Raw genomic sequence first — 100,609 nt, forward strand, 5'->3', positions numbered from 1 at the left:
AACCCGGAAGCTAAGCCTCACAGCGCCGATGGTACTGCAGGGGGGACCCTGTGGGAGAGTAGGACGCCGCCGAACAATTCTTCCGAAAAGCCCCTTCCCATCCGGGAAGGGGCTTTTTGCGTTACCCTCTGCCAATGCAGAACCTGACCCTGACCTGGCAGTCCGCCGGGGCCGCCGCCGTCGGTCTCCATGCGGGCGCGTACGCCGCGGCGAAGGGACGGAAGCCGGCGCTGTCCGCGCTGCTGCGGGAGGCCGGCACGCTGTTGGCACTGTTCGCGCTCTGGCAGCTGGTCGGGCACCTGTCGGTGATGAGTACGGACCACGCGCTGGACCGTGCGAGCTGGATCCACCACACCGAGCAGGTGATCGGGCTGCCGGACGAGGCCTCCTGGCAGAAGGCGGTCACGCCCTACCCGGTGCTGGTGAGGCTGGCGAACTACTACTACGCGGTCATGCACTTCGCCGTGATGCTCGTCGTCCTGCTCTGGGTGTTCGTACGGCACCGCGAGCGCTACGCGTGGGTGCGCAACACGGTGGTGATCACGACCGCGGTCTGTCTGCTGGTGCAGTTCATCCCGGTGGCGCCGCCGCGGATGCTGCCGGAGAGCGGCTTCGTCGACGTGGCCGCCCAGTACGGGCAGTCGGTGTACGGCGGCGCGGTCGGCGGTGTGGTGGTGGCCGACCAGCTGTCGGCGATGCCCTCGGTGCACGTCGCCTGGTGCGTGCTGGCGGCGGTCGCGGTGATCCGGGTGTCAGGCAGTTCACTGCGATGGGTGATGGTGCTGCATCCGGTGCTGACGGTGGCGGTGGTCGTGGTGACGGCCAACCACTTCTGGTCGGACGGCATCGTGGCTGTGGCGATCCTGCTCCTCGCCTACTCCGTGCTGGCGTTGGTGGCACGCCGACGGGGCCGGGTCTCCGCCGGGGCGGAGGTCCGGCCCCGCGGCACCGCCGAGGAGCGGCTGGAGCAGGTCACCTGAGCGGCAGGGCGACCTTCCCCCAGGCGCCGTTGCTCAGCAGGGAGGTGGCCCAGTACCAGGCGGCGAGCCCGGAGACGGCCGCGATCCAGCCGGCGGCCTTGCCCAGCCCGCCGTAGCCGCCGAAGGTGGCGATGGCGGAGAGCAGCAGGGAGACCGTCAGCAGGCCGTAGACGACGCGGCTGAGCAGGCCCGCGCCCCAGCTCGCGGCGGTGAGGGTGAGGGCGAGCAGGGCCCAGAGCAGCAGGAAGAGGCCGGCGGCGTTCTTGCCGGCCCCGCCGGCCGCGGACCAGGTCGCCCAGAAGGCGCCGAGGCTGGTGAAGGCGGTTCCGGTGAAGCCCTCGCCGCCGCGGAGCTGCCAGAGGCCCGCGATGAAGAGGGTGACGCCGCCGAGCAGATGGGCGAGGTGGGCCGCGCTCCCGACGCCGGCGCCGTGCAGGACGCCGGTGGAGAGCAGGCCGTAGGCGAGCAGTGTCAGGCCGAGCGCGAGGTAGCCGAGGTTACCCGCGTCGGCGCCGGTGGATCGGGCGTTCGTTGCCCCGGTAGCGTCGTTGCTCACCGGAGGCTCCTTTCACTCTGGGCGCGCGCAGGGCGCGGTGACGCCGTGGTGTCGTCAGGAGGAGTGGAGGCGGGTGGAGATGAGCGGATGCGCGCGACCGCGCCGAGGGCGCACGGCGGTGAGCGTGCGCGGGCCGCGGTCGGAGGTGATGGGCCGTCGGACGTGCCGGGCCTGCGGAGAGCCCGCTGGTCGCGTCCCCGGCCGGGGGAATTCCCGGTGAGATCGGTCTACCCGACCCGGCCCGCTTGTACCATTGTGAATATAACAATTTGTGACTGCGTCAGTACGGCATGAGCCGCGGGGGCCTCACGCCTTGCGCTGGGTGGGCACCCGCAGGGTCAGGATCGCCATGTCGTCCGACGGCGGCTCCGGGGCGAAGCGCTCGACCGCGCGCTGCACCCGTGCCGCGACCGCGCCGGCGGTCAGGCCGGTGCAGCCGGTGAGCACCTCGGCGAGGCCGTCGTCGCCCAGCATCCGGCGGCCCTCGCGGCGTTCGGTGACCCCGTCGGTGACGCAGAGCAGGACCTCGCCGGGGGCGAGCACCAGGTGTTCGGCGGTGAGGTCGAGGTCGTCCATGACGCCGAGCAGCGGCTGCGGGGTGGCGGCGCGGTCGACCTGGCCGTCGGTGCGCAGCCGCAGCGGCAGCGGGTGGCCGGCGCAGACCAGGGAGAGTTCGGTGCTGCCGTCCGGGCGGGGCGTCAGCTCGCCGTAGAGCAGGGTGAGGAAGCGGCTGCGCGCGCCCTCGTCCAGGATGGCCGCGTTGAGGCGGCGCAGCACCTGCGGGGCGTCCAGGCCCTCGCGGGCGAGCAGCCGCAGCGAGTGCCGGGCCAGGCCGGTGACCGAGGCGGCCTCGGGGCCGGTGCCGCAGACGTCGCCGATGGCGAAGCCGTAGGTGCCCTCGCGGATGGTGAACAGGTCGTAGAAGTCGCCGCCGACCTCGTTGCCCTCGCCGGCCGCCTGGTAGTAGACGTCCACCTCGACGCCGGGGATCTCCGGCAGGTCCGGCGGGAGCAGGCTGCGCTGGAGGGCCTGGCTGGTGGCGGTGCGCTCGGAGTAGAGGCGCGAGTTGTCCAGGGCGAGGGCGGCCCGGCGGGAGAGGTCCTCGGCGAGTTCGAGGATCTCCTGGCGGAACCGGACGCCGGCCGGGACGCCGAGCGCCAGCAGGCCGATCACGCGGTTGCGGGCGGTCAGCGCGAGGACGACGGTCTCGCCGAGCAGACCGGCGAGTTCCGGGCCGTCGGTGAGGCCGCCGGCCTCGGCGGTGTCGGCGGGGGCCGTCCAGAACCGGACGCCGTGGGTGGGGCCGGTCTCCGGGACGGGGGTCTTGTCGAGCAGGTCGCGCAGCGGGTCGATGCGGTCCTCGTCCTCGTGCAGGACGAAGGCGAGCCGGGCCGGGGAGGAGTGGTCGGCGGTGGTGTAGACGGCGCACCAGGAGGCGAGGGTGGGGACGGCCATCTGGGCCATCAGGGCGAGGGTCTGCTCGTGTTCGAGGGTGCCGGCCAGCAGGTCGGAGGCCTCGACCAGGAAGGAGAGCGAGCCGCGGCGGAGCCGTTCGAGCTCGGTCAGCCGGGTGCTCTCGACGGCGAGGGCGACCCGGTCGGCGGCGAACTGGAGGCGCAGCGCGTCCTCGTTGTCGTAGCGGCCCGGCAAGGCGGCGGCGATGCCGAGCGAGCCGATCAGCCGGCCCTCGACCTTGAGCGGGACGGTGATCAGGGAGCGCATGCCGCTGTCGGAGAGCAGCGGCAGGCCGGTGGGCCGGGCGGAGAGGTCCTCGTGGACGGAGGGCAGCCGGGCGGAGTCGTAGCGGTTGCCGGTCCCGACCGGGAAGCGGGCGTGCCGGCGGTGTCCGGCGGTGAGGCCGGTGGCGGCGCGGACCTCGAACTCGGCCTCGTCGTCGGTGGTGAGCAGCAGGTACGCGGCGTCGCCGTCGAGCAGGTCGCGGGCGCGTTCGACGGTGCGCTGGAGCAGGGTGTCGAGGTCGTCGGTGGCGACCGGACCGGCCAGCAGGTCGAGCCGGGGGCCGGCCTGCTCGGGGCGCTCGCCGGGCAGGGCGCGGGCGGGGGAGCGCAGCACCGCTCTGTCGGGTTCGAGGACGAGCAGACAGAGCGTGGAGGGGACGCCCTCGGTGTCGCGCAGCCGGACCTGGACGCCGTACACCTCGACCTCGCGGCCGTCCTGGCGGCGGATGCCGTAGCCGCCCTCCCAGCGGGCCATCCGCAGGGTGTCGGTCAGGCCCAGGCCGCGGGCCGCGGGCTGCGGCCAGACCGCGAGGTCGGCCCAGGGGCGGCCGAGGACGGCGGCGGCGGGGTACTGGAAGAGCGCCTCGGCGTCCGGGTTCCAGGCCAGCACCCGGCCGTCGTCGTCGAGTTGGACGACGGCGACGTGCACCGGTCCGGGGCCGCTGGGCAGGTCGCTGCCGGGGGTGGCGGGAACGGCGTAGCGGGTGCCGAGCACGTGTGCGGGCAGGGTGAGGCGGAACCAGACGGTCTTGCGGCCGGCCGCGTACTCGACGCCCCACCGTTCGGCGAGGGCGGAGCACATCAGCAGGCCGCGGCCGCCCTCGCCGTCCGGGTCGGCGTAGCGGTCGGAGTCGGTGACCGGACCGTCGCCGAGCGAGGGCAGGCCGCGCTCGGGGTGGTGGTCGGTGACCTCGATCCGGACGCTCTCCTCCTCGCGCAGGCAGCAGACCTCCGCGGCGGTGCCGGCGTGCACGACGGCGTTGGTGACGAGCTCGCTGACCAGCACGACCGCGTCGTCGACGACCTCGGGCAGGCCCCAGCCGAGCAGCGCGTCCCGGACGAAGCCCCGCGCGGCGGCCGCGGACCGGCCGTCGGGGTCGAAGGTGGCGGCTGCGCGCGCGGTGACCACGTTGCCACTTCTCCTCTGCTGCTCTTGCCCTGGCTGTCCGGGGTGCGGCGCCGAATCCCCGTGCGCGCCGTCGGGGTGATCGGCGGCGCTGGGTCGGGTCGTGGCCCGGTGCAGCGCTCCACCCTACTTTCCGCTTGGTTCCCCGTGGGGGCGGGGAGTCGAAACAGGCACCAGAGGGTGATTCTGCCCACCCTGTTTCGGACGGTGCGGTACCAACCGAGCGCAACCGGCCGTGCACCCGGTGCCAGTGCTGCCAGACTGGGGGGTCCGCGACGGCCGGTGCGAGCAGTACGGTCGTGTGGGTGCCGGCGCGTCGAGGGCCGCCGGTACGCAGCCCAGCCGGGTCGGTGCCCGGGTGCGTGCCGCACCGGCACGGTCGGTCACCGGACAGTTCACGATGTGGGAGGGGCCCGTTGAGTTCGGCCACCAAGGACGCAACCGGAACGACGCCGCCCGCCTCGCGCGGTGGGCGCCCCGGGGCCGTGCCGCGGAACGCGGCCGGCCGTCGGGCGAGCCACAACCGTGGCGCGGAGCCCGCCGAGCTGCGCAAGCTGCTGTCGGCGCTGACCGCGATGCGGGACGGCAACTTCCGCCGCCGGCTGACCGTCCCGGGGGACGGGCCGCTGGCCGAGATCGCGGCGGTGTTCAACGAGGTCGCCGAGCGCAACCAGCACCTGACCGGTGAACTGGCGCGGGTGCGGCGGGCGGTGGGCCGCGAGGGCCGGCTGAACGAGCGGCTGGAGACCGGCGCGGGCGAGGGCGCCTGGATGGCGGCGGTCGACAACTGCAACGCGCTGATCGACGACCTGGCCCGTCCGATGGCCGAGGTGGGCCGGGTGCTCACGTCGATCGCCGAGGGCGACCTGGACCAGAAGATGGAGCTGCGCTCGCTGCACAGCAACGGGGTGAGCCACCCGCTGCGCGGCGAGTACCTGAAGATCGGGCGGACCGTCAACGGGCTGGTGGACCAGCTCTCCGAGTTCACCGACGAGGTGACCCGGGTGGCCCGCGAGGTCGGCACCGAGGGCAAGCTCGGCGGCCAGGCCAAGGTCCGCAGCGTGTCCGGCAGTTGGAAGGACCTGGCGGACTCGGTCAACACCATGGCGGGCCGGCTGACCGCCCAGGTGCGCAACATCGCCCAGGTGACCACGGCGGTGGCCAAGGGCGACCTCTCCCGCAAGGTCACCGTCGAGGTGGCCGGCGAGATGCTGGAGCTGAAGAACACCGTCAACACGATGGTGGACCAGCTGAACGGATTCGCCGCCCAGGTCACCGCGGTGGCCAGGGACGTGGGGACGGAGGGCCGGCTCGGCGGTCAGGCCCAGGTGCCGGGCGTGGCCGGGGTCTGGCGGGACCTGACCGACTCGGTGAACTTCATGGCCGACAACCTGACCGGCCAGGTGCGCAACATCGCCCAGGTGACCACGGCGGTGGCGCGCGGGGACCTCTCGCAGAAGATCGAGGTCGACGCGCGCGGCGAGATGCTGGAGCTGAAGAACACCGTCAACACGATGGTCGACCAGCTCTCCGGCTTCGCCGAGCAGGTGACCAGGGTGGCCCGCCAGGTGGGCACCGAGGGACGGCTCGGCGGTCAGGCGCAGGTGCCCTGGGCGGCCGGGGTCTGGCGGGACCTGACCGACAACGTCAACTTCATGGCGAACAACCTCACCGATCAGGTGCGCAACATCGCCCAGGTGACGACCGCGGTCGCCAAGGGCGACCTGTCGCAGAAGATCCAGGTGGACGCGCGCGGGGAGATCCTGGAGCTGAAGAACACCATCAACACGATGGTGGACCAGCTGGGCGCCTTCGCGGACGAGGTCACCCGGGTCGCCCGGGACGTCGGCACCGAGGGCATCCTCGGCGGCCAGGCCAGCGTGCCCGGCGTGGCCGGGATCTGGAAGGACCTGACCAACTCCGTCAACCTGATGGCCAACAACCTGACCAGCCAGGTCCGGAACATCGCCGAGGTGACCACCGCGGTGGCCCGCGGCGACGTCTCCAAGAAGATCACCGTCGACGCCCGGGGCGAGATCCTGGAGCTGGTGACCACCGTCAACACCATGGTCGACCAGCTGTCGGCGTTCGCCGACGAGGTGACCAGGGTCGCCCGCGAGGTGGGCACCGAGGGCATCCTGGGCGGCCAGGCCCGGGTGCGCGGGGTGTCGGGCATCTGGAAGGACCTGACCGACAACGTCAACTTCATGGCGTCGAACCTGACCGGACAGGTGCGCAACATCGCCGAGGTCGCCGGTGCGGTGGCGCGTGGGGACCTCTCCAAGAAGATCGCCGTCGACGCGCAGGGCGAGGTGGCGGCGCTCGCCGCGACCCTCAACACCATGGTCGACCAGCTGTCCTCCTTCGCGGTGGAGGTCACCAGGGTGGCCCGCGAGGTCGGCACCGACGGCACCCTGGGCGGCCAGGCGAGCGTGCCGGGCGTGGCCGGGATCTGGAAGGACCTGACCGACAACGTCAACCAGATGGCCAACAACCTCACCGGTCAGGTGCGGAACATCGCGCTGGTGATCACCGCGGTGGCCCGCGGCGACCTCTCGCAGAAGATCGACGTCGACGCGCGCGGCGAGATCCTCCAGCTCAAGACGAACATCAACACCATGGTCGACCAGCTCTCGGCCTTCGCGGACGAGGTCACCCGGGTGGCCCGCGAGGTGGGCACCGACGGACGGCTCGGCGGCCAGGCCCGGGTGCCCGGCGTGGACGGCACCTGGCAGGACCTCACCGAGTCGGTGAACGAGCTGGCCAACAACCTGACCCGGCAGGTGCGCGCGATCGCCCAGGTCGCCACCGCGGTCACCAGGGGCGACCTGAGCCTGCGGATCGACGTGGACGCCGCGGGCGAGCTCGACGAGCTCAAGGACAACATCAACCAGATGATCGCCAACCTGCGCGAGACCACCCGCACCAACCAGGAGCAGGACTGGCTCAAGACCAACCTGGCCCGGATCTCCGGCCTGCTCCAGGGCCGCCGGGACCTGGAGGCGGTCGCCTCGCTGATCATGACCGAGCTGACCCCGGTGGTCTCCGCCCAGCACGGCGCCTTCTTCCTCGCCCAGCCGGCCGGCCGCACCGCCGAGCTGATCACCGAGGACGACGACGAGAACGACACCGTGCTGCGCCTGATCGGCAGCTACGGCTACCAGCGGCGGGCGATGCCGACCACCTTCCGGCCCGGCGAGTCGCTGATCGGCCAGGCCGCGGTGGAGAAGCGGGCGATCATCCTCAAGGAGGCGCCGCCCGGGTACCTGAAGATCGCCTCCGGGCTCGGCGAGGCCTCCCCGGCCCACATCGTGGTGCTTCCGGTGCAGTTCGAGGGCCGGCTGCTGGGCGTGATCGAGCTGGCCACCTTCAGTTCCTTCACCACCGTCGCGCTGGACTTCCTGAACCAGATCGCCGACCTGATCGGCGTCACCGTCAACACCATCAGCGTCAACACCAAGACCGAGGGCCTGCTGTTGGAGTCCCAGCGGCTGACCGCCGAACTCTCGATGCGGTCCGCCGAGTTGGAGGCCCGCCAGGAGGAACTGGAGCGCACCAACGAGGAGTTGCAGGAGAAGGCCGAGCAACTCGCCCAGCAGAACCGCGACATCGAGATCAAGAACGGCGAGATCGAGGAGGCCCGGCAGGTCCTGGAGGAGCGGGCCGAGCAGCTCGCCCTGGCCTCCCGGTACAAGAGCGAGTTCCTCGCCAACATGTCGCACGAGCTGCGCACCCCGCTCAACTCGCTGCTGATCCTGGCCAAGCTGCTCTCCGACAACAACGAGGGCAACCTCTCGCCCAAGCAGGTCGAGTTCGCCGACACCATCCACGGCGCGGGCTCCGACCTGCTCCAGCTGATCAACGACATCCTCGACCTGTCCAAGGTCGAGGCCGGCAAGATGGACGTCCGCCCGGCCCGGATCGCCCTGGTCCAGCTGGTCGACTACGTCGAGGCGACCTTCCAGCCGGTCGCGCTGGACAAGAACCTGGACTTCGCCGTCCGGGTCTCGCCCGCCCTGCCGGTCACCCTGCACACCGACGAGCAGCGGCTCCAGCAGGTGCTGCGCAACCTGATCTCCAACGCGGTGAAGTTCACCGACTCCGGAGCCGTCGACTTCTCGATCCGCCCGGCGGGCGCGGAGGTCCCGCAGCACGTGCGCGAGCGGCTGCTGGAGTCCGGCTCGATCAAGGGCCCGGACGACGATCTGATCGCCTTCGCGGTCTCCGACACCGGCATCGGCATCCCCGGCAACAAGCTGCGGGAGATCTTCGAGGCCTTCAAGCAGGCCGACGGCACCACCAGCCGCAAGTACGGCGGCACCGGCCTCGGCCTGTCCATCAGCCGCGAGATCGCCCGGCTGCTCGGCGGCGAGATCCACGCCGAGAGCGAGCTGGGCAAGGGCTCCACGTTCACGCTCTACCTGCCGCTGCGCACCGAGGCCCCGGAGACCGTCGGCGAGCCGCGCCAGGGCGCGCCGAACGGCCTGACGCCGCGTGCCTCGGTCGGGGTGACCCCGGTGGGCCTGCCGGTGCCGGTCGGCGAGAACCCGGCCGACCACTGGGCCCAGGAGGTCCGCGAGCTGGCCGAGGAACGCCGCCGGGGCGCGCTGGAGCGCCGCCGCAGCGCCGCCCTGGAGAGCGCTGCCGGACCGCGGACGATGGAGCCCGCCCCGCCCCGCCCGGTCGACGGGGGCCGCCGCTTCGACGGCCAGCAGGTGCTGATCGTGGACGACGACGTCCGCAACGTGTTCGCCCTCACCAGCGTGCTGGAGCAGCACGGCCTGACCGTCCTGTACGCGGAGAACGGCCGCGAGGGCATCGAGATGCTGGAGCAGCACGAGAGCGTGGCGCTGGTCCTGATGGACATCATGATGCCGGAGATGGACGGCTACGCGACCACCGAGGCGATCCGCCGGATGCCCCAGTTCGCCGGCCTGCCGATCATCGCGCTGACCGCCAAGGCGATGAAGGGCGACCGGGAGAAGTCGCTGCAGGCGGGCGCCACCGACCACATCACCAAGCCGGTGGAGACCGACCACCTGCTGTCGGTCATGCACGAGTGGTTGAGCGGGAACCGCGCGTGATCGCGAAGGGAGGAGTGAACCCCGGGCCGGGCCCCGGGGTTCACTCCGGCCGGGCGGTCGGTTTGCTGGCGGTCAGGCCCGGGAACCGGGTAGGGTCACCGATCGTTGCGAACAGTGACCGGACGGCGACACGCTGCTGAGCGTGCGCCGGAGCACTGGCAGCGCGCCGCTCCGGATCGGTCACGACGGGGCGATGTGCCGGGCGAGGGGGTGCGGCTAGCATGACCGGGGTAGCGGTGGGCAGTACGCGGGTGCCTGCACCGGGCGGCAGGCAGGCGACAGGAGGGCGAGCCCTGATGCAGAAGGCCAAGATCCTCCTGGTCGACGACCGACCGGAGAACCTGCTGGCGCTGGAGGCGATCCTCTCGGCCCTGGACCAGACACTGGTCCGCGCGGCCTCCGGTGAGGAGGCGCTGAAGGCGCTGCTCACCGACGACTTCGCGGTGATCCTGCTGGACGTCCAGATGCCGGGGATGGACGGCTTCGAGACCGCCGCCCACATCAAGCGCCGCGAGCGCACCCGGGACATCCCGATCATCTTCCTGACCGCGATCAACCACGGCCCGCACCACACCTTCCGCGGCTACGCGGCCGGCGCGGTGGACTACATCTCCAAGCCCTTCGACCCGTGGGTGCTGCGCGCCAAGGTCTCCGTCTTCGTCGACCTGTACGCGAAGAACTGCCAGCTGAAGGAGCAGGCGGCGCTGCTGCGCCTGCAGCTGGAGGAGGGCGGCGACGGGCAGGCCCTCGGCGGCGCGCTGCTGGGCGAGCTGTCCGCGCGGCTGGCGGCGGTCGAGGAGCAGGCCGAGGCGCTCGGCAAGCAGCTGGACGGCGGCGAGGACGCCGGGGTGGCCGCCACCGCCGCGCACCTGGAGCGCAAGCTCGCGGGGCTGCGCCGGGCCCTGGACGCGATGCGCCCGGGCAGTTCCTGATCCCTGCCGCCGGTTCACCCGTCCGGGTGGTCGTGATGCGGCGACCGGGTGAATCCCGGTCAGGGTGACGGTGTGTCTGCGACACGTCCGGGCGCCCGGGCTCGGGCACATGTGCACTGGTCGCCCGCCCCGGTAGGCTGCTGACCCATGGCCACTCGCACGCCCGGGAACGCAGCACGTAAGACGAGTCCGGGACCGTCCAAGAAGGCCGCGGCGAAGGCACCGGGCAAGCCGCCCGCGAAGAAGGCGGCGGCGAAGAAGGCGGCTCCCGCGAAGCGGACGGCGGCCAAGTCGGCCCCGCCCGCCCCGAAGCCGTCCAGGTCGGTGCTGATGGGTGCGCTCAACGCGCTGGGCAGCCCGATCGCCGCGATCTTCCGGGGCTTCGGCGACGGTGCCAAGAACCTGCACCCGGACCACCGCAAGGACGGCGTGGGCCTGCTGCTGTTCGCGCTCGCGCTGGTGACCGCGGCCGGCACCTGGTTCACCCCGCAGGGCTGGCTGGGCGAGGGCGCCACCGCCGTGGTGTCCGGGCTGTTCGGCCGGCTCGACGTGCTGGTGCCGTTCCTGTTGGCCGCGATGGCGATCCGGCTCTGGCGCCACCCGGAGCTGCCGGAGGCCAACGGACGGATCATGATCGGGCTGAGCGCGCTGCTGGTCGGCGTCCTCGGCCTGGTCCACATCGGCTGCGGCGCGCCCATGATGGGCAGCGGCGCCTCCCGGATACGGGCGGCCGGCGGGATCATCGGCTGGGCCGTGTCCACCCCGATGATGGCCGCCGCCGGGCCGGCGCTCGCGGTGCCGCTGCTCCTGCTGCTGGCGTTCTTCGGCCTGCTGGTGGTCACCGCCACCCCGATCAACCGGATCGGCGAGCGGGTGCGGGGGATCGGCATACGGCTCGGCGTGGTCGAGCCCAGGCCCGAGGACGAGCTGCACTGGGGGCGCACGCCGGAGCGCGAGCCGTCCACCGACCCGCCGGAGGACGCCGACCCCGACGCGCTGCCGTTCACCGTGGACACGGACGGCGACGACCCCTCGGACGAGGTGGCCGCCCGCCGTCGCCGCCGCCGGCGCAAGCAGACCGAGGAGCCGGAGGACGCCGAGCGGATCTCCCTGGACAAGGAGCCGCTGGACCCGTACGCCACCCGCGACCTCGCCGCCGGCGCGGCCGCCGACCTGGACGGCGCGCTGGTCTACGGCGTGCCCGCCTCCTCCGCGGTGGCGGACATGATGCACCAGGTGCAGGACCGCACCGCCCCGCCGGAGGAGCCCGCCGTCCCGGCCGCCCGCAGCGGCGGCCCGGGCGCGCCCGAGGAGCACGGCGCGGCGCCGGTGCGGATGGAGCAGCTCCAGCTCGGCGAGGGCATCACCTACGCCCTGCCCTCGCTGGACCTGCTGGAGCGCGGCGGCCCGGCCAAGGCCCGCAGCGCCCTCAACGACGAGGTGGTCGCCCAGCTCACCGGCACCTTCTCCGAGTTCAAGGTGGACGCCAAGGTCACCGGCTTCACCCGGGGCCCGACGGTCACCCGCTACGAGGTCGAGCTCGGCCCGGCCGTCAAGGTGGAGCGGATCACCGCGCTCGCCAAGAACATCGCGTACGCGGTGGCCAGCCCGGACGTGCGGATCATCAGCCCGATCCCGGGCAAGTCCGCGGTCGGCATCGAGATCCCCAACCGGGACCGCGAGATGGTCAACCTCGGCGACCTGCTGCGCTCGCGCACGGCCGCCGAGGACACCCACCCGATGGTCGTCGGCATGGGCAAGGACGTCGAGGGCCACACGGTGATGGCCAACCTCGCCAAGATGCCGCACATCCTGGTGGCCGGCGCGACCGGTGCGGGCAAGTCGTCCTGCATCAACTGCCTGATCACCTCGATCCTCGCCCGGGCCACCCCGGACGAGGTGCGGATGGTGCTGGTCGACCCCAAGCGGGTCGAGCTGACCGCGTACGAGGGCATCCCGCACCTGATCACGCCGATCATCACCAACCCCAAGAAGGCCGCCGAGGCCCTCCAGTGGGTGGTGCGCGAGATGGACATGCGCTACGACGACCTCGCGGCGTTCGGCTTCCGGCACGTGGACGACTTCAACGCGGCGGTGCGGGCCGGCAAGGTCACCCCGCCGCTGGGCAGCGAGCGCGAGCTGACGCCGTACCCGTACCTGCTGGTGATCGTCGACGAGCTGGCCGACCTGATGATGGTCGCGCCGCGCGACGTCGAGGACTCGGTGGTCCGGATCACCCAGCTGGCCCGCGCGGCCGGCATCCACCTGGTGCTCGCCACCCAGCGGCCCTCGGTGGACGTGGTCACCGGCCTGATCAAGGCCAACGTGCCGTCCCGGCTGGCCTTCGCGACCTCCGCGATGGCCGACTCCCGGGTCATCCTGGACCAGCCCGGCGCGGAGAAGCTGATCGGCAAGGGCGACGCGCTCTTCCTGCCGATGGGCGCGAGCAAGCCGATCCGCATGCAGGGCGCGTTCGTCACCGAGGCGGAGATCGCCAGGGTGGTGCAGCACTGCAAGGACCAGCTGACCGCCGTCTACCGGGACGACGTGACGGTCGGGGGCGGGCCGAAGAAGGAGATCGACGAGGAGATCGGCGACGACCTGGACCTGCTGATCCAGGCGGCCGAGCTGGTGGTCTCCACCCAGTTCGGCTCGACCTCGATGCTCCAGCGCAAGCTCCGGGTCGGCTTCGCCAAGGCCGGCCGGCTGATGGACCTGATGGAGTCGCGCGGCATCGTCGGCCCGAGCGAGGGCTCCAAGGCCCGCGACGTGCTGGTCAAGCCGGACGAGCTGGACGGGGTGCTGATCACCCTTCGGGGTTGACGGGCCGGGCCGTGCGGGGCCAGGACCGTGTCCTGACCCAGGTGTCACTCGTTCGGAGGAGGGTAGGCGCCGTGAGGGGAACCGAACGTCCGTACGTCGCGTCACACGGCGGAAAGCGGACGACGGGTTCCCCTCGCGGCTCTGCTGACGGCTCGTCAGCGGAGTGTCGGACCCCGGTCGGACAGGGCGCGCGCATTCGGGCCCGTTCCGCTTGAGAAACGATCCGCCCACGCCCCTAGACTGTTCCCCAGCAGGTGGCCATCCGCTCGAAAGGCGTGCCCCGTGACCATCGGCAAGTCCCCCGACCGCGAGAACGCCACGTCGTCCGTCGAGCCGACCGACGACGCGGTGCAGGCGGCCGATGCCCCGAGCATCGGCCGGGTGCTGTCCACCGCCCGGATCGACGCGGGGCTCACGGTGGACCAGGTGAGTACCGCCACCCGGGTGCGGGTGCCGATCGTCCATGCCATCGAGGGGGACGACTTCGCCCGCTGCGGCGGCGACTTCTACGCCCGCGGGCACATCCGGCTGATCGCCCGGGTGGTCGGCCTGGACGGCGAGGAACTGGTCGCCCGGTACGACGCCGCGCACGGCGGCTCGCCCGCCGACAAGCGCCCGGCGACCCAGCTGATCGACAGCGGCCCGATCAGGGTGCCCCGCCGCGGCCGGCCGAACTGGGCGGCCGCGATGGTCGCCGCGATCGTCGCCGTGGTCGCGCTGATCGGCTTCAACCTGGTCAGCGGCAAGGGCGGGCACGGTACCACCGGCTCGGCCAGCGCGCCGCTGCCCAGCGGTTCCGGGACCGGCTCGCTGGCCCCCGAGTCCACGCCCGCCGTCCAGCCGCCGGCGCCCGCGCCGAGCGCCGCCGCGATCGCCGCCGTCCCGGCCGACAAGGTCACCGTGAAGCTGGTCGCCGAGGGCACCAGCTGGGTCTCGGCGATGGACGGCAACGGCAAGTCGCTGTTCCAGAACAACATCAGCAACGGCCAGGACCAGACCTTCACCGACCCCAAGCAGATCAAGCTGGTGCTCGGCAACGGCGGGGCCGTGCACGCGTACGTCAACGGGAAGGACCTCGGTCTCCTCGGCAAGGACGGGCAGGTGGTGCACGTCACGTACACCCCCGGAGACCCGCAGGCTGGCTGACCACAGGGGTCGGAACGCCCACTGATGATCAGCTGATCCGAGGCGCGCGGCCTCCGGGGCGAACGGCACCGGAGCCCGCGCGTTAATCTTGGCCCTATGCCTGAACGCCGTACTGTCGCCCTTGTCACGCTCGGATGCGCCCGCAACGAGGTGGATTCCGAGGAACTCGCCGGGCGACTGGAAGCCGACGGCTGGTTGCTCGTCGACGACGCCGCCGAAGCGGACGTCGCCGTGGTCAACACCTGCGGCTTCGTCGAGGCCGCCAAGAAGGACTCCGTCGACGCCCTGCTGGAGGCCAACGACCTCAAGGGGCACGGCCGCACCCAGGCCGTCGTCGCGGTCGGCTGCATGGCCGAGCGGTACGGCAAGGAGCTCGCCGACGCCCTGCCCGAGGCGGACGGCGTCCTCGGCTTCGACGACTACACCAACATCTCCGACCGCCTGCAGACCATCCTCTCCGGCGGCCACCACGCCCCGCACCTGCCGCGCGACCGCCGCAAGCTGCTGCCGATCAGCCCGGCCGAGCGGCAGTCCGCCGCCGAGGCCGTCGCCCTGCCCGGCCACGGCACCGAGGCCGCCGCCGAGCCGATCGCCGACCTGCCCGACGGCCTCGCCCCCGCCTCCGGCCCGCGCACCCTGCGCAAGCGGCTGGACGACAGCCCGGTCGCCTCGGTCAAGCTCGCCTCCGGCTGCGACCGCCGCTGCTCGTTCTGCGCCATCCCGGCCTTCCGCGGCTCCTTCATCTCCCGCCGGCCCTCCGACGTGCTGAACGAGGCCCAGTGGCTGGCCGGGCAGGGCGTGCGCGAGATCGTCCTGGTGAGCGAGAACAACACCTCGTACGGCAAGGACCTCGGCGACATCCGGCTGCTGGAGACGCTGCTCGGCGAGATCGCCGCGATCGAGGGCGTCGAGCGGGTCCGGGTCTCCTACCTCCAGCCGGCCGAGATGCGCCCCGGCCTGATCGACTCGATGACCGGGACCGCCGACGTGGTGCCCTACTTCGACCTGTCCTTCCAGCACTCGGCACCCGCCGTGCTGCGCCGGATGCGGCGCTTCGGCTCCACCGACCAGTTCCTGGAACTGCTGGGGACCATCCGCGACAAGGCCCCGCAGGCCGGCGCCCGGTCCAACTTCATCGTCGGCTTCCCCGGCGAGACCGAGGAGGACTTCGCCGAGCTGGAGCGCTTCGTCACGCACGCCGGGCTGGACGCGATCGGCGTCTTCGGCTACTCGGACGAGGACGGCACCGAGGCCGCGACCTACGACGGCAAGCTCGCCGAGGACGTGGTCGCCGACCGGCTGGACCGGCTGAGCCGACTGGCCGAGGAGATGACCGCCCAGCGGGCCGAGCAGCGGATCGGCACCGAGGTCGAGGTGCTGATCGAGTCGATCGAGGACGGCGTGGTCGAGGGCCGCTCCGCCCACCAGGCCCCGGAGACCGACGGCCTGACCACCCTCACCGGTGTCGAGGCCCCCGAGATCGGCCGGTTCTGGCGGGCCAGGGTCGTCGCCAGCGAGGGCGTCGACCTGATCGCCGAGGCGCTGGAGCAGGTGCGGTCGCCCAAGACCTCGGGAGTCGGGGAATGACCAAGGGGCCCGGCGCCCCGGCCGCGGCCCACCCGGGCAGACCGGTGGCCGCGGTGCCGTCGACCCCGGGGGTCTGGAACATCGCCAACGTGCTCACGATGGTCCGGGTGCTGCTGGTGCCGGTCTTCGTGGCGCTGCTGTTCGCCGACGGCGGGCACGACCCCAAGTGGCGCTCGGTCGCCTGGGCCTCGTTCGCGATCGCGATGATCACCGACCTGTTCGACGGTGAACTGGCCCGGCGCAAGGGCCTGGTCACCGACTTCGGGAAGATCGCCGACCCGATCGCCGACAAGGCGATCATGGGCTCGGCGCTGATCGGCCTCTCGCTGCTCGGCGACCTGCCCTGGTGGGTCACCGCGGTGATCCTGGCCCGCGAACTCGGCATCACGCTGATGCGGTTCTGGGTGATCCGCTACGGGGTCATCCCGGCCAGCCGCGGCGGCAAGCTCAAGACGCTGACCCAGGGCACGGCGGTCGGCATGTACGTACTGGCCCTGACCGGCTGGCTGGCCACCGGGCGGGCCGTGCTGATGGGGCTGGCGGTGCTGCTGACCGTCGGCACCGCGCTGGACTACATCGGGCAGGCGCTGCGACTGCGCCGCGAGGGACTGGCCGCGGCGCAGTCGGGCCGCTGAGCGACGGGGGAGCTGGGAGGCGGAGCGGGACGCGGTGGAGCGGGACTTCCGGCTGGCCGAGCGGGCGCACGCCGCGCTGCGCGCCGAGGGCGGCACGCTGGCCGTCGCCGAGTCGCTGACCGGGGGTCTGCTGGCCGCGGCGCTGGTGGACGTCCCCGGGGCGTCCGCGACCTTCCGGGGCTCGGTCACCGCGTACGCGACCGAGCTGAAGGCCTCGGTGCTCGGGGTGGACGAGGGCCTGCTGGACGTGTACGGGCCGGTCCACCCGGTGGTGGCCCGGCAGATGGCAGAGGGCGTGCGCGGGCTGCTGGGCGCGACGTACGGGCTCGCGACGACCGGGGTGGCCGGGCCCGACCCGCAGGACGGGCAGCCGGTCGGCACCGTACACCTGGCGGTCGCCGGCCCGGGGGGAACTCTGGTCAGTTCGCCCCTGCTGTCGGGCGGTCGTGCCACAATCCGTCACGGGGCGGTGACCGCCGCGCTGGAGCTGCTGGTCGATCGCTTCGCACGCCAGGAGCCCTAGGGGAGGGCTCCACCGGAGCGGGACCCGCCGGTCCGGCGCGCGGGTACGGGACAGCTGGAGGATCGTGTTACATCCAACACCCTGGTTGGGCAGAAACCAGGTGGCGAACGAGTTGCATGACGGTGGCGGGGCGGGTCGCGACGGGTACCACGACGGACCCGCGAACCCGGATGCGACACCGGAACAAGGAGGGGGACGGCCTTGCAGCCCAGAGTGAACACGACCAGGGTCCCCGCACGCGAAGCGGGCAAGGCGGTACGGTGGGGTCGTGACATCTCGATCCGCAGTCCGAGGAGGGAGGCACCGATGATCCTGCTCCGTCGCCTACTGGGCGATGTACTGCGTCGGCAGCGCCAGCGCCAGGGCCGCACACTCCGCGAGGTGTCGGCGGCCGCCAGGGTTTCGCTCGGGTACCTCTCCGAGGTCGAGCGGGGACAGAAGGAGGCCTCCTCGGAGCTGCTCTCCGCCATCTGCGACGCGCTCGACGTCCGGATGTCCGAGGTCATGCGCGAGGTCAGCGACGAACTGTCGCTCGCCGAACTTGCGGCGATGGCCACCCTCTCCGAAGGTGATCTGCTGAGGCCGGTACTCGAACCGGTTCCGCTGCCCGCCCCCGGCACCGACCGGGCGAACCTCTCGCCCAAGGCCGCCGCGATGGACGTGGTCGCCGCCTGATCCCGGCCTCGACTCCCGGGCGCCCCTGCCCGGGGCGAGCGAAGGGAGGGCGGTCGTGCGAACAGACACGCAGACGCGCCCGACGGCCCGAATACGGGCCCGGGCGCCGCTGTTCCTCCGGGGACGGCGTCCGGTGCGGTGGGTGCTGACGGTCTCGGTGGCCGGGCTCGCCTGGTGGCTCCTGGTGGTCCGGGGGCAGCTGACCGACGGTGCGGTGCTGGGGCTGCTCGCGGCCGGCGGCTGGGGGCTCGGTCTCATCCCGGTTCACGCCGACTGGAACGCGACCGGACCGTCCCGGCGCCCGCGCGCGGAGCCGGTGGGACCGGTGGAGGCGCAGCCGCCGCCGATCGGGTGATTCGACGTGGCCGGGGGCCGCGGGGTTCTCGACCCCGCGGCCCCCGGCCTTTTCCGTGCCCCGCTGCTTCGTCGGTTCAGGGGCGCAGCCGCAGGCCACGTGGGGTGGCGTGGAAGCCGGCCTCCTCCAGGGCGCGGCCGAGGGCCGAACCCAGGGCGGGCTCGCCGTTGGTCCGCTCGACCGTGACGCTGCCCAGGGCGCCCTCCCGGACGGCGGCCGCGAGCGCCCCGGCCGCCAACGCCCGGGTGGCCTCGTCCTCGGGCCAGGCCAGCAGGGACTTCCCGCCGCGCTCGACGTACAGCGCCAGCTCGCCGTCCACCAGGACCACCAGGGCGCCCGCCTTGCGGCCCGGGCGGTGGGCCGTGGACTCCCTGCCGCCGGGGGCGGTGGGCGGTTCGGGCCAGGGCAGGGCGGCGCCGTAGGCGTTGGCCGGATCGGCGGCGGCCAGCACCAGCGTCTGCGGCGGCTCGCCGGCCGGGGCGGCCGGCCACTCGGCGGCCCGGGTCCGCTCCAGCCGGCCGTTCACCGAGCGCAGCCGGTCGGCCGCGCCCTCCATGGCGAACTGGGCGCCGCCCAGGCCCTCGACGAAGTACCCCCGGCGGGCCCGGCCGCGCTCCTCCATCGCGGCGAGCACCCGGTAGACCCCGGCGAAGCCGCCGGGCACCCGTTCGGCCGCCACCGTGCCCCGGGTGAGCAGGCCGTGCCGGTCCAGCAGGTTCTGTGCCTGGGCGGTGGCCCGGACCGTCGGGTCGGCGGCGAAGGCGGGCAGCAGCGACCAGCGCCCGGCCACCGTCGGCGGGCCGCTGCGCAGGGCGCCGCCGACCCGGCCGAAGGCACGGCCGGCACCGCCGTAGCGGCCGCGCGGGGTGGACCGGGGCGCCCGGTGGGCGGTGGCGCCCGCCGTCCGGCCCGAACCCAGCAGGGCGCGCAGCGGGGCGAGGGTGTCGTTGGTGACGTAGCCCGCCCAGACGAGGTCCCAGAGCGCCTCGACGACCTCCGGCTCGGCGGTCTCCTCCGGGAGCTGCTGGACGAGTTGGCGGAAGAACAGGCCGTAGCCGCCGGCCAGCGCGGACATCAGGGCGCTGTGCACCGGGGTGAGCGTGGGCGGCACGGGCTCGGGGCGCAGCAGGTGGGCGTTCTCGGCGAGGTGCAGGCTGAGCCAGCCGTCCTTGCCGGGCAGGGCGCCGGCCCCGCACCAGCCGACCTCGCCGGCCGCCATCAACTCGTCCAGCAGCCCGGGCGCGTAGTCGGTGAGCCGGGCCGGGAGGATCAGCTTCTCCAGCGCGGAGGCGGGCAGGGCGGTGCCCTGGAGCTGTTCGACCACGCGCAGCAGGCCGTCCGGGCCGCGCAGCCGGTGGCCGGCCAGGTGCTGCCACTGCGGCAGGAAGGCGGCCAGGGCGCGCGGCGGGACCGGTTCGACCTCCTGGCGCAGAGCGGCCAGCGAGCGGCGGCGCAGCCGGCGCAGGACCTCGGCGTCGCACCACTCGGGGGCGGTGTGCTCAAGAGGGGCAGCGCGAAGCGCTTCCGGCGATGGGTGCTGGCGGGCGGCGGGTGGGAGGAACTGGCCCTGGACCAGGCGGCCGGCGGCGGTCAGGCGGTGCAGGGTGCCGGTGACCACGGCGGTGCCGAGGCCGTAGCGGGCGGCGGCCTCGGCGGCGGTGAACGGGCCGTGGGTGCGGGCGTGGCGGGCGATCAGATCGCTCAGTGGGTCCTTGACCGGCTCGGTGAAGGCCTCCGGGACGCCGACCGGCAGCGGGGTGCCCAGCGCGTCGCGCAGCCGTCCGGCGTCCTCGATCGCGGCCCAGCGCTGCTCGCCGGCGATCCGGACCTGGATCACCCGGCGGGCCGCCTCCAGCTCCAGGGCCCAGAGCGGCTCGGCGCCGCGGAGGGTCAACTCGGCCTCGGAGAGCGGGCCGAGCAGGCGCAGGGCGTCGGCGACGCCCTCGGCGTCCCTGATCCGGCGTTCGGGGGTGAGGCGCTGGAGCTCGGCCTCCAGCTCGATGAGCACCTGGGGGTCGAGCAGTTCGCTCAGCTCGGCCTGGCCGAGGAGTTCGGACAGCAGCCGGGAGTCGAGCGAGAGGGCGGCGGCGCGGCGCTCGGCGAGCGGGGAGTCCCCCTCGTAGAGGAACTGGGCGACGTAGCCGAACAGCAGCGAGCGGGCGAAGGGCGAGGGCTCCGGGGTGGTGACCTCGACCAGGCGGACGGCGCGGGACTCCAGATCGCCCATCAGCTCGACCAGGCCGGGCACGTCGAAGACGTCCTGAAGGCACTCCCGGACGGCCTCCAGGACGATCGGGAACGAGCCGTACTCGGAGGCGACTTCGAGCAGCTGGGCGGCGCGCTGGCGCTGCTGCCAGAGCGGGGTGCGGCGGCCGGGGCTGCGGCGGGGGAGCAGCAGGGCGCGGCCGGCGCACTCCCGGAAGCGGGAGGCGAACAGGGCGGAGCCGCCGACCTGGTCGGTGACCAGCTGCTCGATCTCGCCGGGGTCGAACAGGGCGGCGTCGGCGCCGACCGGGGCCTCGTCCCGGCCCGACTCGTCCGAGGGACCGCCGAACCGGCTCGACGGCTCCGCGGGGCCGGCGAAGTCGAAGTCGAGGGCCAGCAGGTCGGCGTCGGGCAGGCGGAGCACGATGCCGTCGTCGGCGTGCATGACCTGGGGGTCCAGGCCGTGCTTCTCACGCAGCCGGGCACCGAGGGCGAGCGCCCAGGGGGCGTGCACCTGGGCGCCGAAGGGGGAGTGGATGACGATCCGCCAGTCGCCGAGTTCGTCCCGGAAGCGCTCGACCACGATGGTGCGGTCGTCCGGGAGGTGGCCGCAGGCGGCGCGCTGTTCGGCCAGGTAGTCCAGCAGGTTGGCGGCGGCCCAGTCGTCCAGGCCGGCCTGTCTGAGGCGCTCGGTGGCGGCCTCGGGCCGCAGGGTGCCCAGTTCGCGGGTGAAGGCGCCGAGGGCGCGGCCGAGTTCGAGCGGACGGCCGAGGGCGTCGCCCTTCCAGAACGGGAGCCGGCCGGGGACGCCGGGGGCGGGGGCGACCAGCACCTTGTCGTGGGTGATCTCCTCGATCCGCCAGGAGGTGGTGCCGAGGGTGAACACGTCGCCGACGCGGGACTCGTAGACCATCTCCTCGTCGAGCTCTCCGACGCGGCCGCCGCCCTTCTTCCCCGTTTTCGAATCGGATGCAGTGGTTCCGGCGATGAAGACGCCGAACAGGCCGCGGTCGGGGATGGTGCCGCCGGAGGTGACGGCCAGGCGCTGGGCGCCGGGGCGGCCGGTCACCGTCCCGGCCACCCGGTCCCAGACCAGGCGGGGGCGCAACTCGGCGAAGGCGTCCGAGGGGTAGCGGCCCGCCAGCATGTCGAGCACGGCGTCGAAGGCGGACTGCGGGAGGGACGCGAAGGGGGCGGCCCGACGGACCACGGCGAGCAGGTCGTCCACCGGCCAGGCGTCCAGGGCCGTCATCGCGACCAACTGCTGGGCGAGCACGTCCAGCGGGTTGCGCGGGATGCGCAGCGCCTCGATCCGGCCGGCCCGCATCCGTTCGGTGACCACGGCGGACTGCACGAGGTCCCCCCGGTACTTGGGGAAGAAGACGCCGGTGGAGACGGCGCCGACCTGGTGGCCGGCCCGGCCGACCCGCTGCAGGCCGGAGGCGACCGAGGGCGGGGACTCGACCTGGACGACCAGCTCGACGGCGCCCATGTCGATGCCCAGCTCCAGGCTGGAGGTGGCGACCACGGCGGGCAGCCGGCCGGCCTTCAACTCCTCCTCGACGAGCGACCGCTGCTCCTTGGACACGGAGCCGTGGTGGGCTCGGGCGATGACCGGGGGCGCGCCCCCGGCCGCGCCCGAGCCGCCCATCAGCTCGGCCGGGGCGTGCGCCCCGGGGATCGCGGTGCCGGTGGCGCGCTCGTGGGCGATCTCGTTCAGCCGGTTGCACAGCCGCTCGGCCAGCCGGCGGGAGTTGGCGAACACGATGGTCGAGCGGTGCGACTCGACCAGGTCGACGATCCGCTCCTCGACGTGCGGCCAGATGGAGGCTTGTCGCTGCGGGTCGCCGCCGGCGGCGGTGCCGGGGTTGCCGCCGGTGGCCGGGGCGGCGGGCAGGTCGTCCAGGTCGGGGACGGGGACGACCACCGAGAGGTCGAACTCCTTGGTGGCGGCGGGCTGGACCACGGTGGCGCCGCGCCGGGGGCTGAGGAAGCGGGCCACCTCCTCGACCGGGCGGACCGTCGCGGACAGGCCGATCCGGCGGGCCGGGCGGTCCAGCAGTTCGTCCAGCCGCTCCAGGCTGAGGGCGAGGTGCGCGCCGCGCTTGGTGCCGGCGACGGCGTGCACCTCGTCCAGGATCACGGTGTCCACTCCGCGCAGGGCCTCCCGGGAGGCGGAGGTGAGCAGCAGGAACAGCGACTCGGGGGTGGTGATCAGGATGTCCGGCGGGTGGGTGGCGAAGCGGCGGCGGTCGGCGGCCGGGGTGTCGCCGGAGCGGATGGCGACCTGGACCTCGGGCTCGGGCAGGCCGAGCCGGACGGCGGCCTGGCGCAGGCCGGCCAGGGGGGCGCGCAGGTTCCGTTCGACGTCCACCGCGAGGGCCTTGAGCGGGGAGACGTAGAGGACCCGGCAGCGGTGCCTGGGCTCGGCGGGGGGAGGGGTGTTGCTGAGGCGGTCGAGGGCGGAGAGGAAGGCGGCCAGCGTCTTGCCGGAGCCGGTGGGGGCGACGACCAGGACGTCCGTCTCCCGCTGGATGGCCTGCCAGGCCTCGGCCTGGGCGCTGGTGGGGGCGGAGAAGGCACCGGTGAACCAGGCCCGGGTGGCCGGGGCGAAGCCGGCCAGGGGGTCGGGGGTGGACGGGGTCGGGTGCTGGGGCGCCATGCCCCCATGGTGCCGGGTGGGACTGACATGCGGGGGTGCGGCGGGACGGGGACGAGAGGGGTGCAAGCCGGGGAGCGAAAGTGATGATCCGCTCATATGGTGAGGAATCGGATGCTTGATCCAACCGTGACCGACCGGACCGACGAGCGGAGACCGTGCGATGGTGCAGGCGCACTCGTCGGGCGGGACCGCCCGGCGCCGCCGGGTCCGCGGGCCCGCCCGGGCGCTGCTCGCGATGCTGCTCACCGCGCTCGTGGTGGGGGGCGCCGTTCCGTACGTGTCCGGGCCGGGGCGGGCGTACCTCAGCTACCTGGTGCTGGCCGAGGGCGAGGACGCCGCCGGTGCGGCCCGGGCCGGGGCGGAGAGCCGGGCGGCGGGCGGGCAGGTGGTCCAGGAGTACCCGCAGATCGGGGCCGTGCTGGTGTACGCGACCGGGCCGTTCGCCGACCGGGTGCGGGCCCGGCCCGGGATCGCCGCCGCCGGGGCGACCAGGACCGCGCCGGTGGTCGCGCCGCCGCGGGCGGTGGCGGGGGCGGGGGGCTTCACGGCGGCGACGGCGGCGGGGGCGCGCGCGGGCGCGGGGCCCGGCGGGAGACGGGGCGGCGACCGGGCGGACGCGGGGACCCGGACGGTGCCCGATCCGGGGGAGGGGGACGCCTGGAACATCGCCATGGTCGGGGGCACCGCCGCCCGGACGGGGGACGCCTCGGCGGTGTCCGGTGGTGGGGTGCCGAGCCCCGACGCGCTGCGCAAGGTGCTGGTCGCGGTGCTGGACTCCGGGGTCGACGACACCCACCCGGACCTGCGCGCCGCCGTCGATCCGAAGGCCTCCGCCTCCTGCGCGGACGGCCGGCCCGACGGCCGCACCGGCGCCTGGCGGCCCGAAGCCGGGGCGGTCGAGAGCGGCCACGGCACCCACGTCGCCGGGATCGTCGGGGCCGTCAGGGACGGCCACGGGGTCACCGGGGTCGCTCCGGGGGTGCGGATCGCCGCCGTCCGGCTGCTCGGGCCGCTCGGCCAGTACTACGCGGAGAACATCGTCTGCGGCATGCTCTGGGCCGCCGACCACGGGGCCAGGGCGATCAACAACAGCTACTTCGCCGACCCGTGGAAGTACAACTGCCCCGAGGACCGGGACCAGGCCGCGCTGACCACGGCCGTCGGGCGGGCCGCGGGGTACGCCCGGCGCAAGGGCGCGGTGGTGGTCGCCTCGGCGGGCAACGACGGGCAGGACCTCGGTGCCTCGCGGACCGACGACCGGAGCCCCAACGACCGGCTGTCGGGGCCTGCGCTCGTCCGCCACCTGGGCACCGAGTGCGTACGGCTGCCCGGCGAGCTGCCCGGGGTGGTGACCGTCACCGCGGTCAACCGGGACGGGCACCCGGCGGCGTACTCCAACTACGGGCGCGGGCGGGTCTCGCTGGCCGCGCCGGGGGGCGATCCGGACGGCGGGCCGCAGGGGGCGATCGTCTCCGACTGGCCGGAGGGGCAGTACGCGGCGCTGGCGGGGACCTCGATGGCGGCCGCCCATGTGACCGGGGCGGTGGCGGTGGTGGCGGCGTCGCATCCGGAGCTGGGGGCGGACGAGCTGGCGGGGCTGCTGGCGAGGGGAGCGGTGGCGGGGTGTCCGGTGGCGGCTCCGGGGTGCGGGGAGCGGCAGTACTTCGGGGCGGGGCTGGTGGTGTTGCCCCGTTGACCGGGGTGGGCGCCGGTGGAAAAGCAGGTGACGGGGTGGTGGGGCGGGGGTGAGGATCGGGGCATGGGCGATTCGGATGGGGCCGTGTTCCTGGCGACCGAGCGGTTGGTGTTGCGACGCTTCACGACGGCGGACGTGGACCGGCTGGTGGAGTTGGACGGCGATCCGGAGGTCATGCGCTTCCTGACCGGGGGGAAGCCGAGCGCGCGGGAGTGGCTCGAGGGCAAGGTGCTGCCGCTGTTCCTGGAGCACTACCGGCGCTACGGCGACCTCGGGTGGTGGGCGGCCGAGGACCGGACGGACGGCGCGTTCCTGGGGTGGTTCGAGTTCCGGCCGACGCGCGAGGGGGAGCGGGGCGAGGTCGAACTCGGCTACCGGTTGCGGCGGGCCGCGTGGGGGCGCGGGTACGCGACGGAGGGCGCGCGGGCGCTGGTCCGGCGCGGGTTCGCGGAGCTGGGGGTGGAGCGGGTGGTGGCGTACACGATGACGGTGAACGCGGGCTCGCGGCGGGTGATGGAGAAGAGCGGGCTGTCGTTCGTCCGCACGTTCCACGAGGACTACCCGGAGATGATCCCCGGGAGCGAGCACGGTGAGGTCGAGTACGCGGTGACGGCCGAGGAGTGGCGGGCCCGGTCCGGGATACTTGGGGCATGAGGCTGACGGAGTTCTGGCGACGGATGTACGCGCACTTCGGGGAGACGTACGCGGAGTCGTTCGCGACCGACCACGTGATGAGCGAGCTGGGCGGGCGGACGGTGCGGCAGGCGCTGGACGCGGGCTGGGAGGCCAAGGACGTCTGGCGGGTGGTCTGCGACACCCAGGGCGTCTCCGGGGTGCTGCGCTGAGTGCCGGCCTCCGGGGGGCATGGGACAGACTGTCCGGGTGACAAATAGCGCGGAACAGAAGAATTCGGACCGGGACGCCGACGGCGCCCCGGCGGGTGGGGGACTGTGGGGCGGCGGGATGCCGCGCTGGCTGCCGCGGGCGATGGTGCTGTTCCTGGTGCTGGTGGGGCTGTTCCAGCTCGCCGACTGGGCGTTCCGGCAGCTGATCGACCTGTTCGTGATGCTGCTGGTGTCGTTCTTCCTGTCGTTGGCGCTGGAGCCGGCCGTGGACCGGATGGCGGCGCGGGGGGTGCGCCGGGGCGTCGGGACCTTCCTGGTGTTCGTGGCGGTCGGGGTGGCGGTGGTGGGGTTCCTCGCCGCGCTCGGCACGCTGCTGGTCGACCAGGTGGCGAAGATCGCCGGGGACCTGCCGCACCTGGTCGACAGTCTGATCGGGTGGATCAACCGGACCTTCCATCAGGAGCTCTCGCTGGGTGAGCTGCAGAATCGATTGCTCAAGGACTCCGGGGCCATCGAGAGCTACGTCCAGCAGGCCGCCGACAACGTCTGGGGCGTCTCCTCCACCCTGATCGGCGGGCTCTTCCAGGCCTTCACGGTCGGGCTGTTCACCTTCTACTTCACCGCCGAGGGGCCGCGGGTGCGCCGGACGGTCTGCTCGATGCTGCCGCCCGCGAAGCAGGCCGAGGTGCTGCGCGCCTGGGAGATCGCGCTCGCCAAGACCGGCGGCTACCTGTACTCCCGGGCGCTGCTCGCGGTGGTGTCCTCCGTCGGGCACTGGGTGATGTTCGAACTTCTCGGCCTGCCGTACGCGGCGGCGCTGGCGGTCTGGGTGGGCGTCATGTCGCAGTTCGTGCCGACCATCGGGACCTATCTGGCCGGGGCGCTGCCGGTGCTGGTGGCGCTGACGGTGGATCCGGTGGACGCGCTCTGGGTGCTCGGCTTCGTGGTGGTCTACCAGCAGATCGAGAACTACCTGCTGCAGCCGCGGATCACCGCGCGGACGGTGGACGTGCACCCGGCGCTGGCCTTCGGCTCGGTGATCGCGGGGGCGGCACTGCTCGGCGCGGTGGGCGCGGTGATCGCGATCCCGGCGGCGGCGACGCTCCAGGGCTTCGTGGGGACGTACGTCCGACGGTACGAGGTGGCCACCGACCCGCGGATCGACCGGGGCGAGCAGCGCAGGGTCCGGCGGGAGCTGCGCCGGGAGGCGGCCCGGCGGCTGCGCCGGATGGTCGCCGGCGACGGGGCGAGGCGCGGGGAGTGATTCGGAGGCGCCGTCCCCGGGGTGTCCCCGGGGGCGGTGTGGGCCGGACGTGCGACGCTTGAATCGAACAGATGTTCTTTGTACTCTCCGGCGTGGAGTTTTCCACAGGCCCGGTCCGATCGGGCTCGTTTGTCAGTGGGACGCGCTAGCGTCGAGGACGATGAAGCGCACAGCACAGAACCCGAGGGAAAAAGCCATGGCAGGTACGGACCGCGAGAAGGCCCTGGAGACCGCTCTCGCCCAGATCGAGCGGCAGTTCGGCAAGGGCTCGGTGATGCGCCTCGGCGAGAAGGCCAACGAGCCGGTCGAGGTGATCTCCACCGGGTCCACCGCCCTGGACGTCGCCCTCGGGGTCGGCGGCATCCCGCGCGGCCGAGTGATCGAGATCTACGGCCCCGAGTCCTCCGGTAAGACCACTCTGACCCTGCACCTGGCCGCCAATGCCCAGAAGGCCGGCGGCACGGTCGCGTTCGTCGACGCGGAGCACGCGCTCGACCCCGAGTACGCCAAGAAGCTCGGCGTGGACACCGACGCCCTGCTGGTCAGCCAGCCGGACACCGGTGAGCAGGCGCTGGAGATCACCGACATGCTGATCCGCTCCGGCGCGATCGACCTGGTGATCATCGACTCGGTCGCGGCGCTCGTCCCGCGCGCCGAGATCGAGGGCGAGATGGGCGACTCGCACGTCGGTCTGCAGGCCCGACTGATGAGCCAGGCGCTGCGCAAGATCGCCGGTGCGCTGAACCAGTCGAACACCACCGCGATCTTCATCAACCAGCTGCGCGAGAAGATCGGCGTGATGTTCGGTTCGCCGGAGACCACGACCGGTGGCCGCGCGCTGAAGTTCTACGCCTCGGTCCGCCTCGACATCCGCCGGATCGAGACCCTGAAGGACGGCACCGAGGCGGTCGGCAACCGCACCCGCGTCAAGGTGGTCAAGAACAAGGTCGCCGCGCCGTTCAAGCAGGCCGAGTTCGACATCCTCTACGGCGTGGGCATCAGCCGCGAGGGCGGTCTGATCGACATGGGCGTGGAGCACGGCTTCATCCGCAAGTCGGGCGCCTGGTACACCTACGAGGGCGACCAGCTCGGCCAGGGCAAGGAGAACGCCCGCAACTTCCTGCGGGACAACCCGCAGCTCGCCGACGAGATCGAGCGGAAGATCAAGGGCAAGCTCGGCATCGGCCCGAAGGTGGAGGAGCCGGCCGAGGCCGGGGCCGAGGCCGCCGTCGACGGTGCCGCCAAGCCGATCACCGCGACCGCCACCAAGACGGCCGCGGCGAAGAAGACGGCGGCGGCCAAGGCCTGAGCCGTTGACGCAGCACGACAGGGTGGGCGGCGGCCCGGAGGACGACGACTACGGGCCGCCGGACTGGTTCGCCGCGGTCGCGGAGGAGCCAGAGCCGGTGGCCGAGGCACCCCGGGGAGCGCGCCCCCGGCGCGGCCGGCGGTCCACCGCGCAGTGGGCATCCGGCCCCGAGCCCGAGCTCGACCGGGCTCCGACCCGGGCGGTGCGCGGCGCGGCGTCCGGGCCGGAGCCGGCGGAGGCCTCGGTCGAGGCGCTCGGCCTGCTCTCCGCCTCCGAGCTGCCCACCGGCCGTCGCCGACGGCGCTCGGCCCTCGCGGCCGAGGAATCCGAAGCGGTCGGGGGGGCCGCTTCGACACCGACGGCCGTGGCGAGCGGCCGCGGCGGGGCCGAGGCGGCCGATCGCGAGGGTGCGGCCGCCTCGGCCTCCCGTCGTGGCGGGCGCCGGGGCCGTGGCGCCACCGGGCGCGCCGGGGAGGAGGACGCCGGCCGCGCCTCCCGGAAGCAGGCCGAGGAGTCGGCCGATCCGGAGAGCCGCGCCCGGGACATCTGCCTGCGGCTGCTGACCGGCGCCGCCAAGACCCGCAAGCAGCTCGCCGACGCCCTGCGCAAGCGGGAGATCCCGGAGGAGGTCGCCGACGAGGTGCTCACCCGGCTCGAAGAGGTCGGGCTGATCGACGACGCGGCCTTCGCCGCGGCCTGGGTGGAATCCCGGCACGCCGTCCGGGGCCTGTCCCGGCGGGCACTGGCCCAGGAGCTGCGCACCAAGGGCGTCGCCGCCGACCTGGTCGAGCAGGCCGTCTCCCAGCTCGACCACGACGACGAGACGGACGCGGCCAGGGCGCTGGTCGAGCGCAAGCTGCGGTCCACCCGGGGGCTGGACCCGCAGGTGCGCACCCGGCGGCTGGTGGGGATGCTGGCCCGCCGCGGCTACTCCGAGGGGCTGGCGTTCCGGGTGGTGCGCGGCGCGCTGGAAGAGGAACAGAGTGAACCGTCGGGTCGGGACTAGTGGCAGTTCTGTAGGCGTCTTGGAGTGAACCAGGTCAACTCTTGACCGTTTCGTGACCCCCACCTAGCCTCGCCTTCAGTGCCAGGGGGGCCTGTGGACGGCACCCCGTGCGGCGACGGGGGAGTGGGCGGCAATGGGGATCTCGGCGGGCACCGGCCCGAGTGGCTCGCTGGTGTCGGTCGCCGGATCGGCCGCGCTGCTCCTGCTGGCGCTCGCGGTGGCCGCCGGGCTGGCGGTCAGACGGCTCCGGGCGGCCCGGAGCGGTGCGCTGGCCGAGGCCGAGCGGGCCCGCCGGTGGGCCGAGGAGCAGATCGCCGGGCAGCGGGCCGAACTCGCCCGCCGCGAGGAGGACCTGGCCGAGGAACTGCGCAGGCTGCGCCGCCGGGAGGACGAACTGGCGGAGCGCTCGGCCGAGTTGGAGCGCTCCCGGGACGCGGCCGAGGCGCTGGTCACCCGGCGGGTGACGGCGCTGGAGCGGGCCGCAGGGCTCTCCGCCGAGCAGGCCCGCGCCGAACTCCTGCGGGAGGCCACGGAATCGGCCCGGCGGGAGGCCGCCGTCACCGTCCGGGAGATCGAGCGCGAGGCCAGGGAGGAGGGCGAGCGCCGGGCCCGGGACATCGTCGCCGGGGCGGTCCAGCGGCTGGCGACGGAGCAGACCGCGGAGAGCGTCGTCACCGTCCTGCGGCTGCCGAACGAGGACATCAAGGGCCGGATCATCGGCCGTGAGGGCCGCAACATCCGTGCCTTCGAGGCGGTCACCGGCGTGAACCTGATCGTCGACGACACCCCCGCGTCGGTGCAGCTGTCCTGCTTCGACCCGGTCCGCCGGGAGACCGCCCGGCTCACCCTGGAGCAACTGGTCGAGGACGGCCGGATCCACCCGAGCAGGATCGAGCACCTGCACGAGCGCAGCCGCGAGGAGGTCGGACAGCGCTGCGTCCGGGCCGGCGAGGACGCCCTGCTGGAGGCCAGGATCAGCGGGATGCACCCCGAACTCGTCCGCACCCTGGGCTCGTTGCGCTACCGGGCGTCGTACGGGCAGAACGTGCTCGGGCACCTGCTGGAGTCCGCGCACCTGGCCGGGATGATGGCCGCCGAACTCGGGGTGGACCCGGAGCCGGTGCGGCGCGCGGCGCTGCTGCACGACATCGGCAAGGCGCTCACCCACGAGTCCGAGGGCAGCCACGCCGCGATCGGCGCGGAGCTCGCCCGGCGGTACGACGAGTCCCCCGAGGTCGTGCACGCGATCGCCGCCCACCACAACGAGGTCGACCCGCGCACCGTGACGGCCGTGCTGACCCAGGCCGCGGACGGCTGCTCGGGCGGCCGGCCGGGCGCGCGCAAGGAGTCGCTGGAGCTGTACGTCCGGCGGCTGGCGCGGCTGGAGGAGATCGCGCGCTCGCACGAGGGCGTCGCCGAGGTGTACGCGATGCAGGCCGGCCGGGAGGTGCGGGTGATGGTCCGTCCGGACGCGGTGGACGACCTCGGCGCGGAACTGATCGCCCGCGAGGTCGCCCGCCAGGTCTCCACCGAGCTGACCTATCCGGGCCGGATCCGGGTGACGGTGGTCCGCGAGAGCCGGGCCACGGCGGTGGCCGGCTAGGCGGCCTTCCTAGGAGACGCCCTGGCTCGGGGAGTCCACCTGCCGGGCCGCGGGCCGGTCGGACGGGTCGGGGGCCGGAGTGAGGGTGGCCGGGCCGCCTCGGGCGCGGTCGGCGAGGGCGAGGAGGTCCTCGGCGACGGCGCCCTGGGTGACGCCGACCAGGTGGCCGTCCGGGCGGATCAGCAGGACGGTGTGCGGGCCGGCGCCCGGGTAGTCCTCGGTGACCAGCACCTCGGCGGGGACGGGCAGCGCGGCGGCGACCTCGGCGAGGCGGGGCATCAGGCCGGCGCCGAGCCAGTGCTCGGAGGACCAGACGGCGGTGCCGGGGGCGACCAGCAGCAGCAGGAAGGCGGTGCCGAGCCGGGCGTGCAGGTGGTCGGGGGTGCCGTCGTCGGCGAGCACCGGCAGGTCCGGGACGAGCACGCCGGGGGCGGTGGCGGGCAGCAGCTCGCTGAGCGAGGTGGTGCCGCGCGTGCCGCGCTGCGCCGGGACCCGGCCGGGGACGCCGGAGGGCGCCGCCGGGTAGGCGGGCGCGCCGCCGAACCGGCCGGTGCCGAGCGGGCCGTCGGCGAGCAGCGGGGCGTGCTTGCGGAAGCCGCCGACCAGCAGTGAGCGCCGGGTCTGCTGCCAGCCGCGCAGCGGGCGCAGCAGCGGCATGGACTGGTCGACCGCGCGCAGCCGGGCGCCGACCGCCCCGCGCCGCTCGGCCTCGTAGCCGTCCAGCAGGGCGCCGCCGGGCTGTGGGCCGCCGGAGTGGAGGTGCCAGGCGAGGGCGAGCCGCCAGGCGAGGTTGTCGGCGTCGCGCAGCCCGTCCACGAGGTTCTGCATGCCGAGCGCGCCGTGCAGGTGGGCGGCGTCGCCGGCCAGGAAGCAGCGGCCGACCCGGAAGCGGGCGGCGAGCCGCTGCTGGGCGGTGTGGTCGGCGGCGGCCAGCAGCTCGAAGCGGGGCAGCTCGCCGCACCAGCCGGTGAGGGTGGAGGTGACCCGGTTGAGCAGGGTGTCGCCGGTGACGATGCCGGGCCAGGTGGCGTGCGGGTCCACCGTCTCGGTGGCGGCGGGGCGGCCGGGGGGCAGCCGCCAGTCGAGCCGCCAGACGCCGTCCGGCAGCGGGCGGGCGGAGGCCTCGCGGTCGCCGCGCCACGGGGGCTCGCGGTGCAGCCGGGCGCCGTCGAAGGGCAGGTCGACCCGGACGGTGGCGATGGCGTTGCGGTCGACCGCCGGGCGGCCGGGGAAACGGATCTTCAGGAGCTTGCGGACGCTGGACCTCGCGCCGTCGCAGCCGACCAGGTGGCTGCCGCGCCACCAGGTCGTGGAGCCGTCCTGGGTGCCCGTGGTGCGGATGCTGACGCCGTCCCGGTCCTGTTCGAGTTCGACGACCCGGTTGAGCGGGACCAGCCGGATCAGCGGGGTGCCGCTCAGGGCGTCGCGCAGCCCGCGCTGGAGGCGGTGCTGGGGCAGGTGGAAGGTGGGCGAGTCGGTGAGGTCGATCCGCAGCACCTCCTGGCGGCGGCGCCAGACGGCGAAGGAGTCCCACAGCGCGGAGTCCGAGACGGCCCGCGGGTAGCCGATCCGGGTCAGGAAGGCGGCGGTGTCGGCGCCGAGCACGAGGCTGCGGGGGCCTTCGGGGCAGAGCCCGGAGCCCTCGTCCAGGACGATGGTGGGCACCTCGTGCCGGGCCAGGGCGAGGGCCAGGGCCAGACCGACCGGTCCGGCCCCGACCACGATCACCGGGTCCATGAGGGAACCTCCGGGCACGAACCGGCCGATCGGCCGGCGTCAGTTACCGCTGCCGCATATGCCGTGTGGATGCTCCCGGGAGGTGTCACGAAGAGCAATGCAACAGTTCACCTGCGTGTCCGTCAAGCAGAAGCCGAAGTGCGCCGGTTCGCGCCGCGACGGCCGCGTGCTTCGATCCAGCGTGCGAGCGCGGTCAACAGCAGGCACATCGCGATGTAGATCGGGCCGATCACGAGCACTACGGGGATGTAGGGGAAGCCCGCGGCGTTGATCGGCTGGCTGGCGAGGGCCTTTCCGACGAACAGCAGCTCGTGGTAGGTGATGATGAAGCCGAGCGAGGTGTCCTTGAGGGTGACGACCAGCTGGCCGATCATCGAGGGCAGCATCGAGCGGACGGCCTGCGGCACCAGGATCGACGTCATCACCTGGGTCTTGCGCATGCCGAGCCCGTACGCCGCCTCGCCCTGGCCGCGCGGGACGGCGTTGACGCCGCTGCGGATGATCTCGGCCTGGACCGCCCCGTTGTAGAGGGTGAGGCCGAGCACCAGCGCCCACATCGGCTGCTGGGCGAAGAAGGCGTAGTAGAGCCCGACGATCAGGATCAGCAGCGGCATCGCCCGGAAGAACTGGGTGAAGGCCGTGCAGACCCAGCGGACCGGCCGGTGGTCGGAGAGCTGACCGGCCGCCAGCAGGGCGCCCAGGGTGAGCGAGAACGCCGCGGCCAGCCCGAAGGCCTCCAGGGTGGACAGCAGGCCGTCCACGATCTGCTGCTGGACGTAGGTGTACTGGAAGGCGTCCCAGAGTCCGGGGTCGAACTGGCCGTTGTCGTTCAGCGCGCCGAAGACGTACCAGAGGAGTCCCGCGATGGCGAGCACCGCGAGGACGCCGAGCGCGCGGTTGCGGGTGCGGGCCTTCGGGCCGGGGGTGTCGTAGAGGACGCTGGCGGAAGCTTGCCGCTGGAAAATACTCATCGGGCCACCGCCAGTCGGGATTCCAGGAAGCGGAAGAGCGTGGCGATCGTCGCGCTGATCAGCAGGTAGGCGCAGGCCACCCAGAAGAAGATGGCGAAGATCGAGTAGCCGCGCTCGGAGAAGGTCTGCTGGGCGCTGTACAGCTCGGGGACGCTGAACGCGCCGGCGATCGCCGAGTTCCTCGGCAGGGCGATGAACACGCTGCTCATCGGGCCCAGGACGGTCCGGGCGGCCTGCGGCAGGACGACCAGGGTGAGGGTCTGGCCGAAGCCCATGCCGAGGCTGCGGGCGGCCTCCGCCTGGCCGAGCGGCACGGTGTTGATGCCGGAGCGGATCACCTCGCAGACGAACGAGGCGGTGTACCCGCCGAGCGCCAGCACCGCGAACGCCAGGTGGCTGAAGTGCACGCCCAGCGGCGGCAGCCCGAAGGTGACGGCGAAGAACAGCAGGGTCAGCGGGGTGTTGCGGAAGAGCGTCACCCAGGTGGTGCCGAAGGCGCGCAGGACCGGCACCGGGGAGACCCGGAAGGCCGCCAGCAGGGTGCCCAGCAGCAGGGCGAGCAGCGCGCTGAGCGCGCTCACCTCGATCGTCTGTAGGAAGCCGTCGCGGAACAACGCGAAGTTGTCGTCCTCGAACAGGAACCCCATCCGGCGGCCCTCCTCTCAACTCATGGTCGGGAAACCGACGTACGGCGGGCGGATCAGTAGCGCTCGAGGGCCGGGACCTCGGGCGCCGGGGAGCCGGAGGCGCCCAGGGTGGCGTCGTAGGCCTTCTTCCAGTCGCCGTTGTCCTCGTGGGCCTTGAGGGCGTCGCTGATCGCGTCGCGCAGGGCCTTGTCGTCCTTGTTGAGGCCGACGCCGTAGTTCTCCTTGGTGAACGGCTTGCCGACCACCTTGAGCTTGGGGGCGTACTTGGAGGCGTAGCCCTTGAGGATCGCGTCGTCGGTGGTGACCGCGTCGACCTCGCCGGACATCAGCTTCTCGACGCAGGCCGAGTAGGTGTCGAACTGGGTGACCTTCGGGTTGTACTGCTGGATGTTCTTGATCGAGGTCGAGCCGGTGGCGGTGCAGACGTTCTTGCCGCCGGTGCTCTCCGGGCCGGTGATCGAGGTGTTGTCGGCCTTCACCAGCAGGTCCTGGCCGGCGATGTAGTACGGGCCGGCGAAGGAGACGCTCTTCTTGCGCTCGTCGTTGATGCTGTAGGTGCCGACGTAGAAGTCGATCTGGCCCTTGGCGATGGCCGGCTCGCGCTGCGAGGAGACCAGGGTCTGCCACTTGATCTGCTGCGGGGTGAAGCCGAGGTCGGCGGCGATCATCTTGGCGATCTCGATGTCGAAGCCGCTGCGGTCGCCGCTGGCCACGTCCTCCCAGCCGAGGTTCGGCTGGTCGGCCTTGGCGCCGATGATCAGCTGGCCGCGCTTCTTGGCCTCGGCGAGGATCGCGGAGTCGACCTTGACGTCGGTCTTGACGGTGTAGCTCGGCAGCGCCGGGGCGCCGGCGCCGCTGCTCGCGGCGGTGGCGCCGGGCTTGCCGTCCTTGCCGCAGGCGGCGGTGGCGGTGAGCGCGACGGCACAGAGCGCGACGGCGAGGGTGCGGGAAGTCCTCATGAGGTTCTCCTGGGGGTGGGCCGCGGTGTCAACCGGGCTCTGGCGTCTGGAAGGCGGGCACGGGGCAGGGCCTCCGGCGCCGATGCCGGAGGTGGCCCCGCTGGTCTCGAAGCGTCAGTGGTGGAGGATCTTCGAGAGGAAGTCCTTGGCGCGGTCGGAGCGCGGCGCGGTGAAGAAGGCGTCCGGGGTGTTCTGCTCGACGATCCTGCCGTCGGCCATGAACAGCACGCGGTTGGCGGCGGAGCGGGCGAAGCCCATCTCGTGGGTGACCACGACCATCGTCATGCCGTCCGCGGCCAGCTGGCGCATGACCTCCAGCACCTCGTTGACCATCTCCGGGTCCAGCGCCGAGGTGGGCTCGTCGAAGAGCATCACCTTGGGCTTCATCGCCAGTGCCCGGGCGATCGCCACGCGCTGCTGCTGGCCGCCGGAGAGCTGGGCCGGGTACTTGTCCGCCTGCGCGCCGACGCCGACCCGCTGCAGCAGCTCCCGGGCGGTCTTCTCGGCCTGCGGGCGGGGCACCTTGCGCACCTTCACCTGGCCGATGACCACGTTCTCCAGCACGGTCTTGTGCGCGAACAGGTTGAAGCTCTGGAACACCATCCCGACCTCGGCGCGCAGCCGGGCCAGTTCCCTGCCCTCGGCCGGCAGCGGGCGGCCGTCGATGGTGATCGTGCCGGAGTCGATCGTCTCCAGCCGGTTGATCGTCCGGCAGAGCGTCGACTTGCCCGAGCCGGACGGGCCGATCAGCACGACCACCTCGCCCTGGCCGATCTGCAGATCGATGTCCTGCAGCACGTGCAGCGCGCCGTAGTGCTTGTTGACGTTGCTCAGCACGACCAGTGGGGCGGCTGCGGGGGTGGAGTCCTCGACCGGGCTCTCGGTCATCGCGCCTGCTCCCTCTGTCGTCGAATCACGCCTGCCCGAGAAGTCTCAACTCCCTTGGGAGGCAATGGTGGTACGAAATCCGGGGGCCGCGGCCGGCGGAGCCGCAGCCCCCGGTGGGCCGACCTTAGAAGCCACGGCCGCGCGCCGTCAGCCGATCTGAGCGGAACTTGAGGATCACGAAACGGCCACACGGCGCCCACCTGCTGTTCGCGCGGGCGCCGACGGGGCATGTCACAGCGGGAATCCGTTCCGGTGCTCCCCGTTCCGCACGAGCCCGGTGCGCGGTCGAGCCTGGCGTCGGGCCGTTCACTGGCCCATACTGCGCAGGACCGGGACCCGAACGATCGGCCCGGTGATCACGGGTGATCACGTGGGGGAAGGAGGAGAACAGGATGCGACTGCTGCTCGTCGAGGACGACGAACGCGTGGCCGCCGCGCTGGTCGCGGTGCTGGGCCGGCACGGCTTCCAGGTCCGGCACGCCCGCAGCGGGCACGAGGCGCTGGACGCCCTGGTACCGGACGGCAACGAGCCGTACCGCGTGGTGCTGCTCGACCTCGGGCTGCCCGACCGCGACGGCTTCGAGGTGTGCAGCCGGATCAGGGCCGGCAGCGGCGTTCCGGTGATCATGGTCACCGCCCGCGCCGACGTCCGCTCCCGGATCCACGGCCTCAACCTGGGCGCCGACGACTACGTCACCAAGCCGTACGACATGGGCGAACTGCTCGCCCGCATCCACGCCGTGGCCCGCCGCGGCGCCGCCCCCGCCGCGGTGCCGGCGCCCACGCCCGACACCGTGCCCCAGCAGCGCGGCCCGCTGGAGTCCCGCGGCATCCGGATCGACCGGGAGCGCCGGCGGGTCAGCGTGGACGGCCGCGACGTGCCGCTCACCCGCAAGGAGTTCGACCTGCTCGCCCTGCTCGCCCAGAGCCCGGGCGTGGTCTACCGGCGCGAGCAGATCTTCAGCGAGGTCTGGCGCAGCGGCTGGGAGGGCAACGGGCGCACCCTGGAGGTGCACATCGGCTCGCTGCGCAACAAGCTGGCGCTGCCCGGCCTGGTCGAGGCCGTGCGCGGGGTCGGCTACCGGCTGATCCCCGACCGTCCGACGGCCTCCGCGACCGAACCCGCCCCGCCCGCACCCGCGGAGCACTGACCGCACGTGCGCACCCGCCTGCTCGGCATCCTGATCGCCCTCATGCTCTGCGTCCTGGCCGCCCTGGGGCTGCCGCTCGCGGCGGCGGTCGCGGCGGCCGAGCAGACCAAGGTGGTCGTCGACCGGCTCGACGACGCCGCCCGCCTCGCCCAGGACCTGCCCACCTCCGGCGCCGCCGACTCCGCCCGCAAGGGCGACCCGGAACCCGCCCCGGGCGACCTCAGCCGCAAGCGCGCCATCGAGGCCGAGGTCCGCCGCTACCACGACCTGTACGGCGTGCGCCTGGGCATCTTCCAGCGCGACGGCCAGCCGATCGCCGCCGCCCCGAAGGACTGGCGGGTGCCCGCCGGCGGCTGGGGCGCCCAGGCCTTCCAGGAGGCGCTGGACGGGCGGCGCAGCCACAACCCGCCGCAGGTCTGGCCCTGGACGCCGGACCGGACGATCACCGTCGCCGCCCCGGTGGTGCGCGACGGCGACGTGGTCGCGGTGGTGCTGAGCGAGTCCCCGACCGAGGCGCTGCGCACCCGGGTGCTGCACCAGTGGCTGGTGATCGGCGGCGGCGAGGCCGCCGCGATGATCGTCGCCGTGCTGCTCGCCGTCCGGCTCACCGAGTGGGTGCTGCGCCCGGTGCGCACCCTGGACCGGGCCACCCACGACATCGCCACCGGCCGGATGGCCGCCAGGGTCGCCCCCGGCGGCGGACCGCCCGAACTCCAGCGGCTGGCCCGCTCGTTCAACGAGATGGCGGACCACGTGGTGCTCGCCATGGACCAGCAGAAGGCCTTCGTCGCGGACGCCTCGCACCAGCTGCGCAACCCGCTGTCGGCGCTGCTGCTGCGGGTCGAGCTGCTCGGCCTGGAACTGCCCGAGGGCCACGAGGAGGAGCTCAGCGGCGTACGGGAGGAGGGCACCCGGCTGGCCCGGGTGCTGGACGACCTGCTCGGACTGGCCACCGCCGAGCACGCCCGCCCCGAACCGGAGCGCACCGACCTCGCCGAGCTCACCCTGGCCCGGGTGGACGCCTGGCGGCCGACGGCGGAGCAGTGCGGGATCGGGCTGCGCTGGGAGGGCCCGGCGCGGGCGATCGGGATGGCCGATCCGATCGGCTTCGGCTCGGCCCTGGACGCCGTGCTGGACAACGCGCTCAAGTTCAGCCCGGCCGGCAGCGAGGTGCGGCTGCGGGTCGCGGTGCGCCGGGACGAGGTCGCGGTGACCGTCACCGACGCCGGGCCCGGCCTCACCGAGGACGAGCTGTCCCGGGCCGGGGACCGGTTCTGGCGCAGCCCGCGGCACCAGAACGTGGACGGGTCGGGGCTCGGGCTGTCCATCGCCCGCACCCTGCTGGCGGCCGGCGGCGGCTCGCTCGGCTTCGCGCCGGTCACGCCGACCGGGCTGGCGGTGACGCTGGCGGTGCCGCGGCCCGGGTAGTCGCGGCCGGAGTAGCCGCAGCCGGACAGCCGCGGGCCGGAGCCGCCGAGGACGGATAGGCGCGGGCCGGAGCCGTGTGGGCGGGCCCTACGGCTTCACCGAGCGGTAGTAGCGCGCCGCGCCGGTGTGCAGCGGGAGCGGGTCGGTGTAGACGGCGGTGCGCAGGTCGACCAGCTGGGCGGCGTGCACCTGGGCGCCGATCTGGTCCCGGCTGTCGATCACCGCGCGGGTCACGCCCTCGACCAGGCCCGGGTCCGCGTCGTCCCGGGTGATCAGCAGGTTGGGCACGGCCACCGTGGCGACGGCGTCCTTGGGCTCGGCGTTCGGGTAGGTGCCCTTGGGCATGGTGGCCGCCCGGTAGGCGTCGGTGCCGCCGCCCTCGGCGTTGTGCAGGGCCTCGGAGAGGTCGCTCAGCGGCACGAGCCGGATCGGGAAGTGGTCGGAGAGGTCGGTGAGCGCGCTGGTGGGAAGGCCGCCGGACCAGAAGAAGGCGTCCAGCCTGCCCGCGCGCAGGTCGTCGGCGGCCTCGCCGATCCCCTTCGGCACCGGGACGATGTCGTGGTCCGGGTCCAGCCCCGCGGTGGCCAGCAGCCGCTTGGTCACCAGGTTCACCCCGGACTGCGGCAGGCCGACGCCGACCCGCAGGCCCTTGAGGTCGGCGGTGCGGCGCACCGGCGAGGAGGCCGGGACGATCAGCTGCAGGTAGTCGTCGTACAGCCGGGCGATCGCCCGCAGCTTCTCCTTGCCGGGGCGCTGGTAGTCGGCGACCGCGTCGGCGGTGGCTATCGCGAAGGTGTCCCGGCCGTCGATCACCCGGGTGAGGTTGTCCACCGAGCCCTCGGAGTTGTCCAGCGCCAGCCGTACGCCCGGCATCGCCCGGGAGACGTGCGCCTGGAGCAGCTGCCCGTACCGGTCGTAGACGCCGCGCTGCACCCCGGTGGCGAAGCGGACCTCGCCGCGCGGGTACCCGGGCGAGCGGCCCGCCGACAGCCACCAGCCGCCGAACCCGGCCACCAGCAGTACCAGCACCAGCACCGTCCGCCACAACGGGCTGCGGGCCGCGGCGCGGACGGCGGCGCCGAGACGGGACGGGGTGGTGGGGGCCATGCAGGGATACTGCCAGGCGCTCCGGCCGAACGGGAGTGGAACGGGGGGTGGAAGCTCCGGGAAAAGCGCTTCGCCGCTGCCCGTACCCTGGTCTGGTGAGCGGTGAGAGCGGATTGAAGAGCTACAAGGTCGTCACGCACGGCTGTCAGATGAACGTCCACGACTCCGAGCGGCTGTCCGGCCTGCTGGAGGACGCGGGCTACGTCAAGGCCGGGCCCGAGGGCGACCCGGACCTGGTGGTGTTCAACACCTGCGCGGTGCGCGAGAACGCCGACAACAAGCTGTACGGCAACCTCGGCCAGCTCGCGCCGGTCAAGACCCGCCACATGGGCATGCAGATCGCCGTCGGCGGCTGCCTGGCGCAGAAGGACCGCGAGACCATCGTCAAGCGCGCCCCCTGGGTCGACGTGGTCTTCGGCACCCACAACATCGGCCACCTGCCGGCGCTGCTGGAGCGGGCCGCGGTCGAGCGCAAGGCCCAGGTCGAGATCCTGGAGTCGCTGGAGACCTTCCCCTCCACGCTGCCGACCCGCCGCGAGTCCGCGTACGCCGCCTGGGTCGCCATCTCGGTCGGCTGCAACAACACCTGCACCTTCTGCATCGTCCCCGCGCTGCGCGGCAAGGAGGAGGACCGCCGCCCCGGCGACGTCCTCGCCGAGATCGAGGCGCTGGTGGACGAGGGCGTCATCGAGGTGACCCTGCTCGGCCAGAACGTCAACGCCTACGGCTCCGACCTGGGCGACCGCGAGGCCTTCTCCAAGCTGCTGCGCGCCGCCGGCCAGATCGACGGCCTGGAGCGGATCCGCTTCACCTCGCCGCACCCTCGCGACTTCACCGACGACGTGATCGCCGCGATGGCCGAGACCCCGAACGTGATGCACCAGCTGCACATGCCGCTGCAGTCGGGATCGGACCGCGTCCTCAAGGCGATGCGCCGCTCCTACCGGCAGGAGCGTTTCCTCGGGATCATCCGCAAGGTCCGCGAGGCGATGCCGGACGCGGCGATCTCCACCGACATCATCGTGGGCTTCCCCGGCGAGACCGAGGAGGACTTCGAGGAGACGATGCACGCCGTCCGCGAGGCCCGCTTCACCAACGCCTTCACCTTCCAGTACTCCAAGCGCCCCGGCACCCCCGCCGCGGAGATGGAGGACCAGGTGCCGAAGGAGGTCGTGCAGGCCCGCTACGACCGGCTGATCGCCCTCCAGGAGGAGATCTCCTGGGAGGAGAACAAGAAGCAGGTCGGACGCACCCTGGAGATCCTGGTCGCCGAGGGCGAGGGCAAGAAGGACGACCAGACCCGGCGGCTCTCCGGGCGCGCGCCCGACAACCGGCTGGTGCACTTCGGCAAGCCGGAGGAGCCGGTGCGCCCCGGCGACATGGTGACCGTCGAGATCACCTACGCCGCCCCGCACCACCTGCTCGCCGAGGGCCCGGCACTCGCGGTGCGCCGCACCCGGGCCGGCGACGCCTGGGAGAAGCGCCAGGCCGCGGCCGCCGCCAAGCCGGCCGGCGTGATGCTGGGCCTGCCGAAGATCGGCGCCCCGGCCGAGCTGCCGCTCGCCGCGCCGACGGGCGGGGCCTGCTGCGGCGACTGACGCCACGGTCCTTGACGGCCCGGCCGGAGCTCCCCAGCTCCGGCCGGGCCGTTCGGCTTCCCGGCTAGAGTGATCCGCATGCTGGTAGCCGCCGCCGTGTGCCCCTGTCCGCCGCTGCTCGTCCCCGAGGTCGCCGCCGGGGCCGCGCCCGAGCTGGACGGCCTGCGCGCGGCCTGCGACGAGGCGCTGGCCGCGCTGGTCGAGGCCGCCCCGCAGCTGGTCGTGGTGGTCGGCACCGGGCCGGTGGCCGAGGTGTGGACCGAGGGCGGGGCCGGCTCCTTCCACCGCTACGGCGTGCCGCTGGTCGCCAAGCTGCCCGGCGAGCGGGTCGAGGGGCCGGAGCTGGCGCCCTCGCTGACCGTCGGCGCCTGGCTCCTGGAGCGCGCCGGGGTGAGCCTGCCGACGCACGCCTGCGCGGTGCCCGCGGACGCCCCCGCCGACCGGATGCTCGGCCTCGGCCAGGGCCTGGCCGGCCTCGCCGACCGGGTCGCCCTGCTGGTGCTCGGCGACGGCAGCGCCTGCCGCTCGGTGAAGGCGCCCGGCTACCTGGACGAGCGGGCCGAGGACTTCGACACCGCCCTGGCCGCCGCCCTGGGCACGGCCGACCTGCCCGCCCTGGCCGCCCTGGACGCCGGCCTGGCCGCCGAACTCAAGGCCGACGGCCGGGCGCCCTGGCAGGTGCTGGCCGGTGCCGCGGAGGGCGCCGGCCTCACCGGGCGGCTGGGCTACCAGGACGCGCCGTACGGGGTCGGGTACTTCGTGGCGTCCTGGTCCTAGCCGACCGGGACGGGCAGGCCGCGAGGCAGGAACGGCCGGGTCAGGACGGCCGGTCAGGACTGCGGGGGCTGCTCCGCGTCGCCCGGCTTCGGCTTGTGGGCGAAGTCGCCGACCGCGCCCTTGGCCTTGCCCGCGCCGTGCTCGATCTTGTCGCTGTACTTGCCCTTGGTCGCCTTGTCGATCGCGCCGCCGGCCTTGTCCACGGCCTTCTCGATCTGGTCGCTGTGCTTGCCCGCGAACTCGCTGGCCTTGTCCTTGAGCTCCTCGGCCTTGCCCTTGAGGTTGTCCATCAGGCCCATGGCGATCTCCTTCGTCCGCTGTTTCCCGGACAACGTCCGGGCCCGGCAAAGCGTTCGCAAAACCGGCTCAACCGGGGAAACGGCCGGAAAGTGTCCGGGAAACAGTCATATCGTCGCGCAGCCGCGGGCGGGTGGCGGCCCGGTCTCCGGTCACCCGGCGGTTTTGGGAGACTGGAGCGGTGAGCAGCTCCAGTACCCCGCATGTCGTCTCGGTTGTCGGCGCGACCGCCGCCGGCAAGTCCGACCTGGCCGTCGCCATCGCCCGCAGTCTCGACGGCGAGGTGATCAACACCGACTCGATGCAGCTGTACCGGGGCATGGACATCGGCACCGCCAAGCTCACCACGGCCGAGCGCGGGGGAGTGCCGCACCACCTGCTGGACATCTGGGACGTCACCGAGGCCGCCAGCGTCGCCGAGTACCAGCGGCTGGCCCGGGCCGAGATCGACCGGCTGCTCGCCGCCGGCCGCACGCCCGTCCTGGTCGGCGGCTCCGGGCTGTACGTCCGGGCGGCGATCGACGAGATGGAGTTCCCGGGAACCGACCCGGCGGTGCGGGCCCGGCTGGAGGCCGAGCTGGAGCAGTCCGGCCCGTACGAGCTGCACCGGCGGCTCGCCGAGCTGGACCCGGCGGCCGCCGAGGCGATCCTCACCGGCAACGGCCGGCGGATCGTCCGGGCCCTGGAGGTCATCGAGATCACCGGGCAGCCGTTCACCGCCAACCTGCCGAGCAACACCGCCGTCTACCAGGCGGTGCAGATCGGCGTCGCCGTGCCGCGCCCCGAGCTGGACGAGCGGATCGCCCTGCGGGTCGACCGGATGTGGGAGGCCGGGCTGCTGGACGAGGTGCGGGAGCTGGAGAAGGCCGGGCTGCGGGAGGGGCGGACCGCCTCCCGGGCGCTCGGCTACCAGCAGGTGCTCGACCACTTCGCCGGCGAGTGCACCGAGGACGAGGCCCGGGCCGAGACCGTCCGGGCCACCAAGCGCTTCGCCCGCCGTCAGGAGTCCTGGTTCCGCCGCGACGACCGGATCAACTGGCTCTCCCGACCGGCCGGCACCGACCCCGTCGAGCTGCTGGAACAGTCCCTCGAACTGATCGGCCGTCAGGGAGTTCCGGCCGCGTAGGAAGGGTTTTTGGCCAATCCGGCGGTGCACCTGCGCGCGCAGGGGACCGTGCAGGACGAACCGGCGGTCACGGCCCGATCACGTGATGGCCACGGATCACCCGTCGACCCCGGTCAGGCCCGGAACGCCCCTCTGGACATGCCATCATCGATGCCGTAGGGGTCGGCCGAACGGGCCGACCGTGCCCGGCCGCGAGTCCGCTCGTGTCGAACTGTCAGGGGAGGCCGTGTGTCGACGGGTACCGGCCCCGATTCCGGCCAGAGCGGAAGCGTCACCGCGCCGGCCGAGGAGTTCGACGAGTCGACGATGGGCGACCTCCCCGTGCTGACCGGCCTGGAGGCGCCGACCTCCTACGCGGCCGCGGTGCCCGCCCTGGACACCCGCACCCCGCCCGGCGGCGCGGTGCACGAGCGGGAGATCCGCCCGCTGCGCCGGCTGCGCTGGTGGCAGACCCTGCCGATCGCCCTGCTGGGCACCCTCGGCTCGCTGATGTTCGCCTTCCCGCTCGCCTTCGGCTCGGCCGGGGCGCGCGCCACCATGGTCGGGATGCTCGGGCTGCTGCTCACCGCCGCCTCGATGGGCTGGGGCGCGATGGCCGCCCGGCACGCCGGCTACAAGTGGCCGGGGCTGCCGCGCCGGGGCTCCGGGCAACGGGCCGGCTGGAAGGCCATCGTGGTCTACACCCTGATCGCGGTGGCCGCCTGCGCGCTCGCGGTCTGGCGGGTCGCGTACCTGCGCTGAGCGCCCACCGGCGGCGCCGGTCGGGGAGTGCCAGGGTGGCGCCGGTCCGGGAACGTCCGGGGTGGCGCCGGTCCGGGAACGCCCGGGGGCGAGCGGGTGGTTCGCCGCTCAGTACCATCGGAGGGGTGAGCGCATCCTCTCCCCAGCAGGTCGGCATCCCCTTCTTCAAGGGGCACGGCACCCAGAACGACTTCGTCATCGTCCCGGACCCGGACGGCGCGCTGGAGATCGGTCCCGAGACCGTCGCCGCGCTGTGCGACCGGCGGGCCGGCGTCGGCGGGGACGGGCTGCTGCGCGTGGTGCGTGCCGCCGCCGACCCGGCCGCCGCGGGGATGGCCGACCGGGCCGAGTGGTTCATGGACTACCGCAACTCGGACGGCAGCATCGCCGAGATGTGCGGCAACGGCCTGCGGGTCTTCGCCCGCTTCCTGGTCGAGGCCGGCCTGGCCGAGCCGGGCGAGCTGGCCGTCGCCACCCGCTCCGGGGTGCTCACCGCGAAGGTCGCCGAGGCCGCCGAGGACGGCACGCCCGGCGACGTCACCATCGACATGGGCCGGGCCCGGCTGCCCGGCCCCGACGGCATCGAGGTCGCGGTCGGCGAGCGGCGCTGGCCGGCCCTGAACGTCAACATGGGCAACCCCCACGCGGTGGCCTTCGTGGAGAGCCTGGACCACGCCGGCGACCTGTTCGACGCGCCGCTCACCAGCCCCGCCGGCGCCTACCCGGAGGGCGTCAACGTCGAGTTCGTGGTGGACCGCGGGCCGCGGCACGTCGCGATGCGGGTGCACGAGCGCGGCTCGGGCGAGACCCGCTCCTGCGGCACCGGTGCCTGCGCGGTGGCGGTGGCCGCCATCCGCCGGGACGGTGCCGACCCGGCCGTCACCGGCGAGGCGGTCTCGTACACCGTGGACGTGCTGGGCGGCCGACTGGTCATCACCGAGCACCCGGACGGCCGGGTCGAGATGGCCGGGCCGGCGGTGATCGTGGCCGAGGGGCGCCTGGACGGGCGCTGGTGGGAGTCGGTGCGCTGAGGTCTGCCGGGCCCGAGGCCCGGTTTGCCCAATTCGTGCGGTGACGAATCCCCCCGATCGGGTGATACCGGTCGCGGACGGGAATCAGGGCGTCGCGGAACGTGCTCTGCTCGGTAGCATGGACCACCGGGTCGATCACCCCATGGGGAGGGGTGTCAAGATCACCCCCCTGCACGGGGCGGCGCCCGGCGACCGTTGCCGGAGGTGCCGATGACCATCGAAGCAGCCGGGCAGCCCCTGACGGGGCAGCCGACGACCGTACGGCCGGCCGGGGCCAGGAGGCCCCTCGGAGAGCTGGGCCTGGCCGCCCTCGGCCGGGCCGGGCGGGCGGCACTGCTCGCCACCGGCCGGCCGCCTGTGCCGGACGCCCTGGAACCGCTCGTCCGGGTGCACCGCCGGCACCATCCGCAGGCCGACCTCGGCCTGCTCGCCCGCGCGTACCGGCTCGCCGAGGCCAGCCACCGCGGCCAGAAGCGCAAGAGCGGCGAGCCGTACATCACCCACCCGCTGGCCGTCACCATGATCCTGGCCCAACTCGGCGCCGGGACGACGACCTTGGTCGCCTCGCTGCTCCACGACACGGTCGAGGACACCGAGTTGACGCTGGACCAGGTGGGCGCAGGGTTCGGGCCCGAAGTCGCCTACCTGGTCGACGGGGTGACGAAACTGGAGAAGGTCGACTTCGGCGCCGCCGCCGAGGCCGAGACCTTCCGCAAGATGCTGGTCGCCACCGGGGACGACGTCCGGGTGATGGTGATCAAGCTGGCCGACCGGCTGCACAACATGCGCACCATCCGGCACATGAAGCCGGCCAGCCAGGTGCGGATCGCCAAGGTCACCCGGGACGTGCTGATCCCGCTGGCCGAGCGGCTCGGCATCCAGGTGCTCAAGGCGGAGCTGGAGGACATCGTCTTCGCCACCCTGCACCCCGAGGAGCACGCCCGCACCCGCGCCCTGATGGCCGGTCACGAGTCCGAGCCGGACACCCTGCTGGAGCCCTTCGCCCGCCGGCTGGCCCGCCAGCTGGCCGAGGCCGGGGTGTCCGCCGAGGTGACCGTACGGCCCCGGCACTGCGTCTCGCTGCACCGGGTGCTGCTCCGGCGGGCCGCCGTGCCCGGCCCGGACGGCCGGCCGCAGGGGCCGCGTCCGGCCGACTTCGGGCGGCTGCTGGTGGTGGTCGAGGAGAACGCCGACTGCTACGCGGTGCTCGGCGAGCTGCACACCTGCTGGACGCCGCTGCCCGGGGAGTTCAAGGACTTCGTGGCCGCGCCCAAGTTCAACCTCTACCAGTCGCTGCACACCGCCGTGGCGCTCAGCGGCGGCGCGGTGGTCGAGGTGCTGGTCCGCACCCGGCGGATGCACGAGGTGGCCGAGACCGGGGTGGTCGCGCTCGGGGACCCGTCCCCGGCCGGCGCCGTGCAGGACACCGACGAGCTGGACCGCACCGACCCGGCCCGCCCGGGCTGGCTCAGCCGGTTGCTGGAGTGGCAGCAGGAGACGCCCGATCCGGACGCCTTCTGGTCCACGCTCACCGCCGACCTGGCCGGCGACCGCGAGATCACCGTGGTGACGGAGGGCGGCGAAACGCTTCAGCTGAGGGCGGGCGCCACCTGCGTGGACGCGGCCTACCTGCTCGGCGAGGAGACCGGCCACCGGTGCATCGGCGCGCGGGTCAACGGGCGGCTCACCGCGCTCTCCACCGTGCTGGAGGACGGCGACCAGATCGCGGTGCTCACCGAGACCCTCCCGGCCGGCGGCGGGCAGCCCTCCGGCCCCGCCCCCGAGTGGCTGGCGCACGCCCGCACCCCGGCCGCCCGGCTGGCCATCGAGCGCTGGCTGGCCGGCCACCCGGCCCGGCAGCCGGTGGTCCGCACCGGCCCGGCCGGCGGCCAGCCCGCCCCGCCCGGGCGCCCCGCCACCCGGCGGCCGGGCGCCCCGGTCGCGGTGGCCGGCCGGCCCGGGGCTTCGGTCCGGCTGGCCCGCTGCTGCACCCCGGTGCCGCCGGACGAGGTGGCCGGCTACCCGATCCGCGGCGGAGCGGCGGTCGCGGTGCACCGCACCGGCTGTCCGGCGGGGGAGCGGATGCGCGCGGACGGGCGGGCCGAGCTGGAGGTCCGCTGGTGCCCGGAGGGCGCGCCGGCGGCCGGACACCGGGCGACCCTGCGGGCCGAGGCGCTGAACCGGCCCCGGCTGCTCGCCGACCTCACCGCGGCGATCTCCGGCGCGGGCGTCGGCATCGTCTCGGCCGAGGTCGAGCCGCCGCAGGAGTCCAGGGTCCGGCACACCTACACCGTCGAACTGCCCGAGCCGGCCGCACTGCCGGGGCTGATGCGGGCGATGCTCAAGGTGTCCGGGGTGTACGACGTGAGCCGCCCGCACGCCCCGGAGGGCGCCCGGGAGGCGGGGGAGCGGCCCCCGGGGCGCGCCCCCGGCCCGGTGGCGCGGGGGAAATGGGGATGACCGGCCCGCGTCGGGCGTGCGACCATCATGGGGAATTCACGGCCGGTCCACGGCGTTCTCCGGGCACAGGAGCCCGGGTTCGCGTCCGCGGACCTGAGGGGTAGCTCACCCCGCCCGGACGGTAGCCGGGGCGGCAGCTGGGCAGACTCCGTACGGGACCGCCACCGCGGTCCCCGAAGGCCACCCGTACCAGCGAGCCAAAGGACAGAATGACCTCCACGTTCGACACCCGCGACCACGCCGACGCTCCGCGCCGCCTCGACGGTCTGCGGGCGGAAGCCCTCATGGACGAGGACCTCGCGGCCATCGACGAGGACCTCGGCCACCACTACGACGGCGACCAGTACGACCGCAGCGAGCGAGCGGCCCTGCGCCGGGTCGTCGGCCTCTCCACCGAACTCGAAGACGTCACCGAGGTCGAGTACCGCCAGCTCCGCCTGGAGCGCGTGGTGCTCGTCGGCGTCTGGACGGACGGCACGCTGGAGGAGGCGGAGAACTCGATGGCCGAGCTCGCCGCGCTCGCCGAGACGGCCGGCTCCCAGGTGCTGGACGGCGTCATCCAGCGCCGTGACAAGCCCGACGCGGCCACCTACATCGGCTCCGGCAAGGCGAAGGAGCTGCGGGACATCGTCGCCGCCAGCGGCGCCGACACCGTGGTCTGCGACGGTGAGCTCACCCCCGGGCAGCTGATCCACCTGGAGGACGTGGTCAAGGTCAAGGTCGTCGACCGGACGGCCCTGATCCTGGACATCTTCGCCCAGCACGCCAAGTCCCGGGAGGGCAAGGCGCAGGTCTCGCTCGCGCAGATGCAGTACATGCTGCCGCGGCTGCGAGGCTGGGGTCAGTCGCTGTCCCGGCAGATGGGTGGCGGTGGCTCCGGCACCTCGGGCGGCGGCATGGCCACCCGTGGTCCCGGTGAGACCAAGATCGAGACCGACCGGCGCCGGATCCGCGAGAAGATGGCGAAGCTCCGCAAGGAGATCGCCGACATGAAGAAGGGCCGCGACACCAAGCGCCAGGAGCGCAAGCGCCACCAGGTGCCGTCCGTGGCCATCGCCGGGTACACCAACGCCGGCAAGTCCTCCCTGCTCAACCGGCTCACCGGCGCGGGCGTGCTGGTGGAGAACGCGCTGTTCGCCACCCTGGACCCGACCGTGCGCCGGGCCGAGACCCCGAGCGGGCGGCTCTACACCCTGGCCGACACCGTCGGCTTCGTCCGGCACCTGCCGCACCACCTGGTCGAGGCCTTCCGCTCGACCATGGAGGAGGTCGCCGACGCGGACCTCATCCTGCACGTGGTGGACGGCTCGCACCCCGAGCCGGAGACGCAGCTGGCCGCCGTCCGCGAGGTCATCGTCTCGGTCGACGCGCAGAACGTGCCGGAGATCGTGGTGATCAACAAGGCGGACGCCGCCGATCCGCACGTGCTCCAGCGGCTGCTGCGCCGCGAGCCGCACGCCATCGTGGTGTCGGCCCGCAGCGGCGCGGGCATCGAGGAGCTGCTGCAGCTGATCGACGACGAGCTGCCGCGTCCGGCGGTCGAGGTGCGGGCCCTGGTGCCCTACACCCAGGGCGCGCTGGTCTCCCGGGTGCACGCCGAGGGGGAGCTGCTCTCCACCGAGCACACCGGCGAGGGCACCCTGCTGCACGCCAAGGTGCAGGCCGAGCTGGCCGCCGAGCTGGAGTACTTCGCGGTGGCCCTGCAGGGCTGACGCCGGAGCGTACCGAGGGCCCCGGGACGGTGTTCGTCCCGGGGCCCTTCGCGCGCCCTGGCCGGCCGGGTCACCTGACGTTCTTGGCGAAGTAGTCGAAGGCCTGCTTCGCCTGGTCCTGCAGGGAGGGGCCGGCCTGGTAGCCGGCCGGGTTGCGGTCGCCGACCGCGCCGACGCTGATCAGGTTGGGCTTGCCGTCCCTGGTGACGAACCAGCCGCCGCCGGCGGCGCCGGCCGTCATGGTGCAGCCGATCACGTACATCGGCGGCCGGCTCCGGTCGAAGGACAGCCGCCCGGGCGCGACCGGGGAGTCGCAGTGCGCGAGCTCCAGCCCGTCGAACGGCCGCTCGGCCGGATAGCCGTAGGCGGCGGCCGCGGTGATCTGCTCGCGCGGGGCGTTGAACCAGATCGGCACCGCCCCGCCGACCACTTCCTCCAGGGACCTGCCGGAGCCGTCCTCGCCGCTCACCCGCAGGACGCCGTAGTCGTACTGGTCGCGGGCGCCGACGCCGCCCTCCTGGAGCCAGGTCGGCGAGACCAGCGCGCGCACCGCCGTCCACCGGCCGTACGGGGCGGCCCGCTGGTCGGGGTTCGGCTTGCCGTGGACCAGCCGGCCGTCCCGGTTGTAGCCCGGCACGAAGACCAGGTTCCGCAGCCAGCCGCCGCCCTTGCCGTCGTGCAGGCAGTGCGCGGCGGTGTACACGAGGTTGCTGCGGCCGGGGTTGACCGGGTCGGAGACCACGGTGGCGGAACAGGCCGCGTCACCCTGCGGCGTGGTCATGAAGAGCCGGCCGACCACCGAGCCGGCCGGGCCGTACGGGTGCGGCTGCGGCGCGGCCGGGACGGCGGCGGGCGGGGCGTCCCGCTCGACGCCGGGCGCGGCGGGGGCGGTCAGGGAGTACTCCGGGGTGGGCCGGGGCCTGGCGGCGTCCATCCGGGCCGCCGTCCAGGGGCGGGGCGCCGGGTCGTCGGCGAAGGCGCTGTCGGCGACGTAGCGGGCCCAGTCCTCCACCTTCCAGCCGGTCAGGTCGCCGGTGCTGGTGGGCGCGGACCTCGGCAGGGCGAGCGGCGCGGTGGGGGGCCGGGCCGGGCCGTCCGGGCCGCACCCGGCCGCGCCCAGCGCGAGCGCGGCGAGCAGCGCGGCGCCGGCCGTCGCGGCCCGGCGCCCGCGGCTGGTGGTTCTCGGCATGCTGGCTCGTCCCCCGTGCTGTGCTGGTGGTTCCGTCACCGCCCCCGGTGGCGGCCGCTGCCGCGTCCCGGGTGGCCGGTCACTTCTTGGAGATCCAGTCCAGCGCCTGCCGGGCGACCGCCTCCAGGTACGGGCCGCTCAGCGAGGTGTGCTCCTGGGTGCCGATCGAGGTGTTGCTGACCAGGGCGGTCCTGCCGTCCGGCATGGTGGCGAACCAGCCGCCGCCGCTGGCGCCCTGGGTCATGTTGCAGCCGATGGTCAGCATGGTCGGGCGCTTGGCGTCGAAGGAGAGCCGGGTGGGCTTGCCGCCTTCGCACCTGTACAGCTCCTGGCCGTCGAACGGCTTCATCAGCGGGTAGCCGACGGCCGCGACCTTGAGCTGGTCGCGCGGGGCGTCGAACCAGACCGGGACGGCCGAACCGACCGTCTCCTCCAGGGACTTGCCGGTGTCGTTCTGGTTGTGCACGCGCATGACCGCGAAGTCGTACTGGTTGGCGGCGTCGCCGCTGCCGCCGCCCTCGACCATCCACTGCGGCGAGGTGGTGACCTGGTCGGCCCACCAGGTGCCGAGCGGGGCCAGCTCGGACAGCGGGGCGCGCTTGCCGCCGCTGGAGGCGCCCGAGTTGTTGTAGGCGGGCACGAAGACCAGGTCCTTGTAGAAGTTCCCGCCCTTGCCCTCGTGCACGCAGTGGCCGGCCGTCCAGACCAGGTTGCTCTTGCCCGGGTGCTGCGGGTCGGCGATCACCGTCGCCGAGCAGTTGCCGCGGCCGCCCTGGGCGGAGAAGAACACCTTGCCGGAGGGCTGCTTCGTGTACGGGCGGGGCATCGCCACGGCCTTGACGAGCGCGGGCTCGGGGTCGGTCACGCCGTCGTCGGTGGCCGGCGCGGGCGTGGCCGGGGCGGGCTTGGCGGCGGGCGGCGCCGGGTCGGCGGGCTTGGAGTCGCCCATCTTGTCCGGGTCCCAGAAGTCCTTCACCACCGGGTTGTTGAAGACGTGCTTGGACGCCCACTTGTCCCAGTCCTCGTACTTCCACTTCTTCAGGTCGTCCCAGCTCCTGGGCAGCCCCTCCAGCAGGCTGGTCGGGATCCCGGACGGGAGGGTGAGCCCGCCGATCACCCCGCCCGAGCCCGCGGTCGGGGCCGTGGAGGAGGAGGGCGGCGCCGCGGCGGCGGTCCCTCCGCCGCCCGCCGGGCCGTCCGGCCCGCAGGCGGTCACGGCGAGCAGGGTGCCCGCGGCCAGGGCGGCGGCCAGGGCTGACCGGTGGATCGTGGGCATCTGTGCGCTTCCCCCTGTGCTCGTTCGATCGGTGCCGGGTGCCGGGCGGTGCCGGGCCCCCTGACGGTGCCGGGCCGGCGGCTTCGGACCGGAGCGGTACGGGCCCGGCCGGTTCGCGGTGCGGCGCTCCGCCGTCCTGGAGTCTTCCATCGCAGACGAGGACGACGGTGCCCGCCCCCCGGGTTGCGGCGCGGGCCGGAGGTCACCGATCCGTGACCCGGGCCCGGCCGGCGCACCGGCCCAGCAGGACGATCGGCCCCGGAGATGGACAATCGCCGATTCTCACCCGGACGAGTGAGCCGTCCTTGTGATCACCCGTCATGGATAGGTAACCCTTACCTGACGCGACGGTGCGGGTGCCCGCCGATCCCCTCCACCACAGTGCGCGTCCGCACCCCCACGCGCCCCAAGGAGCAGCCTTGAGCACCGCCGCCCTCACCGGAGCACCGCCCGTACCGCCGCCCGCCGTGGAACGGGCGGACCTCGAGCACGACCTGCTGCTGCACCCCGACCCGGCCGTCGCCGCCGAACAGGCGGGACTGGAGGCCCTGCTGCGCTGCTGGACGCGCGAGACCGGAGCCCGGCCCGGACCGGACGGCCGGTTGCGGATCGCCGTCCTCGGCGGGGCCGCCCGGCTCACCGCCCCCGTCCGCTACTGGTCGCCCGGCGGCTGGCACCGCTTCGGGCCCGCCACCCTCGCGGTCGGGGAGGCCACCGCGGCGGGCGACGTCTCCGAAGCCCCGGTGGACGCCGTCACCACCGCCGCGCTGCTCGCCGCCGCGGCCGCCGAACGGCCCGACCCCGGGCAGGTCGCCGACCTGGCCGCCAGGGTCGCCGACTCGGTCGTGCGCACCGCAGAGATCCTCGCCCACCGCCGCACCGCCGCCACCCCCGGCGGCCCCGAGCGCTCCCACTTCCTCGCCGCCGAGCAGTCCCTGCTGCTCGGCCACCCGCTGCACCCCACGCCGAAGAGCCGCGACGGCCTCGGCCCCGCCCAGAGCGCCGCCTACTCGCCCGAACTGCACGGCTCCTTCCAACTGCACTGGTACGCCGTGGACCGCGAGCTGCTCGCGGCCGGCTCCGCCGTCGCCGAGAGCGCCGAACAACTCACCGCCGGCCTCCTCGACGGCGGCACGACGCTGCCGCCCGGCACCGCCGCCGTCCCGCTGCACCCCTGGCAGGCCCGCGAACTCGCCCACCGCCCGGCCGTCGCCGCACTGCTCGCCGACGGGCTGCTGCACGACCTCGGCCCGGCCGGCGAGCCCTGGTACCCCACCTCCTCGGTGCGCACCGTCTACCGGCCCGGCACCCCGTGGATGCTCAAGCTCTCGCTCGGCCTGCGGATCACCAACTCCCGCCGGGAGAACCTGCGCAAGGAACTCCACCGCGGCCTGGAGATGCACCGGCTGCTGGAGAGCGGACTGGCCGCCGAGTGGCGGGCCGCCCACCCCGGCTTCGACATCGTCCGCGACCCGGCCTGGATCGGCGTCGACCACCCCGACCTCGGCGACCCGGGCGGCCTGGACACCGTGCTGCGCGCCCAGCCCTTCGCGCCCACCGAGCGCGCGCTGTGCGTCGCCGGACTGGTCGCCGAACAGCCGCTGGGCACCGGCGACACCGTGCCCTCCCGGCTCGGCGACACCCTGCGGGCGCTCGCCGCCCGCTTCGCCCGCCCGCTGCCGACCGTCGCCGCCGAATGGTTCCTGCGCTACCTGGACGCGGTCGTGCTGCCCATCCTCTGGCTGGACGGTCGGGGCGGCATCGCCCTGGAGGCGCACCAGCAGAACAGCCTCGTGCTGCTGGACGCCGCGGGCTGGCCGCGCGGCGGCCGCTACCGTGACAACCAGGGCTACTACTACCGGGAGAGCGCCACCGCCAGGCTCGCCGCCCGGCTGCCCGGGCTCGGCACGGACAGCGACACCTTCCTGCCGGACGAGGTGATCGACCACCACTTCGCCTACTACCTCGGCATCAACCACGTGCTCGGCCTGATCGGCGCCTTCGGCTCCCAGCGGCTCGCCGACGAGACCGTGCTGCTGGCCGCGCTGCGCCGGTTCCTGGCCGGCCCGCGGGCCGCCGCCACCGGCTCGGCGCTGCCCGCGCTGCTGCTGGACGCGCCCACCCTGCCCTGCAAGGCCAACCTGCTCACCCGGATCAATGGCATGGACGAACTGGTCGGCCCGGTCGCCAGCCAGTCCGTGTACGTGGACATCCCCAACCCGGTGGCGGGCGCCTGATGCTCTGCGACCCGCCCGGGTGGGGCTCCGTCCCCACTCCGGCCGGCGAGTTCCGGCTCGGCCCGGTCCGGCTGCCCGCCGACCTGGCGCTGCTCGCCGGGTGGATGAACGACCCCGAGGTCGACGCCTTCTGGGAACTCGCCGGGCCGCCGGAGGTCACCGAACGGCACGTCCGGGCCCAGCTGGACGGCGACGGCCGCAGCACCCCGTGCCTCGGCCTGCTCGACGGCGAGCCGCTGAGCTACTGGGAGGTCTACCGCGCCGACCTCGACCCGCTCGCCGCGCACTACCCGGCCCGGCCGCACGACACCGGCGTGCACCTGCTGCTCGGTCCCGCCGCCAGCCGTGGCCGCGGGCTCGGCGCCGTCCTCCTGGCCGCCCTCGCAGAATTGATTCTGCTCCGGAACCCGTGCTGCGAACGGGTGGTGGCCGAGCCGGACGTCCGCAACCGGCGGTCCGTCCGGGCCTTCGAACGAGCCGGATTCCGGGCCGTCGCCGAACTCGACCTGCCCGACAAGCGCGCCGCCCTGATGGTCCGCGACCGGGCCGACGGGCCCGTCGCGCAGGCCCAACTCCCCGCCTAGGACAACCCTGTGGACACCACGACACCCCCTCCCTACGACCTGCTCGGCGTCGGCATCGGTCCGTTCAACCTCTCGCTCGCCGCACTCGCCGAGCCCGTCCCCGGCCTGCGCACGCTCTTCTGCGACCAGCGCCCGGAGTTCCGCTGGCACCACGGGATGCTGGTGGACGGAGCCCGGATGCAGGTGCCGTTCCTCGCCGACCTGGTCTCCCTGGTCGACCCGACCAGCCCGTGGTCCTTCCTCAACTACCTGCGCGACCAGGACCGGCTGTTCCCGTTCTACTTCGCCGAGCGCTTCCAGCTGCCGCGCCGCGAGTACGACCACTACTGCCGCTGGGCCGCCGAGCGGCTCGCCAACTGCCGCTTCGGCACCGAGGTCACCGCCCTGCGCTGGGACGCCCCCTGGTACCGCGTCGAGCTGACCGACACCGCCACCGGCCGGCGCTCCGAGGCCAGGGCCCGCAACCTCGCCCTCGGCGTCGGCACCCGGCCCGTCCTGCCCGAGGCCTTCGCCGCGCTGGCCGGCCACCCCCGGGCCTTCCACTCCGCCGAGTACCTGGACCGCCGCGCCGACCTGGCCGGCACCCGGGACATCACCGTGGTCGGCAGCGGACAGTCCGGCGCCGAGGTCTTCCTCGACCTGCTCCGGCAGCACGAGGGCGACGGCGTCCGGCTGCGCTGGCTCACCCGCACCAGGGCACTCGCCCCCATGGAGTACTCCAAGCTCGGCCTGGAGCACTTCACCCCCGACTACACCCGCTACTTCCACGGCCTGCCCGCACCCGTCCGGGACGCGCTGGTCGCCGCCCAGTGGCAGCTGCACAAGGCCGCCAGCGCCGAGACCCTCGCCGAGATCCACGACCACCTCTACGAGCGCACCATCGGCCGCCCGATCGACACCGCCCCGGTCGAGATCACCCCCGGCACCGCCGTCACCGCCGCCCGCCCCGGCCCCTGCGGCGGCCTCGAACTGCACTGCCGGCACACCGACTCCGGCGCCGAACACCTGCTGCGCACCGACGCCGTGGTGCTCGCCACCGGCTACCGGGCGGCCCGCCCGGCCGCCCTCGAACCGCTCGCCGAACTGATCGACTGGGACGAGGCCGGGCGCTACCGGGTCGACCTGGACCACCGGGTCGCCACCCGGCCCGAACTCACCGGCGGGCTGTACGTCCAGAACGCCGAACTGCACACCCACGGCGTCGGCACCCCCGACCTCGGACTCGGCGCCCACCGGGCCGCCGTGATCCTCAACGCCGTCACCGGGCGAACCGTCCACCGGCTGCCCGGCCGCACCGCCTGGACCGGCTTCGCGCCGCCCGTCACGGCCGCCGCGTCCGCGACCTTCGACCAGACCACCGTCGTCCCCCGCCCCCAGGAGTTGACCCGTGCCGCAACCGTCGGCCGCTGAACCGCCGCTCCACCTGCCCCCGCACCTCACCGCCGGGCACTGGCAGCGGGCCGGCCGCGCCCTGCTGGCCAAGATGCTGGGCGAGTTCGCCTACGAGGAGCTGCTCCGGCCCGTCCCCGGGGACGCGCCCGGCGAGTACCGGCTGGAGCTGCCCGAGGCCGAGTACCGCTTCACCGCCCGGCGCGGCGCCTACGACAGCTGGCAGGTCGACCCCGAGTCCGTCCGCTGCTCCCGCCCCGACGGACTGGACCCGCTGCGCTTCCTCCCGTACGCCCGGCAGACCCTCGGCATGCGTGGCGAGACCACCGGCCACCTGATCCGCGAGCTCTCCGCCACCCTGACCGCCGACGCCCGCCAGCTCGCCACCGCGCTGACCGCCGCCGAACTCGCTGACCTCGACCACACCGCCCTGGAGGGCCGGCAGACCGGCCACCCCTGGATCGTCCCCAACAAGGGCAGAATCGGCTTCTCCTCCGCCGACGCCGCCCGCTGGGCCCCCGAGGCCCGCAGCCCCCGCCCGCTGCCCTGGATCGCCGTCCACCGCCGGCTCGCCGAGTACCGCGGCGTGCCCGGACTCGAGCGGCCCGAGCAGCTGTACGCCCGCGAGCTGGACGACGTGGACGCGCTGCGCGCCGCGCTCGGCCCGGACGCCGAGGACTACCTGCTGCTGCCCGTCCACCCCTGGCAGTGGGACGAGACGATCCTGCCGCTGTTCGCGCCCTGGATCGCCTCCGGCGAGATCGTCCCACTGCCCTCGGACGGGGACCCACGACTGCCCCAGCAGTCCATCCGCTCCTTCTTCAACACCGCCCACCCCGAGCGCTGCACGGTCAAGCTGCCGCTGTCCATCCTCAACACCCTGGTCTGGCGCGGCCTGCCGGTCGAGCGCACGCTGGCCGCGCCCACCGTCACCGCCTGGCTGCTCGGAGTGCGCGACGCCGACCCGTACCTGCGCGACGAGTGCCGGGTGATCCTGCTCGGCGAGATCGCCTCCGTCACCGTCGACCACCCGCTCTACCGCGAGCTGCCCGAGGCGCCGTACCAGTACAAGGAACTGCTCGGAGCGATCTGGCGCCAGCCGCTCGGGCCCTTCCTGGCCGAGGGGGAGCGGGCCCGCACCCTGGCCGCGCTGCTGCAGACCGGTTCCGACGGGCGGGCGCTCGCCGCCGAGCTGATCGACCGCTCCGGCCTCGCCCCCGCCGAGTGGACCGCCCGGCTGTTCGCCTCGATGATGCCGCCGCTGCTGCACTTCCTCTACCGCTACGGGCTGGTCTTCTCCCCGCACGGCGAGAACGCCATCGTGGTCTTCGACTCCTCCGAGGCGCCCGCCCGGCTCGCGGTCAAGGACTTCGTGGACGACGTCAACCTCAGCGCCCAGGGCCTGCCCGAACTCCACGGCCTGCCCGCCGAGGTGGCCGAGGTCCTGCTGCGGGAGAGCCCGCAGGGGCTCTGCCAGTTCATCCACTCCGGGCTGTTCATCGGCGTCTTCCGCTACCTCGCCCCGCTCCTGGAGGCGCAGACCGGACTGCCCGAGACCGAGTTCTGGGCACTGCTGCGCGCCGAGGTGCTGCGCTACCAGGACCGCTTCCCCGAGCTGAGCGAGCGCTTCGAGCTGTTCGACCTGTTCCGCCCCCGGATCGACCGGCTCTGCCTCAACCGCAACCGGCTGCTGCTGGACGGCTACCAGGACCGCCCGCACCGCCCGCACGCCGCCCGGTACGGGACCGTGCCCAACGCGCTGGTCGCCGTGGACGTGCGACTGCCCGGGCAACGGAACCGGATTGTCACCCCAGCCCCGTAGGGTGGGAGGGTCATGACGAACGACTCCGAATCCCACGACTCCGAATCCCAGCGGGCGGCGGACCTCGGCGACGAGGCCGAGGAAGCCGTAGCCGTCCCGCGCTCGCGGATCCCCGAACTGCTGCACGCCGCGGTGGCGGCCGTCGGCGGTGTGGAGCGCCCCGGTCAGGTCCGGATGGCCGAGGCCGTCGCCGACGCCGTCGACCACGGCGAGCACCTGCTCGTCCAGGCCGGCACCGGCACCGGGAAGTCCCTGGCCTACCTGGTGCCCGCGCTCGCCCACGGCGACCGCGTGGTGGTCGCCACCGCCACCCTGGCGCTGCAACGCCAGCTGGTGGAGCGGGACTTGCCGCGCACCGTCGACGCGCTGCACCCGGTGCTGCGCCGCCGCCCGCTGTTCGCGATGCTCAAGGGCCGCTCCAACTACCTGTGCCTGCACCGGGCCAACGAGGGCACGCCGAGCGACGAGGGCGAGGGCCTGTTCGACCCGGTGGACGCGCTCGGCGGGCCCACCGGGAAGCTCGGGCAGGACGTGCTGCGGCTGCGCGACTGGGCCGACGAGACCGACACCGGGGACCGCGACGACCTCAGCCCCGGCGTCTCCGACAAGGCCTGGGCCCAGCTGTCGGTCACCTCCAAGGAGTGCCTGGGCGCCACCCGCTGCCCGTACGGGCAGGAGTGCTTCGCGGAGAAGGCGCGGGAGCGGGCCAAGCTGGCGGACGTCGTGGTCACCAACCACGCGATGCTCGCGATCGACGCGATCGAGGGCGCGCCGGTGCTGCCCGAGCACGGGCTGCTGATCGTGGACGAGGCGCACGAGCTGGTCAACCGGGTCACCGGCGCGGCCACCGCCGAGCTGACCGTCGGCGCGGTCAACCGGGCGGTGAAGCGGGCCGCGCGGCTGGCCAACGAGAAGGCCGTCGACGCGCTCCAGGCCGCCGCCGAGAACTACCACGGCCTGATGGAGACCGCCCAGCCCGGGCGGGTCGAGGAACTGCCCGAGTACCTGGCGTACGCGGTCACCGCGATCCGGGACGCCTCCCGGCAGGTGATCACCTCGCTCGGCGAGACCAGGGACAAGGGGCTCAGCGACGAGGACGCCGTCCGCAAGCAGGCGATGGCCTCGGCCGAGGCGCTGCACGAGACGGCCGAGCGGCTGCTGGAGGACTCCGAGTACGACGTGGTCTGGATCGAGCGCAGCGACCGCTACGGGCTGGGTACCGCCTCGCTGCGGGTCGCCCCGCTGAGCGTCTCCGGGCTGCTGCGCGAGGGCCTGTACAAGGAGCGCTCGGTCGTCCTCACCTCGGCCACGCTCAAGCTCGGCGGGGACTTCAACGGTGTCGCCGCCTCGGTCGGCCTGCCGTCCGAGACGCGGCTGCCGGACGTCCGCACCGACGGGGACAACCCCGAACCGGGTTTCGGGGAGGACGCCGTCCCGCACTGGCGCGGGATCGACGTCGGCTCGCCGTTCAAGTACCCCAAGCAGGGCATCCTGTACGTCGCCAAGCACCTGGCCGATCCCGGGCGGGACCCGGAACGGCCGGACATGCTGGACGAGTTGGCCGAACTGATCGGTGCGGCCGGCGGGCGGACACTGGGCCTGTTCTCCTCGATGCGCGGCGCCCAGACGGCCGCCGAGGCGATGCGCGAGCGGCTGGACAACCGCGTCCTGCTCCAGGGTGAGGACACCCTGGGCGAGTTGATCCGGGAGTTCGCCTCGGACGCGACCACCTGCCTGTTCGGCACGCTCTCGCTCTGGCAGGGCGTGGACGTGCCCGGCTCGGCCTGCCAGCTGGTGGTGATGGACCGGATCCCGTTCCCCCGGCCGGACGACCCGCTGATGAGCGCCCGCCAGAAGGACGTCGAACAGCGCGGCGGGAACGGCTTCATGGCCGTCGCGGCGACGCACGCGGCGCTGCTGATGGCGCAGGGCGCGGGCCGACTGGTGCGCGCGGCCGACGACCGGGGCGTGGTCGCGGTGCTGGACCCGCGGGTGGAGACCAAGCGGTACGGGGGCTTCTTCCGGTCCTCGATGCCGGAGTTCTGGTACACCACGGACCGCAACCAGGTGCGCCGCTCGCTGGCGGCGATCGACGCCTCGGCGGCGCCGGTGCGGCCGGTGGTGAAGCGGGGCTGAGGGCCCCGCCGCGGTACACGAACGCCGGAGGGGCTCCCCGTGGTCGCGGTGGAGCCCCTCTCCCGTGTGCGGCGGCCCCGGGTGTGGTGGCCCCGGGTGCGGTGGCCTGTGGCGCTGTGCGCCGTACGTCAGAGGCGGCGCAGGACCGCGACGACCTTGCCCAGGATGGTCGCGTTGTCGCCGTTGATCGGCTCGTACGCGGAGTTGTGCGGCATGAGCCAGATCCGGCCGTCCTCGCGCTTGAGCCGCTTGACGGTGGCCTCGCCGTCGATCATCGCGGCGACGATGTCGCCGTTCTCGGCGACCGGCTGGCGGCGCACGGTGACCCAGTCGCCGTCGCAGATGGCCGCCTCGATCATCGAGTCGCCACGCACGGTGAGCGCGAACAGCTCGCCCTCGCCGACCAGCTGGCGGGGCAGCGGGAAGACGTCCTCGACCGTCTGCTCGGCCAGGATCGGCCCGCCGGCGGCGATCCGGCCGACCAGCGGGACGTAGGAGGTGGACGGGCGGCCGGCCGTCTCGGCGGTGTTCGGGCGGGCCACCTCGACGCCACGGACCTCGTAGGCGCGCGGGCGGTGCGGGTCCCGGCGGAGGAAGCCCTTGCGCTCCAGGGCCATCAGCTGGTGGGCGACCGAGGAGGTGCTGGACAGGCCGACGGCCTGGCCGATCTCGCGCATGGACGGCGGGTAGCCGCGGCGCTGCACGGAATCCCGGATGACCTCGATCACCCGGCGCTGGCGCTCGGTGAGCCCGGCCTCGTCGGTGCGGATGCCGGGCGGGCGGCCGGGCATGGCGCGGGCGGGGGAGGGGTGGTTGTCGTCCATGGCGGCGGAGTGTTCGATCGGCTGGTCGGGGACGCGGGGCGTCCCGGAAAGGGCCGCGCCGGAGAGACGGTGGTCTTCGCTACGGTCCATGTTGATGTCCACACCCTGCTGATTCGTGGTGCGCTGCCCCACCTTGAACTGGGAGTGTTCCTGCACCGGGATGGTGTTGCTTTCGATCGTGTTCACGGCGGCCCCTCTCGACGGCTGTCCTCTCCCTTTTCCAGCCCAACGCGCCTCCTATCGAAAGGTTGCGCCAAACACACGTTCGAGTGAATTATTCGGGAGTTGACTGACTCGATCAAGGCTTTGTTGTACATCGAGTAAATGTTCGAGAAGAACTCGACCTCGGCAGTCTAATCGGCACCGACACGCCAGGGCGTCCACCTCCCCCTGAGGCCTAGATGTAGTGGCTACAGTCCTCTCCGTGCCCAGTACTAGTGGTCGCCCCGCATGATCAGCTTGCCGAGGCCGGGGGCACATCGCATAGACTCGACTGGTCCGAACGTTCTGCCAGGGAGGGATCCCGAGGTGCACTGCCCCTTCTGCCGGCACTCCGACAGCCGTGTTGTCGACAGCCGGACCACCGAGGACGGCAGCTGCATTCGCCGCCGTCGGCAGTGCCCGGACTGCGGTCGCCGCTTCACCACGGTGGAGACGGCCGCACTGATGGTCATCAAGCGCAGCGGCGTCACCGAGCCGTTCTCCCGGCAGAAGGTCATCACCGGCGTCCGCAAGGCCTGCCAGGGCCGTCCCGTCACCGAGGACGCGCTGGCCCAGCTCGGCCAGCGGGTCGAGGAGTGCGTGAGAGCCAGCGGCAACGCCGAGCTGACCACCCACGACGTGGGGCTGGCCATACTCGGCCCGCTCAAGGAACTCGACGTGGTCGCCTACCTGCGCTTCGCCTCCGTGTACCAGGCGTACGACGGACTGGAAGACTTCGAGGCCGCCATCGCGGAACTCCGCGCCGAGCAGCCCCACACCCCGGAGACGGACGACACCTGCGTGTCCGTCTCCGCCGCCGCGCCCTAGCGGGCGCCGGGCCCCTGGCGGGCCCTGTTCCGCACCACCACGGCCCCGCGGGGCCCACGCGTGCCCGAAATCGGGGCACGAAACACTACAAACCGTGCGCAAGCAGGCTGGGTCTCCGTCTGCCCGCACACCGGAAGAACGAACCAGCAGTGCCCGGACTTTTAGGGGCACTTCGGGCGTTTGCCCAGGAGGAGGAAAAGTGACAGACACCACGAGCGGTTCCGCACGCGGGTCGAAGTCCGAGAAGGCCGCGGCCAAGGGCGCCAAGGCCCCGAAGGGCGGTCTCCGGATGGAGCGCATCTACACCACTCCTGGCGTGCACCCGTACGACGAGGTCCGCTGGGAGCGGCGCGACGTCGTCATGACCAACTGGCGCGACGGCTCGATCAACTTCGAGCAGCGCGGCGTCGAGTTCCCCGACTTCTGGTCGGTCAACGCCGTCAACATCGTCACGTCCAAGTACTTCCGCGGCGCCGTCGGCACCCCGCAGCGCGAGTGGAGCCTGAAGCAGATCATCGACCGCGTGGTGCTCACCTACCGCGCCGCCGGCGAGAAGCACGGCTACTTCGCCTCCAAGGACGACGCCGAGATCTTCGAGCACGAGCTGACCCACGCCCTCCTCCACCAGGTGTTCAGCTTCAACTCGCCGGTCTGGTTCAACGTCGGCACCAAGCAGCCCCAGCAGGTCAGCGCCTGCTTCATCCTGTCCGTCGACGACTCCATGGAGTCGATCCTCGACTGGTACAAGGAAGAGGGCATGATCTTCAAGGGCGGCTCCGGCGCCGGCCTCAACCTCTCCCGGATCCGCTCCTCCAAGGAACTGCTCTCCTCCGGCGGCAACGCCTCCGGCCCGGTCTCCTTCATGCGCGGCGCCGACGCCTCGGCCGGCACCATCAAGTCCGGTGGCGCCACCCGCCGCGCGGCCAAGATGGTCGTCCTCGACGTCGACCACCCGGACGTCGAGGCCTTCATCGAGACCAAGGTGAAGGAGGAGGAGAAGATCCGCGCCCTGCGCGACGCGGGCTTCGACATGGACCTCGGCGGGGACGACATCACCTCCGTCCAGTACCAGAACGCCAACAACTCCGTCCGCGTCAACGACGAATTCATGACCGCCGTCGAGAACGGCACCGAATTCGGCCTGCGCGCCCGGATGACCGGCGAGGTCATCGAGACCGTCGACGCGAAGAAGCTGTTCCGCAAGATGGCCGAGGCCGCCTGGGCCTGCGCCGACCCCGGCATCCAGTACGACACCACGATCAACCACTGGCACACCTGCCCGGAGTCCGGCCGCATCAACGCGTCCAACCCCTGCTCCGAGTACATGCACCTGGACAACTCCAGCTGCAACCTCGCCTCGCTCAACCTGATGAAGTTCCTGCGCGACGACGACTCCTTCGACGCGGAGGCCTTCGCCAAGGTCGTCGAACTGGTCATCACCGCGATGGACATCTCCATCTGCTTCGCCGACTTCCCCACCGAGAAGATCGGCGAGACCACCCGCGCCTTCCGCCAGCTCGGCATCGGCTACGCCAACCTCGGCGCCCTGCTGATGGCCACCGGCCACGCCTACGACAGCGAGGGCGGCCGCGCCCTGGCCGGCGCCATCACCTCGCTGATGACCGGCACCGCCTACCGCCGCGGCGCCGAACTCGCCGGCGTGGTCGGCCCGTACGACGGCTACGCCCGCAACGCGACCGCCCACCGGCAGGTCATGAAGCAGCACGCGGACGCCTCGCTGGACGCCGTCTCGGTGGACGACCTGGACTCCCCGGTCCGGCTGGCCGCCAACAAGACCTGGCAGGACGTGCTGCGCATCGGCGCGCAGAACGGCTTCCGCAACGCCCAGGCCTCGGTGCTCGCCCCGACCGGCACCATCGGCCTGATGATGGACTGCGACACCACCGGCGTCGAGCCCGACCTGGCCCTGGTCAAGTTCAAGAAGCTGGTCGGCGGCGGCTCGATGCAGATCGTCAACGGCACCGTCCCGCGCGCCCTCAAGCGCCTCGGCTACCAGGACGAGCAGATCGAGGCGGTCGTCGCCCACATCGGCGAGCACGGCAACGTGGTGGACGCGCCGGGCCTGAAGCCCGAGCACTACGAGGTGTTCGACTGCGCGATGGGCGAGCGCGTCATCTCGGCCATGGGCCACGTGCGCATGATGGCGGCGATCCAGCCGTGGATCTCGGGCGCCATCTCCAAGACCGTGAACATGCCCGAGAGCGCCACCGTGGAAGAGGTCGAGGAGATCTACTTCCAGGCCTGGAAGCTCGGGGTGAAGGCCCTGGCCATCTATCGCGACAATTGCAAGGTCGGCCAGCCGCTCTCGGCGAAGACCAAGTCCTCCGAGGCCGCCGAGGCCAAGGTCGAGGAGGCCCCGGCCGCCGCGGTCGAGAAGGTGGTCGAGTACCGCCCGGTCCGCAAGCGCCTGCCCAAGGGCCGTCCGGGCATCACCACCTCCTTCACGGTCGGTGGCGCCGAGGGCTACATGACCGCCAACTCCTACCCGGACGACGGTCTGGGCGAGGTCTTCCTGAAGATGTCCAAGCAGGGCTCGACCCTCGCGGGCATGATGGACGCCTTCTCCATCGCCGTCTCGGTCGGCCTCCAGTACGGCGTGCCGCTGGAGACCTACGTCTCGAAGTTCACCAACATGCGCTTCGAGCCCGCCGGTCTGACCGACGACCCGGACGTGCGGATGGCGCAGTCGATCGTCGACTACATCTTCCGCCGCCTGGCGCTCGACTTCCTGCCGTTCGAGACCCGCTCGGCGCTCGGCATCCACTCCGTCGAGGAGCGTCAGCGCCACCTGGAGACGGGCTCGTACGAGCCGCTGGAGGCCGAGGAGCTCGACACCGAGTCGCTCGCCCAGTCCGCCCCGGTCGCCGCCAGGCCGGCCGTGGTTCCGGCCCCGGCCGTCGAGGCGCCCAAGGCGGCCCCGAAGCAGGCCCACAACTCCACGGAGCTGATGGAGATCCAGCTCGGCCTCAACGCCGACGCCCCGCTCTGCTTCTCCTGCGGCACCAAGATGCGCCGCGCCGGCAGCTGCTACCTCTGCGAGGGCTGCGGCTCCACCAGCGGCTGCAGCTGACCGCGCCCGACCCCGGTGGTCGCCTCCTGAGGTGACCCCCTGAAGCGGGGCGAGGACCTTTCCCGGTCCTCGCCCCGCTTTTTCGTGTGCCCGGGCGTGCCGATGTCACGTTCGGGGGTGGAGTCCGGTCCGTAGGGGGTGAAGGCATGTGACGAGAGGAGCGGGGCGATGGCCGGGACGGTGCTGGTGACCGGGGCGACGGGGACGTTGGGGCGGGAGGTGGTGCGGCTGCTGGTGGCGCGCGGGGTGGCGGTTCGGGGGTTGAGCCGGCGGGTGCGGGCCGGGGGCGACGGGGTCGAGTGGGTGGTCGGGGACCTGGTGAGCGGGGCCGGGATGGCGCAGGCGCTGGCCGGGGCCGAGGTGGTGGTGGACTGTGCGACCACCCAGAAGAAGGAGGACGTGGCCGGGGTCCGGACGCTGGTGGCGCGGGCCGGGGAGGCCGGGGTGCGGCACCTGGTGTACGTGTCGATCGTCGGGATCGACCGGGTGCCGATCGCGTACTACCGGACGAAGCTCGCCTGCGAGCGGGTGGTGCGGGAGTCGGGCGTGGGCTGGACGGTGCTGCGGGCGACGCAGTTCCACGACCTGGTGCTGAAGTTCTTCGACGCCTCCGTGCGGCTGCCGGTCTTCCCGGTGGTGAGTGGGGCGGCGTTCCAGCCGGTGGACGTCCGCGAGGTGGCCGAGGCGGTCGTGGACCTGGCGGGGCGGGAGCCCGCCGGCTTCGCGCCGGAGGTGGGCGGCCCTCAGGTGCGTTCGTACCGGGAGCTGGCCGGGACCTACCTGCGGGCGGCGGGCAAGCGCCGGGTGCGGCTGCCGCTGCGCCTGCCGGGAGCGGTCGGCCGCGGGCTGCGGGAGGGCGGCAACCTGACGCCGGATCGGGCGGTGGGCCGGGGGACCTTCGAGGAGGCGCTGGAGCGGCGGTTCGGCGGTCGCTGAGGCCGTTCGCACGTCAACCTGAGTTGACGACATGAGCGAGAGCGGAGAACTCGCGGCTGCGGGGAGCAGCCGGGACCCCGTGGGTGATGGCGGGAGACTGGCCGTCAACTGGCCGCTTGAGGCCTATGTCTGAATCGATATGATCGGCCGAAAGCGTGAACCGATCAGATGCCCGGAGGCGATTCGCTGCGTCGCCGGGCGGTCCGGTATCGCGCCCGACCAGCTGTCGGCGGCCGCGACCGTCGCCGACCCGCTGCCCGCGCCGCCGCCCGCCGACGTTGCCGAGGACCGCACCGATGAGAGAAGCCACCAGCCCCGACGGCCGATCGCGCCGACGGCCCGCGCCGCGCACCGTCGCCCTGACCGCGGTGGCCGTGCTGCTGGCGCTGGTCGCCGCACCGGTCGGCGTCACCCGGGCGTTCGGCGCGCACCAGCCGCTCACCGCCCTCGCGGTGGTCGCCGTCACGGTGCTCTGGCTGATCGCCGTCGGGCTCGCGGCGACCGGCGTCGAGCGCAACCGCGGGCTGACCGAGGAACTGGCCGCGCAGCACGAGGAGACCCGGGCCGCGCTGGTCGCCGCGGGCAGGGCCCGGCAGGCCGAGACGGCCGCCGCCGACCACGCCGCCGCCGCGCTCGCCGAGCGGGACGCCGCCCGTGCCGAGCAGGCCAGGGCGGAGGCGGACGTTACCGCCGCGCACGCCGAGCTGGCCCGGCTGCGGGCCGAACTCGACGCCGAGCGCGCCGGGGCGGAGGCGGAGCGGACCAGGGCCGAGGCCGAGCGCGCCGAGCTGGCCCGGATCGTCGACGGCGTACTGCCCGAGGTGGTGACGAAGCTGCGGGCCGGCGCGGCCGTGGACAGTGCGCTGGCCGTCCACCGCAAGCACCCCCAGTACGCGCTGCTGCGTGCCGTCGGCGAGGAGATCGGCCGCGGCGAGCGGCTGCGGGCCGCCGCGCTCGCGGTCTGCGCGACCGCCGCCGGGCGGGTCCAGGCGCTGGCCACGAGCATGCACGCCGAACTGCGCGAGATGCAGCACCGGCACGACGAGGAGGTCCTCGGCGACCTGCTGAGCCTGGACCACTCGACCGCCCAGGCGGGCCGGATGGCCGACAGCATCGCGGTGCTCACCGGTGCCCGATCAGGGCGCCGCTGGGCCAAGCCGATCTCGGTGGAGTCGGTGCTGCGCGGTGCGCTCGGCCGGATCGGCGCCTACCAGCGGGTGCGGCTGCACAACGCCAGCACCGCCGCGGTCGCCGGGCACGCGGCCGAGGGCGTGATGCACGCGCTGGCCGAACTGCTGGACAACGCCACCAACTTCTCCGCCCCGCCGGCCGAGGTGCACGTCTACGTCGAGGAGGTGCCGGCCGGGCTGGCGGTCACCGTCGAGGACAGCGGGCTGGGCCTGAGCGACAGCTGGCTGCGCCGGGCCGAGCGGGCCGTCTCCGCCGAGCCGCTGGACCTCGCCACGCTCTCCGCCGGGACCCGGCTGGGGCTGGCGGTGGTCGGCGTGCTGGCGCGCAAGCACGGGCTGCAGATCTCCTTCCGGCCGTCGGCGCGTGGCGGCACCGGGGTGGTGGTGCTGATCCCGCAGCAGCTGGTCACCCACCCGGCACCGACCGCCGCCCCGGCGCCCGTCCAGGCGTCCGTCCCGGCGCAGGCGCCGTCCGCGGAGAACGCGCGCCCGGCGCTCACCTCGGCGCGCCCCGCCCCCGCCTCCCTGCCGCCGGCGCCCTCCGCGCAGCGGACCCCCGTCGGGGCGCGAACCGGGGCACAACCGCTGCCCGGGGCGCAGACCGCCACCGCGCCCGCGCTGCCGGCCGCGCCCGCCCGGATGACCGACAGCGGCCTGCCGCAGCGCCGTCGCGGGCAGACGCTGGCCACCGCCGCCCCCGCGGCGGACCGGGCCGCGAAGCCCGCAGGAGCCGACGCGGCGGTTACGGCCGCCCGGTTCGGCGCGTTCCGACGGGCCGCCGCCCGTCCCGCGGGGGCCGAGCAGCCCCCTGCCGGGGCGCCGACCACGGACCCCGACACCATGCCCGACGCTTCCCCCGTCACCGAGAAGGACACCTGATGAGCAGTGCCAACGACCGCGACCTCGACTGGCTGTTGGAGAACCTGCTGGCGGCGACCCCCGGCACCCGGCACGCGCTGGTTCTCTCCGCCGACGGCCTCAAGCTCTGCCACACCGCCGGACTGAGCACCGACCAGGCCGACCAGCTGGCCGCCATCGCCTCCGGCCTGCAGAGCCTGGCGCACGGCGCCTCGATCGAGTTCGGTGACGGCAGCGGCGGCGTGCGGCAGTCGATGACCGAGTTCCACGGCGGCATCCTGTGCATCGTGGCGGCCGGCGAGGGCGCCCACCTGGCGGTGGTCACGGACGACGAGGCGGACGTCGGCGTGGTCGGCCACAACATGCACGGCCTGATCGAGCAGATCGGGGTCCACCTCAGCGCGCCCGCCCGGGGTACGGAAGGCGAGGCCGTGCGAGAGAGCGCGACGATATGACCGCGGGGCCGGTGCTGCCGGGGCGCGACGACGACCCCGACCGCCTCTACACCATCACCCGGGGACGCAGCCGGGCTCCGGAGAACGCCTTCGACCTGGTGACCCTGATCGTCGCCGAGCGGCAGCCGGCGCCCGGGATGCAGTCGGAGCACGCCCGGATCCTGCGGATGTGCGAGGCCCCGACCGCCGTGGTGGAGGTGGCGGCGGAGCTGGCGCTGCCCGTCTCGGTGGTGAAGATCCTGCTCGGCGACCTGCTGGAGTCCGGGGCCGTCACCGCCCGCCACCCCCGGTTCGCGCCGAACAAGGCCCGGCTGCCCGACCTCGACACGCTGAAGCAGGTGCTGCATGGCCTCCAACAGCTCTGACGGCAGGGCCGCTGATGACGGCTGGGTCGATGCCGACGGCCGGCCCGATGCCGACGGCCGGTCCGCCGCCGGGGACGGCGTGCGGCCCGCCGGCTCGCGCACCCCGCTGCGGGCGACCGCCGACAACGCGCTGAAGATCGTCGTGGTCGGTGGCTTCGGGGTGGGCAAGACCACCCTGGTCGGGTCGGTCAGCGAGATCCGTCCGCTGAACACCGAAGAGGTGATGACCAGGGCGGGCGAGGGCATCGACCCGGCCGGCACCTGGGGCAAGCGCTCCACCACGGTCGCCTTCGACTTCGGCCGGATCACCCTCTCCGAGCGCCAGGTGCTCTACCTGTTCGGCGCGCCCGGGCAGGAGCGCTTCTGGTTCCTCTGGGACCGGCTGTTCAGCGGCGCCCTGGGCGCGGTCGTCCTGGTGGACACCCGGCGGCTGGAGGAGTCCTGGTACGCGATCGACCGGCTGGAGCACCACGGCACGCCGTTCATCGTGGCCCGCAACAACTTCGGCGAGCCGAGCCACACCCTGGAGCAGGTCCGCGAGGCGCTGGACCTGCCGGCCGAGGTGCCGCTGGTGGACTGTGACGCGCGCGACCGCGAGTCCGGCAAGCGGGTGCTGATCGCCCTGGTCCACCATCTGGCCGCCCTGGCCGGGGCCGACGCGGCGAGCCTGGCCGACGGGGCCGATGAGGCTTCCCCGGCCGACGGGGCCGCCCCGGTCACCGCCGACTGGTCCGCCCCGGTCGCCGCCGGAGGGGAAGAGCCCGCCCCGGCAGGGTCCCGCACCGCGATCTACGAGGAGAGCACCCCGTGACCGAGCCCGCCGCCACCCCGCCCCCGGGCTGCCCGGCGCACGCCGGCGCCACGCCGCTGTACGGGCCGCGCTTCCAGACCGACCCGTCCCAGCTCTACCGCGAGCTGCGTGCCGCGCACGGCCCGGTCGCCCCGGTCGAGCTGGCCGGCGGGGTGCCCGCCTGGCTGGTGATCGGCTACCGCGAGCTCCAGCAGGTGACCGGCCAGCCGCAGCTGTTCGGCCGCGACTCCAGCCGTTGGCACGCCTGGGCGACGCTGCCCGCCGACTGGCCGCTGAAGCCGATGATGGCGCCCGTCCCCTCGATCCTCTACGCCGAGGGCGAGGAGCACGTCCGGCGCTCGCGCGCGGTCACCGACGCGCTGGCCGGGATCGACCCGTACGAGCTGCGCAAGCACGCCGAGGAGATCGCCGACCGGCTGATCGACGAGTTCGCCGGGCGCGGCGAGGCCGACCTGGTCGCCGAGTACGCGCACCGGATGCCGCTGCTGGTGCTGTGCCGGGTGCTCGGCCTGGACGAGGAGCAGGCGCCGCAGCTGATCGCGGCGCTGCTGGCCATGCTGGACGGCGGCCCGGACGCGCCGGCCGGCGCCCAGCGGCTGCTGGAGCTGATGCTCGCGCTGGTGGAGGAGAAGGCCGAGTACCCGGGCGCCGACATCGCCTCGCGGATGCTGGCGCACGAGGCCGGGCTGACCCACGACGAGGTGATGCGCGACCTGCGGGTGCTCCTGATCGCCGGCCACCAGCCGAGCTCGTACTGGATCTCCAACGCGCTGCGGCTGATGCTCACCGACGAGCGGTTCGCCGCCTCGCTGGCCGGCGGCCGGCGCAGCATCAGCCAGGCGCTGAACGAGGCGCTCTGGGAGGACACCCCGACCCAGATCTTCGTCGGCCGCTGGGCGGTCCGGGACACCCAGCTGGGCGGTCAGCGGATCGGCGAGGGGGACATGGTCCTGCTCGGAATCGCCGGGGCCAACGCCGACCCGGCGGTCCGGCAGGCGGACGGCCGCCCGGCGGAGGGGAACCGGGCGCACATGAGCTACTCGTACGGCGAGCACGGCTGTCCCTTCCCGGCCCAGGAGGCGGCCGAGGTGATCGCCACCACCGCGATCGAGGTGCTGCTCGACCGGCTGCCGGACCTGCGGCTGGCGGTGGCCGAGCACGCGCTGGTGTGGCGGCCGTCGGCCTGGGTGCGCGGGCTGGTGGCGCTCCCGGTCTCGTTCACCCCGGGCCACCCGGCCTGATCATTCAACACCCGCCGTTCGAAAGAGAGTTGTCGATGACCGCTGCCCCGGCCCGAATCGTCCTCGACCCGCTGGCCCGCGACAACGCGGCCGAGGGTGCGCTGCTGCGGGCCACCGGCCCGGCGGTGCCGGTCGAGCTGCCCGGCGGGGTCCGCGCCTGGGCGGTGACGCAGCACGCCGCCGCGCGCGACCTGCTGACGGACGCCCGGCTGGTGAAGGACGCCGCGCACTGGGCGGCCTACCAGCGCGGCGAGGTGTCGAAGACCTGGCCGCTGATCGGCCTGGCGGTGCCCGGCCCGAGCATGGTGACCACCGACGGCGCCGAGCACCGCCGGCTGCGGGCGCTGGTCGCCCAGGCCTTCACCCCGCGTCGGGTGGAGCTGATGCGCCCGCGCGTCGAGGAGGTCACCCACGCGCTGCTGGACGCCCTGGCGGCGGGTGAGCCGGTGGTGGACCTCAAGACGGCCTTCGCCTTCCCGCTGCCGATGACGGTGATCTGCTCGCTGCTGGGCGTGCCGGAGTCGGACCACGCGCTGCTGCGCGACCTGTACGAGCGGTTCTTCGGCATCAAGCCGAACCCGGAGGGCATCCAGGCGACCGTCGCCGGACTGAACGCCTTCGTCAACGACCTGGTGGCGCAGCGCCGTTCAGCTCCCGGCGAGGACCTGGCGAGCGTGCTGCTGGCGGCCGACACCGAGGGCGGGGCGCTGACCGACGCGGAGGCGGCGGCCACCCTGCGGGTGATCATCGCAGCCGGCCACGAGACCACGGTGAACCTGATCGGCAACGCGGTGCGGGCCCTGCTGACCCACCCGGACCAGCTGGAGCTGGTCCGCTCGGGCCGGGTGTCCTGGGACGCGGTGGTGGAGGAGTCGCTCCGCTGGACGCCGCCGACCAGCAACTTCCTGTTCCGCTTCGCCGCCGAGCCCATCCCGGTCGGTGACGTGGTGATCCCGGCGGGCGAGCCGGTGCTGGTCTCGTACAACGCGATCGGCCGCGACCCGCTCCAGCACGGGGTGACGGCCGAGGTCTTCGACATCACCCGGGACCCGACCCGCCACCTGTCCTTCGGTCACGGCCCGCACGTCTGCCCCGGCTCCCCGCTGGCCCGGCTGGAGGCGGGGATCGCGCTGCCCGCGCTGTTCGAGCGCTTCCCGGGGCTGTCGCTCGCGGTGCCGGACGCCGAGCTGCGGCCGAGCCCCTCGCTGGTGGTGAACAGTCTGCTGGAGCTGCCGATCCGGCTGTTCTGACGTCACGTCACGTCACCTGCCCCCGATCGGGTTTCCGGTCGGGGGCAGTCGTGCACCTTGGCGCGGGCCGACGGCTGCGTTAACGTCTTCGATCAGTTCGGCCGCCCGTCCCGCTGCCCCCCGCAGGCCCATCTCCGGTACAGCGCAATGTCGTTCAGTCCACCGTCGGCAGCATGCTCTGGCGAGGAGAACCGCATTGACCCTCAACCCGACCGCACCGCACGTGAGTTACCGCCGTCGCCTGGCCGCCGTACCAGCTCTGGTGGCGGTGCTGGCGCTGACCGCGGCCTGCTCCAACAGCTCCGGCGGCTCGGGTGGTGGCGGAGGCGGGTCGGCCGCGTCGCTGTCCGGTGACTGCGCCAGGTACCAGCCGTACGCCGGGCACTCGGGCACCACCGTGACCGTGTTCGCCTCGATCCTGAGCCCGGAGTCGGACAACCTGGAGAAGTCCTGGGCCGAGTTCGGCAAGTGCACCGGGATCAAGATCAGCTACGAGGGCTCGAACGACTTCGAGTCCCAGCTGCCGGTCCGGGTCTCCGGCGGCAACGCCCCGGACTTCGCGATCATCCCGCAGCCGGGCCTGCTGGCGCAGATGGTGAAGAGCGGCAAGGTGGTGAAGCCGCCCGCCCAGACCGTCGCCAACCAGGACAAGTGGAGCCCGATCTGGAAGACCTACGGCTCGGTCAACGGCACCTTCTACGCGGCCCCGATGAGCGCCAACATGAAGTCCCTGGTCTGGTACTCGCCGAAGGCCTTCAAGACGGCCGGCTACGAGGTGCCCAAGACCTGGGCCGACCTGATGGCGCTCGGCGACCGGATCGCCAAGGCGGGTGGCGCCAGGCCGTGGTGCGGCGGCATCGCCTCCGGGACGGCCACCGGCTGGCCGGCCACCGACTGGTTGGAGGAGGTGGTGCTCGGCTCGTACGGCGGTGAGGTGTACGACCAGTGGGTCGGCCACCAGGTGAAGTTCTCCGACCAGAAGATCACCACCGCGATGAAGACCGTCGCCGACTGGATGCAGAACCCGGCCTGGGTCAACGCGGGCTTCGGCGACGTGAAGTCGATCGCCACCACCACCTTTCAGGACGCGGGCACGCCGATCCTGAGCGGCAAGTGCCTGATGCTCCAGCAGGCCTCGTTCTACGAGGCGCAGTGGCCCAAGGGCACCAAGGTCGGGCCGGACGGGGACGTCTTCGCCTTCCACCTGCCCGCGGTGAACCCGTCGGTCGCCAACCCGGTCGAGGGCGGCGGAGAGTTCCTGGCGGCCTTCTCCGGCCGGCCCGAGGTGCAGGCGGTGCAGAACTACCTGTCCAGCTCGGACTGGGCGAGCAGCCGGGTGAAGACCGCGAGCGGCTGGGTCTCGGCCAACCAGGGCGTGGACAAGAGCCTCTACACCGACCCGATCGACAAGCTGTCGGCCGAGGCGCTGACCGACCCGTCGGCGACCTTCCGCTTCGACGGCTCCGACCTGATGCCGGCCGCCGTGGGCGCCGGGCAGGAGTGGAAGTCGCTCACCGCCTGGTTCGCGGAGGGGCAGTCGATCCAGAAGACCGCCGCCGACATCGACGCCGCCTGGCCGCAGTAGCCGACGCGCCGGGGCCGCCCCCGGCGCACCCGGGACCACCTGTCGAGGGCGGTGCGGGACCACCCACCCCCACCGCCCGCCCCCTTCCCACCACGCCCGAAGGGACGCGCAGCCATGTCCGTACCCGGATTCCCTTCGCCCGGGTTCCATTCGCCCGGGTTCCATTCGCTCGGATTTCCCTCGCCCGGGTTCCCCTCGCCCGTCGGCGGGTCGGCCGCCGAGGGGCTGGTCGTCGACAGGCTGGCGGCCGGCTCCTGGAACGACGCGGCGATCAAGTTCGGCAACACCTTCGGCGCCGTCGCGGGCTTCCTCGGCATCCTGCTGGTGGTCTTCCTGGTCGCCGGACGGGCCCGGGGCCGGCTGGCCCGTCCGCTGGCGGTCGCGGTGTTCCTCGGTCCGGCGGTGCTGCTGCTGGCCGTCGGCCTGGTGGTGCCGCTGGTCCGCACGGTCTACCTCAGCCTCCAGAACGACGACGGCACCCGGTTCGTCGGCGGTGAGAACTTCGGCTGGGCCTTCACCTCCGACTCGGTGCAGAAGGTGCTGGTCAACACGCTGCTCTGGCTGGTGGCCGTACCGCTGGTGGCGACCGGGCTGGGACTGGTGCTGGCGCTGCTGGTGGACCGGATGCGCGGTCAGTCGGTCTACAAGTCGCTGATCTTCATGCCGATGGCGATCTCGCTGGTCGGCGCGTCGATCATCTTCAAGTTCGTCTACGAGTCGCGCGGGCCGGGCCAGCCGCAGATCGGCCTGCTCAGCCGGCTCGCCGTCGCGGTGGGCTGGGACGATCCGCCGAACTGGCTGCTCTCGCAGCCGCTGAACACCTTCCTGCTGATGGCGGTGATGGTCTGGGTGCAGACCGGCTTCGCGATGGTGGTGCTGTCGGCGGCGATCAAGGCGATCCCGGCGGAGGTGGTGGAGGCGGCCCGGCTGGACGGTGCGAGCGGGGCGCGGCTGTTCTGGTACGTCACCGTGCCGATGATCCGCAGCACGGTGCTGGTCGTGCTGACCACCGTCCTGCTCATCACCCTGAAGGCCTTCGACATCGTCCGCACCATGACCGGCGGCAACTTCGGCACCCAGGTGCTGGCGAACGAGATGTACTCGCAGTCCTTCGTGCAGTTCAACTCCGGTCGCGGCAGTGCCCTCGCGGTGCTGCTCTTCGTCGCGGTGCTGCCGCTGGTGGCCTACAACATCGTGCAGCTGCGGAAGGAGCGTGAGGTCCGGTGACCGGGACGGACGGCCGGGAGGGGGCGGCGAATCCGGCGCGGCCGGCGGAGCCGTTGCGGGAGGTGGAGCCGCCGCGCGAGGTGAGGCCGGTGCAGCCGATGCGGAAGGCCTTCAGCAGTCCGCTGGCCTCGGTGTTCGTGATCGCGATGACGGTGCTCTGGACGATCCCGACGCTGGGCCTGCTGGTGACCTCGCTGCGACCCAAGCAGGACGTGACCGACAGCGGCTGGTGGACCGCCCTCGTCCACCCGGACCTCGGCCTCGACAACTACCACTCGGTGCTGTTCGAGGGCGGGCCCGGCGTCTCCACCGGCCTGATGCCCTTCCTGGTCAACTCGCTGGCGATCGCCGTCCCGGCGACGGTCTTCCCGCTGATGCTGGCGGCGATGGCGGCGTACGCGCTGGCCTGGGTGCGGTTCCGGGGGAGCGACGTGGTCTTCTTCACGGTGTTCGCGCTCCAGGTGGTGCCGCTCCAGATGGCGCTGATCCCGCTGCTGCGGCTGTTCTCCGGCGGCGCGCACCTGGGGCCGCTGACGCTGATCCCGGCGGTGGACCTGAAGGGCAGCTACGCGCCGGTCTGGCTGGCGCACACCATGTTCGCGCTGCCGCTGGCGGTGTTCCTGCTGCACAACTTCATCGCCCAGCTGCCGCGCGACCTGATGGAGGCCGCGGTGGTGGACGGCGCCTCGCACTTCAGGATCTTCCGTTCGATCGTGCTGCCGCTGTGCACCCCGGCGCTGGCCTCGTTTGCGATCTTCCAGTTCCTGTGGGTCTGGAACGACCTGCTGGTGGCGCTGACCTTCGCGGGCGGCACTCCGGAGGTGGCACCGATGACGGTGCGGCTGGCGCAGCTGTCCGGTTCGCTCGGCGGGCGCTGGGAGCTGCTCACGGCCGGGGCGTTCCTGTCGATCATCGTGCCGCTGATCGTCTTCTTCAGCCTCCAGCGGTACTTCGTCCGGGGGCTGCTGGCCGGGTCGGTGAAGGGGTAGCCGGGGAGTCCATGCTCGCGAGGCAGTTCTGAACGCGTTCAGACTCAACTTTTGAACTTGTTCAGAATGGTCTACAGTCGGCAGCGGCCGGGGCGCCGAACGCGCCCGCCGGCGGACCGCCCGTGGGGTGGCCTCCGCATGCCCGCCGATCACTGAGGGGGACTCATGTCCGGCCCTTCCGCGCCTGTGCCATCCGATTCGTCCGGCCCTTCCGGCGTTCCCGACTCCTCCGGGCCGCTCGGTTCGGCCGGGTCGCCCGACTCTCCTGGCCCCTCCGGGGCACAGGGTGCGAGCGAGGCGCCGGGTGCGTCCGGGGCGCCGGGTGCGTCCGGGGCGCCGGGGTCGATCGCGTCGCCGGGTGCGGCCGAGGCGCCTGGGTCGAACGAGACGCACAACCCGTACGGTGCGTACGACCCGTATGACCCGTACGGCCCGTACGACCTGCACGGTCCCTACCGCGCGGCGGGCCCTGGCCCGCAGGGCAGGCCGGGCCGGGGCCCGGTGCCCGGAACGCCGGTGCCCGGAACGCCGGCGCCCTCGGTCGGCACGTGGCTGCGCGTCAGCGACCCCGAGCGTCGGGCGGGAGCCACGCCCCGGGTCGCCCTGGCCGCCCTGTTCACCGGTCTGCTGACGGCCTGGCTGCTGTTCGACGGCCTGGGCGTCAACCTGCTGGTCTGCGGCGCCGCCACCGCCGTCGGGGCCGGGTTCGCCGCCCGGGTGGCGGGCCGTCGGATCCGGCCCTGGACGGCCGTCTGGAGCCTGCTCGCCCTCGCCCTGCTCGTTGTCCCCGCGTGGTGGGACGCCGGCTGGCCCGCGCTGCTGGCCGCCGGGGGCGCGCTCGCGCTGGCCTCGCTGGCCCTGCACGGCGGCCGTCGCTGGGCCGGCGTCCTGTTCGCCCTGCCCGGTCTGCTCTGGCAGCCGGTGCCCGCCGTGAGGTGGGCCTGGACCAGCGTGCAGGGGCGCCGGCTGCCCGGCCGGGGCCGGATCGTCCCGGTGCTCAAGGCGCTCGCGGTCGCCGCCGTCCTGCTGACCGTCTTCGGCCTGCTGTTCGCCAGCGCCGACGCCGCCATGGCGGACCTGCTGGGCAACCTCAGCCCGGACCTCGACCTCGGCCGGCTCCCGGGGCGCGCCGTGCTGTTCGTGCTCGGGACGGCGACCGCGCTGGGCTTCGCGCACATGGCCGCCGGCCCGCGCCGCTGGGACCGCACGGTGATCCGGCCGGGCCGCGAGCGGCGCCGACTGGAGTGGGCGCTGCCGCTGGTCGCGCTCAACCTGATGTTCGGCGTCTTCGCGGTGATCCAGGCTGTGGTGGTGCTCGGCGGCGCGGACGCCGTGCTGAGTAATACCGGCATGAGCCGCTCCGAGTACGCCCGGCAGGGGTTCTGGCAGCTGAGCGTGATCACCGTGCTGACGCTGGTCGTGGTGGCGGTCGCCAAGCGCTGGGCGCCGCGCACCACCGACGTCGACCACCGGCTGGCGCGGATCCTGCTCGGGCTGCTCTGCCTGCTGGCACTGGCCGTGGTCGCCTCGGCGCTCGGCCGGATGTGGTTCTACGTGGACGCCTCCGGGCTCACCCGGCTGCGGCTCTGGGTGCTGGTGGTCGAGGTCTGGCTGGGCGTGGTCTTCCTGCTGCTGATCGCCGCCGGGCTGACCCGCCGCGCTGGCTGGCTGCCGCGCGTCGTCGTCCTCAGCGGGATGCTCACCGTCGCGGTCTACGGCCTGATGGGCCCGGACGCGATCGTCGCCGAGCAGAACGTCACCCGGTACGAGCAGGCCCTGAAGACCGACCCGCACGGCGCGGCCATCGACCTGCGCAACGTCCGCCGGCTCTCGGCGGACGCGGTGTCCGCCCTGGAGCGCCTCCCCGAGCCGCAGCGGAGCTGTGCGCTGCAGCTGATCGGACAGGAGCTGGAAGGGGAGTCGCGGCCCTGGTACGCGACCAACCTCGCCGCCGCCCGGGCCCGGGGGATCCTGGCGCAGCGGCCGCCGGTGGACTCCAGGGCGGTCGGCCGCACGGCCTGCGACCGGGCGGGGCTGGCGTACGAGGACCTGTAGGCCGACCCGGGGGCGGGGCCCGCGGACAGCGGCAGGGCCGGCCGGGAGCGTGCTGCTCCCGGCCGGCCCTGGGCGTGGTGGTTTGTGGCGGTGTCGCCACGTCGCGACGGTGCCAGTGCGGCGCGACGGCGCGAGTGCGGTGCGAGTGCGGTGTGACGGTGTCAGTGCATGTGACGGTGTCAGTGCATCGCGACGGCGGAGGAGTCGCTCGGCAGGTCGCCGGCCTTGGCCTTGATCGCGAACACCGCGACCAGCAGGGCGACGGCGGCGAGCGCGGCACCCACGATGAAGCCGTGCGAGATGCCCTCGGTGAGCACGGTGTTCGCGGCATCGGTGCCCTGCGGGAACTCGTGGTGCTGCTGGAGGTAGGCAAGCTGCTCCGGCTTGGCGCTCTCCATGAACTTCGGCAGCTGTACGGCGGCCTCGGCCGTGGCGTAGTGCGCGAAGACCGTGGTCAGGATCGACAGGCCGAGCGAACCGCCGATCTGCTGCATCGAGTTGAGCAGGCCGGAGGCGGCGCCGGTCTCCTCGCCCGGGACGCCCGCGACGGAGATCAGCATCACCGGGACGAAGATCAGGCCCATGCCGAAGCCGAACACCACCGTGGGGCCGAGCACCCCGTCCAGGTAGCCGCTGTCCTTGCTCATCTGGGTCAGCCAGGTGAGGCCGACGGTGACCAGCAGCGCGCCGCCGGCCATGAAGGGCTTCGGGCCGTACTTGGCCTGGAGGTTGGAGGCGATCTGCGCGGCGATGATGATCGCGACGCTGATCGGGAGGAAGGAGACACCGGCCTTCAGCGGGCTGTAGCCGAGCGGACCCTGCACGAACAGCACGACGTAGAAGAAGATGCCGAACATGGCCGCGGCCAGGCAGAGCATCATCACCAGGCTGCCGGTGCGGTTGCGGTCGGCGAACAGGTGCATCGGGGTGATCGGCTGGTCGGTGCGGCTCTCGACCACGAGGAAGGCGGCGACCAGGACCGCGCCGGCCGCGAAGGAGCCGAGCGTGATGCCGTCCGACCAGCCGTCGGAGGCGGCCCGGATGAACCCGTAGACCAGGCCGACCAGGCCGAGCGTCGAGGTGAGTGCGCCGGGCAGGTCGAAGCGGCCCGGGTGGCGCTCGGACTCCGCGATGTAGCGCGGCGCGGCGATCGCGATCAGGATCGCGATCGGCACGTTGACGAAGAACACCCAGCGCCAGTTCAGGTACTCGGTGAGCAGGCCGCCGGCCAGCAGGCCGATCGCGGCGCCCGAACCGGCCACCGCCGAGAACACACCGAACGCCTTGTTGCGTTCCGGCCCCTCGTCGAAGTTGGTGGCGATCAGGGCGAAGGCGGTCGGGGAGCATATCGCGCCACCGATGCCCTGGAGCGCGCGGGCGGCCAGCAGCAGGCTGCTGTCCTGGGCGAAGCCACCGAGCAGCGAGGCCAGGCCGAACAGCAGGGTGCCGAAGATGAACACCCGGCGGCGGCCGAGGATGTCACCCGCGCGACCGCCGAGCAGCAGCAGCCCGCCGAAGGTCAGGGTGTAGGCGTTGATGACCCACGACAGGTCGGTGGTCGAGAAACCCAAGGCGTCCCTGATGTGCGGCAGTGCGATGTTCACGATGGTCGCGTCGAGGACCACCATGAGCTGGGTGGCCGCGATGACGGTCAGGGTGATGCCCTTGCCCCGCCCCTGGGTCGTCCGCGGTGGTGCGTTCTTGCTGAGCGTGTCGGAGATAGCCACGAATGTGCCCCCTGCTGGCTACGTGCTCGGTGGTGCGGGTTCGGCGGAGTCGCCGGTCCGGGTGTGGCGCTGCGCCCTTGCGCAGGCCGGGAAGGAACGGGATCGTTCACTAGTCGGGGACGATATCCCGGTCGTGATTGTGAACGCAAGCGTTCCTTAAGGATGGTGGCGGTGGCGATGGAGCGGTTGGTGCGGCGCCTGGTGGCGGACCGGTCCGGTCGGCCGCTTGGTGGGCTGCTCGACGGGGCGCAGGGCGGCGCGGTGGTTGGTGCGGCGGGCGCTGCGGCGGGTGGCGTGGCGGGTGCTGCGGTGGGTGTCGCGGCGGGGCGGGCGTCGTCCGGGGAGGCGGCGGCCGGTGCGGGCGCCGGATCCGATGCCGGGACGGGCTCGGGGTCGGGTGCCGCGCCGGCCTTCTGTCCGGTGCGGGTCGCCCACCAGGCACTGACGCGACCGGCCCGGCGCCGGGGGAAGGAGTTGGAGAACGCGATCTTCGAGGCCGCGCTCGACCAGCTCACCTCCGGCGGATACGCGCGGCTGACCATGGAAGGCGTCGCCGGCGCGGCGCGGACCGGGAAGGCCGCGCTCTACCGACGCTGGGCGTCCAAGGACGAACTCGTCATCGACGCCCTGGACGCCACTCTCCCACGGCCCTACGACACCCCCGACCTCGGGTCCGCCCGTGACGAACTCCGCGAGCTCGTCGCGGGGTTCACGCAGGCGATGACCTCCCGGGTGGGCGCCGCGCTCAACGCGCTGATGGGCGAGATCGACCACGAGCGGGCCGAGGTCTTCAAGGCCTTCGTCAACGACCGGGTCATCGAGCCGACAGCGCGGACCATCCTGGAGATCCTGCGCCGCGGGGCCGAGCGCGGCGACGTCCGGCCCGGCGCGGCCACCCCGCTGGTGGCGGACGTCATCCCGGCGATGCTGCTCTACCAGGTCAAGATCCGTGGGCTGGAGGGCATGGGGCCGGGATTCGCCGACCGGTTGGTGGACGAGGTGCTGGAGCCGATGATCCGGGTCTGAGTCGGCCGCGGGGTCCGAGTCGGCCACGGTTGGGCTCGGGGAGGCGGATTCGGCGGTCGCGGGCCGGGCTTAGGCTGGAGGCTGCCCCCGCTGAACGGATTACGCCATGCCCATCGTCCCCCCGACGCACTCCGTCGAACGCTCGCTGCGCCGGGCCGGCGCCAAGATCGTCGTCGGTCTCGACGAAGTCGGGCGCGGGGCCTGGGCCGGGCCGGTCACGGTGGGCGCGGCCGTCACCGGCCTGCGCAAGGCGCCGGAGGGGCTGACCGACTCCAAGTTGCTCACCGAACTGCGCCGGCGCGCCCTCGCCCCCGTCCTCGCCGACTGGGTCACCGCGTACGCGCTCGGGCAGGCCTCCCCGCAGGAGTGCGACGAACTCGGGATGACGGCGGCGCTGCGGCTGGCCGCCGTCCGCGCGCTGGAGGCGCTGCCGGTCGAACCCGACGCGGTGATCCTGGACGGCAAGCACGACTACCTCGGCGGCCCCTGGCGGGTGCGCACGGTGATCAAGGGCGACCAGTCCTGCATCTGCGTCTCCGCGGCCTCGGTGCTCGCCAAGGTCCACCGCGACGGCCTGATGGCCGAACTGGGCGAGGGGTGCCCGGAGTACGGCTTCGCGGACAACGCCGGCTACCCGTCCCCGGTGCACCGCGCCGCACTGGAGGAGTTCGGCCCCACCGAGCACCACCGACTCTCCTGGGCCTACTTGGACGCACTGCCGAAGTGGCGTCACCTCAAGCGCGTTCGGGAAGCTGCGGGCGACGCTCAGGGGTCCGCCGACGAACAGTTGACGCTCGGTTTCTGACGTTCCGTCTGGAATTGCCTGGGAGAGGGCGGCGGGAGAGCGGTGCCCAATGGGTGGGGCGCCCGTGCGCGTCCGACCGGCATTTGATAGATATCCGGGTATGCCTGTCTTCCCCGAGGAGTCGGAGATTCACGAGAGCCTCCCGGGCCCCGGCGTTCCCTTCCCACGCGAGTCGGACGCACAAGCCCCCGCCACCGCACCCACCACCGTCGCCGCCCCGGCTCCGGTGCCCGGCCCCCGTTCGGCGCCCCCGCGCCCGGTCCCGCCGCGTGCCGCCCGTCCGGGGCCGCCGCAACTGATCCCCAAGCCCGGGCCGGCACCGCGCCGCCCGGCCCCCGCCGCCGCACCGCAGGTGGAGGTCCAGCGGATCGCCGCCACCCCGGCGCAGGCGGTGGAGCGCGCCGATGACGCGGTCGACCTGCTGCTGGAGTCCGGGCGCAACCCGGGCGACATCCTGGTGCTGACGGTCGGCGAGGCACACCCCTGGCAGCGGCACGAACTCTCCTTCGGCGAGGAGCGCTACTGGGCGCAGCTCGCGGAGGGCGGGGACGTGTTCTACGCGGATGCCGCGCTGACCCGCCCGGTCCGCCGCGAGGTGGTCGTCCTGGTGGCCAACGGCGGACAGTCCGCCCGTGCCGCCGAGGCGTACACCAAGGCGCTCGGCCACGCGGCCGCGCTGCTGGTGGTCTGCGGCGACGCCGGCCCGGCAGCCGTGGATACGGCCGGAGTCGCGCCCGGCCGCCCGGTCAAGGCCTGACCCCAGTCGCCCACTTCGGGCCCGGTGCCGCCGTACGGTGCCGGGCCCGAAGTCCGTCCCACGGCGCTCGGTGGTCGGTTGCCGGCGGTCGGCAGCCGGCGGGTGGCCCGGTAGTCGGCAGCTGGTGCTCCATGGCCGACGGTTGGAGGCTCGGCGAGTTCGGCAGCCCTGCGGAGTCAGCGCGTACCGGTGCGACGGGTCGGTTCGGCCGCCGCGACCCGCCCCGTGGCCCACGGGGGCTCGGACTGCGGGGAGCGTGCCGCGTCCTCGCCGAGCTTGGCCTGGTCGGCCGCCGACTGGAGGGTGCGCTGGCCGCGTGGGGTGTCCAGCACCGAGCGCGGTGGCAGCTCCGTCACGGTGTGCACCGGTCCGTCGGCCCACGAGCCCGCGTGTGGCCTGCGTCCGCCCCGCCCGTCCCCGAGGACCTGCCAGCCCGCCGGGGTGAGGCCGATGTACGCGCCGCAGCGCAGTCCGTGGAGCACGGACGAGTCCCGCAGCGCCCACATCCAGGCGCCGTCCTGTTCCGTCCAGCCGGGCGCGCCGTCGTGGCAGCGCAGCAGCACGGCCGTCCGGGTCGGCTCGGGCAGCCGCAGGTCGTGCGGGATGATCCGGCGCAGGTGCGTCAGCAGCGCGTTCCGGTGCTGCCAGCCGTCGGTGTCGTGCGGCCAGGGGGTGAACGAGGCCGAGGCGACGAGGCGGTGGAGCGCGTCCAGGACGGCGATCACGACGGTGCAGGGCTGCGGCAGGTGGCGCTGGTGCAGTTCCAGGACGAACTCGCGGGGGTCGCGCAGCAACGGGATCCCCGAGGCGGTCCACACCTCCAGGTCCAGTACCCGTCTGGGTGCCGGGCTCCCGGAGAAGGGATGCTGACCTCGGTCGATACCGTTGATCACGATCCTCCTTCCTGGCCCGGGGGCAGGCGGGTGCCTGGGTACGCCGAACGGCGGGTCCAGCGGACCGGATTTCGGGTACCTCCCAATTCTCGGGGCATCGGGGGCAGAGCGGCAACGATGAAATGATGAACGCCACCCGATAGCCCATGGTCTGTCGGATATGTTCCCCGGCCGACCGAACGCTCCGGAGCTGCCGCCAGGCCTTGATCCACAACGCCCGGAGGGCAGGGTGAACCGTCATGGGCATGCGATCGCTCCTTTCTCGGGCCGTTCGACCGGTGTGATCGAAATCGCTTCGCCTGATCCTTTCTGTTAGGCCATTCGGGTGAGGGAGGGTTCCCGGGCCGGAGGGTTCCCGCGGCGGCTTTCCGCCGCCCTGTCACCCCTGCACGGCCAGCACCAGCGGCAGCACCGCGCTCGCCCCCGCTCGGCGCAGCAGCCGGGCGGCCACGGTCACCGTCCAGCCCGAGTCGACGAGGTCGTCCACCAGCAGCACCGGCCCGCCGGCGGCCGCCACCGCCTGCTCCACCTCCGGCGGCAGGACCAGTGCGCAGGCCAGCGAGTGCAGCCGCTGGGCGCTGTTGCTGCGGGCGCCGTGCGGGGGCAGCCCGCCGGCGTACTCGATCCGGCCGAGCAGCGGGAGCCGCCCGATCTCGGCGATCCGCGTACCCAGGCTGCCGACCAGTCGGGGCCTGGCCGAGGAGGCCATCGTCACCACGCCGACCGGCCGCTCCAACCGGGCGCCCTCCGTCGTCGCGGGCCCGGCCCAGCCGCCCGGACCGCGGGCCCAGTCGGTGAGCACCGCCACCAGGGCGTCCACCGCCTCGCCGGGCACCGGCACGTCCGGCGCCTGGTCGGCGAGCAGGGTGCGCAGCCGGTTGCCCCAGCCGATGTCGGACAGCCGGCCGAGCGCCCGGCCCGTCTCCGCCTGCTCGCCCACCGGGATCCGGCCCTTGAGCGGCACCCCGAGCGCGTCCATCCCGGTGGGCCAGAGCCGGCGCGGCTCGAAGCTCACGCCCGGCCGGCCGAGCGCGGCCCGGGCGGCCGCCAGCGTCTCGGCGGAGACGTCCGGGGTGTGCAGCGGCCCCGCGCAGTTGTCGCACCGGCCGCAGGGCGCGGCCTGCTCGTCGTCCAGCTGGCGGCGCAGGAACTCCATCCGGCAGTCGGTGCCGGCCGCATAGTCGCGCATCGCCCGCTGTTCCGCCTCCCGGGAGGCGGCGACCTTGGCGTAACGGGCGGTGTCGTACTCCCAGCTCTGGCCGGTGGCCGTCCAGCCGCCCTTGACCCGGCGGACGGCGCCGTCCACGTCGAGCACCTTGAGCATGGTCTCCAGCCGGGCCCGGCGCAGGTCCACCCGGGGCTCCAGGGCGGCGGTGGAGAGCGGCCGGCCGGCCTCGGCGAGCGCGTCGATGGTGCGGCGCACCTGCTCCTCGGGCGGGAAGGCCAGCGAGGCGAAGTAGCGCCAGATCGCCTCGTCCTCGCGCCCGGGCAGCAGCAGCACCTCGGCCCGGTCCACCCCGCGCCCGGCTCGGCCGACCTGCTGGTAGTAGGCGATCGGTGAGCTGGGCGAGCCGAGGTGCACCACGAAGCCGAGGTCGGGCTTGTCGAAGCCCATGCCGAGCGCGGAGGTGGCGACCAGCGCCTTGACCCGGTTGGCCAGCAGGTCGGCCTCGGCGGTGCGGCGCTCGGCGTCCTCGGTGCGGCCGGAGTAGGAGGCCACCGGGAAGCCGCGCTCGCGCAGGAAGGCCGCCACCTCCTCGGCGGCGGCCACCGTCAGGGTGTAGACGATGCCCGAGCCGGGGAGCCGGTCGAGGTGGTCGGCCAGCCAGGCGAGGCGGTGCGCCGGGTCGGTCAGGGAGAGCACGCCGAGGGTGAGGCTCTCCCGGTCGAGCGGCCCGCGGAGCACCAGGGCGTGCTCGTCGGTGGCGCCGGTGCCGAGCTGCTCGGCGACGTCGGCGGTGACCCGGGCGTTGGCGGTGGCGGTGGTGGCCAGCACCGGGACGCCGGGTGGCAGGTCCGCGAGCATGGTGCGCAGCCGGCGGTAGTCGGGGCGGAAGTCGTGCCCCCAGTCCGAGATGCAGTGGGCCTCGTCGACCACCAGCAGGCCGGTGGAGGCGGCGAGCTCGGGCAGCACCTGGTCGCGGAAGTCCGGGTTGTTCAGCCGTTCGGGGCTGACCAGCAGGATGTCGACCTTCCCGGTGGCGACCTCGTCCTGGATCGCGGCCCACTCGTCGGTGTTGGCCGAGTTGATGGTGCGGGCGTGGATGCCGGCCCGGCCGGCGGACTCGACCTGGTTGCGCATCAGGGCGAGCAGCGGCGAGACGATCACCGTCGGCCCGGCGCCGCGGGCCCGGAGCAGGGCGGTGGCGATGAAGTAGACCGCGGACTTCCCCCAACCGGTGCGCTGGACGACCAGGGCACGGCGGCGGTCGACCACGAGGGCCTCGATGGCCGTCCACTGGTCCTCGCGCAGGGTGGCTCCGGGGCCGGCGAGCTCGCGCAGGACGGCCTCGGCCCGCGCCCGGACCTCGGCGCGGTCGGCGGTGGCGGTGGTGTGGATGTCGGGCTGCTGCATGGCGTCCATGTAACCCCGTACCGCCGACAAGCGACGAATGCGGGGGAGGAGAGGACGGGGAAGGCGGGGTGTATTTCATCCGTTGGTCGGCTGAACGGAAGTCAAAAATCACTCTCGGGAGGGCGTGTCGCCTGCTCCGAATGAGTGAAGGGAAATTCGGGGGCGGGGTTATCCACAGAAAAAAGTCGGGTCCGGCATCTTTCGCGCATTGCGTCCACTCTTGCGGCCATGAACGCGATGAACAACGAACACGTCATTCTGTCCCTCGGTCCGGCCTCCGACCACCGGCCGGTCGTCATGCGCGGTCCGGCCGACATGGCCGAGCTGCTTCCCTACTTCCTGGGCTTCTACCCCGACGACAGCATCGTCGCGGTGGGGCTCCACGGCCCCGGCCTGCACCAGGGCGGGGTGATCCGGGCGGACCTGCCGCGCTCGCCCGAGCAGTGGCCGGCCGCGGCGGAGGAGACGGCCGCCCTGCTGATCGCCCTCTCCGAGCGGCACGGGGCCCGGCCGCTCCAGGTGCTGCTCTACCTCTGCCAGGATCGCGGCGCGGCGCACGCTCCGCCGATGGTGGACGGGCTGCGGCCGCTGGCGGATGCGCTCCGGGCGGCCTTCGGACGCCGGGGCGTGGCCGTCAAGGAGTCGCTGTGCGTCTCGGACGGTCGCTGGTGGTCCTTCCTCTGCCGCGGTGACGGGTGCTGCGACGCGGCGGGCAATCCGGTGCGGCGCAGCCCCGAGCCCGGTCCGGCGGCCGCCGCCGCGACGGTCGCCGGGCTGGTGCCGCGCGGCAGCCGGAAGGCGATCATCGGCGGGCTGGCCCCGATCGGTCCGCCGGAGGCCGAGGTCCAGCGGGAGGCGTTCGCCCGGGTCGAGGCCGTGGACGCCCTCGCCAGGGAGCAGCGCATCGCCCTGCTCGACCAGGCCGTCGCCGAGTTCCGGGCCGGAGCCCGGGAGCTGGACGCGGAGCGGACGGCCCAGCTGCTGCTCGCCCTGCGCGACCGCCTGGTGCGGGACCGCGGCGTCGAGTACGCCCGGCCTGCCGAGCTGGCCCCGGCGGAGCGGCTCTGGCGCTTCCTCGCCCGGCGGGCCGTGGCGCCGTACGAGAGCTGTGCGGTGGCCCCGCTGACGTTGCTGGCCTGGACGTCCTGGGTCGCCGGGGATACGGCGACGGCCAGGGTCGTGCTCGGCCACGTCCTGGGGCTCGCCCCGGGCTACCTGCTGGCCGATCTGCTGTACGAGTCGCTCAACGACGGCATGACGCCCCAGGGCCTGCTGGCCGCCGTCGAGGCGCAGCGGCGCCGGCGCGAGGAGCCAGGTCCGCAGGCCCCGGCCGACGGACCGAGGCCTCCGGCGGGCGGAGTTCCTGGCGCCGAGGTTGCGTCGTGCCGTGACGAAGCGGGCTCCGGGCCCGCTGCCCCGGGGGCGGGTGGTGTCCCCGAGGAGCGGACCGGGCGGTCCGCCGGCGGTCGGCGGCACCGGCGGGGCGGTCGGCGGAAGGGCTCGTCCACGGTGCCGGCGCCGGCCGATCCGGGCCCGGGCGCCCCGTCCGGCCCCGAAGGCCCGGAGTCGGCGGGCGGCGGAGCCGGGGCGGCGGTGGGCCTGCTGTCGGCGCCCGGGCGGGCCGCGGCGCCCCGGCACGCCCGGGCGGTCGGGGAGCGGTCCACCCGGGGCCTGCGACTCGGCCGGGCCGCGGCCTGCGCGCCCGCCGCGGCCCGCACCGGCCTCCACCGCTGCCGGGGTGTCCGACGGGCGGCGAGAGGAGGCCACCGTGCGCACTGAGCCGCTCGGCGCCGCGGCGCCGGCCCGAGGGCCGCTACGCCTCGCCGTGCGCCATCCTGATCAGACGGTCCAGCACCTTGCCGCCGCTCACCCGAAGGCCGTCGTGCTCCCACTCGTTGGTGATCCAGGTCCGCAGGCCGCGCACCGCGCGGGCGGTCTCCAGCGAGTCGGCGGTGTCCACGTACATGTCGTCGTGGTACACCGCCGCCACGACCGGCACGGTGTTGGTGGCCAGCCGCGCCCGGTCGTACAGGTCGGGCCAGTCCGTGCGGGCGGCGAGCAGGTCCGCGGTCTCCTTCAGCGGGCGCAGCGCCGGGTCGGTGGCAAACATCCAGGGGTAGATCATCTCCCCGGTGAACAGCACCGGCGCGTCGGACTCCAGCGCGGACCGGGCGTCGAACCGCGGGAACTCCTTGCGGACCCGCTCGGCCGCCCAGGCGGTGCCGCCCTGGTCCACCGACCGCTGGCCGTAGATCGACTCGTGCAGCACCGCGTACAGCGGGCCGCCCGCGAAGGAGAGCTGGGCCTGGGCGCCGGCCAGGAAGGTGTCGGAGAGCTCGGGCCCGGCGGCGCCCTCCACCCAGGCCTCCTCCAGCAGGTAGTGGAGCGTGCCGGAGCCGCTGCCGCCGCCGAGCAGCATGCCGAGCGCCTGGAACGCCTCGACGGTGAGCAGCCCGCCGTCCGGCAGGGTCGCGGGGGAGGCGGCGAGGTGGGCCGCGATCCGGCGCACCGCCTGGACGTCCTGGGGGAACCGGGCGTAGTGGTCCTCGTTCTTGCCGACCACCCGCGGGTAGGCGGCGCGGTAGACGTCGTCGGCCGAGCTGCCGAGGCCGGCGAGGCCACCGGTGATGAAGGCCTCGGTCAGCCCTTCGGGGGCGATGGAGAGGTAGGTGAGGGTGCAGAAGCCGCCGAAGCTCTGGCCGAGCACGCTCCAGCGCCGGTCGGCACCGAGCAGCCGCTCGCGGACCAGCTCGGCGTCCCGGACGATCGAGTCCGCACGGAAGTGGGCCAGGTAGTCCGCCTGCTCCTGCGGGCCGCCGCGCCGGGCGAGGGTCTGCCGGGTTGCGGGGGTGGACCGCCCGGTGCCGCGCTGGTCCAGCAGGAGCACCCGGTAGTCGTCCAGGGCGCGGTCCAACCAGGCGTCCCGGCCGTTCGGGCGCGTGGCCTTGCCACCCGGCCCGCCCTGGAGGAAGACCAGCCAGGGAAGGTCGTCCCGCTCGCGGCCCGCCGCCACCACCTCACGGGCGTACACCTCGATCTGCTCGCCCTGAGGGGCGGCGTGGTCGAGCGGCAGCTGGAAGATGTGGTCGGTCGTGACAATCCCGGGCAGCCGGCTGATGGTGGACATGCAACTCCTCGGTCTCTGCTGGTCACAGCGGTGGCGTCGCGGTTCACGGGGTCACCGGGTGAGGGGGCCGCGACCCCCGCACCGTATCCTGGCGGCGGTCGAGCACCGGTTCGACCGCCCCGTCCGTCCGACCGGACGGCCGATCCCGGCCGAGGCCCGGCCCGAGCAGGTCCGACGGCGGCCCGTACGACGGGTGCCGGCCCCGGGCCCGCGGACGGTGACGCGCCCGCGGCGAGGGCCCGGTGACGTTCCGACGGAGGCGGTACGACCGCCCGGCAGGGCCGCCCCGACCAGCGGCGCAGCAACGGGGCGTGACCTGGTGGCGGTGCGCGGCGTTGACTCCGGGGGTCTGCACCCGGTCCGAGCGGGCCGATCGCCGGGCGGTGCGGGCCCGGCCGCCCGGGCACCGGCAGCCTCGGCCGCCGCGTACGACAGCACGACGGGTCGCCGCCACGGGGCCGGGCGGCCCGGCGGGTCCGGGCCGCGGGGAAGGGCGTCACCGGCGGTCCGGAACGAAGGACCTGACGGCGTGCCGGGCACGGTGACGCGCCCCGGAACGAAGGAGCGGCGCGCCGGTACCGGCCCGGTACCGCGCACCGCATGGCACGACCCGACACCGGGTACGGCCAGACACGGCACACCGCCGGCGGGACGGCCCCGTCGGCCCGGCACCAACAGCACGCGATCGAGCACGCTAGCGGCCCACCGGCCTGACCCGGCCACCGGACCGCCGAGGGGAGGAGAGTCCGGTGACCGCCATGAGGCCACCACAGGCCATGCCGGCCGAGAGCGTGGTCGGCGCGCCGCCCAGGCCGGTGAGCCGCCCCGACCAGGCCCAGGCGGCCGGGCCCGCGGGCGCACCGGCCGGTCCGGCCCGCCCCGCGGCCCCGCCGCGCCCGCAGCCGCCCGCCGTCCACCACGCGGTGATCTGCGTCAACGCCCCGGCGATGGCCGCCTCCGGCCCCGACGGCCAGTTGCGCGGCCACGGCCTGCACGGCTTCTATCGCAACGGCGTCCGGGCGCTCGCCCGGATGGAGCTGCGGCTTGGCGGCATGGAGCCGCTGCCGCTCCAGGGTGCCCTGACCAGCACCGCCCAGGCCCGCTTCCTCGGTGCCGTCCGCCTCCCCGGCGACCTCGACCCGGACCCTGCGCTCACCGTCGAGCGGCTGCGGCACGCGGACGGCGTGGAGACCGTCGTCGTGCGCAACACCGGTCCGCGGCCCGCCCGGCTGCCGCTGGAGATAGCCCTCGGCACCGACCTGGGCCCGGTCGCCGAGATCGCCGCCGGGCACCGCCAGCCCGACCTGCCGGGGCAGGTGCAGTCCGCCGGACTGCGCTGGACGGGCCCCGTCCACAGTGCCGTGGTCAGTGCCAAGCCCTCCCCGCACGCCGTCCTGGCCGGCGCCGGCGTGCTCCGCTGGGACCTGGAGGTCCAGCCCGGCGCCCGCTGGTCGGTCGAGCTGCACACCGCGCTGGAGAGCGCCACCGGCGGCCCGCGCCCGCCGGGCGGCCGCGGCACCGGCGTCCCGCTGCCCTGGTCCGAGCCCGAGGTCCGCAGCGACGACACCCGGGCCGCCCCACTGGTCTCGCGCTCGCTGGACGCCCTCGGCGGGCTGCTGTTCGCCGACCCGGACCGCCCGACCGACCTGTACCCGGCCTCCGGCGCGCCCTGGCGCTTCGGCCTCGCCCCGGCCGACGCGCTCTGGGCCGCGCGGCTGACCCTGCCGCTCGGCACCCGGCTGGCGGCCGGCACCCTCCGGGCGCTGGCCCGCCGCCAGCAGCTCGCCCCCGCCCCGGGCCGCCCCGAGGGCCTGCTGCCCGGCGCCCTGCGCCACGGCGGTCCCGAGCTGCCGCCCACCTGCACCGCCACCGAGGCCACGCTGCTGTTCGTCACCGTGCTGGCCGAGGCGTGGCGTTGGGGCCTGTCCCCGGTGGAGGTCGCCGAGCTGCTCCCGGCCGCCGAACGGGCCCTGGCCGCCCTGCGCGAGGGCCTGGTCGACGGCTTCGTCACCGACCTGAGCCGCCCGGCGGAGGAGCGCTCCGCCCAACCGGTCGCCGCCCGCGCCGAGGTCCAGGCGCAGGCCCACCGCGCCGCCCTGCACGGGGCCGAGCTGCTGGAGGCCTTCGGCCGGCCGGGCGCCGAGGACTGGCGCGGCTGGGCCGCCGCGCTGCGCGGGCGCTTCCGCGAGCGGTTCTGGATCGACGACCTTTCCGGCGGCCGCCCCGCGGCCGGCCTGGCCCCGGGCGGTCAGCCGCTGCCCGCCGTCGCCTCCTCCCTGGTGCACCTGCTGGACACCGGGCTCGCCGTCGACGGCGGTCGGCACGACGGCCTGCTGGACCGCGAGCAGACCCGGCTGCTCGCCCAGCGCCTGGCCGCGCCGGAGCTGGACAGCGGCTGGGGCCTGCGCACCCTGAGCGCCAAGTCACCCCGCTTCAACCCACTGGGTCACCGCGGTGGCGCGGTGCGGGTCCACGAGACGGCGCTGGCGGTCGCCGGACTGGCCGAGGCCGGTCACGAGAACGAGGCCGGCACCCTGCTGGAGGGCCTGCTCGCCGCAAGCGCCCACTTCGAGGGGCGGCTGCCGGAGATGTACGCGGGGGAGCAGCGCGTCCTCGGCTGCCCGCCGGTGCCCCACCCGGCCGCCTGCCGCCCAGCAGCGGTCTCCGCGGCCGGTGCCGTGCACGCGGTGTTCGCCCTCGCCGGGGTCCGGCCCGATGTCCCGGGTGGCCGGGTGCTGGTCCGCCCGGCGAGCACCGCACCGCTCGGCGAGCTGGAGCTGACCGGTCTGCGGGTGGCGGGCGAGCCCTTCTCCGTCCGGGTGAGCCGGATCGGCGTGGCGATGGTGGAGGAGGCGTCCACGGACCTGCAACTCGTCGCCCACTGAGCCCGTCGCCACCCGACCACGCCCCGGCGTCGGTGACACCCGGTCACCGACGCCGCGCCCGCCCGCTCCCGACCCCGCGTGGCGGTGAGCGGCTCGCGTAGGGCCGCGTAGGCCAGGGCGTGGGGCACCGGCCCCCGCGTTCCACACACGGGCCTGTGCTTATCGTCAGAGAGACGACTATGATCGTCGCCATGTCGCGTTACGATCCGTCGGCCTTCCCTCCGTTCGCTGTCACGGTTGACCTGGTGGTGCTGACGGTGCGCGACCACTCGCTCTGCGCCCTGCTCGTCAGACGAGGCGAGCCGCCGTTCCAGGGGTACTGGGCACTGCCCGGCGGCTTCGTCCGCCCGGACGAGGGCCTGGCCGAGGCCGCCTCCCGCGAGCTGGCCGAGGAGACCGGCCTGCGCGCCCACACCGCCCCCGGCCATGATGCGGTCGGCCCCGGCGCGGCCGGCGCCCACCTGGAGCAACTCGCCACCTACGGCCACCCGCAGCGCGACCCCCGGATGCGCGTGGTCAGCGTCGCCTACCTGGTGCTCGCTCCCGACCTCCCGACGCCCCGGGCCGGCGGCGACGCCAGCAGCGCCCGCTGGGCCCCGGTCGGCGAGCTCCTCGGCGAGAACCCGGCCGACGGCGTCCCGCTTGCCTTCGATCACGGCCTGATCCTCGCCGACGGCGTGGAGCGCGCTCGCTCCAAGATCGAGTACTCCTCCCTCGCCACCGCCTTCTGTCCGACCGAGTTCACCGTCGGCGAGCTGCGCCGGGTCTACGAGGCCGTCTGGGGCGTCGTGCTGGACCCGCGGAACTTCCACCGCAAGGTCACCGGCACCCCCGGCTTCCTGCTGCCCTCCGGCGGCACGACGACCCGTCAGGGCGGCCGTCCGGCCCAGCTGTTCACCGCCGGTGGTGCCACCATCCTCAACCCGCCCATGCTCCGCCCGGAGTCCTGAACCCCCGCGGGCCCGGTAGCCGAATGGCCCGGCCTGGCTGCGGACCCGGGGATGACGGCGCAGAGTGTCGGTGGACGCTCCGGCCGCCGGGCCGGAGGCCTTCCGGCCCAGGGAGCCCCGCGATGGCCATCGAGGACTGCGCCAACCAGCGGACCCTCATCGAGCGGCTGGCGGCGGACTACCGGAGCCTCGACACGACCACCACCGCCACGGAACGGGAACTGGCCGCGCTGCAGGCCGAGCGCGCGGCGCCCGAGGCGATCGCCGCCGCGCAGGAGCGGCTGGCCGCCGAGCGCGAACGGCTGGGCGAGATCACGGTCGAGGGCCAGGCCGCCGTCGACGAGTTCCACACGGTGTGCGGCGGCGAGCAGCTCCCGCCCCCGCCCTGGCCCGACACGCTCTAGGGACGTCCCTCGCCGGGGACGGCGTTCCGCCCGGCCTCAGGCGCCACAGCCGGCGAAGCACCACAGCCGGCGAAGCACCGCAGACAGCTCCGTGTCGGAGTCCTCCGGAACGAACCGGCCGCCCGTGAATCGCAGGATCGGATTGTCCCCTGATCGGGTGAGGTGGGCAGTCGGTGGGCCCGTGCCGTTCCCGTAATGCCCGGAATAGCCGTCGCCGCCCCCTAATGTGCTGGCGCGGAGCCGAGCGGGTGCATGCCCGTCAGGGGCGCTCCGCGTCGAGCAGGTCGGCCGACGGCATGGGAGCAGCCAGCGATGATCCAGATCACCGGACTGACCAAGGTCTATCGCAAGGGCGCTCCGCCCGCGGTACTCGATCTGACCTTCGACGCCCGGCCCGGCACGGTGACGGCGCTGCTCGGTGCCGAGGGAGCGGGCAAGTCCACCGCGCTGCGGCTGATGCTCGAACTCGAACGCGGCCAAGGCGTCACGCTCTTCGATGGCCGCCCCTACCGGCGGTTGCGCCACCCCGAGCGCGAAGTCGGGGTGCTGCTGCCCGGCACCGGGGACGCCGCGATGGCCGGGCACCCGGGCCGCACGGCGCGCAGTCACCTGCGGATGCTCGCCGCGGCCGTCGGCGTCCCGGCCCAGCGGGCTGACGAACTGCTGGAACAGACCCGGCTGGCCACCGTCGCCGGGCAGCGGTTGCGCACTTTCTCGCCCGGCATGCACCGCCGCCTGGCCCTGGCCGCCGCCCTGCTCGGCGACCCCGGCGCGCTGCTGTTGGACGGGCCCGCCGAGGGCCTGTCGCCGCGCAACGTCGAGTGGTTCCACTCCTTCCTGCGCTCCTTCGGCGCCGCAGGCGGCACCGTCCTGGTGACCACCCGCACCCCGCAGGAGGCCTCGCAGATCGCCGACCGGGTGGTCACCCTGGACCACGGCCGACTGGTCGCCGATCAGCCGGTCGCGGAGTTCCGGCGGACCAGGATCAGCCCCGAAGTGGCCGTCCGGGGGCCGCAGATGGCGCGGCTGGCCGACCTGTTGGTCAGCCAGGGCGCGGACGTCCGGCAGGACGGCAGCGTGGGGCTCGCGGTGGCCGGCATCGACCGCACCGAGATCGGCGAACTCGCCTACCGTCACGGGATCCTGCTGCACGAGCTGGCCGACCGGGTGGTCGAGCAGCCGGCGCCGCGGATCGTCCTGCCGGCCGGCTCGGGCGGCTCCGGCCGTCTCCGCCTCGATCCGGAACCCGAGGCCGGGCCGAGCGGCCCGGAGCGCACCGCCGAACCCGCCGCCGCGTCAGCCTCGACCGAAGCGGTGCCGCCCCCGGCCGAGCCCACGGCGACCCCGGTCCCGGTCGCACCGGCCATCGCCACCGAAGCCGCGCCGGCCACTGCCCCTGCCACCACTGCCCCTGCCGCCCCCGCCCCCGCGACCGAGGGCGCCACCGACCCGAGGCGCAGCGCCCCACACCGCCCCCGGCAGGACGGCTCGCTGCCCACTCGCGCCCTGCCCGCCGTGGCCGTCGCCGCCCTCCCCGCCGCCGCGCTCCCTGCCCTCGGCTCGGCCGCCCGTCGCCCGGAGCCCGGAGGCCGTCGTCCGGAGCCCGGAGGGCGTCGCCCGGCGCCGACCGCGAAGACCGGGCCCGACACCGCTGCCGACCCCGCCCCCACCGTGGCCGTCGACCGGCTCTTCCGTGACGACCCGGTCCCGGCCCCGCCCCAGACGCCCATCCGGGTCCGGCCCCTGGGCTGCCGGGAGAGCGCCGAGGACCTGCTCACCGACGACACCGTCCGCCTCCGCCGCCCCGCCTCGAGCTCCCCCGCCGTCCGGGCCTCCACCGCCCACCCCACGGCCACCGCCCACCCCACGGCCCCCGCCACCCCCACGGCCCCCGCCACCCCCGACGACCACCGGAGCGAGTGAACCGTGCATGTCCTGGCCTACGAGCTGCGCCGCCTGCGCGGCCTGCGTTCCACCTGGGTGCTGCTCGCCGCCGTGCTGCTCGGCGACGCCGTCCTGGCCGCCGTACTGGCGAGCCGGACCCCGGACGGGCCGTTGGGGGCCGCAGCCGGGGTGCGGCTGCTGACCGCCGCCCTCCCGCTGGTCCCGCTGCCCTTCGCGGCGCTCGGCGCAGGCGTGCTGGGCGCGCTCTCGTACGGGCACGAGGTGCGCTACCCGGGGCTGCCGGCCTCCCATGTGTCGTACCCGCGCCGGGTGCGGCTGCTGCTGGCCAAGCTGCTGGTGATCGGCCCGGTGGCGGCGCTGCTGGCGCTGGCCACCCTGTTGCTCGACACGGTGGTCGTGCACGTCGCACTGCCGGACGGTGTCGCCGTGGCGGCCTGGGCGGACCCGGCCGCTCTGTCGGGCCGGGTGGCCGAGGCACTGAACGGCGCCGGGCTGTCCGGGCTGTCCGACCTGCCGGGCGTGTTCGCCCCGCTCGGACTGGTGGCCGGTCAGGGGGTGCCCGCCGTGCTGCTGGCCTTCGTCCTGCTCACCGTGGCGGCGGGCTGGACCGGGCTGTTGACCGCCTCGCTGACCCGCAGCGCCGGGGCCGGGGCACTGCTGCTGTGCGCGCTGCCGGCTCTGCTGGAGTCCGGCGTCGCGCTGCTGCTGCGTCACACCGGAAGGCCGTGGCCGATCCGGGCGGCCGAGCTGCTGCCGTTCCAGCCCGGGATCGAGTCGGCCTACGCCTGGGTGTACGGCGGTGCGCACGGTGCGGTGGCCGGGAGCGTGGCGCTGACCGATCCGGCATTGCTCGCCGCGGTCGTGGCCCCCGCGGTGCTCCTGCTGCTCGTCGTCCTGCTGGTCCAGGCCCGCCGCCGCGCCCTGTAGCGCCCCACCGCGTGGAGCCGCCCGTGCGGGGCCCGGCCGGGCCCTGCGGTTGCCCGGCGGGAGCCGTCCCGCCCGGGTCTTCCAAGATCGACCAGCAGTGACCGTAATGCGCGTTTCTTCCTGATAAGAAGTCAATTATCCAGTCACGGTCGATCACCCTTTCGTGTGCTTTTCACGAGAATTCTCAAGCCACGCCTGCCGATCGCCGACAAAGGAGGCGTGAGTACCCTTGCGCACCCCACCATGACCCCCGCCCGTTCCGCCGAAGGGCCGATCCACGGCCCCGGCGACCTGGACCGCTTCTCGTACGCCGACCGGCCGACTCCGCCGGCGCCCCGCTGGGAGGGCGCCGAGTCCGACATCGCCCGGGTCGGTCGCAAGACCACCAGCAGCCGCGGTCGCGGTCTGCACGGCCAGCTGGTCCAGCAGCTCGGCCAGATGATCGTCTCCGGCGACCTCGGCGCCGACCGCCCGCTGGTGCCCGAGGAGATCGGCCAGCGCTTCGAGGTCTCCAGGACCGTCGTCCGCGAGTCGCTGCGCGTGCTGGAGGCCAAGGGCCTGGTCAGCGCTCGGCCGAACGTCGGCACCCGGGTCCGCCCGGTCGGCGACTGGAACCTGCTGGACCCGGACATCATCGAGTGGCGCGCCTTCGGACCGCAGCGGGACGAGCAGCGCCGGGAGCTCTTCGAGCTCCGCTGGGCGATCGAGCCGCTGGCCACCCGGCTCGCCGCCGGCCACGGCCGCGAGGACGTCCAGCAGCGCCTGGTCGAGCTGGTCGAGATCATGGGCCACGCCGCCTCCCAGGCCGACCTCTCCACCTACACCCGGGCCGACGCCGAGCTGCACGGCCTGATCCTCCAGATGGCCGGAAACCGGATGCTGGAGCACCTGTCCGGGATCGTCGCCTGCGCGCTGCAGGTCTCCGGCGGCCCGGCGATCTCCTGCGAGCGGCCCTCCGAGTCCTCGGTCGGCCTGCACGCCCGGCTGGTGGACGCGCTGGGCGCCGGCGACGGCACCGCGGGCGAGGCCGCGATGAGGGCGCTGCTCACCGTTCATCCCGAGATCGAGCCGTCCGTCCCCGCGCCCAGGGAGCACTGAACGGGCTGTTCTCCACGAGCGGAGGCGCCGGATGGCGGCGGCCCGCTCCCGCCAGGGCCCTCCGACCGCACCGCGCGGCGCAGCCGGAGGGCCTCCGCATGCCGTCGCCCGTCCGTCCGCCGCCCGGGGTCGGTGCCGGTGCCGGGGCCGGGATCGGGCCGGGATCGAGGCCGGGGAGCCCTTCGGGGCGGACCGCCGAAAGGCGGGCCCGGGAAAGCCGCCGGTGAGAGGCGGGCCCAGTTTCAGGCCTGTCCATGACAATAGTTTGCTCCGCGAGTGCGCGATGATGGAAGCGGCCCCCGGTCGCGGGCGCCGGATGGTGTGACCCGCGACACGAAGGCCATGCGTAACACTTGACGAGTAGCAGCGATGTGTCCTGAGCGGAAGCAGCTCCGGAATACTCCAACATGTCAGAATGCTGTGTTGGTCCGCGGCGCTGCTGCCGTCCTGCAAACCCAGTCCTCAAGCCCGAGTCGGTCGGAATCGACACCGCGCGTCCGGCGCGCGATCTCCTTCCCCGCCCGCTCGGGCGGCCGGTACGGGTTCGAGTCCACTCATCGTCCGAGAGGTTGTTCGTGTCGGCCAGCACATCCCGTTCGCTTCCCCCCGAGATCGCCGAGTCCGCGGCTCTGCTGGCGCTCATCGAGCGGGGCAAGGCCCAGGGGCAGATCGCCGGTGACGACGTGCGCCAGGCGTTCGAGGCGGACCAGATCCCGGTCACCAAGTGGAAGAACGTCATGCGCAGCCTCAATCAGGTGCTGATTGAGGAGGGCGTGGACCTCATGGTCAGCGCGGCCGAACCGGCCGGCGCCAAGCGCAAGAGCGTTGCCGCCAAGAGCCCCACCAAGCGCACCGCCACCAAGGCTGTCACCACCCGGACCCCGTCGGCCCCGACCAAGCCGCCGGTGCGGATCGCCCCCGGCGCCCCCGTCGCGGCTCCGGCCGTCGCCGCCGCCGCGGCCTCGGCTCCCACCGTCTCCGCCGAGATCACCGCCGAGGCGACGACCGGCGTCGTCACCGAGGTGAAGTCGGCCGCGAAGAAGGCCGCCCCGGCCAAGAAGGCCGCGGCCAAGAAGACCGCCGCGCCCGCCAAGAAGACCGCCGCCAAGAAGACGGCCGCCGGCAAGGGCGCCAAGGGCGACGAGGAGCTGCTCGGCGAGGAGGAGCTGCTCGAGGACGCCGCTCTGCCCGGCGACAAGGCCGAGGCCGAGGGCACCGGTCCGGAGGAGGAGTCGGAGGGCTTCGTCCTCTCCGACGACGACGAGGACGACGCGCCGGCCCAGCAGGTCGCCGTCGCCGGCGCCACCGCCGACCCGGTCAAGGACTACCTGAAGCAGATCGGCAAGGTCCCGCTGCTCAACGCCGAGCAGGAGGTCGAGCTCGCCAAGCGCATCGAGGCCGGCCTGTTCGCCGAGGACAAGCTCTCGGCCGCCGACAAGCTCGCCCCGAAGCTCAAGCGCGAGCTGGAGATCATCGCCGAGGACGGCCGCCGGGCCAAGAACCACCTGCTGGAGGCCAACCTCCGCCTGGTGGTCTCGCTGGCCAAGCGCTACACCGGTCGCGGCATGCTCTTCCTGGACCTGATCCAGGAGGGCAACCTCGGTCTGATCCGTGCGGTCGAGAAGTTCGACTACACCAAGGGCTACAAGTTCTCGACCTACGCCACCTGGTGGATCCGCCAGGCGATCACCCGCGCCATGGCCGACCAGGCCCGCACCATCCGCATCCCGGTGCACATGGTCGAGGTCATCAACAAGCTGGCCCGCGTCCAGCGCCAGATGCTCCAGGACCTGGGCCGCGAGCCCACCCCGGAGGAGCTGGCCAAGGAACTCGACATGACCCCCGAGAAGGTCATCGAGGTCCAGAAGTACGGTCGCGAGCCGATCTCCCTGCACACCCCGCTGGGCGAGGACGGCGACAGCGAGTTCGGTGACCTGATCGAGGACTCCGAGGCGGTCGTCCCGGCCGACGCGGTCTCGTTCACCCTGCTCCAGGAGCAGCTGCACTCGGTGCTGGACACCCTGTCCGAGCGCGAGGCGGGCGTGGTCTCGATGCGCTTCGGCCTGACCGACGGCCAGCCGAAGACGCTGGACGAGATCGGCAAGGTGTACGGGGTCACCCGTGAGCGCATCCGCCAGATCGAGTCGAAGACCATGTCGAAGCTGCGCCACCCGTCGCGCTCCCAGGTGCTGCGCGACTACCTGGACTGATCGACGGCAGTCGTTCCACATCGTTCCGCACGAAGGCCCGGAGCCGCACGGCTCCGGGCCTTCGTGGCTGTCCGGGCCCGAGTGCGTCAGCGTCCGGGTGGTGGTTGTCCCTCGTCCGGGTGGCGGGGTGGCGGGAAGCGGTCGCACCGTGTAGTCGGTCACCTACGCTATGCCGGTTGCCTGCTTCCGAGCCTCCTGGAGTCACGGTGCCGACCGAGCCGGACCGCACTGACCTGCCGACGCCCACCCCGTTCCCGGCGGACCTCGCCGACCGGGCCGATCCGGCCGCAGTCCGGGCGGGCCGCCGCCGCAGGGCCGCCGTGCTGGCGCTGATCGCCGCGGTGCCTGTCCCGCTGGTCGCCGTCGGCACCGCGGCTCCGGCCGAGGCGCAGCGCAGGGTGGTCGGCGGGACCGCGGCGAGCACCGCGGACCACCCGTGGATCGTGGCGCTGTCCAGTCGCCAGCAGTTCGGCGGCGGCCGTTCCGGCCAGTTCTGCGGGGGTGCGCTGGTCACCCCGACCAAGGTGGTGACGGCCGCGCACTGCTTCTACGACGAGTCCAGGGGCCGGGTGGAGCGGCCGGGCCTCAAGGTGATCGTCGGCCGGGACGACATGCGGAGCACGGCCGGCCGCGAGGTGGCGGTGCGGTCGGTCTGGATCCATCCCGACTACTCCTTCGCCGCCAACATGAACGACGTCGCGGTGCTCACCCTCGCCGAGTCCCAGGGCGCCCGGCCGGTGGTCGGACTGGTCGGCCAGGGCGAGACGGCACCGTACGCGGCCGGGACCACGACGCACGTGTACGGCTGGGGCGACACCACCGGGCGGGGTGACTACTCGCCCACGCTGCGTTGGGTGTCCGTGCCGATCGTGCCGGACCGCACCTGCGCGCAGGCCTACCCGGGAGGGCCGGACGGAAGGTTCGACGCCCGGGGCATGGTCTGCGCGGGCGAGGAGCGGGGCGGCAGGGACGCCTGCCAGGGCGACAGCGGCGGCCCGATGATCGTCGACGGTCGGCTGGTCGGCCTGGTGTCCTGGGGGACGGGCTGCGCCGAGGCGGCCCACCCCGGCGTCTACACCAGGGTGTCCTCGGTCGCGGACGCGGTGCGCGCGGTCCTGTGACCGCTCGCGGACGCGGTGTCGTGTCCGGCGCCATGGTCCTCGCCGTAGGTGAGCGGTCGATCACCTGCCGGCGCCGGAATCTGACGCCGCGTCGGCTTCACCGCCCGTGCGAGCCGGGCCGTCGGCGGGCCCGGGAAGGCGTGCCGGGTACAGCAGAGCCGGGGGGGGGGGCCCCCCCGGGGGGGGGCGGCCCCCCCCCCCCCCCCCCGCCGGGCGCCCCCCCCCCCCCCCCCACCCCCCGCCCGGGGGTTGGGGGCCCGGGGGCCCCCGCGGCGGCGG

At 73.7% G+C, this 100,609-nt stretch carries 73 protein-coding genes and 1 rRNA gene; 57 read left to right on the forward strand and 17 right to left on the reverse strand.

Features of this window, described 5'->3' with window-relative positions; genetic code table 11:
- Both rrf and ACGF13_RS36485 read left to right on the forward strand, forming a co-directional pair.
- Positions 1–75, forward strand: a 5S ribosomal RNA gene (rrf, locus tag ACGF13_RS36480); the annotation flags it as partial.
- A 59-nt stretch (positions 76–134) separates the two neighbouring features.
- Positions 135–980 carry a phosphatase PAP2 family protein gene (locus tag ACGF13_RS36485; RefSeq protein WP_392883597.1) on the forward strand — a complete coding sequence of 282 codons (846 nt, stop codon included), beginning with the start codon at positions 135–137 and terminating at the stop codon, positions 978–980.
- Here the strand turns inward: ACGF13_RS36485 and ACGF13_RS36490 are convergent.
- Both ACGF13_RS36490 and ACGF13_RS36495 read right to left on the reverse strand, forming a co-directional pair.
- The gene (locus tag ACGF13_RS36490) at positions 973–1,536 is read right to left on the reverse strand and encodes a GPR1/FUN34/YaaH family transporter (RefSeq protein ID WP_392883599.1); all 564 of its coding nucleotides are present in this window, start codon (positions 1,534–1,536) and stop codon (positions 973–975) included. The genes ACGF13_RS36485 and ACGF13_RS36490 overlap by 8 nt on opposite strands.
- Before the next feature lie 306 nt (positions 1,537–1,842).
- Positions 1,843–4,404 (reverse strand): SpoIIE family protein phosphatase, encoded by a 2,562-nt coding sequence (locus tag ACGF13_RS36495; RefSeq protein ID WP_392883600.1) that lies wholly within the window; start codon positions 4,402–4,404, stop codon positions 1,843–1,845.
- Between the two features lie 572 nt (positions 4,405–4,976).
- Here ACGF13_RS36495 and ACGF13_RS36500 point away from each other — a divergent pair.
- The 9 genes from ACGF13_RS36500 (at position 4,977) to ACGF13_RS36540 (ending at position 18,161) form a co-directional block, all read left to right on the forward strand.
- A complete protein-coding gene (locus tag ACGF13_RS36500; protein ID WP_392883743.1) occupies positions 4,977–9,485 on the forward strand; it encodes a HAMP domain-containing protein in 4,509 nt (1,502 codons plus the stop codon).
- Between the two features lie 293 nt (positions 9,486–9,778).
- Positions 9,779–10,417 carry a two-component system response regulator gene (locus tag ACGF13_RS36505; protein WP_392883744.1) on the forward strand — a complete coding sequence of 213 codons (639 nt, stop codon included), beginning with the start codon at positions 9,779–9,781 and terminating at the stop codon, positions 10,415–10,417.
- Positions 10,418–10,564: 147 nt separating this feature from the next.
- Positions 10,565–13,240, forward strand: coding sequence for a DNA translocase FtsK (locus tag ACGF13_RS36510; protein WP_392883602.1), 2,676 nt, complete (start codon positions 10,565–10,567; stop codon positions 13,238–13,240).
- 282 nt (positions 13,241–13,522) lie between these two features.
- The gene (locus tag ACGF13_RS36515) at positions 13,523–14,386 is read left to right on the forward strand and encodes a helix-turn-helix domain-containing protein (RefSeq protein WP_392883604.1); all 864 of its coding nucleotides are present in this window, start codon (positions 13,523–13,525) and stop codon (positions 14,384–14,386) included.
- A gap of 96 nt (positions 14,387–14,482) precedes the next feature.
- Positions 14,483–15,973, forward strand: coding sequence for a 30S ribosomal protein S12 methylthiotransferase RimO (gene rimO, locus ACGF13_RS36520; protein WP_392883606.1), 1,491 nt, complete (start codon positions 14,483–14,485; stop codon positions 15,971–15,973).
- Positions 15,970–16,608: a CDP-diacylglycerol--glycerol-3-phosphate 3-phosphatidyltransferase gene (pgsA, locus tag ACGF13_RS36525; RefSeq protein WP_392883608.1), complete on the forward strand. Its 639-nt coding sequence runs from the start codon at positions 15,970–15,972 to the stop codon at positions 16,606–16,608. Before rimO ends, pgsA begins: the two co-directional genes overlap by 4 nt.
- A 34-nt stretch (positions 16,609–16,642) precedes the next feature.
- Positions 16,643–17,131 carry a CinA family protein gene (locus tag ACGF13_RS36530; protein WP_392883609.1) on the forward strand — a complete coding sequence of 163 codons (489 nt, stop codon included), beginning with the start codon at positions 16,643–16,645 and terminating at the stop codon, positions 17,129–17,131.
- Positions 17,132–17,437: 306 nt separating this feature from the next.
- A complete protein-coding gene (locus tag ACGF13_RS36535) occupies positions 17,438–17,806 on the forward strand; it encodes a helix-turn-helix transcriptional regulator (RefSeq protein WP_350739875.1) in 369 nt (122 codons plus the stop codon).
- Positions 17,807–17,861: 55 nt separating this feature from the next.
- Positions 17,862–18,161, forward strand: coding sequence for a hypothetical protein (locus tag ACGF13_RS36540; RefSeq protein WP_392883611.1), 300 nt, complete (start codon positions 17,862–17,864; stop codon positions 18,159–18,161).
- Between the two features lie 76 nt (positions 18,162–18,237).
- Here the strand turns inward: ACGF13_RS36540 and ACGF13_RS36545 are convergent, their stop codons facing one another.
- Positions 18,238–23,028 (reverse strand): DEAD/DEAH box helicase, encoded by a 4,791-nt coding sequence (locus ACGF13_RS36545; RefSeq protein ID WP_392883613.1) that lies wholly within the window; start codon positions 23,026–23,028, stop codon positions 18,238–18,240.
- Positions 23,029–23,188: 160 nt separating this feature from the next.
- Between ACGF13_RS36545 and ACGF13_RS36550 the strand changes: the two genes are divergently transcribed.
- From ACGF13_RS36550 to rny, 7 genes are all read left to right on the forward strand, one after another.
- Complete coding sequence (locus ACGF13_RS36550) at positions 23,189–24,724, forward strand: S8 family serine peptidase (RefSeq protein ID WP_392883615.1); 1,536 nt, start codon at positions 23,189–23,191, stop codon at positions 24,722–24,724.
- Between the two features lie 63 nt (positions 24,725–24,787).
- Positions 24,788–25,378 carry a GNAT family N-acetyltransferase gene (locus tag ACGF13_RS36555; protein WP_392883616.1) on the forward strand — a complete coding sequence of 197 codons (591 nt, stop codon included), beginning with the start codon at positions 24,788–24,790 and terminating at the stop codon, positions 25,376–25,378.
- On the forward strand, positions 25,375–25,569 hold the full coding sequence (locus tag ACGF13_RS36560; RefSeq protein WP_392883618.1) for a DUF3046 domain-containing protein: 195 nt from the start codon (positions 25,375–25,377) through the stop codon (positions 25,567–25,569). Before ACGF13_RS36555 ends, ACGF13_RS36560 begins: the two co-directional genes overlap by 4 nt.
- A 37-nt stretch (positions 25,570–25,606) precedes the next feature.
- On the forward strand, positions 25,607–26,833 hold the full coding sequence (locus ACGF13_RS36565) for an AI-2E family transporter (RefSeq protein ID WP_392883619.1): 1,227 nt from the start codon (positions 25,607–25,609) through the stop codon (positions 26,831–26,833).
- Positions 26,834–27,029: 196 nt separating this feature from the next.
- Entirely contained in the window at positions 27,030–28,142 is a 1,113-nt protein-coding gene (gene recA, locus ACGF13_RS36570) for a recombinase RecA (RefSeq protein WP_392883620.1), read from the forward strand.
- A gap of 4 nt (positions 28,143–28,146) precedes the next feature.
- Complete coding sequence (recX, locus tag ACGF13_RS36575) at positions 28,147–29,148, forward strand: recombination regulator RecX (RefSeq protein WP_392883621.1); 1,002 nt, start codon at positions 28,147–28,149, stop codon at positions 29,146–29,148.
- 133 nt (positions 29,149–29,281) lie between these two features.
- Complete coding sequence (gene rny / locus ACGF13_RS36580) at positions 29,282–30,751, forward strand: ribonuclease Y (protein WP_392883623.1); 1,470 nt, start codon at positions 29,282–29,284, stop codon at positions 30,749–30,751.
- A 9-nt stretch (positions 30,752–30,760) separates the two neighbouring features.
- On the opposite strand, the gene ACGF13_RS36585 is transcribed toward rny, so the two are convergent.
- The 5 genes from ACGF13_RS36585 to ACGF13_RS36605 all read right to left on the reverse strand — a co-directional run bounded on the left by ACGF13_RS36585 (position 30,761) and on the right by ACGF13_RS36605 (position 35,953).
- Positions 30,761–32,488: an FAD-dependent monooxygenase gene (locus tag ACGF13_RS36585; protein ID WP_392883624.1), complete on the reverse strand. Its 1,728-nt coding sequence runs from the start codon at positions 32,486–32,488 to the stop codon at positions 30,761–30,763.
- Positions 32,489–32,610: 122 nt separating this feature from the next.
- Positions 32,611–33,459, reverse strand: coding sequence for an amino acid ABC transporter permease (locus ACGF13_RS36590; RefSeq protein ID WP_392883625.1), 849 nt, complete (start codon positions 33,457–33,459; stop codon positions 32,611–32,613).
- A complete protein-coding gene (locus tag ACGF13_RS36595; RefSeq protein WP_392883626.1) occupies positions 33,456–34,106 on the reverse strand; it encodes an amino acid ABC transporter permease in 651 nt (216 codons plus the stop codon). Before ACGF13_RS36595 ends, ACGF13_RS36590 begins: the two co-directional genes overlap by 4 nt.
- Positions 34,107–34,159: 53 nt before the next feature.
- Positions 34,160–35,065 (reverse strand): glutamate ABC transporter substrate-binding protein, encoded by a 906-nt coding sequence (locus ACGF13_RS36600; protein WP_392883628.1) that lies wholly within the window; start codon positions 35,063–35,065, stop codon positions 34,160–34,162.
- Between the two features lie 114 nt (positions 35,066–35,179).
- A complete protein-coding gene (locus tag ACGF13_RS36605) occupies positions 35,180–35,953 on the reverse strand; it encodes an amino acid ABC transporter ATP-binding protein (RefSeq protein WP_392883629.1) in 774 nt (257 codons plus the stop codon).
- 392 nt (positions 35,954–36,345) lie between these two features.
- On the opposite strand from ACGF13_RS36605, the gene ACGF13_RS36610 reads away from it, so the two are divergent.
- Together ACGF13_RS36610 and ACGF13_RS36615 are read left to right on the forward strand one after the other, a co-directional pair.
- Positions 36,346–37,104: a response regulator transcription factor gene (locus ACGF13_RS36610; RefSeq protein WP_392883631.1), complete on the forward strand. Its 759-nt coding sequence runs from the start codon at positions 36,346–36,348 to the stop codon at positions 37,102–37,104.
- A 6-nt stretch (positions 37,105–37,110) separates the two neighbouring features.
- Entirely contained in the window at positions 37,111–38,532 is a 1,422-nt protein-coding gene (locus tag ACGF13_RS36615) for a sensor histidine kinase (RefSeq protein ID WP_392883633.1), read from the forward strand.
- Positions 38,533–38,619: 87 nt separating this feature from the next.
- Here ACGF13_RS36615 and ACGF13_RS36620 read toward each other — a convergent pair whose 3' ends face one another.
- Positions 38,620–39,639, reverse strand: a complete 1,020-nt coding sequence (locus tag ACGF13_RS36620) for a TAXI family TRAP transporter solute-binding subunit (RefSeq protein WP_392883635.1) — start codon at positions 39,637–39,639, stop codon at positions 38,620–38,622.
- A gap of 95 nt (positions 39,640–39,734) precedes the next feature.
- Here ACGF13_RS36620 and miaB point away from each other — a divergent pair, with 95 nt between their 5' ends.
- Both miaB and ACGF13_RS36630 read left to right on the forward strand, forming a co-directional pair.
- Positions 39,735–41,237, forward strand: coding sequence for a tRNA (N6-isopentenyl adenosine(37)-C2)-methylthiotransferase MiaB (miaB, locus tag ACGF13_RS36625; protein WP_392883637.1), 1,503 nt, complete (start codon positions 39,735–39,737; stop codon positions 41,235–41,237).
- Positions 41,238–41,315: 78 nt separating this feature from the next.
- Positions 41,316–42,014, forward strand: coding sequence for a hypothetical protein (locus tag ACGF13_RS36630; RefSeq protein WP_392883638.1), 699 nt, complete (start codon positions 41,316–41,318; stop codon positions 42,012–42,014).
- Positions 42,015–42,067: 53 nt separating this feature from the next.
- Here ACGF13_RS36630 and ACGF13_RS36635 read toward each other — a convergent pair whose 3' ends face one another.
- Positions 42,068–42,313, reverse strand: coding sequence for an antitoxin (locus tag ACGF13_RS36635; RefSeq protein ID WP_392883639.1), 246 nt, complete (start codon positions 42,311–42,313; stop codon positions 42,068–42,070).
- Positions 42,314–42,492: 179 nt separating this feature from the next.
- Between ACGF13_RS36635 and miaA the strand changes: the two genes are divergently transcribed.
- The 5 genes from miaA (at position 42,493) to hflX (ending at position 49,381) form a co-directional block, all read left to right on the forward strand.
- A complete protein-coding gene (gene miaA, locus ACGF13_RS36640; RefSeq protein ID WP_392883640.1) occupies positions 42,493–43,437 on the forward strand; it encodes a tRNA (adenosine(37)-N6)-dimethylallyltransferase MiaA in 945 nt (314 codons plus the stop codon).
- A gap of 228 nt (positions 43,438–43,665) precedes the next feature.
- On the forward strand, positions 43,666–44,178 hold the full coding sequence (locus ACGF13_RS36645; RefSeq protein WP_392883641.1) for a hypothetical protein: 513 nt from the start codon (positions 43,666–43,668) through the stop codon (positions 44,176–44,178).
- A gap of 125 nt (positions 44,179–44,303) precedes the next feature.
- Positions 44,304–45,209, forward strand: coding sequence for a diaminopimelate epimerase (dapF, locus tag ACGF13_RS36650; protein WP_392883643.1), 906 nt, complete (start codon positions 44,304–44,306; stop codon positions 45,207–45,209).
- A 210-nt stretch (positions 45,210–45,419) separates the two neighbouring features.
- Positions 45,420–47,669, forward strand: a complete 2,250-nt coding sequence (locus ACGF13_RS36655; protein WP_392883644.1) for a RelA/SpoT family protein — start codon at positions 45,420–45,422, stop codon at positions 47,667–47,669.
- Positions 47,670–47,878: 209 nt separating this feature from the next.
- Positions 47,879–49,381: a GTPase HflX gene (hflX, locus tag ACGF13_RS36660; RefSeq protein WP_392883646.1), complete on the forward strand. Its 1,503-nt coding sequence runs from the start codon at positions 47,879–47,881 to the stop codon at positions 49,379–49,381.
- Positions 49,382–49,451: 70 nt separating this feature from the next.
- On the opposite strand, the gene ACGF13_RS36665 is transcribed toward hflX, so the two are convergent.
- The gene (locus tag ACGF13_RS36665) at positions 49,452–50,570 is read right to left on the reverse strand and encodes a trypsin-like serine peptidase (protein ID WP_392883647.1); all 1,119 of its coding nucleotides are present in this window, start codon (positions 50,568–50,570) and stop codon (positions 49,452–49,454) included.
- Positions 50,571–50,649: 79 nt separating this feature from the next.
- Complete coding sequence (locus ACGF13_RS36670) at positions 50,650–51,846, reverse strand: trypsin-like serine peptidase (RefSeq protein WP_392883649.1); 1,197 nt, start codon at positions 51,844–51,846, stop codon at positions 50,650–50,652.
- A 419-nt stretch (positions 51,847–52,265) separates the two neighbouring features.
- Here ACGF13_RS36670 and ACGF13_RS36675 point away from each other — a divergent pair, with 419 nt between their 5' ends.
- From ACGF13_RS36675 to ACGF13_RS36695, 5 genes are read left to right on the forward strand one after another with little or no spacing between them, the layout of a single operon-like run.
- Positions 52,266–54,083 (forward strand): IucA/IucC family protein, encoded by a 1,818-nt coding sequence (locus ACGF13_RS36675; RefSeq protein WP_392883650.1) that lies wholly within the window; start codon positions 52,266–52,268, stop codon positions 54,081–54,083.
- Positions 53,975–54,667, forward strand: coding sequence for a GNAT family N-acetyltransferase (locus ACGF13_RS36680; RefSeq protein WP_392883746.1), 693 nt, complete (start codon positions 53,975–53,977; stop codon positions 54,665–54,667). Before ACGF13_RS36675 ends, ACGF13_RS36680 begins: the two co-directional genes overlap by 109 nt.
- A 9-nt stretch (positions 54,668–54,676) precedes the next feature.
- The gene (locus tag ACGF13_RS36685) at positions 54,677–56,077 is read left to right on the forward strand and encodes a lysine N(6)-hydroxylase/L-ornithine N(5)-oxygenase family protein (RefSeq protein ID WP_392883652.1); all 1,401 of its coding nucleotides are present in this window, start codon (positions 54,677–54,679) and stop codon (positions 56,075–56,077) included.
- Complete coding sequence (locus ACGF13_RS36690; RefSeq protein ID WP_392883654.1) at positions 56,055–57,878, forward strand: IucA/IucC family protein; 1,824 nt, start codon at positions 56,055–56,057, stop codon at positions 57,876–57,878. The genes ACGF13_RS36685 and ACGF13_RS36690 overlap by 23 nt, the downstream gene beginning before the upstream one ends.
- 12 nt (positions 57,879–57,890) lie before the next feature.
- On the forward strand, positions 57,891–60,014 hold the full coding sequence (locus tag ACGF13_RS36695) for an ATP-dependent DNA helicase (protein ID WP_392883655.1): 2,124 nt from the start codon (positions 57,891–57,893) through the stop codon (positions 60,012–60,014).
- Positions 60,015–60,142: 128 nt separating this feature from the next.
- On the opposite strand, the gene lexA is transcribed toward ACGF13_RS36695, so the two are convergent.
- On the reverse strand, positions 60,143–60,838 hold the full coding sequence (gene lexA / locus ACGF13_RS36700; RefSeq protein ID WP_392883748.1) for a transcriptional repressor LexA: 696 nt from the start codon (positions 60,836–60,838) through the stop codon (positions 60,143–60,145).
- A gap of 528 nt (positions 60,839–61,366) precedes the next feature.
- Between lexA and nrdR the strand changes: the two genes are divergently transcribed.
- The 13 genes from nrdR (at position 61,367) to ACGF13_RS36765 (ending at position 77,920) form a co-directional block, all read left to right on the forward strand.
- Positions 61,367–61,867, forward strand: coding sequence for a transcriptional regulator NrdR (gene nrdR / locus ACGF13_RS36705; protein ID WP_392883657.1), 501 nt, complete (start codon positions 61,367–61,369; stop codon positions 61,865–61,867).
- A 199-nt stretch (positions 61,868–62,066) separates the two neighbouring features.
- Positions 62,067–64,958 carry a vitamin B12-dependent ribonucleotide reductase gene (locus ACGF13_RS36710; RefSeq protein ID WP_392883658.1) on the forward strand — a complete coding sequence of 964 codons (2,892 nt, stop codon included), beginning with the start codon at positions 62,067–62,069 and terminating at the stop codon, positions 64,956–64,958.
- A gap of 168 nt (positions 64,959–65,126) precedes the next feature.
- Positions 65,127–65,894, forward strand: coding sequence for an SDR family oxidoreductase (locus tag ACGF13_RS36715; RefSeq protein ID WP_392883659.1), 768 nt, complete (start codon positions 65,127–65,129; stop codon positions 65,892–65,894).
- Between the two features lie 296 nt (positions 65,895–66,190).
- Positions 66,191–67,963 (forward strand): sensor histidine kinase, encoded by a 1,773-nt coding sequence (locus tag ACGF13_RS36720; protein ID WP_392883661.1) that lies wholly within the window; start codon positions 66,191–66,193, stop codon positions 67,961–67,963.
- A complete protein-coding gene (locus ACGF13_RS36725; RefSeq protein ID WP_392883663.1) occupies positions 67,963–68,397 on the forward strand; it encodes a roadblock/LC7 domain-containing protein in 435 nt (144 codons plus the stop codon). The genes ACGF13_RS36720 and ACGF13_RS36725 overlap by 1 nt, the downstream gene beginning before the upstream one ends.
- Positions 68,394–68,762, forward strand: coding sequence for a DUF742 domain-containing protein (locus ACGF13_RS36730; protein ID WP_392883665.1), 369 nt, complete (start codon positions 68,394–68,396; stop codon positions 68,760–68,762). Before ACGF13_RS36725 ends, ACGF13_RS36730 begins: the two co-directional genes overlap by 4 nt.
- On the forward strand, positions 68,743–69,573 hold the full coding sequence (locus ACGF13_RS36735; protein ID WP_392883667.1) for an ATP/GTP-binding protein: 831 nt from the start codon (positions 68,743–68,745) through the stop codon (positions 69,571–69,573). Before ACGF13_RS36730 ends, ACGF13_RS36735 begins: the two co-directional genes overlap by 20 nt.
- Complete coding sequence (locus tag ACGF13_RS36740) at positions 69,570–70,814, forward strand: cytochrome P450 (protein ID WP_392883668.1); 1,245 nt, start codon at positions 69,570–69,572, stop codon at positions 70,812–70,814. Before ACGF13_RS36735 ends, ACGF13_RS36740 begins: the two co-directional genes overlap by 4 nt.
- A 35-nt stretch (positions 70,815–70,849) precedes the next feature.
- Positions 70,850–72,064, forward strand: coding sequence for a cytochrome P450 (locus ACGF13_RS36745; protein WP_392883670.1), 1,215 nt, complete (start codon positions 70,850–70,852; stop codon positions 72,062–72,064).
- Positions 72,065–72,260: 196 nt separating this feature from the next.
- A complete protein-coding gene (locus ACGF13_RS36750; protein WP_392883672.1) occupies positions 72,261–73,649 on the forward strand; it encodes an ABC transporter substrate-binding protein in 1,389 nt (462 codons plus the stop codon).
- A 114-nt stretch (positions 73,650–73,763) separates the two neighbouring features.
- A complete protein-coding gene (locus ACGF13_RS36755; RefSeq protein ID WP_392883674.1) occupies positions 73,764–74,876 on the forward strand; it encodes a carbohydrate ABC transporter permease in 1,113 nt (370 codons plus the stop codon).
- A gap of 98 nt (positions 74,877–74,974) precedes the next feature.
- The gene (locus tag ACGF13_RS36760; protein ID WP_392883749.1) at positions 74,975–75,865 is read left to right on the forward strand and encodes a carbohydrate ABC transporter permease; all 891 of its coding nucleotides are present in this window, start codon (positions 74,975–74,977) and stop codon (positions 75,863–75,865) included.
- 516 nt (positions 75,866–76,381) lie between these two features.
- Positions 76,382–77,920: a DUF4153 domain-containing protein gene (locus ACGF13_RS36765; protein ID WP_392883676.1), complete on the forward strand. Its 1,539-nt coding sequence runs from the start codon at positions 76,382–76,384 to the stop codon at positions 77,918–77,920.
- Positions 77,921–78,099: 179 nt separating this feature from the next.
- Here the strand turns inward: ACGF13_RS36765 and ACGF13_RS36770 are convergent, their stop codons facing one another.
- Positions 78,100–79,647 (reverse strand): MFS transporter, encoded by a 1,548-nt coding sequence (locus ACGF13_RS36770; RefSeq protein ID WP_392883678.1) that lies wholly within the window; start codon positions 79,645–79,647, stop codon positions 78,100–78,102.
- 474 nt (positions 79,648–80,121) lie between these two features.
- Here ACGF13_RS36770 and ACGF13_RS36775 point away from each other — a divergent pair, with 474 nt between their 5' ends.
- The 3 genes from ACGF13_RS36775 (at position 80,122) to ACGF13_RS36785 (ending at position 82,235) form a co-directional block, all read left to right on the forward strand.
- Complete coding sequence (locus ACGF13_RS36775; RefSeq protein ID WP_392883679.1) at positions 80,122–80,673, forward strand: TetR/AcrR family transcriptional regulator; 552 nt, start codon at positions 80,122–80,124, stop codon at positions 80,671–80,673.
- Positions 80,674–80,779: 106 nt separating this feature from the next.
- Positions 80,780–81,478, forward strand: a complete 699-nt coding sequence (locus tag ACGF13_RS36780) for a ribonuclease HII (RefSeq protein ID WP_392883680.1) — start codon at positions 80,780–80,782, stop codon at positions 81,476–81,478.
- Positions 81,479–81,578: 100 nt separating this feature from the next.
- Positions 81,579–82,235, forward strand: coding sequence for a hypothetical protein (locus tag ACGF13_RS36785; RefSeq protein ID WP_392883682.1), 657 nt, complete (start codon positions 81,579–81,581; stop codon positions 82,233–82,235).
- A 176-nt stretch (positions 82,236–82,411) separates the two neighbouring features.
- Here the strand turns inward: ACGF13_RS36785 and ACGF13_RS36790 are convergent, their stop codons facing one another.
- Together ACGF13_RS36790 and ACGF13_RS36795 are read right to left on the reverse strand one after the other, a co-directional pair.
- Complete coding sequence (locus ACGF13_RS36790; RefSeq protein WP_392883750.1) at positions 82,412–83,065, reverse strand: hypothetical protein; 654 nt, start codon at positions 83,063–83,065, stop codon at positions 82,412–82,414.
- A gap of 442 nt (positions 83,066–83,507) precedes the next feature.
- Positions 83,508–85,703, reverse strand: a complete 2,196-nt coding sequence (locus ACGF13_RS36795; RefSeq protein ID WP_392883683.1) for a RecQ family ATP-dependent DNA helicase — start codon at positions 85,701–85,703, stop codon at positions 83,508–83,510.
- Between the two features lie 228 nt (positions 85,704–85,931).
- Here ACGF13_RS36795 and ACGF13_RS36800 point away from each other — a divergent pair, with 228 nt between their 5' ends.
- Complete coding sequence (locus ACGF13_RS36800; protein ID WP_392883684.1) at positions 85,932–87,482, forward strand: DUF4192 domain-containing protein; 1,551 nt, start codon at positions 85,932–85,934, stop codon at positions 87,480–87,482.
- Positions 87,483–87,516: 34 nt separating this feature from the next.
- Here ACGF13_RS36800 and ACGF13_RS36805 read toward each other — a convergent pair whose 3' ends face one another.
- On the reverse strand, positions 87,517–88,830 hold the full coding sequence (locus tag ACGF13_RS36805; RefSeq protein ID WP_392883686.1) for an alpha/beta fold hydrolase: 1,314 nt from the start codon (positions 88,828–88,830) through the stop codon (positions 87,517–87,519).
- A 758-nt stretch (positions 88,831–89,588) separates the two neighbouring features.
- On the opposite strand from ACGF13_RS36805, the gene ACGF13_RS36810 reads away from it, so the two are divergent.
- From ACGF13_RS36810 to ACGF13_RS36845, 8 genes are all read left to right on the forward strand, one after another.
- A complete protein-coding gene (locus ACGF13_RS36810; RefSeq protein ID WP_392883751.1) occupies positions 89,589–91,715 on the forward strand; it encodes a glycogen debranching N-terminal domain-containing protein in 2,127 nt (708 codons plus the stop codon).
- Positions 91,716–91,906: 191 nt separating this feature from the next.
- A complete protein-coding gene (locus ACGF13_RS36815) occupies positions 91,907–92,665 on the forward strand; it encodes an NUDIX domain-containing protein (RefSeq protein WP_392883688.1) in 759 nt (252 codons plus the stop codon).
- A gap of 122 nt (positions 92,666–92,787) precedes the next feature.
- Positions 92,788–93,069: a hypothetical protein gene (locus ACGF13_RS36820; protein ID WP_392883690.1), complete on the forward strand. Its 282-nt coding sequence runs from the start codon at positions 92,788–92,790 to the stop codon at positions 93,067–93,069.
- Between the two features lie 312 nt (positions 93,070–93,381).
- Entirely contained in the window at positions 93,382–94,992 is a 1,611-nt protein-coding gene (locus tag ACGF13_RS36825) for an ATP-binding cassette domain-containing protein (protein ID WP_392883692.1), read from the forward strand.
- 3 nt (positions 94,993–94,995) lie between these two features.
- Positions 94,996–95,901, forward strand: coding sequence for a hypothetical protein (locus ACGF13_RS36830; RefSeq protein ID WP_392883693.1), 906 nt, complete (start codon positions 94,996–94,998; stop codon positions 95,899–95,901).
- A gap of 165 nt (positions 95,902–96,066) precedes the next feature.
- The gene (locus ACGF13_RS36835; RefSeq protein ID WP_392883695.1) at positions 96,067–96,999 is read left to right on the forward strand and encodes a FadR/GntR family transcriptional regulator; all 933 of its coding nucleotides are present in this window, start codon (positions 96,067–96,069) and stop codon (positions 96,997–96,999) included.
- A 569-nt stretch (positions 97,000–97,568) separates the two neighbouring features.
- A complete protein-coding gene (locus tag ACGF13_RS36840) occupies positions 97,569–99,209 on the forward strand; it encodes an RNA polymerase sigma factor (protein ID WP_392883696.1) in 1,641 nt (546 codons plus the stop codon).
- 320 nt (positions 99,210–99,529) lie between these two features.
- The gene (locus tag ACGF13_RS36845; RefSeq protein ID WP_392883752.1) at positions 99,530–100,330 is read left to right on the forward strand and encodes a S1 family peptidase; all 801 of its coding nucleotides are present in this window, start codon (positions 99,530–99,532) and stop codon (positions 100,328–100,330) included.
- The last annotated feature ends 279 nt before the right edge of the window (positions 100,331–100,609 follow it).

The sequence above is a fragment of the Kitasatospora sp. NPDC048286 genome, from assembly GCF_043201735.1.
Classification (GTDB): Bacteria; Actinomycetota; Actinomycetes; order Streptomycetales; family Streptomycetaceae; genus Kitasatospora.

Coding starts and splice junctions, on each gene's coding strand:
- ACGF13_RS36485 (WP_392883597.1), top strand. CDS start 135: ATGCAGAACCTGACCCTGACCTGGCAGTCCGCCGGGGCCGCCGCCGTC.
- ACGF13_RS36500 (WP_392883743.1), top strand. CDS start 4,977: ATGCGGGACGGCAACTTCCGCCGCCGGCTGACCGTCCCGGGGGACGGG.
- ACGF13_RS36510 (WP_392883602.1), top strand. CDS start 10,565: ATGGCCACTCGCACGCCCGGGAACGCAGCACGTAAGACGAGTCCGGGA.
- rimO (WP_392883606.1), top strand. CDS start 14,483: ATGCCTGAACGCCGTACTGTCGCCCTTGTCACGCTCGGATGCGCCCGC.
- pgsA (WP_392883608.1), top strand. CDS start 15,970: ATGACCAAGGGGCCCGGCGCCCCGGCCGCGGCCCACCCGGGCAGACCG.
- ACGF13_RS36535 (WP_350739875.1), top strand. CDS start 17,438: ATGATCCTGCTCCGTCGCCTACTGGGCGATGTACTGCGTCGGCAGCGC.
- ACGF13_RS36545 (WP_392883613.1), bottom strand. CDS start 23,028: ATGGCGCCCCAGCACCCGACCCCGTCCACCCCCGACCCCCTGGCCGGC.
- ACGF13_RS36550 (WP_392883615.1), top strand. CDS start 23,189: ATGGTGCAGGCGCACTCGTCGGGCGGGACCGCCCGGCGCCGCCGGGTC.
- ACGF13_RS36555 (WP_392883616.1), top strand. CDS start 24,788: ATGGGCGATTCGGATGGGGCCGTGTTCCTGGCGACCGAGCGGTTGGTG.
- ACGF13_RS36560 (WP_392883618.1), top strand. CDS start 25,375: ATGAGGCTGACGGAGTTCTGGCGACGGATGTACGCGCACTTCGGGGAG.
- recA (WP_392883620.1), top strand. CDS start 27,030: ATGGCAGGTACGGACCGCGAGAAGGCCCTGGAGACCGCTCTCGCCCAG.
- rny (WP_392883623.1), top strand. CDS start 29,282: ATGGGGATCTCGGCGGGCACCGGCCCGAGTGGCTCGCTGGTGTCGGTC.
- ACGF13_RS36585 (WP_392883624.1), bottom strand. CDS start 32,488: ATGGACCCGGTGATCGTGGTCGGGGCCGGACCGGTCGGTCTGGCCCTG.
- ACGF13_RS36590 (WP_392883625.1), bottom strand. CDS start 33,459: ATGAGTATTTTCCAGCGGCAAGCTTCCGCCAGCGTCCTCTACGACACC.
- ACGF13_RS36595 (WP_392883626.1), bottom strand. CDS start 34,106: ATGGGGTTCCTGTTCGAGGACGACAACTTCGCGTTGTTCCGCGACGGC.
- ACGF13_RS36600 (WP_392883628.1), bottom strand. CDS start 35,065: ATGAGGACTTCCCGCACCCTCGCCGTCGCGCTCTGTGCCGTCGCGCTC.
- ACGF13_RS36605 (WP_392883629.1), bottom strand. CDS start 35,953: ATGACCGAGAGCCCGGTCGAGGACTCCACCCCCGCAGCCGCCCCACTG.
- ACGF13_RS36610 (WP_392883631.1), top strand. CDS start 36,346: ATGCGACTGCTGCTCGTCGAGGACGACGAACGCGTGGCCGCCGCGCTG.
- ACGF13_RS36620 (WP_392883635.1), bottom strand. CDS start 39,639: ATGGCCCCCACCACCCCGTCCCGTCTCGGCGCCGCCGTCCGCGCCGCG.
- ACGF13_RS36630 (WP_392883638.1), top strand. CDS start 41,316: ATGCTGGTAGCCGCCGCCGTGTGCCCCTGTCCGCCGCTGCTCGTCCCC.
- ACGF13_RS36635 (WP_392883639.1), bottom strand. CDS start 42,313: ATGGGCCTGATGGACAACCTCAAGGGCAAGGCCGAGGAGCTCAAGGAC.
- ACGF13_RS36655 (WP_392883644.1), top strand. CDS start 45,420: ATGACCATCGAAGCAGCCGGGCAGCCCCTGACGGGGCAGCCGACGACC.
- hflX (WP_392883646.1), top strand. CDS start 47,879: ATGACCTCCACGTTCGACACCCGCGACCACGCCGACGCTCCGCGCCGC.
- ACGF13_RS36665 (WP_392883647.1), bottom strand. CDS start 50,570: ATGCCGAGAACCACCAGCCGCGGGCGCCGGGCCGCGACGGCCGGCGCC.
- ACGF13_RS36670 (WP_392883649.1), bottom strand. CDS start 51,846: ATGCCCACGATCCACCGGTCAGCCCTGGCCGCCGCCCTGGCCGCGGGC.
- ACGF13_RS36695 (WP_392883655.1), top strand. CDS start 57,891: ATGACGAACGACTCCGAATCCCACGACTCCGAATCCCAGCGGGCGGCG.
- lexA (WP_392883748.1), bottom strand. CDS start 60,838: ATGGACGACAACCACCCCTCCCCCGCCCGCGCCATGCCCGGCCGCCCG.
- ACGF13_RS36715 (WP_392883659.1), top strand. CDS start 65,127: ATGGCCGGGACGGTGCTGGTGACCGGGGCGACGGGGACGTTGGGGCGG.
- ACGF13_RS36720 (WP_392883661.1), top strand. CDS start 66,191: ATGAGAGAAGCCACCAGCCCCGACGGCCGATCGCGCCGACGGCCCGCG.
- ACGF13_RS36725 (WP_392883663.1), top strand. CDS start 67,963: ATGAGCAGTGCCAACGACCGCGACCTCGACTGGCTGTTGGAGAACCTG.
- ACGF13_RS36730 (WP_392883665.1), top strand. CDS start 68,394: ATGACCGCGGGGCCGGTGCTGCCGGGGCGCGACGACGACCCCGACCGC.
- ACGF13_RS36735 (WP_392883667.1), top strand. CDS start 68,743: ATGGCCTCCAACAGCTCTGACGGCAGGGCCGCTGATGACGGCTGGGTC.
- ACGF13_RS36745 (WP_392883670.1), top strand. CDS start 70,850: ATGACCGCTGCCCCGGCCCGAATCGTCCTCGACCCGCTGGCCCGCGAC.
- ACGF13_RS36755 (WP_392883674.1), top strand. CDS start 73,764: ATGTCCGTACCCGGATTCCCTTCGCCCGGGTTCCATTCGCCCGGGTTC.
- ACGF13_RS36760 (WP_392883749.1), top strand. CDS start 74,975: ATGCGGAAGGCCTTCAGCAGTCCGCTGGCCTCGGTGTTCGTGATCGCG.
- ACGF13_RS36780 (WP_392883680.1), top strand. CDS start 80,780: ATGCCCATCGTCCCCCCGACGCACTCCGTCGAACGCTCGCTGCGCCGG.
- ACGF13_RS36785 (WP_392883682.1), top strand. CDS start 81,579: ATGCCTGTCTTCCCCGAGGAGTCGGAGATTCACGAGAGCCTCCCGGGC.
- ACGF13_RS36795 (WP_392883683.1), bottom strand. CDS start 85,703: ATGCAGCAGCCCGACATCCACACCACCGCCACCGCCGACCGCGCCGAG.
- ACGF13_RS36800 (WP_392883684.1), top strand. CDS start 85,932: ATGAACGCGATGAACAACGAACACGTCATTCTGTCCCTCGGTCCGGCC.
- ACGF13_RS36805 (WP_392883686.1), bottom strand. CDS start 88,830: ATGTCCACCATCAGCCGGCTGCCCGGGATTGTCACGACCGACCACATC.
- ACGF13_RS36810 (WP_392883751.1), top strand. CDS start 89,589: ATGAGGCCACCACAGGCCATGCCGGCCGAGAGCGTGGTCGGCGCGCCG.
- ACGF13_RS36815 (WP_392883688.1), top strand. CDS start 91,907: ATGTCGCGTTACGATCCGTCGGCCTTCCCTCCGTTCGCTGTCACGGTT.
- ACGF13_RS36820 (WP_392883690.1), top strand. CDS start 92,788: ATGGCCATCGAGGACTGCGCCAACCAGCGGACCCTCATCGAGCGGCTG.
- ACGF13_RS36825 (WP_392883692.1), top strand. CDS start 93,382: ATGATCCAGATCACCGGACTGACCAAGGTCTATCGCAAGGGCGCTCCG.